Annotated in this window: 95 protein-coding genes and 3 tRNA genes; 55 read left to right on the plus strand and 43 right to left on the minus strand. The window is 67.8% G+C overall.

Annotation, left to right across the window (positions count from 1 at the left end; translation table 11 throughout):
* Window positions 1–21: 21 nt before the first annotated feature.
* The 8 genes from ABZ195_RS16795 (at window position 22) to ABZ195_RS16830 (ending at window position 7,997) form a co-directional block, all read left to right on the plus strand.
* Window positions 22–1,059, plus strand: a complete 1,038-nt coding sequence (locus ABZ195_RS16795) for an amidohydrolase family protein (RefSeq protein WP_355219607.1) — start codon at window positions 22–24, stop codon at window positions 1,057–1,059.
* Complete coding sequence (locus tag ABZ195_RS16800; RefSeq protein WP_355219609.1) at window positions 1,056–1,805, plus strand: iron-sulfur cluster assembly protein; 750 nt, start codon at window positions 1,056–1,058, stop codon at window positions 1,803–1,805. Before ABZ195_RS16795 ends, ABZ195_RS16800 begins: the two co-directional genes overlap by 4 nt.
* 5 nt (window positions 1,806–1,810) lie before the next feature.
* The gene (locus ABZ195_RS16805) at window positions 1,811–2,836 is read left to right on the plus strand and encodes an NAD(P)-dependent alcohol dehydrogenase (protein WP_355219818.1); all 1,026 of its coding nucleotides are present in this window, start codon (window positions 1,811–1,813) and stop codon (window positions 2,834–2,836) included.
* A 17-nt stretch (window positions 2,837–2,853) separates the two neighbouring features.
* Window positions 2,854–3,174, plus strand: a complete 321-nt coding sequence (locus ABZ195_RS16810) for a putative quinol monooxygenase (protein WP_355219610.1) — start codon at window positions 2,854–2,856, stop codon at window positions 3,172–3,174.
* Between the two features lie 89 nt (window positions 3,175–3,263).
* Entirely contained in the window at window positions 3,264–3,551 is a 288-nt protein-coding gene (locus tag ABZ195_RS16815; protein ID WP_355219612.1) for a YggT family protein, read from the plus strand.
* A 58-nt stretch (window positions 3,552–3,609) separates the two neighbouring features.
* Window positions 3,610–4,569, plus strand: coding sequence for an undecaprenyl-diphosphate phosphatase (locus ABZ195_RS16820; protein ID WP_355219614.1), 960 nt, complete (start codon window positions 3,610–3,612; stop codon window positions 4,567–4,569).
* Window positions 4,570–4,740: 171 nt separating this feature from the next.
* On the plus strand, window positions 4,741–6,258 hold the full coding sequence (locus ABZ195_RS16825) for an LCP family protein (RefSeq protein WP_355219615.1): 1,518 nt from the start codon (window positions 4,741–4,743) through the stop codon (window positions 6,256–6,258).
* Window positions 6,259–6,344: 86 nt separating this feature from the next.
* Entirely contained in the window at window positions 6,345–7,997 is a 1,653-nt protein-coding gene (locus tag ABZ195_RS16830) for a peptide chain release factor 3 (protein WP_355219617.1), read from the plus strand.
* Window positions 7,998–8,000: 3 nt separating this feature from the next.
* On the opposite strand, the gene ABZ195_RS16835 is transcribed toward ABZ195_RS16830, so the two are convergent.
* On the minus strand, window positions 8,001–8,195 hold the full coding sequence (locus tag ABZ195_RS16835) for a DUF1737 domain-containing protein (protein ID WP_355219619.1): 195 nt from the start codon (window positions 8,193–8,195) through the stop codon (window positions 8,001–8,003).
* 29 nt (window positions 8,196–8,224) lie between these two features.
* Here ABZ195_RS16835 and ABZ195_RS16840 point away from each other — a divergent pair, with 29 nt between their 5' ends.
* Window positions 8,225–9,196: a squalene cyclase gene (locus ABZ195_RS16840; RefSeq protein WP_355219621.1), complete on the plus strand. Its 972-nt coding sequence runs from the start codon at window positions 8,225–8,227 to the stop codon at window positions 9,194–9,196.
* Between the two features lie 19 nt (window positions 9,197–9,215).
* Here ABZ195_RS16840 and ABZ195_RS16845 read toward each other — a convergent pair whose 3' ends face one another.
* Window positions 9,216–10,175, minus strand: a complete 960-nt coding sequence (locus ABZ195_RS16845; protein WP_355219622.1) for a membrane dipeptidase — start codon at window positions 10,173–10,175, stop codon at window positions 9,216–9,218.
* Between the two features lie 64 nt (window positions 10,176–10,239).
* On the opposite strand from ABZ195_RS16845, the gene ABZ195_RS16850 reads away from it, so the two are divergent.
* Window positions 10,240–10,905 (plus strand): L,D-transpeptidase family protein, encoded by a 666-nt coding sequence (locus ABZ195_RS16850; RefSeq protein ID WP_355219624.1) that lies wholly within the window; start codon window positions 10,240–10,242, stop codon window positions 10,903–10,905.
* 44 nt (window positions 10,906–10,949) lie between these two features.
* Here ABZ195_RS16850 and ABZ195_RS16855 read toward each other — a convergent pair whose 3' ends face one another.
* The 3 genes from ABZ195_RS16855 to ABZ195_RS16865 form a co-directional block, all read right to left on the minus strand.
* Window positions 10,950–12,338: a neutral zinc metallopeptidase gene (locus ABZ195_RS16855; protein ID WP_355219626.1), complete on the minus strand. Its 1,389-nt coding sequence runs from the start codon at window positions 12,336–12,338 to the stop codon at window positions 10,950–10,952.
* Between the two features lie 82 nt (window positions 12,339–12,420).
* Window positions 12,421–12,711 carry a hypothetical protein gene (locus ABZ195_RS16860; RefSeq protein WP_355219628.1) on the minus strand — a complete coding sequence of 97 codons (291 nt, stop codon included), beginning with the start codon at window positions 12,709–12,711 and terminating at the stop codon, window positions 12,421–12,423.
* A 24-nt stretch (window positions 12,712–12,735) separates the two neighbouring features.
* Complete coding sequence (locus ABZ195_RS16865) at window positions 12,736–13,353, minus strand: hypothetical protein (protein WP_355219630.1); 618 nt, start codon at window positions 13,351–13,353, stop codon at window positions 12,736–12,738.
* A gap of 141 nt (window positions 13,354–13,494) precedes the next feature.
* Here ABZ195_RS16865 and ABZ195_RS16870 point away from each other — a divergent pair, with 141 nt between their 5' ends.
* From ABZ195_RS16870 to ABZ195_RS16895, 6 genes are all read left to right on the plus strand, one after another.
* Window positions 13,495–16,545 carry a BTAD domain-containing putative transcriptional regulator gene (locus ABZ195_RS16870; RefSeq protein ID WP_355219632.1) on the plus strand — a complete coding sequence of 1,017 codons (3,051 nt, stop codon included), beginning with the start codon at window positions 13,495–13,497 and terminating at the stop codon, window positions 16,543–16,545.
* Window positions 16,546–16,637: 92 nt separating this feature from the next.
* Window positions 16,638–17,153 (plus strand): DUF4333 domain-containing protein, encoded by a 516-nt coding sequence (locus ABZ195_RS16875; RefSeq protein ID WP_355219819.1) that lies wholly within the window; start codon window positions 16,638–16,640, stop codon window positions 17,151–17,153.
* A 416-nt stretch (window positions 17,154–17,569) separates the two neighbouring features.
* A complete protein-coding gene (locus tag ABZ195_RS16880; protein WP_355219634.1) occupies window positions 17,570–18,943 on the plus strand; it encodes a hypothetical protein in 1,374 nt (457 codons plus the stop codon).
* Window positions 18,944–19,090: 147 nt separating this feature from the next.
* Complete coding sequence (locus ABZ195_RS16885; RefSeq protein WP_355219636.1) at window positions 19,091–19,876, plus strand: creatininase; 786 nt, start codon at window positions 19,091–19,093, stop codon at window positions 19,874–19,876.
* Window positions 19,873–20,823 carry an agmatinase gene (gene speB, locus ABZ195_RS16890; protein WP_355219638.1) on the plus strand — a complete coding sequence of 317 codons (951 nt, stop codon included), beginning with the start codon at window positions 19,873–19,875 and terminating at the stop codon, window positions 20,821–20,823. Before ABZ195_RS16885 ends, speB begins: the two co-directional genes overlap by 4 nt.
* Window positions 20,824–20,940: 117 nt before the next feature.
* Window positions 20,941–21,438, plus strand: a complete 498-nt coding sequence (locus tag ABZ195_RS16895) for a hypothetical protein (RefSeq protein WP_355219640.1) — start codon at window positions 20,941–20,943, stop codon at window positions 21,436–21,438.
* Between the two features lie 181 nt (window positions 21,439–21,619).
* Here ABZ195_RS16895 and ABZ195_RS16900 read toward each other — a convergent pair.
* Window positions 21,620–21,702: transfer RNA gene (locus ABZ195_RS16900), tRNA-Leu, on the minus strand.
* A gap of 234 nt (window positions 21,703–21,936) precedes the next feature.
* Here ABZ195_RS16900 and ABZ195_RS16905 point away from each other — a divergent pair.
* From ABZ195_RS16905 to pknB, 7 genes are all read left to right on the plus strand, one after another.
* Window positions 21,937–23,418: a DUF3662 and FHA domain-containing protein gene (locus tag ABZ195_RS16905; RefSeq protein ID WP_355219642.1), complete on the plus strand. Its 1,482-nt coding sequence runs from the start codon at window positions 21,937–21,939 to the stop codon at window positions 23,416–23,418.
* Between the two features lie 184 nt (window positions 23,419–23,602).
* On the plus strand, window positions 23,603–24,073 hold the full coding sequence (locus ABZ195_RS16910) for an FHA domain-containing protein (protein WP_056551509.1): 471 nt from the start codon (window positions 23,603–23,605) through the stop codon (window positions 24,071–24,073).
* Window positions 24,070–25,587 (plus strand): PP2C family serine/threonine-protein phosphatase, encoded by a 1,518-nt coding sequence (locus tag ABZ195_RS16915; protein ID WP_355219643.1) that lies wholly within the window; start codon window positions 24,070–24,072, stop codon window positions 25,585–25,587. Before ABZ195_RS16910 ends, ABZ195_RS16915 begins: the two co-directional genes overlap by 4 nt.
* Window positions 25,584–26,999 carry an FtsW/RodA/SpoVE family cell cycle protein gene (locus tag ABZ195_RS16920; protein WP_355219645.1) on the plus strand — a complete coding sequence of 472 codons (1,416 nt, stop codon included), beginning with the start codon at window positions 25,584–25,586 and terminating at the stop codon, window positions 26,997–26,999. The genes ABZ195_RS16915 and ABZ195_RS16920 overlap by 4 nt, the downstream gene beginning before the upstream one ends.
* Complete coding sequence (gene pbpA, locus ABZ195_RS16925) at window positions 26,996–28,474, plus strand: D,D-transpeptidase PbpA (protein ID WP_355219647.1); 1,479 nt, start codon at window positions 26,996–26,998, stop codon at window positions 28,472–28,474. The genes ABZ195_RS16920 and pbpA overlap by 4 nt, the downstream gene beginning before the upstream one ends.
* The gene (locus ABZ195_RS16930) at window positions 28,471–29,712 is read left to right on the plus strand and encodes a protein kinase (RefSeq protein WP_355219649.1); all 1,242 of its coding nucleotides are present in this window, start codon (window positions 28,471–28,473) and stop codon (window positions 29,710–29,712) included. The genes pbpA and ABZ195_RS16930 overlap by 4 nt, the downstream gene beginning before the upstream one ends.
* Window positions 29,709–31,601, plus strand: a complete 1,893-nt coding sequence (pknB, locus tag ABZ195_RS16935) for a Stk1 family PASTA domain-containing Ser/Thr kinase (protein ID WP_355219651.1) — start codon at window positions 29,709–29,711, stop codon at window positions 31,599–31,601. The genes ABZ195_RS16930 and pknB overlap by 4 nt, the downstream gene beginning before the upstream one ends.
* Here pknB and ABZ195_RS16940 read toward each other — a convergent pair.
* Both ABZ195_RS16940 and ABZ195_RS16945 read right to left on the minus strand, forming a co-directional pair.
* A complete protein-coding gene (locus tag ABZ195_RS16940; protein WP_355219653.1) occupies window positions 31,585–32,253 on the minus strand; it encodes an aminodeoxychorismate/anthranilate synthase component II in 669 nt (222 codons plus the stop codon). The two genes, pknB and ABZ195_RS16940, sit on opposite strands and share 17 nt — an antisense overlap.
* A gap of 30 nt (window positions 32,254–32,283) precedes the next feature.
* A complete protein-coding gene (locus ABZ195_RS16945; protein WP_355219654.1) occupies window positions 32,284–33,033 on the minus strand; it encodes a DUF881 domain-containing protein in 750 nt (249 codons plus the stop codon).
* A gap of 100 nt (window positions 33,034–33,133) precedes the next feature.
* On the opposite strand from ABZ195_RS16945, the gene crgA reads away from it, so the two are divergent.
* Window positions 33,134–33,418: a cell division protein CrgA gene (gene crgA, locus ABZ195_RS16950; protein WP_355219656.1), complete on the plus strand. Its 285-nt coding sequence runs from the start codon at window positions 33,134–33,136 to the stop codon at window positions 33,416–33,418.
* 155 nt (window positions 33,419–33,573) lie between these two features.
* Window positions 33,574–33,993 (plus strand): PH domain-containing protein, encoded by a 420-nt coding sequence (locus ABZ195_RS16955; protein ID WP_355219658.1) that lies wholly within the window; start codon window positions 33,574–33,576, stop codon window positions 33,991–33,993.
* Between the two features lie 58 nt (window positions 33,994–34,051).
* Here the strand turns inward: ABZ195_RS16955 and ABZ195_RS16960 are convergent, their stop codons facing one another.
* Window positions 34,052–34,579, minus strand: a complete 528-nt coding sequence (locus ABZ195_RS16960; protein WP_355219660.1) for a peptidylprolyl isomerase — start codon at window positions 34,577–34,579, stop codon at window positions 34,052–34,054.
* 110 nt (window positions 34,580–34,689) lie between these two features.
* Here ABZ195_RS16960 and cwsA point away from each other — a divergent pair, with 110 nt between their 5' ends.
* A complete protein-coding gene (cwsA, locus tag ABZ195_RS16965) occupies window positions 34,690–35,127 on the plus strand; it encodes a cell wall synthesis protein CwsA (protein WP_355219662.1) in 438 nt (145 codons plus the stop codon).
* Between the two features lie 137 nt (window positions 35,128–35,264).
* Window positions 35,265–35,444, plus strand: coding sequence for a hypothetical protein (locus ABZ195_RS16970; RefSeq protein WP_355219664.1), 180 nt, complete (start codon window positions 35,265–35,267; stop codon window positions 35,442–35,444).
* A 119-nt stretch (window positions 35,445–35,563) separates the two neighbouring features.
* Here ABZ195_RS16970 and ABZ195_RS16975 read toward each other — a convergent pair.
* From ABZ195_RS16975 to dnaA, 10 genes are all read right to left on the minus strand, one after another.
* Window positions 35,564–35,636: transfer RNA gene (locus ABZ195_RS16975), tRNA-Ala, on the minus strand.
* Between the two features lie 141 nt (window positions 35,637–35,777).
* A tRNA-Ile gene (locus ABZ195_RS16980) sits at window positions 35,778–35,851 on the minus strand.
* Window positions 35,852–35,919: 68 nt separating this feature from the next.
* The gene (locus ABZ195_RS16985) at window positions 35,920–36,837 is read right to left on the minus strand and encodes a DUF3566 domain-containing protein (protein ID WP_355219666.1); all 918 of its coding nucleotides are present in this window, start codon (window positions 36,835–36,837) and stop codon (window positions 35,920–35,922) included.
* A gap of 10 nt (window positions 36,838–36,847) precedes the next feature.
* The gene (gyrA, locus tag ABZ195_RS16990; RefSeq protein WP_355219667.1) at window positions 36,848–39,370 is read right to left on the minus strand and encodes a DNA gyrase subunit A; all 2,523 of its coding nucleotides are present in this window, start codon (window positions 39,368–39,370) and stop codon (window positions 36,848–36,850) included.
* Window positions 39,371–39,410: 40 nt separating this feature from the next.
* Entirely contained in the window at window positions 39,411–41,438 is a 2,028-nt protein-coding gene (gene gyrB / locus ABZ195_RS16995; RefSeq protein ID WP_355219669.1) for a DNA topoisomerase (ATP-hydrolyzing) subunit B, read from the minus strand.
* A 224-nt stretch (window positions 41,439–41,662) separates the two neighbouring features.
* Complete coding sequence (locus ABZ195_RS17000; RefSeq protein ID WP_355219671.1) at window positions 41,663–42,235, minus strand: DUF721 family protein; 573 nt, start codon at window positions 42,233–42,235, stop codon at window positions 41,663–41,665.
* Window positions 42,232–43,392, minus strand: coding sequence for a DNA replication/repair protein RecF (gene recF, locus ABZ195_RS17005; RefSeq protein ID WP_355219673.1), 1,161 nt, complete (start codon window positions 43,390–43,392; stop codon window positions 42,232–42,234). Before recF ends, ABZ195_RS17000 begins: the two co-directional genes overlap by 4 nt.
* Window positions 43,393–43,427: 35 nt before the next feature.
* Entirely contained in the window at window positions 43,428–44,321 is an 894-nt protein-coding gene (gene gnd, locus ABZ195_RS17010; RefSeq protein ID WP_355219675.1) for a phosphogluconate dehydrogenase (NAD(+)-dependent, decarboxylating), read from the minus strand.
* A gap of 30 nt (window positions 44,322–44,351) precedes the next feature.
* Window positions 44,352–45,554, minus strand: coding sequence for a DNA polymerase III subunit beta (gene dnaN / locus ABZ195_RS17015; RefSeq protein ID WP_355219677.1), 1,203 nt, complete (start codon window positions 45,552–45,554; stop codon window positions 44,352–44,354).
* A 553-nt stretch (window positions 45,555–46,107) separates the two neighbouring features.
* Window positions 46,108–47,589: a chromosomal replication initiator protein DnaA gene (gene dnaA / locus ABZ195_RS17020; protein WP_355219679.1), complete on the minus strand. Its 1,482-nt coding sequence runs from the start codon at window positions 47,587–47,589 to the stop codon at window positions 46,108–46,110.
* Between the two features lie 569 nt (window positions 47,590–48,158).
* Between dnaA and rpmH the strand changes: the two genes are divergently transcribed.
* From rpmH to ABZ195_RS17065, 9 genes are all read left to right on the plus strand, one after another.
* Window positions 48,159–48,302, plus strand: a complete 144-nt coding sequence (gene rpmH / locus ABZ195_RS17025; protein ID WP_149479713.1) for a 50S ribosomal protein L34 — start codon at window positions 48,159–48,161, stop codon at window positions 48,300–48,302.
* Window positions 48,303–48,334: 32 nt separating this feature from the next.
* Window positions 48,335–48,694 (plus strand): ribonuclease P protein component, encoded by a 360-nt coding sequence (gene rnpA / locus ABZ195_RS17030; RefSeq protein ID WP_355219682.1) that lies wholly within the window; start codon window positions 48,335–48,337, stop codon window positions 48,692–48,694.
* On the plus strand, window positions 48,691–48,969 hold the full coding sequence (gene yidD / locus ABZ195_RS17035; protein WP_355219683.1) for a membrane protein insertion efficiency factor YidD: 279 nt from the start codon (window positions 48,691–48,693) through the stop codon (window positions 48,967–48,969). Before rnpA ends, yidD begins: the two co-directional genes overlap by 4 nt.
* Window positions 48,962–50,119 carry a membrane protein insertase YidC gene (gene yidC, locus ABZ195_RS17040; protein ID WP_355219685.1) on the plus strand — a complete coding sequence of 386 codons (1,158 nt, stop codon included), beginning with the start codon at window positions 48,962–48,964 and terminating at the stop codon, window positions 50,117–50,119. Before yidD ends, yidC begins: the two co-directional genes overlap by 8 nt.
* A gap of 69 nt (window positions 50,120–50,188) precedes the next feature.
* A complete protein-coding gene (locus ABZ195_RS17045) occupies window positions 50,189–50,716 on the plus strand; it encodes a R3H domain-containing nucleic acid-binding protein (protein ID WP_355219687.1) in 528 nt (175 codons plus the stop codon).
* A 56-nt stretch (window positions 50,717–50,772) separates the two neighbouring features.
* Entirely contained in the window at window positions 50,773–51,528 is a 756-nt protein-coding gene (rsmG, locus tag ABZ195_RS17050) for a 16S rRNA (guanine(527)-N(7))-methyltransferase RsmG (protein WP_355219689.1), read from the plus strand.
* On the plus strand, window positions 51,525–52,517 hold the full coding sequence (locus ABZ195_RS17055) for a ParA family protein (protein ID WP_355219691.1): 993 nt from the start codon (window positions 51,525–51,527) through the stop codon (window positions 52,515–52,517). The genes rsmG and ABZ195_RS17055 overlap by 4 nt, the downstream gene beginning before the upstream one ends.
* Before the next feature lie 25 nt (window positions 52,518–52,542).
* Entirely contained in the window at window positions 52,543–53,553 is a 1,011-nt protein-coding gene (locus ABZ195_RS17060) for a ParB/RepB/Spo0J family partition protein (protein ID WP_355219693.1), read from the plus strand.
* A gap of 219 nt (window positions 53,554–53,772) precedes the next feature.
* Window positions 53,773–54,498 (plus strand): acetyltransferase, encoded by a 726-nt coding sequence (locus ABZ195_RS17065; RefSeq protein WP_355219695.1) that lies wholly within the window; start codon window positions 53,773–53,775, stop codon window positions 54,496–54,498.
* A 31-nt stretch (window positions 54,499–54,529) separates the two neighbouring features.
* On the opposite strand, the gene ABZ195_RS17070 is transcribed toward ABZ195_RS17065, so the two are convergent.
* The 4 genes from ABZ195_RS17070 to ABZ195_RS17085 all read right to left on the minus strand — a co-directional run bounded on the left by ABZ195_RS17070 (window position 54,530) and on the right by ABZ195_RS17085 (window position 57,532).
* Window positions 54,530–55,729: an N-acetylmuramoyl-L-alanine amidase gene (locus ABZ195_RS17070; RefSeq protein ID WP_355219697.1), complete on the minus strand. Its 1,200-nt coding sequence runs from the start codon at window positions 55,727–55,729 to the stop codon at window positions 54,530–54,532.
* A 96-nt stretch (window positions 55,730–55,825) separates the two neighbouring features.
* Window positions 55,826–56,161 carry a thioredoxin gene (gene trxA / locus ABZ195_RS17075; protein WP_355219699.1) on the minus strand — a complete coding sequence of 112 codons (336 nt, stop codon included), beginning with the start codon at window positions 56,159–56,161 and terminating at the stop codon, window positions 55,826–55,828.
* Window positions 56,162–56,203: 42 nt separating this feature from the next.
* Window positions 56,204–57,154 carry a thioredoxin-disulfide reductase gene (trxB, locus tag ABZ195_RS17080; protein WP_355219701.1) on the minus strand — a complete coding sequence of 317 codons (951 nt, stop codon included), beginning with the start codon at window positions 57,152–57,154 and terminating at the stop codon, window positions 56,204–56,206.
* Between the two features lie 81 nt (window positions 57,155–57,235).
* On the minus strand, window positions 57,236–57,532 hold the full coding sequence (locus ABZ195_RS17085; protein ID WP_355219703.1) for a hypothetical protein: 297 nt from the start codon (window positions 57,530–57,532) through the stop codon (window positions 57,236–57,238).
* A gap of 123 nt (window positions 57,533–57,655) precedes the next feature.
* Between ABZ195_RS17085 and ABZ195_RS17090 the strand changes: the two genes are divergently transcribed.
* Window positions 57,656–57,967 (plus strand): hypothetical protein, encoded by a 312-nt coding sequence (locus tag ABZ195_RS17090; RefSeq protein WP_355219705.1) that lies wholly within the window; start codon window positions 57,656–57,658, stop codon window positions 57,965–57,967.
* A 3-nt stretch (window positions 57,968–57,970) separates the two neighbouring features.
* On the opposite strand, the gene sigM is transcribed toward ABZ195_RS17090, so the two are convergent.
* The 4 genes from sigM to ABZ195_RS17110 all read right to left on the minus strand — a co-directional run bounded on the left by sigM (window position 57,971) and on the right by ABZ195_RS17110 (window position 65,343).
* Entirely contained in the window at window positions 57,971–58,546 is a 576-nt protein-coding gene (gene sigM, locus ABZ195_RS17095) for an RNA polymerase sigma factor SigM (protein WP_355219707.1), read from the minus strand.
* A 64-nt stretch (window positions 58,547–58,610) separates the two neighbouring features.
* Window positions 58,611–62,192, minus strand: a complete 3,582-nt coding sequence (murJ, locus tag ABZ195_RS17100) for a murein biosynthesis integral membrane protein MurJ (protein WP_355219709.1) — start codon at window positions 62,190–62,192, stop codon at window positions 58,611–58,613.
* Window positions 62,189–64,558, minus strand: coding sequence for a DUF6049 family protein (locus ABZ195_RS17105; RefSeq protein WP_355219711.1), 2,370 nt, complete (start codon window positions 64,556–64,558; stop codon window positions 62,189–62,191). The genes murJ and ABZ195_RS17105 overlap by 4 nt, the downstream gene beginning before the upstream one ends.
* Complete coding sequence (locus ABZ195_RS17110; protein ID WP_355219712.1) at window positions 64,555–65,343, minus strand: NUDIX hydrolase; 789 nt, start codon at window positions 65,341–65,343, stop codon at window positions 64,555–64,557. The genes ABZ195_RS17105 and ABZ195_RS17110 overlap by 4 nt, the downstream gene beginning before the upstream one ends.
* Before the next feature lie 75 nt (window positions 65,344–65,418).
* Here ABZ195_RS17110 and ABZ195_RS17115 point away from each other — a divergent pair, with 75 nt between their 5' ends.
* A complete protein-coding gene (locus tag ABZ195_RS17115; protein ID WP_355219714.1) occupies window positions 65,419–66,894 on the plus strand; it encodes a CCA tRNA nucleotidyltransferase in 1,476 nt (491 codons plus the stop codon).
* An 18-nt stretch (window positions 66,895–66,912) separates the two neighbouring features.
* Window positions 66,913–67,398, plus strand: coding sequence for a pullulanase (locus tag ABZ195_RS17120; protein ID WP_355219716.1), 486 nt, complete (start codon window positions 66,913–66,915; stop codon window positions 67,396–67,398).
* A gap of 83 nt (window positions 67,399–67,481) precedes the next feature.
* Here the strand turns inward: ABZ195_RS17120 and ABZ195_RS17125 are convergent, their stop codons facing one another.
* Together ABZ195_RS17125 and ABZ195_RS17130 are read right to left on the minus strand one after the other, a co-directional pair.
* Window positions 67,482–68,255, minus strand: a complete 774-nt coding sequence (locus ABZ195_RS17125; protein ID WP_355219717.1) for a TIGR03084 family metal-binding protein — start codon at window positions 68,253–68,255, stop codon at window positions 67,482–67,484.
* Between the two features lie 9 nt (window positions 68,256–68,264).
* A complete protein-coding gene (locus ABZ195_RS17130) occupies window positions 68,265–69,512 on the minus strand; it encodes an MFS transporter (protein ID WP_355219719.1) in 1,248 nt (415 codons plus the stop codon).
* 173 nt (window positions 69,513–69,685) lie between these two features.
* On the opposite strand from ABZ195_RS17130, the gene ABZ195_RS17135 reads away from it, so the two are divergent.
* Entirely contained in the window at window positions 69,686–70,291 is a 606-nt protein-coding gene (locus ABZ195_RS17135) for a YqgE/AlgH family protein (protein WP_355219721.1), read from the plus strand.
* A 4-nt stretch (window positions 70,292–70,295) separates the two neighbouring features.
* Here the strand turns inward: ABZ195_RS17135 and ABZ195_RS17140 are convergent, their stop codons facing one another.
* Together ABZ195_RS17140 and ABZ195_RS17145 are read right to left on the minus strand one after the other, a co-directional pair.
* Window positions 70,296–70,655, minus strand: coding sequence for a hypothetical protein (locus tag ABZ195_RS17140; RefSeq protein ID WP_355219723.1), 360 nt, complete (start codon window positions 70,653–70,655; stop codon window positions 70,296–70,298).
* 41 nt (window positions 70,656–70,696) lie between these two features.
* Window positions 70,697–71,584: an LpqN/LpqT family lipoprotein gene (locus tag ABZ195_RS17145; RefSeq protein ID WP_355219725.1), complete on the minus strand. Its 888-nt coding sequence runs from the start codon at window positions 71,582–71,584 to the stop codon at window positions 70,697–70,699.
* 220 nt (window positions 71,585–71,804) lie between these two features.
* Here ABZ195_RS17145 and leuS point away from each other — a divergent pair, with 220 nt between their 5' ends.
* On the plus strand, window positions 71,805–74,657 hold the full coding sequence (gene leuS, locus ABZ195_RS17150) for a leucine--tRNA ligase (protein ID WP_355219727.1): 2,853 nt from the start codon (window positions 71,805–71,807) through the stop codon (window positions 74,655–74,657).
* A 38-nt stretch (window positions 74,658–74,695) separates the two neighbouring features.
* On the opposite strand, the gene ABZ195_RS17155 is transcribed toward leuS, so the two are convergent.
* Entirely contained in the window at window positions 74,696–76,396 is a 1,701-nt protein-coding gene (locus ABZ195_RS17155) for an amidase (RefSeq protein ID WP_355219729.1), read from the minus strand.
* Complete coding sequence (locus ABZ195_RS17160; RefSeq protein ID WP_355219820.1) at window positions 76,393–77,046, minus strand: SDR family oxidoreductase; 654 nt, start codon at window positions 77,044–77,046, stop codon at window positions 76,393–76,395. The genes ABZ195_RS17155 and ABZ195_RS17160 overlap by 4 nt, the downstream gene beginning before the upstream one ends.
* Before the next feature lie 132 nt (window positions 77,047–77,178).
* On the opposite strand from ABZ195_RS17160, the gene ABZ195_RS17165 reads away from it, so the two are divergent.
* Window positions 77,179–78,519, plus strand: coding sequence for a glycogen debranching protein (locus ABZ195_RS17165; protein ID WP_355219731.1), 1,341 nt, complete (start codon window positions 77,179–77,181; stop codon window positions 78,517–78,519).
* Here the strand turns inward: ABZ195_RS17165 and ABZ195_RS17170 are convergent.
* From ABZ195_RS17170 to ABZ195_RS17190, 5 genes are all read right to left on the minus strand, one after another.
* Complete coding sequence (locus tag ABZ195_RS17170) at window positions 78,516–78,977, minus strand: MarR family transcriptional regulator (RefSeq protein ID WP_355219733.1); 462 nt, start codon at window positions 78,975–78,977, stop codon at window positions 78,516–78,518. The genes ABZ195_RS17165 and ABZ195_RS17170 overlap by 4 nt on opposite strands.
* Before the next feature lie 70 nt (window positions 78,978–79,047).
* On the minus strand, window positions 79,048–79,794 hold the full coding sequence (locus ABZ195_RS17175; RefSeq protein WP_355219735.1) for an amino acid ABC transporter ATP-binding protein: 747 nt from the start codon (window positions 79,792–79,794) through the stop codon (window positions 79,048–79,050).
* Window positions 79,791–81,512, minus strand: coding sequence for an ABC transporter substrate-binding protein/permease (locus tag ABZ195_RS17180; RefSeq protein WP_355219821.1), 1,722 nt, complete (start codon window positions 81,510–81,512; stop codon window positions 79,791–79,793). The genes ABZ195_RS17175 and ABZ195_RS17180 overlap by 4 nt, the downstream gene beginning before the upstream one ends.
* A gap of 155 nt (window positions 81,513–81,667) precedes the next feature.
* Window positions 81,668–82,456: an LLM class F420-dependent oxidoreductase gene (locus ABZ195_RS17185; protein ID WP_355219736.1), complete on the minus strand. Its 789-nt coding sequence runs from the start codon at window positions 82,454–82,456 to the stop codon at window positions 81,668–81,670.
* Window positions 82,457–82,499: 43 nt separating this feature from the next.
* Window positions 82,500–84,560 carry a PhoX family phosphatase gene (locus tag ABZ195_RS17190; protein ID WP_355219738.1) on the minus strand — a complete coding sequence of 687 codons (2,061 nt, stop codon included), beginning with the start codon at window positions 84,558–84,560 and terminating at the stop codon, window positions 82,500–82,502.
* A 340-nt stretch (window positions 84,561–84,900) separates the two neighbouring features.
* Between ABZ195_RS17190 and ABZ195_RS17195 the strand changes: the two genes are divergently transcribed.
* Window positions 84,901–94,527 (plus strand): Ig-like domain-containing protein, encoded by a 9,627-nt coding sequence (locus tag ABZ195_RS17195; RefSeq protein ID WP_355219740.1) that lies wholly within the window; start codon window positions 84,901–84,903, stop codon window positions 94,525–94,527.
* A gap of 4 nt (window positions 94,528–94,531) precedes the next feature.
* On the opposite strand, the gene ABZ195_RS17200 is transcribed toward ABZ195_RS17195, so the two are convergent.
* The gene (locus ABZ195_RS17200; RefSeq protein ID WP_355219742.1) at window positions 94,532–95,431 is read right to left on the minus strand and encodes an alpha/beta hydrolase; all 900 of its coding nucleotides are present in this window, start codon (window positions 95,429–95,431) and stop codon (window positions 94,532–94,534) included.
* A gap of 67 nt (window positions 95,432–95,498) precedes the next feature.
* Here ABZ195_RS17200 and ABZ195_RS17205 point away from each other — a divergent pair, with 67 nt between their 5' ends.
* Window positions 95,499–96,674 (plus strand): enhanced intracellular survival protein Eis, encoded by a 1,176-nt coding sequence (locus ABZ195_RS17205; RefSeq protein WP_355219743.1) that lies wholly within the window; start codon window positions 95,499–95,501, stop codon window positions 96,672–96,674.
* Between the two features lie 94 nt (window positions 96,675–96,768).
* On the opposite strand, the gene ABZ195_RS17210 is transcribed toward ABZ195_RS17205, so the two are convergent.
* The 3 genes from ABZ195_RS17210 to ABZ195_RS17220 form a co-directional block, all read right to left on the minus strand.
* Window positions 96,769–97,845 carry an inositol-3-phosphate synthase gene (locus ABZ195_RS17210; RefSeq protein WP_355219745.1) on the minus strand — a complete coding sequence of 359 codons (1,077 nt, stop codon included), beginning with the start codon at window positions 97,843–97,845 and terminating at the stop codon, window positions 96,769–96,771.
* 48 nt (window positions 97,846–97,893) lie between these two features.
* On the minus strand, window positions 97,894–98,457 hold the full coding sequence (locus ABZ195_RS17215; RefSeq protein ID WP_355219747.1) for a PadR family transcriptional regulator: 564 nt from the start codon (window positions 98,455–98,457) through the stop codon (window positions 97,894–97,896).
* A gap of 129 nt (window positions 98,458–98,586) precedes the next feature.
* Complete coding sequence (locus tag ABZ195_RS17220) at window positions 98,587–99,453, minus strand: DUF1707 domain-containing protein (protein ID WP_355219749.1); 867 nt, start codon at window positions 99,451–99,453, stop codon at window positions 98,587–98,589.
* Window positions 99,454–99,564: 111 nt separating this feature from the next.
* On the opposite strand from ABZ195_RS17220, the gene ABZ195_RS17225 reads away from it, so the two are divergent.
* The 10 genes from ABZ195_RS17225 (at window position 99,565) to ABZ195_RS17270 (ending at window position 110,381) form a co-directional block, all read left to right on the plus strand.
* The gene (locus ABZ195_RS17225) at window positions 99,565–99,987 is read left to right on the plus strand and encodes a DUF5318 family protein (RefSeq protein WP_079922399.1); all 423 of its coding nucleotides are present in this window, start codon (window positions 99,565–99,567) and stop codon (window positions 99,985–99,987) included.
* Complete coding sequence (locus ABZ195_RS17230) at window positions 99,980–102,433, plus strand: transglycosylase domain-containing protein (RefSeq protein ID WP_355219752.1); 2,454 nt, start codon at window positions 99,980–99,982, stop codon at window positions 102,431–102,433. Before ABZ195_RS17225 ends, ABZ195_RS17230 begins: the two co-directional genes overlap by 8 nt.
* Window positions 102,430–104,073, plus strand: coding sequence for a glycosyltransferase family 87 protein (locus ABZ195_RS17235; protein ID WP_355219754.1), 1,644 nt, complete (start codon window positions 102,430–102,432; stop codon window positions 104,071–104,073). The genes ABZ195_RS17230 and ABZ195_RS17235 overlap by 4 nt, the downstream gene beginning before the upstream one ends.
* Window positions 104,070–104,534 (plus strand): SRPBCC family protein, encoded by a 465-nt coding sequence (locus ABZ195_RS17240; protein WP_355219756.1) that lies wholly within the window; start codon window positions 104,070–104,072, stop codon window positions 104,532–104,534. The genes ABZ195_RS17235 and ABZ195_RS17240 overlap by 4 nt, the downstream gene beginning before the upstream one ends.
* 136 nt (window positions 104,535–104,670) lie before the next feature.
* Complete coding sequence (gene rpsF, locus ABZ195_RS17245; RefSeq protein WP_263995421.1) at window positions 104,671–104,961, plus strand: 30S ribosomal protein S6; 291 nt, start codon at window positions 104,671–104,673, stop codon at window positions 104,959–104,961.
* Window positions 104,962–105,042: 81 nt separating this feature from the next.
* Window positions 105,043–105,573, plus strand: a complete 531-nt coding sequence (locus ABZ195_RS17250; protein WP_355219758.1) for a single-stranded DNA-binding protein — start codon at window positions 105,043–105,045, stop codon at window positions 105,571–105,573.
* Window positions 105,574–105,608: 35 nt separating this feature from the next.
* Window positions 105,609–105,875, plus strand: a complete 267-nt coding sequence (gene rpsR, locus ABZ195_RS17255; RefSeq protein WP_149479674.1) for a 30S ribosomal protein S18 — start codon at window positions 105,609–105,611, stop codon at window positions 105,873–105,875.
* 18 nt (window positions 105,876–105,893) lie between these two features.
* Window positions 105,894–106,346, plus strand: coding sequence for a 50S ribosomal protein L9 (rplI, locus tag ABZ195_RS17260; protein WP_355219760.1), 453 nt, complete (start codon window positions 105,894–105,896; stop codon window positions 106,344–106,346).
* 475 nt (window positions 106,347–106,821) lie between these two features.
* Window positions 106,822–109,455: a replicative DNA helicase gene (gene dnaB, locus ABZ195_RS17265; protein WP_355219823.1), complete on the plus strand. Its 2,634-nt coding sequence runs from the start codon at window positions 106,822–106,824 to the stop codon at window positions 109,453–109,455.
* Between the two features lie 449 nt (window positions 109,456–109,904).
* The gene (locus ABZ195_RS17270) at window positions 109,905–110,381 is read left to right on the plus strand and encodes a hypothetical protein (protein ID WP_355219762.1); all 477 of its coding nucleotides are present in this window, start codon (window positions 109,905–109,907) and stop codon (window positions 110,379–110,381) included.
* Between the two features lie 56 nt (window positions 110,382–110,437).
* Here ABZ195_RS17270 and ABZ195_RS17275 read toward each other — a convergent pair whose 3' ends face one another.
* Window positions 110,438–111,238, minus strand: a complete 801-nt coding sequence (locus ABZ195_RS17275; RefSeq protein ID WP_355219764.1) for a hypothetical protein — start codon at window positions 111,236–111,238, stop codon at window positions 110,438–110,440.
* A gap of 184 nt (window positions 111,239–111,422) precedes the next feature.
* Between ABZ195_RS17275 and ABZ195_RS17280 the strand changes: the two genes are divergently transcribed.
* Window positions 111,423–112,805 (plus strand): ATP-binding protein, encoded by a 1,383-nt coding sequence (locus ABZ195_RS17280; protein WP_355219766.1) that lies wholly within the window; start codon window positions 111,423–111,425, stop codon window positions 112,803–112,805.
* Window positions 112,806–113,572 lie beyond the last annotated feature (767 nt).

Here is a 113,572-nt window from a genome sequence, read left to right on the forward strand (position 1 = left end):
CCATGACTGCAGGGAGACCTCGTGTATCGCAAGGACGGCAACAACTACTTCATCGTCGACGCCCACATCGCCCTGTGGGACGCGCGCGTCGAGAACCAGCGCAACGTCCACGGCAAGCAATTCATCGACTGCTTCTACGACTACCACCGCAACCTGTCGCCCGAGTCCGAGGTGTGGAGCTACGAGGATTACCTGTATCAGGGCGGCGAGCGCCTGATGAAGGACCTCTTCACCGACGGCTACGTCGACCACGCCATCTTCCAGCCCGCCCACCTCGGCGAGTTCTACTACAAGGGGTTCGGCCAGACCGCGGAGGCGTCCGAGCTGGCCAAGGCGCATCCCGACAAGCTGACCTACAACCACCACTTCGACCCCCGCAACGGCGAGGTGGGCCTGGATCAACTGCGTCTCGACGCCGAGAAGTACGACCTGAAGGGCGTGAAGCTCTACACCGCCGAATGGCACGGCGAATCTCGGGGCTACAAGCTCGACGACCCCTGGGCCTACCGGTACTTCGAGGCGTGCCGCGAACTCGGCATCAAGAACATTCACGTGCACAAGGGACCCACCATCCGCCCGCTGGACCGTGACGCCTTCGACGTGGCCGACGTCGACCACGTGGCGTCGGACTTCACCGATCTGAACTTCATCGTCGAGCACTGTGGCCTGCCGCGGTTGGAGGACTTCTGCTGGATCGCCACGCAGGAGCCCAACGTGTACGCCGGTCTCGCCGTGGCGATCCCATTCATCCACAGCCGGCCCAAGTACTTCGCCCAGATCATGGGCGAACTGCTCTACTGGATCGGCGAGGATCGCATCTTCTTCTCCTCGGACTACGCCCTGTGGACGCCGCGCTGGCTCATCGAGTCCTTCGTCGACTTCAACATCCCGGCCGACCTCGCCGAGTACCCGCAGATCACGGTGGACCAGAAGAAGAAGGTCCTCGGGCTCAACGCCGCGAAGCTCTACGACATCCCGGTGCCCGCGGAGCTGCAGATCCCGGACGCCGATCAGACCGCGACCGGTCCGCGCGGCGCCGAAGATCTGGTGCAGGCGTGAGGGGACCCGAGGAGCTGGCGTTCGCCGCCCTCCACGTGGTGATCGACCCCGAGCTCGACGAGCCCATCACCGACCTGGGGTTCGTGCACACCCTCGTGGTCGACGCGGCCAACGACGTCGAGGTGCACCTGCGCCTCCCGACGTCGTTCTGCGCACCGAACTTCGCCTACCTCATGGCGTCGGACGCAAAGGACGTCCTGACGGCGTTGGAGTGGACGAACCAGGTCATCGTCGAACTCGACGACCACCACGACTCGGAGATCATCAACACCGGCCTGGCCGCCGACGCCGGGTACCGGGGCACGTTCGGCCACGAAGCCGAGGACGATCTCGAGGAGCTACGGACGACGTTCCAGCGCAAGGCGCACACCGCCGCGATGGAGCGGTGCCTTACCGCGTTGCTTCGGGCCGATCCTCTGCGCCCGGTCGGACGGCTCGGTCGGGTCACGATCGGTGATCTGCCCGACGACGCCGCCCGCGAATCGCTGCTGCGGCGCCGGATGAGCATCGGATTGTCAACGGCCGCTGATGATCTGGTGATGGTCGACCACTTGGGTAGAGGGTATGCGCCCGATGCCGTGCCGATGGCGTTGCGGCGGGCCCGCTCCACCAGGATCTCGATCGACGGGAACGCCCACTTCTGCCGGGGCCTGCTGCGCACGCGGTACGTCGACGGTGGTAGCGAAAGTCTCACGGCACCGGTAGATCTCGAACTCACACTCGCAGGAAGGAACCCACAGTCATGAGCACCATGAAGGCCGTCCAGGTGGTCGGCTACCACCAGAACCTGGAGATGGCCGAGGTCGAGAAGCCCACCCCGCAGGGCCCCTTCGACGTCGTCGTCAAGATCGGCGGGGCTGGTGTGTGCCGAACCGACCTGCACATCCTCGAGGGCCAGTGGGCCGAGAAGTCTCAGGTGCAGTTGCCCTACACGATCGGCCACGAGAACGCGGGCTGGGTGGAGGCGGTCGGCTCGGCGGTCACCAACGTCACCGAGGGCGACAAGGTGATCGTGCATCCGCTGATCACCTGCGGGCTGTGCCGCGCCTGCCGCTCCGGTGACGACGTGCACTGCGAGGCCAACGCCTTTCCCGGCATCGACACCAACGGTGGTTATGCCGAGTATCTGAAGACCTCGGCGCGCAGCGTGGTGAAGATCGACGATTCCCTGGAGCCGTCGGACGTCGCCGCGCTGGCCGACGCCGGCCTGACCGCGTATCACGCGGCCGCGAAGGCGGCGCGAAAGCTGACTCCGCGGGACCGCGTCGTCATCATCGGCGCCGGGGGCCTGGGGCACATCGGCATTCAGGTGCTCAAGTCCTTGTCGCCGGCCGAGTTGATCGTCGTCGACCGCAATCCCGAGGCGCTCAAGCTCGCCGAGGCCATCGGTGCCGACCGCGGCGTGATCGCCGACGGCAGTCACGTCGAGCAGGTGCTCGAGCTCACCGACGGCAACGGTGCAGAGGCCGTCGTCGACTTCGTCGGCGAGGGAGGGGCCACGGCCGAGGGCGTGGCGATGCTGCGCGGTGCCGGTGACTACTACGTCGTGGGATACGGCGAGAACATCGACGTGCCCACCATCGACATCGTCTCGAGCGAGATCAACTTCATCGGCAACCTCGTCGGGTCCTACAACGACCTGTGTGACCTGATGGCGCTGGCCGCCCGGGGCAAGGTCAACCTGCACACCCAGAAGTACCAGCTCGACGACTTCCAGTCGGCCATCACCGATCTCGACAACGGCGACGTCCGCGGACGCGCCATTCTGATTCCCTAGAGAAGGAGTGATCTGCCGTGATCTTCATCGTCGTCAAGTGGACCCCGAAACCCGAGCACGTCGAGGACTTCCCCAGCGTCGTCGCCGACTTCACCGAGGCCACCCGCAACGAACCGGGCAACCTGTTCTTCGAGTGGTCACGCAGCCTGGATGACCCCGGCGAATACGTTCTGGTGGAGGGGTTCCGCGACGGGGACGCGGGTGGCGAACACGTCAACAGCGAGCACTTCAAGACGTTCGTCGCCATGGCGCCGAGTGTCTTGGCGTCGACGCCGCTGATCATCAGTGACTCCGTCGGCGCGGACGGTTGGGGCGAGATGGGCGAGATCACGGTCTGAGGACACTTTCTCGGCCCCCTCTCAGGAACCCGTCAGCCGCTCCTCATGGACGCGGCGCAGGCTCCTGAAGTGGGAAGGGAGAATGTGCGATGGTCGCCAGCCTGCTGAGTTTCGTCCTGTTGCTGTTCGAGATCGTCCTGATCGCCAGAATGGTGGTCGACTGGGCGGGGATGCTGTCCCCGCAGGCCGGTGGAAGCGCCAGCATGTACCAGGCGCGCAGGGTGACCCACGGGATCACCGAACCCGTGCTCGCCCCGGTACGGCGCGTGCTGAGGCCCGTCCGCGTGGGGTCGGTGTCGATCGACCTGGCCTTCACCGTCGTGTTCGTCGCCGTGCTGATCCTGCGGGCGGTGATCCCGGCCGTGATCCCGTTCTGACCGCAGCGCGGGCCGCCACCGTCAGCAAACTCCCAGGGGAGAGCTGCATCATCGCCCGGTGAGCAGTCTGAGCTATCTCGAAGCGACCGTGGTCGGCCTGTTCCAGGGCGTCACCGAGTTGTTCCCCGTCTCCAGTCTCGGACACTCGGTGCTGGTGCCCGCCCTGATCGGCGGCCGCTGGGCCACCGATCTGGACGTCTCCGCGCCGGAGTCGCCCTATCTCGCGTTCATCGTGGGGCTGCACGTGGCGACTGCGGCAGCGCTGCTCCTGTTCTTCTGGCGGGACTGGATGCAGATCGTCACCGGCTTCGTCACGTCCGTGCGGTACCGGCGAATCGAGACCACCGGTGAACGCCTGGCCTGGCTGATCATCGTCGGCACCGTCCCGGTGGGCGTGTGCGGTCTGGCACTCGAGCACACGTTCCGCACCACTCTGGGCAAGCCCGTGCCCGCGGCCGCGTTCCTCGTCCTCAACGGCGTCGTCCTGTACGCCGGCGAGCGGCTGCGGCGACGGCGCGACGACAGCGGGGTGGTCACCAGCGCCAACCCCATGATGGCCGGAGCTGCGGACGCCAAGGACGCGCGGCACGGCGGTGTCGCGACCGCGACGACCGTCGACGGTATCGACGAACGCCTCGCCCGCACGTCGTTGCCGCGTGGTGCGCTGATCGGAGCCGCGCAGACGCTGGCCTTGCTTCCCGGCATAAGCCGGTCGGGCGTCACGATGACCGCGGGTCTGCTGCGGGGGCTCAGCCACGACGAGGCCGCCCGGTTCTCGTTCCTCCTGGCGACCCCGGTCATCCTCGCCGCCGGGGTGCTGAAGGTTCCGGATCTGTTCGGCCCGTTGGGTTCTGGCATCGGCGGCCAGGTACTGGCGGGCAGCGTCGCGTCGTTCGTCAGCGCCTACCTCGCCGTCCGGTTCCTGACCAAGTACTTCCACACGCGCACGATGACGCCGTTCGCGATCTACTGCGTGGTGGCCGGCGTCGGCAGCCTGCTCTGGCTCGCGCTGCGGTGACGACCGACGCCGACTCGTCGACTGGCGACGTCCGGACCGCGCCACGTATCCTCAGCCGAGCGTTCGGTACGGCGCGCCCGCGCGCCGTGGGTGATTCGAATCACCTTCACAGGCGCGTCACGAGGTTCCTCCCGCATGGTGGGAGGTGGCAGTCAATCGAAGGTGGCGGTGATGGGTGAGCGTGCGCGTCACCTGATGCCGTCTGCCCGAAGATCCCGCCCAACCGCGCGACGACTGGCACGGGGCGCACTCGCGTTCGCGACGGCCGCGGTGGTGGCGACCACGGGTTTCGGCTGGTGGACCCTGCACGGCATGCTGAGCGGCATCACCGTGTCGCAGGCCCTCGGGGCCGACGCCCCGCACTCCACCGGCACGGCGGTCAACATCCTGCTGATCGGACTGGACTCGCGCAAGGATCAAAACGGCGAGGACCTGCCCAAGAACGTGCTCGACCAGTTGCACGCCGGCGACTCTGACTCCGGCGGCTACAACACCAACACGCTGATCCTGGTCCACCTCGCCGAAGACGGCAGCGTCGAGGCGTTCTCCATTCCCCGCGACGACTACGTGAGCGTAAAGGGCATCGTGCCGGGCTACGACCACATCAAGATCAAGGAAGCCTACGGGCTGACGAAGGCCGACGAGGAGCAGAAGCTCATCGACGACGGCGAGACCGATCAGGCCACGCTGGAGAAGGAGGGCCGCGAGGCTGGCCGCAAGGCGACCCTCGCGGTGGTGCGCTCGCTGACCGGCGTGCCGATCGACTACTTCGCCGAGGTGAACCTCGCGGGCTTCTACGACGTGACCGAGAGCCTGGGCGGCGTCGAGGTCTGCCTCAACCACGCGGTGCACGACGACTACTCCGGCGCCGATTTCCCCGCCGGGCGCCAGACCCTGAACGCTCAGCAGGCACTCGCGTTCGTCCGGCAGCGGCACGGCCTCGACAACGGCGACCTGGACCGCACCCACCGCCAGCAGGCCTTCCTGATCGCCGTCATCCGCCAACTGCAGGACTCGGGATCCTTCAGCGACGTCGCCAAGCTCAACTCGCTGATGGACGTCGCCCGCAAGGACCTGGTGCTGTCCAGCGGGTGGGACCAGAGCCTGTTCCAGCGCATCGGCGGACTCTCCGGTGAGCAGGTGCACTACCAAACGCTGCCGGTGCTGCGCTACGACGTCGTCAACGAACAGGACGTCAACATCGTCGACCCGGCCGCGATCCGAGCGCTCGTCACGACGACCTTCGGTGACCCCTCGGCGGCCGCCGCGCCGGCGGCCCCCGCCGACGTCACGGTGGACGTGGTCAACGCGAGCGGCGTTCGGGGTCTGGCCACCGAGGCGTCGCACATCTTGACCCACAAGGGATATCACGAAGGGGACTTGAGCCTCGGCGAGCCGGGCGAGACGACGGCGACCGCCGTCGAGTACGGCACGGGTGGCCAACCGTCTGCGCAGGCCGTCGCCACCGTCCTCGACATCGGCGCTGCGCCTCAACCCGCCTCGGACCTGGCCCCCGGACACGTCCGGGTGGTGCTCGGCGACGGGTACTCCCTGCCCACCGACGTCGCCAGCATGGCCACCGCCCCGTCCGGCGGCGAGGCGCTCGGCATCGACGTGGGCAGCACCGACGATCCGGCACCCGATCAGGGTCTGCCCATCAGTGGCGGCGGAATCCCCTGCGTGAACTAGCCACTGCGTGACCGTCGCGTGTAGGTGGAGCGGGCCCGCGATCGATTTATCGATTCGACGTGGTAGCCAATACCATCGCATACGCAATGACCGACGATTCCACTCTGGCCCACGGCACGTTGACGGCCGCCGAAGGCCGCGCCGCGGAGCGCATCACCGTCGAAGCGCGGCGTCGACGCACGTTCGCCGTGATCAGCCACCCCGACGCCGGCAAGTCGACGTTGACCGAGGCCCTGGTCCTGCACGCCAACCGCATCAGCGAAGCCGGTGCGATCCACGGCAAGTCCGGCCGCCGCGCCACGGTGTCGGACTGGATGGACATGGAGAAGGCCCGCGGCATCTCCATCACCTCCACCGCGCTGCAGTTTCCCTACCGCGCCCCCAGTGGGCAGGACTGCGTCATCAACCTGCTCGACACCCCGGGGCACGCCGACTTCTCCGAAGACACCTACCGTGTCCTGACTGCCGTCGACTGCGCGGTGATGCTCATCGACGCGGCGAAGGGCCTGGAACCCCAGACGCTGAAGCTGTTCGAGGTGTGCCGGCTGCGGCGCATCCCGATCATCACCGTGATCAACAAGTGGGACCGGCCCGGCCGCGACCCCCTCGAGCTGCTCGACGAGATCCAGTCCAGGATCGGGCTGCGACCCACCCCGCTGACCTGGCCGGTCGGCATCGCCGGTGACTTCAAGGGCGTACTGGACCGTCGAACCGGCAATTTCATCCGCTACACCCGAACCGCGGGTGGCGCGAAGGCCGCACCCGAGGAGCACATCGCGCCGGCCGACGCGCACGCCGCGGCCGGCGTCGACTGGGACAACGCCGTCGAGGAATCCGAGTTGCTGGCCGCCGACGGGTCCGACTACGACGAGGACACGTTCCTCGGCTGTGAGACCACCCCGCTGCTGTTCACCTCCGCGGCCCTGAACTTCGGGGTGAACCAGCTACTCGACGTGCTGGTCCAACTCGCGCCGCCACCGCACGGACAGCTCGACGTCGACGGTCACCGCCGACCGGCCGAGGCGCCCTTCAGCGCCTTCGTGTTCAAGGTGCAGGCCGGCATGGATTCCGCCCACCGAGACCGCATCGCCTATGCGCGGGTGTGCTCCGGCACGTTCGAACGTGGCGAGGTGCTGACCCACGCCACCACCGGCAAGCCGTTCGTCACCAAGTACGCGCAGTCGGTGTTCGGCCAGCAGCGCTCGACCCTGGACACGGCATGGCCGGGTGACGTCATCGGACTGGCCAACGCCAACGTGCTGCGCCCCGGCGACACGCTCTACCGCGACGTCCCGGTGCAGTACCCGCCGATCCCCAGCTTCTCCCCCGAGTACTTCGCGGTGGCCCGCGGCACCGACCCCAGCAAGCACAAGCAGTTCCGCAAGGGGATCGAGCAGCTCGAGCAGGAGGGCGTGGTCCAGGTGCTCCGCTCGGACCGCCGCGGTGATCAGGCTCCCGTCTTCGCGGCCGTCGGGCCCATGCAGTTCGAGGTGGCGACGCATCGGATGGCGACCGAACTCAGTGCCCCGATCTCCCTGGAGTCCCTGCCGTACACGGTGGCGCGGGCCGCCGACCCAGGTGACGTCGAGTACCTGCAACGGCAACCGTCGGTCGAGGTGTTCACGCGCACCGACGGCGTCATCCTGGTGCTGTTCTCCACGAAGTGGCGCCTGGAGGGCTTCCAGCGCGACAACCCGTCGGTGACGCTGCACTCCCTCGTCGCCGCAGGTGACGACTGACCGTCAGACGTAACGCACCGTCTGCTGCCAGATGACCGCTTGGGCCACGACGGCCCGTCCACCGTCGAGGCTGATGGCGGGATCGCCGTAGAGCTCGTAGCCCAGCTCGAGCGCTTCGCTGACCCGGCGGCAGAACGCCTCGTCGTCCGGTCCGGTGAGCAGGCGGTACCTCGGCAATCCGTTCGGTGGTTCCGTCATCGTTCGATGGTGCCACCTAGAGTCGACGCATGGCGGTCACGCCCCTGAGCACCTGGCTACTCGACTCCGACCCGGCTCTGCGCTGGCAGGTCGAACGCGACGTCACCCACGAGCCCGCCGCGGTGTGGCAGGCGACGCGGGCCCGTGTCACGACCGAGGGCTTCGGAGCAAGGCTGCTGGCGCTGCAGGATCCGGACGGTCAGTGGGCCGGCGGCGCGTTCTTCCCGTCCGACTTCGACTTCGAGGGTCCAGAGGCGGCCGAGGGAGCCGGGCAGCCGTGGACCGCGACGACGTGGACTCTGAATTCGTTGCGGGAGTGGGGTCTTCACCCCGAGGCACTGGACGGCACGGCCGAACTGCTGGCCGCCAACAGCCGCTGGGAGTACGACGACCTGCCCTACTGGGGCGGTGAAGTCGACTGCTGCATCAACTCCTGGACCGTGTCGAACGGGCTCTGGCTGGGTGCCGACGTCACCGCCGTCGTCGACTGGTTCGTCGAGCACCGCCTGCCCGACGGCGGCTGGAACTGCGAGTGGGTGGACGGATCGACGCGTTCGTCGTTCCACTCGACCCTCAACGCGCTCAAGGGCCTACTCGACCACGAGGTCGCCACGGGCGGCACCGAGGCCACCCGCGCGGCGCGGCAAGCCGGGGAGGAGTACCTGTTGACGCGGGGCCTGATTCGTCGGCTGTCGGACGGGCAGCCCGTGGCGCCGTGGGTCGAGGACTTCACGTACCCGACGCGGTGGCGCTACAGCGCACTCAACGCCGCCGACTACTTTCGTCGTCGGTCCTTGGTCGACGGGTCCACACCCGATGCGCGGATGGCCGAGGCCGTCGCGCTGATTCGCGACGCCCGCCAGCCTGACGGTACGTGGATTCAGGGCCCGACCCTGCCGGGGCGGCAGTGGTTTCCGGTCGACGTCTCCGAAGGCGAGCCGTCGAAGTGGTTGACCCTGTTCGGGATCCGAGTGCTCCAGTGGTGGGACGATCAGACGTGACGTGCGGCCACCTGCAGCGTCAACGAGGACGCCAGGTCCTCTTCGCGACCCGCAGCATGTTGGCGCCCAGGACCGCATGCACGTCGGCGGCCCGCCACCCACGGTCGGTGAGATGGCGGCCGAGGGTCAGCACCGTCTCCGGCGGCATCCACTGGATGGGTCCCCACGCGGTGTAGCTCTCGTCGAACGCCTGTGGGTTGCGCTGCATTTCGTCGTTGAAGTCGGCGTGGTCGAATGAGAAGTCGCTGCTGAGGGCGACGTGGTCGACGCCGATCAGGTCGACGGCGTACTCGAGGTGGCTCGTCATTGCCTCGAGGGTCGCAGTGTTGGGGCCCAGGAAGATGCCGACCCCGGTGATCGCGACCACGCCACCGGTGTCCGCACAGGCGCGGGCCTGGTCGTCGGTGATGTTGCGCGGATGGTCCCAGATCGCCTTCATGCACGAATGGCTGTACACCACAGGACCTTTGGAGACACGGCACAGATCCAAGCCCGTCTGGGTGCTGCAGTGCGACCCGTCGGGAACGATGCCGACCACGTTCATCTCGGCGACGATCTCTTCGCCCCATGCGGTCAGGCCGGTGTCCACGGAGTCCAGACATCCGCTGCCCGCCCGGTTGACGTGGTTGTAGGTCGGCAGCAGCGTGCGGACTCCGAGGCCGGCGAGCGTGGCGAGATTGTTCAGGTCGTCGCCGACGGGCCCGGAGTCCTCCAGGTCGAATGCGACGGCGATCCGATCCTCGGAGGTGATGCGTTCGACGTCGTCGACGCCGGCCGCCAGTTCCAGGTCCGGGTGTGCGTCGACGCCCGCGCGGAAGTGCTCCAGCAGCGCGACGGAATCGACGAAGGACTGGGGTGAGTATCCGGCGTTCACGGAGATGAAGGCTCCACCGCGACGCCGGAAGCGGGTCAGCGGCTCGATCTCGGTGCCGACCTTCAGCGGAAGGCAGGCGTGCTGATCCCAGAGCAACTGCGTCATGACCAAGAATGATGCCGCAGAAGGGCGTCACCCGGACGACCGTCGTCCGCGTAGGGTCGACGGCATGGCGCGCGCAGCACGAACCACGGGCTCGTGGCTGGTGCGCACGATCGGCCTGGCCCCCCTCGTGTTGTCGCTCGCGGCGGCGGCACCTGCTCGGGCGGAGACACCGGCGCAGATGATCGTCGTCGACGCGCCGTCCGCCACCTCCGACAGCGGCACCCTCAGTGCCTACGAGCGGGTGGACGGCAGGTGGAAGAAAGTGCTCGGACCCACCCCGGCCACACTCGGCGAGCTGGGTGTCGGGCAGCCGGAGGACGACGTCTTCCGCACCCCGGTGGGAACCTTTCCCCTGGGCCAGGCCTTCGGGAGGCAGCCCAACCCAGGCACCCGGATGCCGTACTTCCAAGCCACCGACGAGGATTGGTGGGACGAAGACGTCGACTCACCCACCTACAACACCCACGTCCACGCCCCCGAGATCGACTCAGAGGACGCCGAGAACCTGTACGACTCCGGGGTGATGTACGACTACGCCGTGCTGATCGACCACAACCCGCAGCGCGTGCCCGGGCAGTCGGCCGGGATCTTCCTGCACGTGACCGACGGCGATCCGACGTGGGGTTGCGTGGCCATCGATCGCGACCAGATGAAGTCGGTGCTGCAGTGGCTCGACCCAACGGCCAACCCGCAGATCACCATTGGCGTCGACGTGGCCGAACCACGCTAGAGGGCGACGAGACCGTCGTGCGGGCGACCTTCGGTTCCTAGGAGTCATGCCGTGTAGGACAGGCAGGCCTGCGCCCCGTCGACGACGCCCTCGCGGAATGCGCGGGTTCGGTCGAATCCGGCGCCTTGGCGGTCGACGTCACCGTCGCCGCGGAACAACAGCAGGGCCTTGATGCCCTCGTCGAGATCACCCGGGGAGATGTGGAAGGTACTGGTCGCCTCGCGGTTGTAGAGGATGACGCTGGCGGTGTACGCCCCCGCCAGGCAGTCGGCACGCGCCGTGGAGGTCTTCTCGTCGGCGTCGTCACCCAGTCGGTTGAGAGCGGCGAGCCCCCACTGGGTCGCCAGCAACGTCGCGAACGCATAGTCCCCGCCCTCGGTGTAGATCGCCGGCATGGCGTCCGCGTCGTCCCATCCGACGTAATCGTCTGGCACGCAGTAGAACAACGCATAGCCCTCGGCGGACTGGCCGCCGCAGTCCGGCGGGCTGGACGGGTCGAATGGCTGCTGCGGAGCCAGCGGCTTCCAGGCCTCACCTTCGGTCAGCTCGGGATAGACCTGACTCCAGTAGTCCTCCAAGTCATAGGGCACACCGGTGGCGATCGTGTCGTAGGGCGCCTCGCCACCGGTCGCCTCGTCGGCGGCGTCGTTGAAGGGAAGCTCGAGCACGACCGGATCGCCGTCCCGGTAGCCCTTGCACTTCGCGACGCCGTTGTCGTATCCGTCCTGGAACGCGCTGACGCGGTCGAAGCCGCTGCCGTGCGCCGACGGATCCTGCACGTTGGTACCGGGACTGTCGCGTAGGTCGAGGATGCCCGCCAGCGCCTTGTCGAGATCGGCACTGTTGACCTCGAAGACCTTCTCGTCCTGAGCGTGCTTCGACCACCCCCCGGCGAAGCAGTCGGCCTGCAGTTCCGAACTGACCGTCATCTCGTTCTGGTCGAAGAATCCCGACCGCTGTTGCACGGCATGACCGAATTCGTGTGCCAGCACGATGGGAATGACGAAGTCGCCGTACTTCTTCTGCAGATCCGGCAGCAGACCCGTCGAATCCCATGCCACGGAGTCGTCGAGCTTGCAGTAGAAGGCGTTGCCCGCGACGTCGTCGTAGCTGGAGGCACAGGCGGGACCCGACTCGGAATCCGGGGTCAGTGCGTACAGGCCACCGTCGACGGGCTTGTAATCCTCGTCGTAGAGCTTGGGGAACTCATCAGCCCAGAAGCTCTGCAGATCGGCGATGGACGCGATGGCGAGCTTGTTCACCGGAGTGGAGGGGTCACCCTCGATCTTGACGTTGCTCGTGTCGGGCTTCTTCGCCGTGGGGCTCGAAGCGACGGGCGTCGAGCCACCGCCGCCACCACACCCTGCCAGCAGCAACACGACGGCACCCGTCGCCGACGCGGTCTTGATGGTGCGGAGAATTCCGTTGGTCATGGCGACGATGATCCGATCCGTGATTGGAGAGTCGTTGGATGATCCGTGACGGTCGTTCTGGCGCAGCGCATCGGCGGCCCGTTCAGGAGTAGCCGGCGTGCTCGACGGCCGCGTGCACCAAGAGCCACAGCGGCCAACTCGCCGTGGACTCGCGAACGGCGTCGACGTAGCCGAGCCAACGCCGCAACAGTCTGGCGAGCTCCTCGGGTTCCACGGAGGTGACCGCCAGCTGGCGCGCGACCAGCGTGAGCCGCGAGCCGTGGGCGTCGTAGATCTCCGCGTCGAGGTCGTGTGCGGTGACGACGTCGTCGAGGCTGCGGTAGAAGGTGCAGTCGGGCGGTGCGCTGAGGATGAACGGTGCCGTCGGACTCACTGCTCGCTCCCCACCCACCCAAGCTCAGCTGCCCAGACCCGCCGTGATCTTCTGGTCCTGCTTGCCGGCCACGTCGAGCACGAACTCCGGTGGGACGGGATCTTCTGCGGCACTATCGAATTCGAGGGTGACGAATGCCGACCCCTGGGTGAAGAGAAGGACGGTGACCGCCTTGGAGCCGTCCGGCGAGGCACCCGAGACCATCACCGAGTCAGAGCCCACCGACGCCGGAGCGGGGGTGCCGCCGACGACCGACGAGCCCAAGGCGGCCGTGGCGCCCTTCAGCGCAGTGGCCGCGCCCCCGGCGTCGGGCAGTACCAGGATGGTGTCGCCGATTTCGCGGGTGTCACCGCCGTTGGAGAAGACGGTGGCCACACCGGGCGCACCGTTGGGATTCACGGTGGGCTCCTGCGCGGTGAACGTGTCGCCGGGCGCCACGATGTCAGTCGCCGCGATGAGCAACTTTGCGTAGTCGGTCGAGGCCGCTGCCGTGGCGGAGGCGCTCGTCGTGGACGACGTGCTCGACGACGTGGCGGCAGACGCCGACGAGGACGACGACGACGACGAGCTGCCACCGCAGCCCGCGGTCAGCAGGGTCACGGCTGCGCCGACGGCTATCGCCGCCATGGGGGTGATCTTCATGCGCGTACTCCTTCGAGGTTCGTGGCACGCAGGCTCGGCGACCGTAGGGCTGCGGGATTGGAACGCCGTTGGAGGAGGCTCACGGCAAACAGGGCGTTCCGCTGGCAAATTCCTGAGAACAGGGGATGATCTTGTTCAAAGGTGACCGACGGAGGGGGCACGGGTCGCGTGGAGTATCGAATTCTCGGTCCGTTGGAGGTGCTGCGCGACGGACACCACCTCAACCTGGGTGGGCCGCGCCAACGGGCCGTCCTGGCTGCGCTGCTGGTGGCCGGTGGGCGCGCAGTGTCCGTGGACGCGCTGACCGAACAGGTGTGGGGCGCGCACGTACCGCCCAAGCCCTTGATCTCGCTGCGGTCCTACCTCACCAATCTCAGGCGTGTCCTCGGCGAGGACGCCGTGCAGCGATCCCAGGTTGGCTACCACCTCGACACCCGTGGCGACGTCGTCGACGCCGAGGAATTCGCCCGGTTGGTCGACGCGGGACGGCGCGCGCTCGAGGCCGGAGACAACGCGGCCGCCCGATCCGCGCTCGTCGACGGCCTTGGGTCGTGGCGCGGAACTCCGCTCGGCGAGTTCCACGACTTGGACTTCGCCACTCCGGAACGTCACCGCTTGGAGACCCTGCGCGTCGACGCGACGGAGACCTACTTCGAGGCCGCCCTGCGCATGGGCGAGAGTGCGGCCCTCGTCGAGGGCCTCGAGTGCGAACTGGCTGCCAATCCCCTGCGGGAAAGGCTCTGGGCACAGCTGATCCTGGCTCTGTACCGCTGTGGCCGGCGTACCGACGCACTGCGCGCGTACGGCAGGGTCCGCGACGTGCTCGACGCCGAACTCGGCGTGCTTCCCGGCGTGGAGCTGGAACGACTGGCCGCTGCCGTCGCCAACGAATCCGCGGCGCTGCAGTGGCGTTCACCCCTTCCCGGACGCGAGGTGGGACCCGCCCCCGAACGGGTCGGCGAACTTCACGGACGCTCCGCCGAGGTGCGCCGGATGAACAGTTCGCTGGCGGCCTCGGCGACCGGTCACGGTGGGGTCGTCGTGATTCGCGGTGAGAGCGGCATGGGCAAGACGGCCCTGGCCCGGCACGTGACCGAACTGGCCGTCCAGGCGGGGTTGGCGACGGTGTGGGCCGGCCACGCCGCAGAGCAACGTCGACCTCCGTCGTGGGCCTGGGCGCACGCGGTTCGCGGACTGGCCGGCCAGCTTCCCGTCGGGGAGCGGCACCCGAACGCCCCCCTGCCGCACTGGTGGAGCGGCGCGGCCGAGGGCGTCGGAGGCGACGACCCCTCCGGCGCTGCGGGATTCGACGCCATCGAGGCGACGACCTCGGCACTGACCGAGCTGGCCGCGGCCCGGCCGGCCGTGATCGTGCTGGACGACCTTCAGCGCGCCGACCGCTTCACCCACGAAGTGTTGGAGCACCTCGTCTCGGCGGCCCGGTGCACGCCCCTGCTGATCGTCGCGACGTGGCAGGACGGTGGCGCCGACGTCAGGAGCGCCCGAAGTTTCGAACGCATCGTCGGCCGTACCGACGTCGAGGTCGTCAAACTGCGCGGCCTCGACGTGCCCGCGACGGCGCGATTGATCGCCGACGCCACGGGTGTGACACCGGGCGACGGATTGGTGGCGAGCGTTCACGCCCGCACCGGGGGCAATCCGTTCTACGCTCGCGAGCTCGTCCGGCTCTTGGCCGACCACGGCCGTCTGGAGGACTTCGATTCGGGCATCGACGGCGGTGCCGACGTCCCAGAGGCCGTCAGCGGTGTCATCCGCCGGCGCATGTCCCGCCTGCCCCAGGCGACGAGGACACTGCTTCAGGTGGCTGCCGTCATCGGCACGGAGTTCTCGGCCACGCGGCTGGCGACCGTGACGGAGTCATCCGTCATCGAGGCGACGATCTCGCTCCTTCCGGCCTGCGAGGCCGGACTCATCGTCCGAGTACCAGCTCAGCAGAACGGCTTTCGGTTCAGTCACGGGCTCGTGCGTGATGCCGTCGCGGCCGAGACCACCGGCGTCGACCGGGAGGTTCTGCATGCAGACATCGCGCGGGCCTATGCCAAGGAGCTCGGAGAGACCGCGTCCCAGGACGCCATCGACGGCGCGCACCACGCGCGCGAGGCGGCCGCCGAACTCGACGCCGCCACCGCGCTGCTCTTGTTCGATCGAGCGCGAGCCGACGCCTGGTCGCGGTCGGCCTATCGCGAGGTGGCCGAGCTGGATCGCCACGCCCTCGCGGTCTGTGCCCGAATGCCAACCGGCAGCTACCGTTTCGACCGCGAGGTGAATCTGCAATTGCAACTGGCCTCCGTCGAGGCGGTGGTGAGCGGGCAGAGTTCGGCCAAGGTCCTGCACGACATGCGGCACTCCGCGAGCGCGGCCCACGAGGCACTCCAGTCGACGGCGGCGGTCGCGATGGGTTGTCTCGAGGCGTGCGGAACGGGTCGTCTTCACGATGCCGCAGTCCTCTCCGACAGCCTCGTCGAATTCTTCTCGGCCACCGGCGATCCGATCGCCGGGGCGGCCGGCTTCTACGTGCGCGCGTTCATTCGCTTCCTGCGTGGCACGCTCGACTCGGCGGTCGCGTCGGTTCGCGACTTGCAATCCGCGGTACCGCCCGTCGACCCGAAGATCTACGGCGCGTTGGCGTCCTTCGAGGTGCTCGCCTATGCGGTCGACGCGCACTGCAGCGCACTTCGCGGCGAGGTGGACGCAGCCCGGCACATCCTGGCTCGGGGGATCGCGCTCGGAAACGAGCGTGACGACGCCTTCGGCACGGTCGTACTTCGCGTCGCCGACATTCAGATGTCCGCGATGATCGGCGACCCCGACGGCGTGGCGTCGCGCGCAGCGGACGTCGTCACCCTGCTGACCGAACTCGGCATCGAACAGTTCATCGGCGGGGCCCGACTGATCCATGGCTGGGCCCAGGCCGTCGGCCTCGACTGCCGCGACACCGTCGACGAGATGCACGCCGCAATGGCCCTGCACGGCCAGGGCGGCCGCCGAGTCTTCTCGCCGCTGTACTACGCGTTGTTGTCCGACGCGACCGCAGCCCACCGCGACGTCGATGACGCGCGAGCGTGTCTCACCCAAGCCGAGCAGATCGCCGGCGCGACCGGCGAACACGTCTGGGACGCCCAGCTCTCGGCACGGCGTCTGCGTCTGGTCGCCCGAACGGTGCGCCGGTAGCGCCCGCCGTCGGCTCCAACCAGTTTCCAACCGCCGGCGGTCACGATGCCCGCATGACTTCACAGAATGGTTCCACCGCGAGCCGGTTGAGGATGCTTGCGGCGGCGGGCGCACTGGCGTTGATGGCAGTCGGCCTCGCCGGCTGCTCGAGCGGGCCGGGAGCGGTGGGCAAGGACGACGTGGGCAAGCAGGTGAGCGACAAGATGACCGACGCGTCGGGCAACAAGCCCGACTCGGTGACGTGCCCGGAGGACCTCAAGGCAGAGGTGGGCGCCCAGGTGAATTGTGCGATGAAGGTCAAGGACCAACCGTTCAACGTCAACGTGACCGTCACCTCGGTAGACGGGGACAAGGTCAACTTCGACATGGTCGAGACGGTCGACAAGGACGACGTCGCCAAGCAGATCAGCGACCAGCTCGCCCAGCAGGTGGGTGAGAAGCCCGAGAAGGTGACCTGCCCGGACAATCTCAAGGGCACCAAGGGTGCGACCTTGGACTGTGAGCTGACCGACCAGGGCCAGACCTACGGCGTGACGGTGACGGTGACCGACGTGCAGGACGGTGGCGACGTCCTCTTCGACTTCAAGGTCGACGAACAGCCGAAGTGAGCCCAGGTGCGTCGTCGCACCGCGGGCCGGTCGTCGACGTCACACTCGTGGCGGAACGGTGACGGTTTCCGACGTCTCGGACCGCCCGCACGTTCCCCCGGCCGTCGAGATCGGCCGGCGGACGACGTCGACGTCTCGAAGTCGACGTCTCGCCGCCCGTAGATCGGCTCGACGGCGTGACGCATCGAATCTCGTTGCAGGAGACGAGTTTTCGCGTCGAGGCCGAGGCTGGCCCGACTCGATCGGCCGGCGCTTGCCAGCGCGCCGCCCACCGCCGTCGACGGTCGGCGTTCCGGCCCGTATCAGGTGTCTCGACCGTTCGGCGTCCGACGAACCATTCAGCTGGTAGGGCTACGTTCCGGGACGTGAATCGACGCCCAACCGCGTCGGCGTCGGTCGTAGGAAGGTGGCGTCGCATGAGTACTGCCCGGACGCAGGTGGCGAAGAAGCCCGACAACCTACTGGACTTCGTCGATCAGGCGTTGTTCCTCGGGTTGCGGGCGACCGGTCAGTCCGCGGTGACGCAGATCGTCTGGGTGTACGAACACGAGATCGACCTGGACGGGGTCCGGCACTTTCACCGGAACATGGGCTACGGCATGGCTGGCCGGCTCGTCGAACCGTCGATCCTGCCCTTCGGGCGGCACCGCTGGGTCACCTCGCTGGGGCCGGCGGCACCCCTGCGCATTGCGCCTGCGCCGCGGCCTCGCGCGGAGCTCAGCGACTGGATCGACGACTGTGCACGCCAGCCGATCGACCCTCAGTTCGGGCCGTCCTGGCACATGAGCGTCCTGCCGATGACCGACGGTGCCACGGCCGTGAGCCTGGTGGGCTCGCACTGCGTGGCCGACGGAGGCGGCGCCCTGCTGACCGTCTACGAAGCCGTCATGGGCGCCCGCCGGAATCTGGGCTATCCACCACCGCGTAGCCGACGCCGGCTCCAAGCGGTCGCAGCCGATCTGCGCCAGTTCGTGCGCGACGTTCCCGAAGTCGTGCGCACGCTGGTGGCCGCCGTCCGCTTCCTATGGCGGCAGCGGAACAGGTCGGCGGCACCGAACCCGACCGCGCCGAGCACGCTGGACCACGCCCAGGCCGACGTCTCGATAACGGCACCCGCCGTCGCGGTGATCATTCCGATCGAGCAGTGGGACGCGCGGTCGGCCGACCTCGGCGGAAACAGCCACGCGCTGCTCGCCGCGCTATGCGCCAGGTTGGCCGTGCACCAGGGACGCGCCCTGGCCGACGACGGCACGGTGGGCCTCATCGTCCCGATCAACGACCGCACGCTGGAGGACACCCGAGCCAATGCGGTGAATCTCGCCTACGTGCGCGTCGACCCCGACCACGTGACGACCGATCTGGGTGAGACGCGCACGGCGATCCGAGAGGCGCTGAAGGTCATGCGCGAGACTCCCGACGAGGCTCTCGCCCTCTTGCCCTTGACGCCGTTCGTCCCCAAGGCCGCCGTGAGACGCACCGCCGATCTGGCATTCGGGTTCACCTCCGAGCCGGTGTCGTGCTCCAACGTCGGCGACCTCCCCGACGACGTCACCCGCGTCGATGGCTCGCCCGCCGAACTGGTGGTCATGCGCGGAGTCGACCAGCACGTCTCGCGCCGGGTGCTGGAGGAGCGCCGCGGCCTCCTCACCGTCGTCTCCGGCCGGCTGGCCGGGAAGGTCAGCATGACCGTCGTGGGGTATCAGCCCGGCACACCCAACACCAAGGAGTGGCTGCGCACGTCGATTTGCGCGGCCCTCGACGAGCTGGGGCTCACCGGCACGCTGGTGTGACTCCGCGGCCCGCGGGCGTCGGCCAACCGGGCGAAGCGCTTGCCTCCGGTGGACACTGGACGTCCGCACCCACCGTGCCCACTCCGCGACCGTTGCGGCCATGACCCGAGTGTCCGTCGTCGGTCGCAGAGGCAAGACAGGAGTCCGATGACCCAGAAGGCCGTCCCGGTCCTCTACCAACACATGACGTGGCCGGAGATCGCCGCCGCGGCCGAGGCCGGGGTGCCGGTGGTGGTTCCCGTTGGAGCCACCGAACAGCACGGACATCACCTTCCCGTCTGCACCGACTGGGTGTTGCCCGAACGGATCCTGGTCGAAGCGGCACGGCAGCGCGACCTCGTAGTCGGCCCGTTCATCCCGTTCGGCTACCGCAGCCGGCCGGGCAGCGGTGGCGGACAACACTTCCCGGGCACTGTGTCGCTGCGCGCCACCACGCTCATCAGCGTATTGGAGGACGTCCTCGACGAGCTCGTACGCAGCGGTTTCCGCAACATCGTCCTGTACAACTGGCACTTCGAGAACAGCGGTTTCGTCTACGAACCCGCCTTCCTCGTCAGCGAGCGGCACCCCGAGGTCAAGATCGTCGTCATCGAGGACGTCAATCCCGACTACACACCGGAGCGCCGCGAGCTCCTCTGGCCGGATGCCTTCCCGGGACTGGCTCTCGAACATGCCGCCGTCATCGAGACCTCGCTGTGGCTCCACCACCAACCCGACATGGTGCACAGGGATCGGATCGCCCCGGACCAGCCAGAGCGAGTGGTCGACCACGACGTCCTGCCCATCGACACCCGCCTGTCGACGGCGAGCGGCGCCCTCTCCTCCCCCGTACCCGCCAGCGCCGAGAAGGGCCGCGTCCTGACCGAGTGGTTCGTCGAACGTGTGCTGCGAGTCCTCGACGAGGAGTTCCCCCGAGAGGGCGCCGAACGATGAGTGAGTCCACGCCGATCGGGGCGGTGCCGGCCATCGAGGTTCCCCGCTACGCGGGCAAGGGCACCTTCGCCCGGATCGCCGACATCCACGAGGTCAGCGATTTCGACGTCGCCATCCTGGGCGTGCCGTTCGACGGCGGCACCTCCTATCGACCAGGGGCGCGGTTCGGCCCCATGGCGGTCCGACAGGCCGCCCGCACGCTACGGCCCGGGTATCACGTCGAATTGGGCGTCGCCCCCTTGGAGGTGGTGCAGATCGTCGACGCGGGTGACGTCACCGTGACGCCCTTCGACATCGACGAGGCGTGCCGCCAAATTCAGCGGCACGCCGCGGAGCTTCTGGGCGACGGCGGTCGCAGGATCGTCTCGATCGGCGGTGACCACACCATCGCGTTGCCGAATCTGCGGGCTCTGAACGCCGTGCACGGTCCGGTGGCCCTGGTGCACTTCGACGCTCACCTCGACACGTGGAACACCTACTTCAACGCCCCGGTGACGCATGGCACCATCTTTCGGCGCGCCTTCGAGGAGGGCTTGCTGATCGAGGACCATTCGATTCACATCGGGATCCGCGGGCCGATCTACGACCGTGCCGACCTCGACGACGACGCCGCCATGGGGTTCCGGATCATCCGCGCCGGCGACCTCGACGTGATGGGGATCAACGCCGCCGTGGACGTGATCCGGCGCCGGGTGGGCGACGAGCCCGTCTACCTGTCGGTGGACATCGACGTCCTCGATCCGGCGTTCGCGCCCGGCACGGGGACACCGGAGTCGGGTGGGTTGACGGCACGCGAGCTGCTCCGGATGTTGCGCCGGTTGACCGGGATGAACCTCGTCGGCGCAGACGTCGTCGAGGTGGCCCCGGCCTACGACCACGCGGAGATCACCTCGATCGCCGCCGCGACCGTCGTCTTCGACATGGTGTCGCTGATGGTCGCGCGCTGAGACAGATGTCGCGACCCGCGTTCGTCACGACGGCGGTCGTCGTGGCCGTGATGGATGCCTTCTTCGTGCTCGACGTCGGACTCGGAATGGATCCGGACCGTTGAATACGCTCGACCAATGTTCGAGTTGACCGACGAATTCCTGTCACCGAAGACCGGAACCATCCGGTGCTGGCCCGCCGCGGCAGGTGAGCCCCGGGCCGGCACCTGGTCGATCGACATCCCGATCGACGCGTTCTCCGCCGACGACCCCGCCGATCCCACCACCTACCGCCTTGGCGTCGCCGGCCCCGAGATCGTCCACACGCGCCTGCGGCTCGACTTCATCTCCCTACCCGCTGCGCACCTCGCCGAACTGGGTGGTCGCAGCTTCGCGTTCCCAGTCAACCCAGAGGACGGCTACATCGACGGATCGATCTACCTCGGGCAGGCACACAATCCCGTCGACGTGACCGAGATCGACTTCGGAAGCATCCTCGAGGCTGGGATCACCGCGAGACTGTGCGCGAGTTTCGACTTCACGCAGGAGCACGTCGAGATCGCCAATCGCAGCGCCATTCTCACCGTCGCGCTACGCGAGGACGGCACCGAGACGGGACAGCACGTCTATCCGTGACCGTCACCCCGCATGCGACCGCTGCCGACGACGAGGATTGTGCGTTCGGCCCAAGCGTTCAGCGGTATTGTTCGGCTATTCCCGGGAGATGTCGGCACGGACCCTTCGGCCAGACACAAAAGGTCACGACCTCTTTCGAGATCGTGACCTTTGTGGTCGCAGTTCGTAGAACCGCTCATTGTGGGCGAAGGGGGACTTGAACCCCCACGTCCCGAAGGACACTGGCACCTGAAGCCAGCGCGTCTGCCATTCCGCCACTCGCCCCAACAACCGGGTGAGACTATCACGCACTCGCACGGGTCTCCCAACCGTGCACTTCGGCCACGGTGAGCCGAGCCGGACGTCTCTGACCAGCCTCGATCCGATTGCGGGTAACTCTCGGTCACGTCATGAGGCCCTTGGCCGATACCATGCCAAGGAGAATCGACACCCGCGACACGCAGGTTCTGCACTGCGTCGCGCGCGGCCGTCACGACGAACAGCGAGGCAGGCGGTGACATGGGACTGGTCGACCGCTTCGAGCGCAAGCTCGAGGCAACCGTCGGTGACACCTTCGCGCGGGTCTTCGGCGGCAGCATCGTCCCGCAGGAGGTCGAGGCCATTCTCCAGCGCGAAGCCGACGCCGGTGCGCGCGAAGTCGGCGGCCGCAGGATTTTGGCCCCAAACGACTACGTCATTACCCTCAGTGCATCCGACTTTCACGAGGTCCGCGCCGACCCCGACCTCACACCGACGACATTCGCCCGATACCTGGAGGGATACATCCGTGACCAAGGGTGGCAAACGTATGGTGATGTGGTCGTTGGATTCGAGGCGTCACCGCAGTTGCACACCGGCCAGTTTCGCACCCGTGGAACGGTCAACCCAGACTCGACCAGCGGCACAAGCGCACCTGCACCCCCAGACCCTGCCCGTGCTCACACCGCAGAACCAGGAGTTCCACCGATGACCGACAACCCGAGTTACCGCGGCGGCGGCCAGGGACCAGCGCAGCCTGGCGACGACTACTACGAGTACGGCCGTCAGGGCGAGGAGCCTCGCGCGCCGTACCCGCCCGCCCCCGAGGGCGGCTACCCGGCAGCCCCCGCCGGCGCTCAGCCCGCCAGCGGCTACCCCGAACAGGGTGGTTACGACCGCGGCGGTTACCCGGACCAGGGTTACCCGCCGCCCAACTACGACCAGCGGTCCCCCGCCGGTTACGGCCCGCCGGCCAATCCCCCTGCCGGTTACCCCGACCAGGCTTACCGTCAGCCGCCGCCCCCGTACGGACCTCCGGCAGGTGCGCCGGGCGGCTACGGCGAATCCGGCGGATACGACTACGGGCGTCCGCCGGCTCCCCGCGGTGACGAGTACGGCCGTCCGGCCGAGCCGCCGCGCCCGTCCTACCCGGACCAGGGTGGTTACCCCGATCAGGGTGGCTACGGCGACCAGGGTGGTTACCCGGATCAGGGCGGTTACCCCGACCAGGGTGGCTACGGCCCCCAGGGCTACGGCCGCCCGGAACAGGGCGGCTACGGCTCGCAGGCCGACTACGGCCGCTACGGCGACCAGGGCGCCCCGGCGGGGTACGCCGATCCCGGTTACGGCCAGCCGGCCGACGGTGGTTACGGCCAGTCCGGCTACGACTACGGGCAGCCCCCGGTCGCCGCGCCGGTGGCCGGTTACGGCGCGGGTGGCGGCTACGGTTCCGCCGGGGCGACGGTGACGCTGCAGCTCGACGACGGCAGCGGTCGCACCTACCAGCTCCGCGAGGGCGCCAATGTCATCGGACGTGGCCAGGATGCCCAGTTCCGCCTGCCGGACACCGGTGTGTCACGTCGCCACCTGGAGATCCGCTGGGACGGCCAGGTCGCCCTGCTGTCGGACCTGAACTCCACCAACGGCACCACGGTCAACAACGCACCGGTTCAGGAGTGGCAGTTGGCCGACGGCGACACCATCCGTCTGGGCCATTCCGAGATCATCGTCCGCGTTCACTGAGCGCACTGGCTGGTGACGGCGCGAGGGCAACGCCATGCTCCGACCTCGCATCCCTCGGCGGCCCAAGTATCGTGACGTTGCCGACGGCGGCTGAGGCAGCCCGTGGTCGGTTGCGACGCTGCCCGGGAAACGGTGCGGTGACGCCGAGGCGGCGACATCGGGACGGTGACGGAGAGGACGTCAGATGCAGGGGATAGTGCTGCAGCTGACGCGCGTCGGTTTCCTGTTGCTGCTCTGGCTGTTCATCTGGTCCGTGCTGCGGATCCTGCGGACCGACATCTACGCGCCGACCGGCGCGGTCATGGTCAAGCGTGGGCTGGCCCTGCGCGGGACGTTGCTGCCCAGCCGCGGCCAACGCCGCAACACGCCCCGGCAGCTGGTGGTCACCGAAGGGGCGTTGGCGGGCACGCGGATTCAGCTGGGTGCCCAACCGGTGCTGATCGGACGGGCCGACGACTCGACGCTGGTGCTGACCGACGACTATTCGTCGACACGGCACGCGAGGCTGTCTCCACGAGGGTCCGAATGGTACGTCGAGGACCTAGGATCGACCAACGGTACATACCTTGACAGGGCGAAGGTGACGACGGCGGTAAGGGTTCCGATGGGCACGCCGGTGCGGATCGGCAAGACCGTGATCGAGTTGCGCCCATGAGTCTCGTCCTGCGGTACGCCGCGCGCAGCGACCGCGGCCTGGTGCGCGCCAACAACGAGGACTCGGTATACGCCGGCGCGCGCCTGCTTGCGCTCGCCGACGGCATGGGTGGGCACGCCGCAGGTGAAGTTGCCTCTCAGCTCGTGATCGCGGCCCTGGCCCACCTCGACGACGACGAACCGGGGGGTGACCTCCTCAGCCAACTGAACTCCGCGGTCCACGAGGGCAACTCGGCGATCGCGGCACACGTCGAAGCCGATCCCGACCTCGAGGGCATGGGCACGACGCTCACGGCAATCCTGTTCGCCGGCAACCGACTTGGTCTGGTTCACGTCGGCGACTCCCGCGGCTACCTGCTTCGCGACGGCGAGCTGACCCAGATCACCAAGGACGACACCTTCGTCCAGACCCTCGTCGACGAGGGCCGCATCACCGCCGAGGAAGCCCACAGCCACCCGCAACGATCGCTGATCATGCGGGCGCTGACCGGTCACGAGGTAGAGCCCACCCTGACGGTGCGCGAGGCGCATGCCGGTGACCGCTACCTGCTGTGCTCCGACGGCCTCTCCGATCCCGTCAGCCACGACACCATCCTCGACGCCCTCCAAATTCCCGACGTCACGGAGAGTGCCGACCGGCTCATCGAAATGGCGCTGCGCGGCGGCGGTCCCGACAACGTGACCGTGGTCGTGGCGGACGTCGTCGACTACGAATACGGCCAGACCCAACCGATTCTCGCGGGCGCAGTCTCCGGGGTCGACGACCAGAGCGCGCCGCCCAACACCGCGGCCGGGCGGGCATCGGCCTTCAACCCCAAGCGCGTCGCCGCCGCGGCCAACCGTGCCCCCGTCGAACCCGTCGCGCCGGTCAAGAAGCCGCGCTCGCGCCGCACGATGATCTTCGTCGCGCTGCTGCTGCTGGTGCTGGTTCTCGCCGGACTTGCGGTGGGCCGCACCGTGATTCAAAACAACTACTACGTCGCCGAGCGCGACGGCTCGGTCTACATCATGCGAGGCGTGCAGGGCAGCGTGGCCGGAATGTCGCTGCAGGAGACGTTCCAGATCGCCTGCCTGGACTCGCGCAACTCGATCACCAACATCGGCGTCGACGACAACCGCGGCAGCTGCAAGCCCCTTCAGGTCGCCGACCTGCGAGAGTCAGAGCGCGCCCAGGTGACCGCCGGCCTGCCCGGGGGCACCCTGGACGAGGCCATCCGTCAGCTCCGGGAACTGGCCCAGTCCTCGGTGCTGCCGATCTGCGTACCCGCCTCGGCGCGCACGACGACCTCCACGCCGCCGCCCAGCCCGACTCCGCCCCCTCCCCCGGCGACGACGTCCGGCACCCCGACCTCCCCGTCGACGTCGGCCGCGCCGCCGCCGGTGAGCACCACCGCGGGCAGTCCCGCCCTGGAGGCGACTCCCACGGTCACCGCTCCGCCGTCACCCACCCCGACTGCCACGGCCCTTCCGCCTCCGCCACAGAAGCCGGGCACCGACTGCCGGACCGCGTCATGAGCACGCAGCCGCAGGCGCCGGTGACCGTCGTGCCCCCGCTGCCCAACCGGCGCAACTCCGAATTGCTGCTGCTCGGGTTCGCGGCACTGATCACCACCGTCGCGCTGCTGATCGTCGAGGCCAACCAGGAGCAGGGACTGCGCTGGGACCTCGCGCAGTACATCCTGGGTTACCTCGCACTGTTCGCCGCCGCACACGTGGCCGTCCGCCGCTTTGCGCCCTATGCCGATCCGCTGCTGCTCCCGGTGGTGGCTCTGCTGAATGGCTTGGGACTGGTAATGATTCACCGTCTCGACCTCGCCGAGGGGGCAATCGGCGCAGGCGGTGACCGCGGCCCCAGTGCCAACCAGCAGATGCTGTGGACGCTGGTCGGGGTCATCGCCTTTTGCCTCGTCGTCGGATTTCTGACCGACCACCGCATGCTGGCCCGGTACGGCTACGTGTGCGGACTGACGGGCCTCGTCCTGCTGCTGATCCCCGCCATCCTGCCCAGCTCGATGTCGGAGGAGAACGGCGCCAAGATCTGGATTCGCTTTCAGGGCTTCTCGATTCAGCCCGCCGAGATCTCCAAGATCTTGCTGCTGATCTTCTTCGCCTCCGTTCTGGTGTCCAAGCGCAGCCTGTTCACCAGTGCCGGAAAGCACTTCCTCGGAATGAACCTGCCCCGGCCCCGAGACCTCGCCCCGCTGCTGGCGGCCTGGATCGCATCGGTCGGCGTCATGGTCTTCGAGAAGGACCTCGGCACGTCACTGCTGCTGTACGCCTCCTTCCTCGTCATCGTCTACATCGCGACCGACCGGATCAGCTGGGTTCTGTTGGGGCTGTTGCTGTTCGCCGCGGGAAGCGTGGTGGCCTACCACGCCTTCGGCCACGTCCGCGTACGCGTGGAGACCTGGCTGGATCCGTTCGCCGACCCCGACGGTGCCGGCTACCAGATGGTGCAATCGCTGTTCAGCTTCGCCACGGGTGGCATCTTCGGCACCGGGTTGGGCAACGGGCAGCCTGGCACCGTGCCCGCCGCGTCGACGGACTTCATCATCGCCGCGATCGGTGAGGAGCTCGGCCTCGTCGGCTTCGCGGGCGTCCTGATGCTCTACACCATCCTGGTGATCCGCGGCCTGCGCACGGCCGTCGCCGTTCGCGACAGCTTCGGCAAGCTGCTGGCCGCCGGGCTGGCCTCGACGCTGGCCATCCAGCTGTTCATCGTCGTCGGCGGCGTCACCAAGCTGATCCCCCTGACCGGCCTGACCACGCCGTGGCTGTCCTACGGCGGGTCGTCGCTGATCGCCAACTACGTGCTGCTGGCCATCTTGATCTGCATCTCGCATTCGGCCCGTCGTCCGCTGGACGCCAAGGCCCCCAATGCCACCCCGATCGCGTCGGCGCGCACGGAGGTGATCGGGCGGGTATGAACACCTCACTGCGACGCGTCTCGATCGCGATCATGGGTCTGATCGTGCTGCTGTTGGCCAACGCCACACTGACACAAGTGTTTCGGGCCGACGGGCTGCGCTCGGACCCACGCAACCAGCGCGTGCTCCTCGACGAGTACTCCCGCCAGCGGGGGCAGATCTCCGCCGGCGGGCAGCTGCTCGCCTATTCGACCTCGACCGACGGGCACTTCCGCTTCCTGCGGGTGTACCCGAACCCGCAGGCGTACGCCCCGGTGACCGGCTTCTACTCGCTGCTGTACTCCAGCACCGGGCTCGAGCGCGCCGAGGACACCGTGCTCAACGGTTCCGACGAGCGGCTCTTCGGCCGTCGTCTCGCCGACTTCTTCACAGGCCGCGATCCTCGCGGCGGGAACGTCGCCACGACCATCAATCCTCAGGTACAGCAAGCCGCCTGGGATGCCATGCAGAAGGGGTGCAACGGCGGCCCATGCAAGGGTTCGGTCGTGGCATTGGAGCCGTCCACCGGAAAGATCCTCGGGATGGTCTCGTCACCGTCGTACGACCCAAACCTGTTGGCGTCCCATGACGGCAACGTGCAGTCCCAGTCCTGGCAGCAGCTGCGGGACGACCCCGATTCACCGTTGGTCAACCGGGCCATCTCCGAGACCTACCCGCCCGGGTCGACGTTCAAGGTCATCACCACCGCCGCGGCGCTGGCCAACGGCGCCAACCCGGACACCCAGGTGACCGCGGCGTCGCGAATTCCGTTGCCCGACAGCACCGCAACGCTGGAGAATTACGGCGGCGCGTCGTGCGGCAACGACCCCACCACCACGCTGCGCATCGCCTTCGCCAAGTCGTGCAACACCGCCTTCGTCGACCTCGGCATTCGCACCGGGGTCGACGCGCTGCGCAGCACCGCCCAGGCGTTCGGACTCGACACCGCTCCCCCACCCATTCCCCTGCAGGTGGCGGCGTCGACCGTCGGGCCCATCGGCGACCAAGCCGCACTGGGAATGTCGAGCATCGGGCAGAAGGACGTCGCCCTGACCCCCCTGCAGAACGCGATGATCGCCGCGACCGTCGCCAACGGCGGCGTGACGATGCAGCCGTATCTGGTGGAGGACCTCAAGGGACCCGACCTCACCAGCATCGGCTCGACGAGTCCCCACGAACTTCGACGAGCGGTGTCCCCCCAGGTCGCCACTACACTGACTGACCTAATGATCGGCGCGGAGCAGGCCACCCAGCAGTCGGGGTCCATCGCAGGCGTGCAGATCGCCTCCAAGACCGGTACGGCCGAACACGGATCGGACCCGCGCAACACCCCACCACACGCCTGGTACATCGCGTTCGCCCCGGCCAAGGCGCCCAAGGTGGCCGTCGCGGTCCTGGTCGAGAATGGCGGGGACAGATTGTCTGCAACCGGTGGGGCACTCGCCGCGCCGATCGGCCGGGCGACCATCGCCGCGGCCTTGCGGGAGGGATCATGACCGCGCGCGTCGGAGTGACGCTGTCCGACCGCTACCGTCTTCAGCGACTCATCGCCACGGGCGGCATGGGTCAGGTGTGGGAGGCGCTGGACACCCGGCTCGGACGCCAGGTGGCCATCAAGGTGCTCAAGGCCGAGTTCTCGACCGACCCGGAGTTCGTCGAGCGCTTCCGCGCCGAGGCCCGCATCGTTGCCATGCTGAACCACCCCGGCATCGCCAGTGTCTACGACTACGGCGAAACCGAACTCGACGACGCCGGCCGCACCGCCTACCTGGTGATGGAGATGGTCACCGGCGAGCCGCTGAACTCCGTGCTCAAGCGCACCGGCCGGCTGTCGCTGCGCCACTCGCTGGACATGCTGGAGCAGACCGGGCGGGCGCTGCAGGTCGCGCACACCGCCGGGCTCGTGCACCGCGACGTCAAGCCCGGCAACATCCTGATCACCCCGACCGGGCAGGTGAAGCTCACCGACTTCGGCATCGCGAAGGCCGTCGATGCCGCACCGGTGACGCAGACCGGCATGGTGATGGGCACCGCGCAGTACATCGCCCCCGAGCAGGCGCTGGGCCGCGACGCCACCCCCGCCAGTGACGTCTACTCGTTGGGCGTGGTCGGCTACGAGTCCGTGGCCGGCCGACGCCCGTTCATCGGGGAGGGTGCCCTGACGGTCGCCATGAAGCACATCAAGGAGCAGCCGGCACCGTTGCCGGCCGACATCCCACCCAACGTCCGGGAACTCATCGAGATCAGCCTCCTGAAGGAACCCGGCCAGCGGTACCGCACGGGCGGCGCGTTCGCCGACGCGGTGGCCGCCGTGCGGGCCGGGCGCCGCCCTCCGAGGCCCAACCACGCCCCCTCCATCGGCCGGGCCACCCCGGCCGCCATCCCGTCGTCGACGGCCCAGACCCGCGCCGTTCCCGACTATGGCCGTCCACCGACGGCCAACGTCCGCACCCGACCGCCGACCGGCAGCCACCGGACGCCACCCCCGAAGCGCACCTTCTCCCCCGGCCAGCGCGCGTTGCTGTGGGCGGCCGGCGTGCTCGGCGCCTTGGCGATCATCATTGCGATCCTCATGGTCTTGAACGTCCAGGACCGAAACGACAAGAAGACCACCCCGTCCACCGAGACCAGCACCACGGTGGTGTCCGTTCCCCCACCGACACCGGGGGCCATGCCCAGTCCCGGTGACGCCGGATGGTCTCCGCCGCCTATGGCAGAACAGATGTCTCGATGACCACCCCGCAGCACTTGTCCGACCGCTATGAGCTGGGGGAGATCCTCGGGTTTGGCGGCATGTCCGAAGTCCACCTCGCCCGCGACGTACGGCTGCACCGCGACGTCGCGGTCAAGGTGCTGCGCGCGGACCTCGCGCGCGACCCCAGCTTCTACCTCCGGTTTCGGCGGGAGGCGCAGAACGCCGCCGCGCTGAACCACCCTGCGATCGTCGCGGTCTACGACACCGGTGAGGCCGAAACGGCCACTGGCCCACTGCCATACATCGTCATGGAGTACGTCGAGGGCGTCACGCTGCGCGACATCGTGCACAACGACGGCCCGCTCGAACCGCGGCGCGCCATCGAGATCATCGCCGACGCCTGTCAGGCGCTGAACTTCAGCCATCAGCACGGCATCATCCACCGAGACGTCAAGCCCGCCAACATCATGATGAGCAAGTCCGGCGCGGTGAAGGTGATGGACTTCGGCATCGCCCGCGCGTTGCACGACGGCGGCGTCAGCGTCACCCAGACCGCGGCGGTCATCGGCACCGCACAGTACCTGTCCCCCGAGCAGGCCCGCGGCGAGACCGTCGACGCCCGCTCCGACGTGTACTCGCTGGGCTGCGTCCTGTACGAATTGCTCACGGGCGAGCCACCTTTCGTGGGTGACTCCCCCGTCGCCGTGGCCTACCAGCACGTGCGGGAGGACGCAGTTCCGCCATCGGAGCGCAACCCGGACCTGTCACCCGACCTCGACGCCGTGGTGCTCAAGGCGCTGGCCAAGAACCCCGACAACCGCTATCAGAGCGCCGGCGAGATGCGCACCGACCTGATCCGCGTGCACAGCGGTGAGACTCCCGAGGCGCCCAGGGTGTTCACCGACGCCGAACGCACCTCCCTGCTGTCGGCCGGACCGGTCCTTGGCCGCCACCAGCAGCCGACCGAGAACATTCCGGCCCACCAGCCGCGCTACGTGCCCAAGGAGCGCAACCCCGCCATCGGGCGGTGGTTCGCCATCGTCGCGGTGCTCGCGGTGCTCACCGTCGCGGTGACGGTGCTGTTGAACTTCGTCGGCGGCAACCCGCGCGACGTCCAGATTCCCGACCTGCGCGGCCAGAAGTACGACGAGGCCGTCGTGTCGCTGCAAAACCTCGGGTTCAAGACGGTCAGAAGTCAGCAGCCCGATTCCGACGTGCCCGTCGGCGACGTGATCAGCACCGATCCGGCAGCGAACACCGCCGCCGCCCGCGACGACCAGATCACCATCAACGTGTCGACGGGCCCGCAGCAGGCCGAGGTGCCGGACTGCTCGCCGAACCTCACCTATGCCCAGTGCGCGAGCAAGCTCAAGGCCGCCGGTTTCGAGAAGGTTCGGCAGAGCACGTCGAGCAACCTGGTGGTGCCCAAGGACGTCGTGATCGGCACCAACCCGCCCGCGAACCAGACCTCGGCGATCACCAACGAGATCATCATCGTGGTCAGTTCGGGTCCCGACACCAAACCGGTGCCCGACGTCAACGGCCGCACGGTCGACGAGGCCACCGCCATCATCACCGCAAGCGGCTTCACCAAGCCGCCGATCCCCGTCGAGGTCGACGGGCTGGCCAGCACCAAGGGCCAGGTGCTGGGCACCTTGCCGCCGGCGAACACCCCCGACGTACCGGTGGACACCCCCATCCAGTTGCAGGTCTCCCGCGGCAACCAGTTCACGATGCCGCCGCTGCTGGGCCAGTTCTGGGTGGACGCCGAGCCGCTTCTGCGGTCGATGGGGTGGACCGGCGAACTGAACAAGCTGCCCAACGCCCAGAACAGTGGCTATCCCACCAACTCGGTGGCCACCGTGAGCCCCGCGGCGGGCACGCCGTTGAAGTTCGGCGACTCGGTCACGATCAGCTTCGCGCAGTAGCCGTCCGCACCGTGTCGGCGACCTCGCGCTCGAGCGTGCTCACCAACGCCTCGTCGAGCGGCTGACCACACACGGCAAGCCAGTTGGCGAGCATCCGGTGTCCGCCTTCGGTGAGGATCGACTCGGGGTGGAATTGCACGCCGTGTATCGGTAGCTCGACGTGCTGTACGCCCATCACCACGCCACCCGACGTCCGCGCCGTGACGTCCAGCTCCGAGGGCATCGTGTCGGGCAGGATCGTCAGCGAGTGGTACCGCGTCGCGGTGAACGGGTCCGGAAGTCCCTTCAGCACACCGACATCGGCGTGGTTGACGCTGCTGGTCTTGCCGTGCAGAAGCTCCGGCGCGCGATCCACCGTGCCGCCGAAGGCCACGCCGATCGCCTGGTGCCCTAGGCACACGCCGAGCAGCGGCGTCGCGGCGGCCGCGCTGGCCCGCACCAGGGGAATCGAGGCACCGGCGCGTTCCGGGGTGCCGGGCCCCGGGCTGAGCAGGATGCCGTCGAAGTCCTCGGCGACCTTCGCGACGTCGGCGTCGGTGGCCAGGCGCGGATCGTCGTTGCGCCACACGTCGGCGTGCACGCCCAGCTGTCCGAGGTACTGGACGAGGTTGAAGACGAAGCTGTCGTAGTTGTCGACGACGAGGACGCGCATCCGCCCAGGTTACTGGGCTGCGAAGCGGAATCAGTAGCCGAGGGGACCGGCCGGCTTGGCGTAGCGCATCCGCACCGCCGGGGGATGGGCGGCGACCTTGGCGTCGCTCTGGCGCTCCTCGGTGTAGCCGAGCCCGAACCGCAGCACGTAGCGCTTGTAGAGCTCGATCATCGGTGAGGCCGCCAACGCCGCCTGGATCGCCGAGGCGTCGCCGATCGCGGTGACCACGTACGGCGGGCTGTACGTGCGCCCGTTCAGCAGCAGGGTGTTGCCGACGCACAGGGGTGCCGACGTCGCGATGATCCGCTGGTCCTGCATCTGAATGGCCTCGGCCCCGGCGCTCCACATCGCGTTCAGCACCGCCTCGATGTCCTGCTGGTGGACGACGAGGTCGTCGGCGGAGGCGTCCCCCGGGAACCGGCCCTCGGCGTCGCGCTGCGCGTCGTTGAGCGTGACCACCACACCGGGGCCGTGCTCGGCCTCCAGACCGGCGCCGGCCGACAGCGCGTCGGCCCGCCCCGTGATGGCCGCCAGGGCGGCCGAGGCCGACGGGCTGCCGCCGTGATGGTTGTCGACCTCGTCGACGAGCCGTTCGCGCTGTGCGGACAATCCGTCGACCGACGCCTGCGCGTCGCGCACCAGGTCGACGAGCCGAGGGGCGTCGCTGCGGCGAATCTCGTTGCCGCCGGAGACGGTGTGGGTGGTGGCCAACAACAGACCGGCGCACAGGCAGACCACGGGCACGCCGTATCGCCAGGGGGACCGGCCCGCTCGAGCCATCGTTTCTCCTCCTCGCACCGTGCTGAGTTAGGCTCTGGGTTGCATCCGCTCCATCGTCGCACCGCTTAGCCCGCGTGGCGCCAACTGCCCGAAGGTAACCATGCCCAAGTCCAAGGTTCGCAAGAAGAACGACTTCACGATCAGCCCCGTCAGCCGGACGCCGGTCAAGGTGAAGGTCGGCCCGTCGAGCGTGTGGTTCGTGGTGTTGTTCGTCGGTCTGATGCTGATCGGCTTGATCTGGTTGTTGGTCTTCCAACTCGCGGCGACCAACCCGGTGGATGCCCCCAGCTTCCTGTCGTGGATGGCCAATCTGGCGCAGTGGAACTACGCAATTGCGTTTGCCTTCATGATTACGGGGCTGTTGCTCACGATGCGTTGGCGATGAGGGTCGTCGACGCCCTCATCGAGTCGTCGTCGTCGCGCCGCGTTCTTCCTCCCGCAACCTGCCCGTCACCCAATCACATCGATGTGATTCATCCCCATTGGGGATAGCACTTGTGGATAACATGATCAAACCCGTTCAACGCCTGCTCACACCCCATGCAGCAAACTAACTGGAGCCCTCCGACCGGGGGTATCGTCGCCGCTGGCGCCTTCGGCCTGTGCATGCTCGTTGCCGCTGTGACGCTGGTCACAGACGTTCCGGGACGCGCTCTCGCCGGCATTGCCGGGGTGGGCTTGGTGGCGTTTGCCGCGCTGTCGTGGCGCGCCCGTCCAAAGCTGGCAATCACCGACGCCGGTTTGGTGGTGCGCGGCTGGGTCGGCACCGACGTGATCGGCCGTGGCGACGTCGCAAAGATCCGCATCACCGAATTCCGCCGCATCGGGCGCAAGGTTCGGCTGCTCGAGATCGACACGGTCGAAGACGACCGCCTGCTGGTGTTCACCCGGTGGGATCTGGGGACCGACCCGCTCGACGTTCTCGACGCATTGACCGTCGCCGGCTACGCCGGCAGATAGCCCCCCATACGACGACGCCCCGCGGCGATCACCGCGGGGCGCCTCGATGGAAGCTGCGTCAGGAAATGGTGATCGAGTCGATCACGACCGGCTCGGTCGGGCGGTCGCCCGGGCCCGTCGGAGTATTGCCGATGGCGTCGACGACGGCTTGGGAATCGGGATCGACGACCTCACCGAAGATGGTGTGCTTGCGGTTCAAGTGCGGCGTCTTGCCGACGGTGATGAAGAACTGCGAGCCGTTGGTGCCGGGTCCGGCGTTGGCCATGGCCAACAGGTACGGCTTGTCGAAGGACAGCTCGGGGTGGAACTCGTCGGCGAACTGGTAGCCGGGGCCGCCGCGACCGGTGCCGGTGGGGTCACCGCCCTGGAGCATGAAACCGGAGATGACGCGGTGGAACACCGCGCCGTCGTAGAACGGACCCTCGGTGCCGCCCGAGGCGTTCTCGGTGCTGTAGTCCTTGGTCCCCTGGGCCAATCCGACGAAGTTCGCGACGGTCTTGGGGGCGTGGTTTCCGAAGAGCGCGATCTTGATGTCACCGCGGTTGGTGTGCAGGGTCGCGGTTGCTGTCTGTATGGGGCTCGTCACGGGATGCCAGTGTGCCATTTCGGGTTTCGCCAGCGAGTTCCGGCCCCCTCCAATGGGGCACGCAATAGGGTGGGCGCCGACGTCGACGTACCCCCACGAGAGGCCTACCCATGAGCCCCACCACCAGTGCCGTCCGCTTGACTCCGGCGGCGCGCATCGCCCGCGGACTGAAGTATTCGACGGTGGGCCCGGTCGACGTGACCAGGGGAGCGGTGGGCGTCGCGCTGAACTCGACGCGGTCGTCGGTGGCGTGGGCTGCCGACCGCTACCGGCGCGACCGCCTCAAGGGTCAGCTGGCCAAGGATCTCGCCGCCGCGCAGGAAGCCATCGCCGGGGAGTTCGCGGTGGCCCAGGACGCCGTCACCGGCCTTCCGGACACCATTCGTTCCGTGCGCCGGGGCAGGCGTCGTCCGCGGCCGGTCGTGCTGCTGGGGGCGGGGCTTGCCGTGCTCGCCGTCGGCGCCGTCTCGTTCTCGATCATCCGGCGTTCCACCCAGCCCGATCCGTCGCCGCTGCCTCCCAGCATCGACAACACTCCCCGGCCCTGAGTTCCCGGCAGGACGATCGCGCCTTCGAGGCGGCCAACCGGATTCGCGAGCGCGCGAACTGGGACGCCCTGGCGCGCCACGTCGGCGACGTCACCGTCGAGGCCCGTCGGCAGGGACTCCTCGAGGCGCCGTGGACGGTGTACCTCGTCGACGCCCGTCGAGGTCCCCGCCTCACGGTCGACCCGTCGGGCGGGTGGACGCTGGGGGAGGCGGGTGGGATCGTCTACGCCAGCTCGGAACAGCCTGGCGTCTGCCGGGCCAGCAACGCCATCGTGGCGCGCGCCCGGTTCGCCCTCATCGAGGGTCTGGATCGCTAGGTGCATCGCCCTGTGCGACAGGACTTTTCCGGGGGCCGTCTGACGGAGTCATCACGTGATGACGCGCTGGGCAGACAAGCGCTGGGGCGTTGGGAGCACGACGCCAAGAAGTGATCGAGTGGAGCCTAGGAGATTCGAACTCCTGACATCTGCCTTGCAAAGGCAGCGCTCTACCAACTGAGCTAAGGCCCCTCGTGGTGATCAGCTCGGCTGATCGGCGGCCACGTGCCAGACCTCGACGCGGTTGCGCGTCTTCACGACGACCACCGCGGCGACGAGAAGGGCGAGCACCACGACAGCTCTCACAGCGCACCCCTTCGGTAAGGCAAACCGTGGGCCTGGGAGGACTCGAACCTCCGACCTCTTCGTTATCAGCGAAGCGCTCTAACCACCTGAGCTACAGGCCCGTATTCACATACGACGGCCGAGGGACGAGGTTACCGCAACCACCGCCGCCGCCCCAAACCGCCGGTTCTCAGTCCCGATCGGCGAGGGTCACCTCGACGCCGCCGACGAGGTCGGTGGTCAGGTTGTAGATGAACGCGCCGCAGGTGGCCATTGCGGTCAGCAACACGATGTTGACCAGACCGATGAGCGCTGCGCCACCGAAAATCGTTCCGCTGGAGACCAATTCGCCACCGCTGCCGCTTGCGCTGGTGAGCAGGTCCCCGACGTTGCTGTTCAACTTCGTCCACACGCCCATGCCGCCGAGCACCAGGTACAAGAAGGCCACGGCGATCATCCACACGAAGAACAGCGAGACGCTGAGCACCAGGGAGACCTTCAACACGCTCCACGGATCGAACCGCCGGATCTGCATGCTCGCCCGGACCGGACCCTGGGACCGGTTGGCCGCCGACGCTCGAGTCGCCGTCGTCGGCCGCGACGACGACTCCGCGGTAGTGCGTTCGGCCGAGGCCTTGCGAGGTACGCGAGGGGGTGTTCCGGACAGATCGGGAAGTTCACTCGCGTAGGCAGCCTCCGAACGCGCCGACTCACTGCGCTCCGGACGACTGGGCGCAACGGCGTCGGCGTCGCGCTCCCGGGTCGGCGCGGACTCGCGCTGCGGAGCGTTCTCCCGCGCCGGTGCCGACTCCCGTGGGGGAGCCGAGTCCCGAGGGGGAGTGGCCTCACGCGACGGTCCGCCAGAGATGAACCGGTTGAGCCGGGCATCGGCGTTGCCAGCGGTGCCTGCCGAATGTCCGGCGGCCGCGCCTGCGCGCGGACCCTCGGGCTGGCGGGGACGGCTCGCCGCCCCACGCTGCCACGGCGGCACGTCACCGCCGGAGGCGGCGCCGTTGCCCTGGCCTGCCTCTCGTCCGCCGTTGGAGCCGTTTGCGGTTCCCGTCCCATCGCCGGTGCGCGGTGGTCCAGGTTCGTTCGGTGAACCCACCTACGGCTCCTTAGCTCGGGTCAGTCTCGGTCTCGGTCTCGGCGTCGTCGGCAGCATCCTCGTCGGCGTTGCGGGCGACGGCAATCAGTGTGTCGCCGTCACCGAGGTTCATCAAGCGAACGCCCTTGGTTTGCCGCCCGGCCTTGCGCACTTGGCGTGCCGCGGTCCGGATGACACCCCCACCCGAGGTGATGGCATACAGCTCGGTGTCGTCGTCGACGATCAATGCTCCGACCAGAGTGCCACGCCTGCGGTCGTACTGGATCGTCAGGATGCCCTTGCCGCCACGTCCCTGGGTGGTGTACTCCTCGATGTCCGTCCGCTTGGCGTACCCACCGGAGGTCGCCACCAGCAGATACGTGCCCTCGGCGACCACGTTCAGCGACAGCAGCTGGTCGTCGTCGTTGAACCGCATGCCCTGCACGCCGGAGGTGGCACGGCCCATCGGACGCAGCGCCTCGTCGGTCGCCGAGAAGCGGATCGACTGACCCTTCGCCGAGACCAGCAGCAGGTCCTCCTCGGCCGAACAAAGCACGGCGCCGACGAGTTCGTCACCCTCGCGCAGGTTGACCGCGACGATGCCGCCCGAGCGGTTGGAGTCGAAGTCGGTCAACTTGGACTTCTTCACCAGACCGTTCTTGGTGGCGAGCACCAGGTAGGGCGCGTCCTCGTAGGACTTGATCTGGATGACCTGGGCGATGCGCTCCTCCGGCTGGAAGGCCAGCAGGTTGGCGACGTGCTGGCCGCGGGCCGTCCGGGACGCCTCGGGCAGTTCGTAGGCCTTGGCGCGGTAGACCCGACCCTGCGTGGTGAAGAACAGGATCCAGTCGTGGGTGGAGCCCACGAAGAAGTGGCGGACGATGTCGTCCTGCTTGAGTCCCGCCCCCTGGACGCCCTTGCCACCGCGCTTCTGGCTGCGGTACAGGTCGGACTTGGTCCGCTTGGCGTACCCGGTGTCGGTGATCGTGACGACCACCTCTTCGCGGGCGATCAGGTCCTCGTCGGCGACGTCGCCGTCGGCCGGGATGATCCGGGTGCGCCGGTCGTCGCCGTACTTCTCCGTCAGCTCCGCGAGCTCGTCGTGCACGATCGAGCGCTGGCGCTCCGGCTTGGCCAGGATGTCCTCGAGGTCGGCGATCTCCGCCTCGATCTTGGCCAGGTCGTCGACGATGCGCTGACGCTCGAGGGCGGCCAACCGGCGCAGCTGCATGTCGAGGATCGCCTGGGCCTGGATCTCGTCGACGTCGAGCAACTCGATCAGGCCAGCACGCGCCACGTCGACGTTGGCCGAGGCACGGATGAGGGCGATGACCTCGTCGAGGGCGTCGAGCGCCTTGACCAAGCCACGCAAGATGTGAGCACGTTCGTTGGCCTTGCGCAGCCGGTACCTGGTACGCCGGACGATGACCTCGAGTTGATGGACGACATAGAGCCGGATCAACTGGTCGAGGCGCAACGTGCGCGGCACGCCGTCGACGATCGACAGCATGTTGGCGCCGAAGCTGGTCTGCAGCTGGGTGTGCTTGTAGAGGTTGTTCAGCACGACCTTGGCCACCGCGTCGCGCTTGACCTCGACGACGATGCGCAGACCGACGCGGTCGCTGCTCTGGTCCTCGATGTTGGAGATGCCGGCGAGCTTGCCGTCGCGCACCTGGTCGGCGATCGAGGTGATGAAGTTGTCGTGGTTGACCTGGTAGGGAAGCTCGGTGATGACCAGCAGGGTCCGGCCCCGCGAGTCCTCCTCGACCTCGACGACACCGCGCATGCGGATCGACCCGCGACCCGTGGTGTACGCGTCGTGGATCCCCTGGCTGCCGACGATCAGGCCGTGGGTCGGGAAGTCCGGACCCTTCACGCGTTCGGTGACCGCGGCCAAGGTGGCCTCTTCGTCGGCCTCGAAGTTGTCCAGGCACCAGAACACGGCCTCGGCCAGTTCGCGCAGGTTGTGCGGCGGCATGTTGGTGGCCATGCCGACCGCGATGCCGCCCGAGCCGTTCGCCAACAGATTCGGAAAGCGGCTGGGCAGGACGGTCGGCTCTTGCACCCGGCCGTCATAGTTCGGGATGAAGTCGACTGTCTCCTCGTCGATTTCACGCAGCATCTCCATCGCCAGCGGCGTGAGACGGGCCTCGGTGTACCGCATCGCCGCTGGCGGATCGTTGCCGGGCGAGCCGAAGTTGCCCTGGCCGTCGACCAGCGGATACCGCAACGACCACGGCTGGGCCATCCGGACCAGGGTGTCGTAGATCGACGAGTCGCCGTGCGGGTGATAGTTTCCCATCGTCTCTGCGACCGAGCGGGCGGACTTCGCGTGCCCGCGGTCGGGCCGAAAACCGCTGTCGTACATGGCATAGAGCACGCGGCGGTGCACCGGCTTGAGGCCGTCACGGACCTCGGGGAGCGCTCGACCAACGATGACGCTCATCGCGTAGTCGATGTAGCTGCGCTGCATCTCCTGCTGGATGTCGACCGGTTCGATGCGGTCGGTGGTCGCGCCGTCGTCGCCGCCTGGTGGCAGGGTGGTGTCAGTCATGTTGTCAGCCTTCGTCTTTGAGGAAGCGGGTCAGACGGACTCAGACGTCCAAGAAGCGGACGTCGCGGGCGTTGCGGGTGATGAAGCTGCGACGAGCCTCGACGTCCTCGCCCATCAGGATCGAGAACAGCTCGTCGGCGGCGGCCGCGTCGTCGAGGGTGATCCGGCGCAACACACGGGCGCTCGGGTCCATGGTGGTCTCCCACAGCTCCTTGGCGTCCATCTCGCCGAGACCCTTGTACCGCTGAATTCCGTCCTCGGTGTTGATCTTTCGGCCGGCGGCCCGACCCGCCTCGAGCAGACCGTCGCGCTCGCGGTCGGAGTAGGCGAACTCGGGCTCGCTGCGCTGCCACTTCAGCTTGTAGAGCGGCGGCTGCGCAAGGAAGACGTGCCCATTCTCGATGAGCGGCTTCATGAACCGGAACAGCAGGGTCAGCAGCAACGTGGAGATGTGCTGGCCGTCGACGTCGGCGTCGGCCATCAGCACGATCTTGTGATAACGCAGCTTGGCGATGTCGAACTCGTCGTGGATGCCGGTGCCCAGCGCCGTGATGATGGCCTGGACTTCGGTGTTCTTCAACACCCGGTCGATGCGGGCCTTCTCGACGTTGATGATCTTGCCGCGCAACGGAAGAATCGCTTGGTACATCGAATCGCGACCGCTCTTTGCAGAGCCGCCGGCCGAATCACCCTCCACCACATACACTTCGGAGAGCCGGGGGTCGGTGGAGCGGCAGTCGGCGAGCTTGCCGGGCAGGCCGCCGATGTCGGTGGCGCTCTTGCGGCGCACCAACTCTCGTGCCTTGCGGGCGGCCATCCGGGCCTGTGCCGACTGGACCGCCTTGTTGAGGACGGTCTTGGCCTCGGCCGGGTTGGACTCGAACCAGTGGCTGAGTTGCTCGTTGCAGATCTTCTGCACGAAGGACTTCACCTCGGTGTTGCCGAGTTTGGTCTTGGTTTGACCCTCGAACTGCGGATCGCTGACCTTGACCGAGATGACCGCCGCCAAACCCTCGCGGATGTCGTCGCCGGTGAGATTGGGGTCCTTCTCCTTCAGCAGCTTCTTGTCCCGAGCCCACTTGTTGACCACGGTCGTCAACGCGCTGCGGAAACCCTCTTCGTGTGTGCCACCCTCGTGAGTGTTGATGGTGTTCGCGAAGGTGTGCACCGATTCGGAGTAGCCGGCGTTCCACTGCATGGCGATCTCGACCTCGTGGCCGGGACCCTTGCCCTCGAAGTCGATGATGCTCTGCTGAATCGCGGTCTTGGTGCGGTTGATGTGCTTCACGAAGTCGACCAGACCACCGGGGTAGTGGTAGCTGCGGTGCTTGACCTTGTGCGGCGCCTTGGCCTCGGCTTCCTTCTCGTCGGCCGACTTGGGCGCGTCCGCGGTGTCGCTGACCACCTCGTCGACGACCTCGTCTGCGGTGACCCTCTCGTCGACCAAGTCGATCGTCAGTCCCTTGTTGAGGAACGCCATCTCCTGCAGGCGACGGGCAATCGTCTCGAAGTCGTAGTTGGTGGTCTCGAAGATGTTGGGATCCGCCCAGAAGCGGATGGTCGTTCCCTTCTTCGTGGTCTTCTCGCCCTGCCGCAGAGTGCCGGGGACCGAATTGTCGTAGGTCTGGAACCACTCGTACCCGTCGGTACGAATGTCGGCTTCCAACCGGGTGGACAGCGCGTTGACCACCGAGACGCCGACACCGTGCAAACCGCCGGAGACCTGGTAGGCGCCCTCTTCGAACTTGCCGCCGGCATGCAGGACCGTCATCACGACGTCGACGGTCGGGATGCCGGTGCTGTGCATCGCGACCGGGATGCCGCGGCCGTCGTCGGTGACCTCGACGCCGCCGTCCTCCAGGATGCGGACGTCGACCTTGCTGGCGAACCCCGCCATCGCCTCGTCCACCGCATTGTCGACGACCTCCCACACCAGGTGGTGCAAACCGCGTTCGCCGGTGGATCCGATGTACATGCCCGGGCGCTTGCGGACGGCCTCGAGCCCCTCGAGAACCTTGATCGACTCCGCGCCGTACGCGGTTGGGGCATCGTTCTTCGAGGCAGCCACAGTGAGCGCGTCTCCTTGGGATTCGGGATGCACGTAGGAGCGAAGCGCTCCTCGCGAGTCTTCGTCCATCCTACCTTCACCCCCCGTCAGCACTGACTCTGAGGCGGCGTTTCTGTGCACCTAAATGAGCCGTGCGCGGAATTTCTCGGCCAGCATCGCGTCCCGACGGCCGAAGAGGCGGTTGCGCGCGTTGGCGGCGCTCTCAGCTAGCGCGCCGAAACGGGTCAGCCGTAGGTGTCGCGGGGACCGCGGCCAGGCACGTTGTACTTGCCCTTGCGCCACGTCGGTGCGGCCGGCCCGACGATCTTCAGGCTGGTCACGACGCCGTCGCCGACGGCCGCGGCGATCTTGGCCAACAGTTGGGGCTGCACCATCCGAAGTTGCGTCGCCCAGGCGGTCGACTCCGCTTCCACGGTCAGGACGCCTTCACGCAGCACCGTCGGCGTCGCATGCTCGGCGATCTGCTCACCGACGACCGACGCCCACTGCCCGAACACCGCGCCCTCGGCGACCTTCGGTGTCCACCCTCTACTCTTGGCCAGCTGAGAGGTCAGCGATCCCAACGTCTGGGGATCTCGCGAGTCGGGGCCGGGGCCAGACCACCTCCTGCGGCCACCGCGGTTGACGATCTTCTTCGGTGCCGACGACGTCCGCCCATGGCCGACGTCCTTGCCCTGACTTCGGGCCGCGCCTCGAGCCTCCTCGAGGGTGCGACGCACCAGATCCATTCCCCGCAGATGTGCCAGCCCTGGGGGCGGACCCTGTGGTTCCTCGGCGTCGTTCTCCTCGTCGCTCACTCGGTCACCTCGGAGATCCTTCCCGAATCGTCGTCTCGCATGGCGACGACGATGCGGCGCGCATCCCAGTCCTGCGGGATGTCCTCGGCCACCGCGGCCGTCACCAACACCTGTTCTGCCGACGACGCCACCTCGACCAGCGCTCGCCGACGCGCGTTGTCGAGTTCGGCGAACACGTCGTCGAGCAGCAAGACCGGATCCGATCCCTCCGACCGCAGGAGTTCGTAGGCCGCCAATCTGAGTGACAGGGCCGTCGACCACGACTCACCATGGCTGGCGAAGCCCTTGGCCGGTTGGTCCCCGAGCCGCAGTTCCAGGTCGTCGCGGTGTGGGCCGACCAGGCACACCCCGCGCTCCAACTCCGCGGACCGCTTGCGGGCCAGCTCGTCGAGCAGTCCGACCTCGAAGACCTCGACGCCGGCCGCACCGGTGGCCGCCTCGGCTTCGACCGCGTCGACCGAACTGCGGTATCGGATGGACGCCGGGCGGGACGCAGGTGCCAAGAGTTGGTAGGCCTTCTCGACCTCTGGGGCCAACAGGTCGACCAGTGCCACTCGGGCCGCGATGAGTTTGGCACCAGCCGCCGCGAGGTGACCGTCCCAGACGTCGAGAGTCTCCAGTGCACCGGAATCCCCCCGAAACCGCGCTCCCGCAGCCGATTTCAGTAACGCGGTTCGCTGCTTGAGCACCTTGTCGTAGTCAGCGCGCAGACCCGCCACCGACGGCCGGCGGGTGGTGGCCAACTCGTCGAGATAGCGCCGGCGTTCACCCGGGTCACCGCGCACCAGCGCCAAGTCCTCGGGAGCGAACAGCACGGCGCGAATGGCCCCGAGCACCTCCCGGGCACTGCGCACGGGGGAGCGGTTCAGACGCGCCTTGTTGGCACGGCCGGCGGTGATCTCGAGGTCGACCGCCAGCTCGCGGCCTTCGTTGACGATGATCGTCGAGACGATCGCGCGGTCGGCGCCGGCTCGGATCAACGGTGCGTCGTTCCCTACGCGGTGGGACCCCAGAGTCGACGAATACCAGAGTGCTTCAACGATGTTCGTCTTTCCGAATCCGTTGGGTCCCACGAACACGGTGCGGCCAGGCTCCAGCTGCAACTCGAGTCTCGACCACGACCGGAAGTCGGTCAGACCCAGTTGACGTACGTACACCTAGCCGCCTCGCACCACGTCGTCGAACCCGTCGGTCAGCCCGACTCGTGAATCCGCTGTACCGCGTGTCCGCCAAACTGGTTGCGCAGCGCGGCCACGGCCTTCATGGTCGGCGAATCTTCCTGTCGCGACAGGAATCTGGCGAACAGCGATGCTGCGATGGCCGGCACCGGCACACGCAGCCGAATGGCTTCCTCGACGGTCCAGCGGCCCTCGCCAGAGTCGTCGGTGTACCCGCGGATCTCCGCGAGCTGCGGGTCCTCCTTGAGCGCCTTGGCCAGCAGCTGCTGCAGCCACGACCGGACCACCGTGCCGTTGGACCAGGCTTGGTAGACCGCCTGCGGGCTCTTGATCAGATCTTCGGCCGCCAGCATCTCGTAGCCCTCGCCGTAGGCGGTCATCATCGCGTACTCGACCCCGTTGTGGACCATCTTGGCGAAGTGACCCGCGCCGACGGGTCCTGCGTGGACGAAGCCATCTTCTCGCGGTCCCGGCGGCCGCAGCGTGTCGAAGATCGGCATGACCTTCTCCACGTCGGCGTCGCTGCCGCCGACCATCAGGCCGTAGCCCTCGCTGAGACCCCAGATGCCGCCGGACACACCGGCATCGACGAATCCAATTCCCTTCTCCGCCAACAAGGCCGCGTGCGGGGCGTCCTCGGTGTAACGCGAGTTGCCACCGTCGATGACCAGGTCACCCTCGCTCAGGGCGTCGGCCAGTCCGGAGATCGTGCCGCTGGTGATGTCACCGGAGGGGACCATCACCCACACCACCCGAGGAGCGGTCAGCGCCGCGGCGAGCCCGGCGAGATCGGGAACGTCCGTGACCTCGGGGCGCGGGTCGTAACCGATCACCTCGTGACCGCCCTTGCGCAGGCGCTCACGCATGTTGAAGCCCATCTTGCCGAGACCGACCAGGCCGAGTTGCATGTGCTCCTCTTTCCTTGGAGCTAGGGCCGGTCAGCCTGGAAGACGTACCGGCATCAACAGATACACGTATTCGGTCTGGGCGGCCGGGAACGGACCACTCGAACCGACATACGAATCACCATCATCTCCCGCCGGCCGCAACACCGCGGGACGGCTGGATGTCGTGAAGCCGAACGTCACCTTCGGAGTGTGCAACGACCCCAGTCCGTCGGTGAGATAGGTGGGGTTGAAGGCGATGGTCAGCGGCTCGCCGGAGAACTCCACCGGCAGATCTTCCTCGGCGCGGCCCACGGCGTCCTCACCACCGGCGGACAGTCGCAGTGAGTCCTCGGTGAACTCCATCCGCACCTGTGCGCCCCGGTCGGCGACCAGCGCGACGCGCTTGATGGCCTCGGTCAGCTCGGCCACCCCGACCGTGGCGACCGCGGTGTGCTCGGCCGGCAACAGTTGGCGGAACTTGGGGAATTCCGCGTCGAGCAGTCGACTGGTGGTGCGTTTGCCGTTGCTGCGAATGCCCAACAGCCCCTCCTTGCCGACGGAGGCACCCGCCCCGAGGGACAGGTGCACGTCAGCACCGTCACTGCCCGCCCGGGCGGCTTCGGCGAGGGTCTTCGCCGGGACCAGGACGGCGGCCTCGATGTCGGCGGTGTTGGTCGTCCAGGTCAGCTCGCGCACGGCGAGACGGAACCGGTCGGTGGCCGCGAGGACCACCTTCTCACCGGAGATCTCGACGCGGATGCCGGTCAGCATGGGCAGGGTGTCGTCCCGGCCGGCGGCCACGGCCACCTGGCTGATCGCCTGGGCGAACAGATCCGAGGGCACCACACCGGTGTCCTCGGGCAGCGCGGGCAGAGTCGGGTAATCCTCGACGGCCATCGTGGGCAGCGAGAAGCGGGCGCTTCCGCAGCTCAGCGAGACCCTGGTGCCCTCGACGGTCACGTCGACCGGCTTGGCCGGCAACGACTTGGTGATGTCCGACAACAAGCGTCCCGACACCAAAACGCTTCCAGGAGAGGCGATCTCGGCTGCGACGCGAACCTCGGCGGAGACCTCGTAGTCGTACCCGGAAATGGTCAGGCCGTCTTCGGAGCCGGTCAACAGCACGCCGGAGAGCACCGGGACGGTGGGCCGCGTCGGAAGGATCCGTGCCACCCAGGCCACGGCGTCGGCGAAGTCCTCACGGACCAGCCGGAACTTCAGATCGGTGCCAATCGTCGACGTCGCCGCGTCCATAGCGTCCCCTTCGGTAAAACCCACCACTTGCACGAGCAGCGGATCTACGGGTGTCTTACGGACATGTCACCACGCTGCATTCCGACGACCGTTCCGGTTGTCGAAGACCCACCGTAGAGCCTCCGGCCTCAAGTTGAAAGCTAATCCATGGGAGTGACGAACGCCCCGCGAGGGGCTCGGTTCGGACCGCCCACAGGGCGCGTTCCCCAGGTGCTTCTTTTAGAGAAGAACATTGATTGATAGACGAGTAACAGTAATAGGTGCTGTGCAAGCTGTGCGTCGACGCGCTCGTTGGCAGGTCGGATGCGGTGCGCGCTCGTGGGTCACTCGTGCACTACCAACTCGTGAGATTCGGGCCGCTGTGGAGTCGTGCGTCGAGGTGTGGACGGCGGGGGTGACCGCTCGTCGTCGACGCACGGGTAGTCCACGAGTAGTCCACGAGGATTTCATGTGACTCGTGGTGTTCGTGGGTCAGAAGATTATCGACGTTCCGGCGCACGACGGCACCACACCCGACACGAAAATGGCGGGCGTAACGGGGTGAGAAGGTTGGTCAGCGCTTGGAGCGCTGACGGATCCGCGTCGTGAGTTCCTTGACGTGGTCGAAGATCTCGCGCTTTTGAGCCATCTCGCCGCGGATCTTCCGCTCGGCGTACATGACGGTGGTGTGGTCGCGGCCGAACGAGTGACCGATCTTCGGCAGCGACAGGTCGGTCAGCTCCCGGCACAGGTACATGGCGATCTGGCGCGACTGCGCCAGCGCCCTGGTCTTGCCGGGACCCCGCAGTTCTTCGATGGTGATCTCGAAGTACTCCGCGGTGGCGGCCATGATCGTGGCGATGCTGATCTGCATGGAATTCGCATCGGAGATCAGATCGCGCAACACGATCTCGGCCAGGGTCTTGTCGATGGCCGCCTTGTTCAGCGACGCGAACGCGGTGACGCGGATCAGCGCACCCTCGAGCTCGCGGATGTTGCGTTCGATGCTGCTGGCGATGAGCTCGAGCACGTCGTCGGGTACGTCGAGCCGGTCCATCTGAGCCTTCTTGCGAAGGATGGCGATCCGGGTCTCGAGCTCGGGGGGCTGAACGTCGGTGATCAGACCCCACTCGAAGCGCGTCCGCAGCCGATCCTCCAGCGTCGCGAGCTGCTTGGGCGGACGGTCGGAGGAGATGACGATCTGTTTGTTCGCGTTGTGCAAGGTGTTGAAGGTGTGGAAGAACTCCTCCTGGATGCCTTCCTTGCCCTCGATGAATTGGATGTCGTCGACCAACAGCACGTCGATGTCGCGGTAACTCCGCTTGAACGAGGCCTTGCGGTCGTCGCGCAGTGAGTTGATGAAGTCGTTGGTGAACTCTTCGGTCGAGACGTACTTCACCCGCATGCCGGGGAACAGGCGCTGGGCGTAGTTCCCGGCGGCGTGTAGGAGGTGGGTCTTGCCCAGGCCGGACTCACCCCAGATGAAGAGCGGGTTGTACGCCCGGGCGGGAGCTTCGGCGATCGCCAGGGTGGCGGCGTGTGCGAAGCGATTCGACGAACCGATGACGAACGTGTCGAAGGTGTACCGACGGTTCAGGCTCACGTCGTTGGTGGCGGAATTCTGCGCTCGGCTGGTGAAGTACGAGGGCCAGCTGGCCTCGGCGCTGGCCAACGCTTCTTCGTCGTCGTCGACCTCGTCGGCGTCGGGGAGGGCGTCGGTGCGGATCTCGTCGTCGCGATCGGCGTCGGGTCCCGGGGCCTCGACCCGGACACCGAGTTCGATGCGCTGCCCACCCAGGTGCCGGCTCAAGCTGGCGACGATGGGTTCGCGGAGGTGTCGTTCGATCTCGTTCTGCACGAACGGCGTCGGCACCGACAGCAGAGCAAATCCCTCGGCGATGACGAGCGGCTTGACCAGCTTGAGCCAGGCTCTTTGCTGTGCGGTCAGGTTCGGGGAGGTGAATCCAGCCGTGGCGTCGGAGGGCACGTCACCGTTGAGTTCCGCCACGACGTCGTTCCAAATTGCGACGAATGGGGGGTCGGGGTCTGCTGTCAACGGAGAAGTTCCCCCTCGTGGCCAGGCAGGGTTGGCCGAATAGACAATGACCGAGTGTCCACATGGTTATCCACAGTTTGTGGATAACCGACACCGGTCGTTGTGTCGTTGCTTTGTTGCACGGAGGCTGCGTGGCCGGGGCTCGTCACGGTGCTCGAGTGCACCATGGGCTCGCGGTTGAGCGGCCGTCCTTGCTACTTCGTTCAGCGCCGTCTCGGTCTGAGATGGCCTTGGCAGAAGCTAACAGGTTTATTGCCGGGTGCCAACAGTTCTGCAACATTGCGGGGACCGGTTGGCGGGCAGCGGATTCAATGGTGACAGGTGTGAACCGTGTGACGAAATCGGGACTCCGCTAGCAGCGGGAGAAGCAGGTTTGACCTAGGGAAATCTCGTCAGTACCCTCGAACAGTCGCCCGAACGTGGCGATACGGCTGCGACCCGGATCGTCGGGTTCACGCGCCGGAGCTAGCAAGCGGGACCAACGAAGCGTACGTACCGCGACTGCTTTCAGACGGACATGGTCACATGTGCGCGAGGGAAGTGGTCGCACACACTGAGGAGATACAGCCGTGGCCAAGGGCAAGCGGACGTTCCAGCCGAACAACCGGCGCCGTGCCAAGGTGCACGGTTTCCGCCTGCGCATGCGGACGCGCGCTGGTCGCGCCATCGTGTCGGGCCGGCGTAGCAAGGGCCGTCGCTCACTCACTGCGTGATCCTGCTCTAATCCGTAGCAGGGTGTAGACAGGTGCTTCCGGCTCAGTTCCGGATGACGAGATCGACCGACTTTGGCGTCACCGTCCGTCGTGGCGTACGAGCAGCGCAGCCCGACATCGTGGTGCACGCGCTGAAGTCCCAGGAAGAGACGAGCGAGTCGCCGAAGATCGGGCTGGTGGTCTCGAAGTCCGTCGGATCGGCCGTTGAGCGTCACCGTGTCTCCAGGGTGTTGCGGCATGTGGCTCGCGGCGTCCTCGAGAATTTGGGGCCAGGTGACAGGGTCGTGATTCGGGCCCTGCCGAGCAGCAACCGAGCGAAGACCTCTCGTCTCGGCGAAGAATTGCGGACCGCCATGCGTCGTGTGAACTCCGGCGCGGGAGCTAGGCGATGAGCGGGGGCCGGATCGCGCGTGCCGCAATCGCCCTCATCGAGCTCTACCGCAACATGATCTCTCCGTACCGGCCGCCATCGTGCCGGTTCACCCCGACGTGCAGTGAGTACGCCGTCGACGCACTCCGCGAGTTTGGCGTGGTGCGGGGGAGTTGGTTGTCTCTGGTGCGGCTGGCCAAATGCGGTCCGTGGCACCCAGGTGGATGGGATCCGATCCCGGAGCGCCGTGAGGTGGCACCAGATGCCACGACGCTGAGGAGCGATTCGTTTGTTTAATTGGTTCAGTCTCGACGTCATCTACTACCCGGTCTCCGCGATCATGTGGGTTTGGTACAAGGCGTTCGCCTTCGTCCTCGGCCCGGAGAACTTCTTCGCCTGGGGACTGACGGTCATGTTCCTGGTGTTCACCCTCCGCGCGATTCTGTACAAGCCCTTCGTCCGCCAGATCCGGACGACGCGTCAGATGCAGGAGTTGCAGCCACAGATCAAAGCGCTGCAGAAGAAGTACGGCAAGGATCGCCAGCGGATGGCGCTCGAGATGCAGAAGCTACAGAAGGAACACGGGTTCAACCCGATCCTGGGCTGTCTGCCGATGCTCGCGCAGATCCCAGTGTTCATCGGCCTCTACCACGTCCTGAACTCGTTCAACCGCACCCAGACCGGCTTCGGTCGGTTGGGACTCACGGTCGAGGAGAACCGGTCGCTCGGCAACTACGTCTTCAGTGCGACCGACGTCGGTCACTTCCTGGATGCCCATCTGTTCGGCGCCCCGCTCGGCGCCTCGATGATTCAGACCGTCGGCCTGGGCGCGTTCGAGGAGTTCAACCGCGCGGCGGTGATCGCCGTGGGTGTGCCGTTGATGATCCTGGCCGGCGTCGCCACGCACTTCAACAGCCGCGCGTCGGTGGCGCGCCAGAGCATCGAGGCGGCCGCGAACCCGCAGACCGCGATGATGAACAAGCTGGCGCTGTACGTGTTCCCACTCGGCGTGGTCGTCGGCGGTCCGTTCCTGCCGTTGGCCGTGATCCTCTACTGGGTGGCCAACAACATCTGGACCTACGGCCAGCAGCACTACGTCTTCGGCAAGATCGAGAAGGAAGAGGAACTCAAGAAGGAAGAGGACTTGGCGCGGCGCGCGTCCAACGCTCCAGCCCCGGGTTCCAAGCCCAAGCCGAAGGCCAAGCGCAAGGGCCCGCAGTCCGCTGCGGCCGACAACGCCGCGAAGGCGGCCGCCGAACGAGAGCTGACGGAGTCCGCGGGTCAGGACGTCGACTCCCTCGACGACGCGGTGACGGACGCCGGAACTCGACCGGTCGCCGGATCGGCGTCGTCGACGAACGGAAAGCCCGCCACGCCCAAGACCGGCAGTGTGGCCAACCGGGCTCCGAAGCGCGCCAACAACAGGCCCAAGAAACGACGGCCCTGACAAGAACCCGATTCAGTCCGACCCGTCGCGGCGGCTGATGGATGTCTAAGCACGGAGGTAAGGACGAAGATGACTGACGCTGATACAACCGAACGCACCGACGTCGAGGACGCGGCGCCCAAGGCGGAGAATCTGGAAGACCGCTTGGTCAACGAGGGGGAGATCGCCGGCGACTACCTCGAGGAGCTCCTGGATCTTCTCGACTTCGACGGGGACATCGATCTCGACGTGGAGGGTGACCGCGCCGTCGTCAGCATCGACGGCGGCAGCGACCTCGCGAAGTTGGTCGGTCGCAAGGGCGAGGTGCTCGACGCCCTTCAGGAGCTGACCCGGTTGGCGGTGCACCAGAAGACGGGTGAGCGCAGCCGGCTGATGTTGGACGTGGCGCACTGGCGCCGCGGGCGTCGTGACGAGTTGGCCGCTCTCGGAGACAAGATCGCCAAGAGGGTGCTCGCCAGTGGCGAGCGGGAAGAGCTAGCCCCGATGACCCCGTTCGAGCGGAAGATCGTTCACGACGCAGTGTCGGCGGTGGACGGGGTGCGGAGCGAGAGCGAGGGCGCGGAGCCGTCGCGCCGGGTCGTCGTGCTCCCCGCCTGATCCCCTGAGTTACATCCATGTAGTTCGGTCGGACGCCGTGGCGGCGGAAGCGGAGGATGTTTCACGTGAAACATGGTGAGGCACCGCCGGCACCACAAGCAGCCGCGGCGGTCTTCGGCGACCGGATGGACGTCGCGGCGGAGTACGCGGCGATCCTGGCGGGTGCCGGTATCGAGCGGGGTCTGATCGGCCCCGCAGAAGTCGACCGACTGTGGGATCGGCACATCCTCAACAGCGCCGCTATCGGCGAACTGGTCAACCCGGGGGAGCGGATCGCGGATGTCGGCAGTGGTGCCGGATTACCAGGCATCCCGTTGGCGCTCGCCCGCCCGGACACGAATGTGATTCTGGTCGAACCACTGTTGCGCCGGGCTGACTTTCTCTCGGAAGCCGTCGTTCTGCTCGGACTCCCCGTCACCGTGATCCGGGGTCGGGCCGAGGAGAAGTCGGTCCGTGAGGCGGCCGGGTCGATCGATGTGGTCACCTCCCGCGCCGTCGCTGCACTCGACAAGCTGACGCGCTGGTGTCTGCCGCTACTTCGCACGGATGGTCGGATGTTGGCGATGAAGGGTGAACGCGCGAGCGTCGAGGTCGAGGAACATCGACGTGCCTTGAGTTCATTGGGTGCGGTCGACATAAGGGTGATGGAATGTGGCGTGACCTACTTGACTCCGCCCGTAACCGTCGTCGTGGCGGTGAAGGGGAGTCGTCCCTCGGGGACGGGCCGAACCGGCGTTCCGCAACGGAGACCCGGGAGGTCTCAGGACCGACGAGCAACGCGGCCGGACGGCCCGACGAGGAGAAGCAAGTGAAGTTACGGCAGAACCGTGAGGCGAAGGCCGCCGCGGCGGAACCCCGCAATGTTTCACGTGAAACATGGTTACCACCGGCCGACGAAGCGTGGCAGGAACCGACGACCGCCGACACCCCGATCGGCGCCGAGGCTGAACGAGCCGTGCGCATTCTGCACAACGCCAAGGGTCAGCAACTGAGGCGCCCACCGCGTCAGCGCGTCTTCACGATCGCCAACCAAAAAGGTGGGGTCGGTAAGACGACCACGGCAGTCAACGTCGCCGCCGCCCTCGCACTGCAGGGCCTGAAGACTCTCGTCATCGACCTCGATCCCCAGGGCAATGCCAGCACGGCTCTTGGCATCGAGCACCGCCCCGGCACGCCGTCTTCCTATGAGGTGCTCATCGGCGAGATCACCCTCGAGTCGGCGTTGCAGCAGAGCCCGTACAACGAGCGCCTCTATTGCGTGCCCGCGACGATCGACTTGGCCGGCGCCGAGATCGAGCTCGTCAGCATGGTGGCCCGCGAAGGCCGGCTGCGCAACGCCCTCGCGACCCTGCAGGACTACGACTTCGACTACGTGTTCATCGACTGCCCGCCGTCGCTCGGGCTGCTGACGATCAACGCGCTCGTCGCTGCGCCCGAGGTGCTGATCCCTATCCAGTGTGAGTACTACGCGCTCGAGGGCGTAGGTCAGTTGCTACGCAACATCGAGATGGTGAAGGCCCACCTCAATCCCTTGCTCGACGTCACGACCGTGGTCCTGACGATGTATGACGGCCGCACGAAGCTGGCCGACCAGGTCGCCGATGACGTCCGAGCGCACTTCGGCGCGAAGGTCCTGCGGACCGTCATCCCGCGCAGTGTGAAGGTGTCCGAGGCACCTGGATACGGGATGACGATCCTCGAATATGACCCCGGGTCGCGCGGCGCGATGAGCTACCTCGACGCCAGCCGTGAGATCGCCGAGCGGGCGCACGGCCCCGCGCGCCCCCAGGATGGCCAATGACCGCCCTCGTGAACAGGAGAAGCGCATGACTCCGCCCCCCAAACGAACCGGTCTCGGTCGCGGACTCGCCTCCCTCATTCCGACCGGTCCCAGCGATGACAAGGGCAGCATGGGTCCCGCCATGGGGGCAGCGGCGGCCGACGTGATGTACGGCGGCGCACCCACTGCACCGGCCGGGACCACCTCGACAACCCCCGTCGAGCCCGTCGGCGACGTCGGTGCGGTGTACCGCGAGATCGATCCGGCTGCCATCGAACCCAATCCGAAGCAGCCGCGACAGGTCTTCGACGGTGAGGCGCTCGCCGAACTCGTTCACTCGATCCGCGAGTTCGGTCTGATGCAGCCGATCGTCGTGCGGGCCATGAACCCGGGGGAGGGGAGTCCCCGGTACCAGTTGGTCATGGGAGAGCGGCGCTGGCGGGCCGCACAGGAGGCTGGCCTGACGGCCATTCCCGCGATCGTGCGCGAGACCGCCGACGACAGCATGCTCCGCGACGCCCTGCTCGAGAACATCCACCGCGCGCAGTTGAACCCGTTGGAAGAGGCCGCGGCCTACCAACAGTTGCTCGAGGAGTTCGGCGTCACCCACGAGGAACTGGCCGTGCGGATCGGTCGGTCGCGGCCGGTCATCACCAACATGATTCGGTTGATGCGACTGCCGGTTGCGGTGCAGCGCCGGGTGGCGGCGGGTGTGTTGTCGGCAGGACACGCACGCGCCCTGCTGGCGTTGGAGAGCGGGCCGGAGAAGCAAGAGGAATTGGCGGCGCGGATCGTGGCCGAGGGCCTGTCGGTCCGTGCTACCGAGGAAGCCGTCACCCTGGCCAACCGGGACGGCGTGCCCGACGCGACGCCACCGCAGCGGCGCAAGCCGATCCAGATGCCGGGTCTGCAAGACGTTGCCGAACGACTGTCATCGGCCTTCGACACCCGGGTGTCGGTGAGTCTTGGCAAACGCAAGGGCAAGATCGTGGTCGAGTTCGGGTCGGTCGACGATCTGCAACGCATAGTCGACCTCATGAACGCTGCGAAGCCGTGACCCATCACAACGGGTAATTACGTCACTGTGACAAAGCGACGAGGCAAGATGCGGTTCGTCGTCGGGTGAAGGAGCAAAGGCCTTGCGCAGCAACATGATTCGATCCGGTACCTCCGCAGAGGTGCCGTCGGGACAGCGGATCGAGCCGGGCCCGCGGCGGCCTTCTATCCTGGAGGGGCAGTCACGTCCGGCTGACCGATTCGAAACGCGGGGTGTCTAGTGTCAGCACGAATCACGCCGCTGCGGCTCGAGGCGTTCGAGCAATTGCCCAAGCACGCGCGGCGCTGTGTCTTCTGGGAAGTGGATCCGACGACGCTGCCCGGTGACGACCACCTCGCCGACCCCGAATTCGAGAAGGAAGCGTGGCTCTCCATGGTCATGCTGGAGTGGGGTTCGTGCGGACAGATGGCCGTCGCATGCGAACCAGACCAAGCTGACTTCTCCGCGCCGGCCGCCAGTGGTGACGAACCGTGTTTGGGGTTTGCGTTCTACGCGCCTCCCCGCGCCGTGCCCCGCGCCGCCTTGTTCCCCACCGGCCCGGTCAGCGCCGACGCCGTATTGCTGACGACGGTCGGCGTCGAATCAGGGGACGACGGCGACGGTCTCACACGTGCGTTGATGGCCGCCGTCGTCGGAGATCTCGTGCGCCGCGGCGTCCGCGCGCTGGAGGCGTTCGGCCGCACGGCCGCCGCGGCCGAACTGACCGAACCACACCTGGTGTCGTCGAATCTGCGTTCGGCCATCCAGTCCCTCGGTGACTGCTCAGCCGAACAGTGCATCATCGACGCGGACTTCCTCGCCGACGTCGGCTTCGAGATCGTCGCTCCGCACGCGTACTTTCCGCGGATGCGGCTCGAACTCGAGCAGGGACTCGGCTGGAAGGCCGACGTGGAAGCCGCGCTGGAGCGGCTGCTGGTGAGTGCTCAGCTGCAGCAACCGGTGTGAGCCGGCGCGAGCCCTTGCCGGTGAACCGTCGTCAGGCTGGCGCGGCGCGGCCGGCGGCCTGTTCGACCGACCGTTCGTGCGCCAAGAGCTCGGCGAAGGTGAACGTGCCCGTCGGGCGATCGTTCTTGCCGAGCAGGTAGAGCCGCTTGACGGCGGCGAGGATGCCCTCGGACAGGGAATCCCGCACCGCAGCCGACACCAGCAGGTCGCGGTCGTGCGGATTGGTGATGTACCCGACGTCGATCTGTACGGTGGGCATCCGGGTCAGACGCAGCAGATCCCACGTTCGCCCATGGGTTCGGCAATCGCGTAAACCGGTGCGGGCCACCAGCTCCCGTTGCACGAAGTCGGCGAGATTGCGACCGATCGTCGACACCGAACCATGGGCGTTGCCGAAGTGGAATGATGCGACGCCGTTGGCGGGGGAGTCGGGCAGCGAGGCGCACCGCAGGCTGATCATCAGGTCCGCACCGACGGTGTTGGCGGTCGCGGCACGCTCGGCGTCGGAGAGGCTACGACCCACCGGCCGGGACAGGAACGTCTCCATGCCGATCGCCGTCATGCGACCTTCGAGCCGACTTGCCAAGTCCCACAAAATGTCTGCTTCGCTGATCGGTCCGTCCGGACCGTTCATGATGGGCCCGTGGTCGTCGCCACCGCGGCCCGGATCGATGATGATGCGCTTGCCGGACAACCGAGGGCCCGAGCGACGAACCAGCTCCTCCTCGCGGATCGCGTGCAATGAGCCGCCGGTGACCCGCGAACCCAGAAAGTACAAGGAGCGCAACGTCTCTGGTCCACAGATACCATCGGGGTACAGGCCGTATTCGCGCTGATAGGACATCAGACCGTTGTGCGTCTGCAGGCCGAAGTGCCCGTCGACGAGGTCGGTGTAGAAACCGAGGTCCTGGAGGCGGGCCTGCAACGTGGCGACGTCGTCGCCGTACATCGGCGCGCCGAACTGGTGGGCCAGGGTTCTGGCGCCGAGGCGGTAGGACGCCTCCTTCAGCGCGCGGTAGGTCGCCTCACCCACCACGCCGTCGACCAGAAGCCCACGGTGCTGCTGGAAGGCGCGCACCGAACGGTCGAGGTCTTCGTCGAAGACGTCGAACGCGACGTGCTTGCCAGTCACCAGATCGTCGTCCGGCCCGTCGATCAGGCCCAACGCGGCCAGCGCCGACCGAATCTCGACCACCGGGGCTCCCCGATCGCCGCGGCGCAGACTAGACATGACTAGAATTGTCGCAGACTGAGTCGCTAATGAAGAAACCTCCAGGCCAGTCGCAAGCCGGGTGTGTCCAATCCGGACGGGGCAGCGTAACCCCGATCAGACCACGTCGGACAGCTCGCGCAGCAGCGCCGCCTTGCCCTTGCTTCCCACGATGCGCTTCACCGGCTGACCGTCCTTGAACAGGATCAACGTGGGAATCGACACCACCTGGAAGTCGCGCGCGGTGCCGGGATTGGCGTCCACGTCGAGCTTGGCGACGGTCAGGGCGCCGGCCTTCTCGGCGGCGATCTCCTCGAGCACCGGGGCGATCATCTTGCACGGGCCGCACCAGGACGCCCAGAAGTCCACCAGGACGGGGGTGCTGCTGGTGAGGACGTCGTCGGAGAACGAATCGTCGGTCACGGCTACGGTCGCGCTGGTCTTGTCGCTCATGTGGTGCTCCTGTCTCAGAGGGTGGGCTGAAGGGGTGCTACGTCACCAGTTGTCGGCGATTTGATGGCCGGTGAGCCACCGTTCGACGTCGATCGCCGCCGCACAGCCGCTGCCGGCGGCGGTGATGGCTTGGCGGTACGTGTGGTCGACGAGGTCGCCGCAGGCGAACACCCCGTCGACGGAGGTGCTGGTGGTGCGACCCTTGACCTTGACGTAACCCTCGTCGTCCAGGTCGACCTTGCCGCTGACCAGACCCGAGCGGGGATCGTGCCCGACGGCGACGAACACGCCGGTCACCGCCAGCTTGGACTCCTCGCCGGTCGTGGTGTCGACCAAGCGCAGACCCGTCACCTTGGGCTCGCCCTCGACCTGTGTGACCGCGGTGTTGGTCATGAAGGTGATCTTCGGGTTGTCCTTGGCGCGGTCGAGCATGATCTTCGACGCGCGGAACTCGTCACGACGGTGGATGAGCGTCACGTGCTTGGCGAACTTGGTGAGGAAGATCGCCTCCTCCATGGCCGAGTCGCCACCGCCGACGACGGCGATGTCCTGGTCGCGGAAGAAGAAGCCGTCGCAGGTTGCGCACGTGCTGACGCCGGTCCCGATGCGTTCCATCTCGCCGGGGACGCCGAGCTGACGGGCGGCAGCACCCATCGCCAGGATGACCGCCTTGGCCTGGAACGTCTCGTCGCCGACGGTGACCGTCTTGACCGGACCGTCCAGGTCCACCTCGTCCACGTCCTCCATGCGGAGGTCTGCCCCGAAGCGCAGAGCCTGCTCGCGCATCTCCTCCATCAACGCGGGGCCGGTGATGCCCTCACGGAAGCCGGGGTAGTTCTCCACCTCGGTGGTCGTCATCAAGGCGCCGCCGAACTGCACACCTTCGAAGACCAACGGAGTCAGCTGCGCGCGCGCGGCGTACACGGCCGCGGTGTATCCAGCAGGACCCGAGCCGATGATGATCAGGTCGTGAACGGTGTTCGAGGAAGTCATGTCCGCCTTTCTGCGTACGCCTATAACACCAGCGTAGGCCCGCATGTTCCAGCCCTGGTTCCGGGACGGCCCGAGCCGTCGTCAGTGCGGGCGTGACGAGCGCCTGGGCCATCGCCTGCGGGTCGGCGGGGGTGCCGCACGCAGTGCCTCGCTGATCCGGGCCATGACGTCGTCGGGCACCTCCGCCGCCGAGGCGGCGTCGACGCCCAGGGCGGCCAGGTCGCGCCGGACTCGGTCCAGACCGGCCATCGCGGCCTTGACCTCCGGGTCGGTCCTGGCCCGCTGCCTCAACCGCGCCGCCGTCGCGTCGTCCAGCAGCCCGGCGCCCAGGTCGGCGAGGAGGTCGACCGTCACGTATTCGTCGGCGTCGCCGTGCACCCGACCAGTCTCGCACCGGCCGGCGACGCCGGAGGCTGGGAATGACCTTTCGCTAGGCTGTGGACAAGAGGATGCTGGGGGTGCGGCCAGGATCTGGTGGCACGACAGCGCGAACGAGGCGACATGAGCAATCTCCGTCGACTACTGGCGACCGGCGTCTTCGGACTCGTGACGGGGTCGGGGCTACTCGCCGTCGGCGTGGCCAGCACCCCGCCGTCGGACCTGCTGGCCTGCGACATGAACATCGTTCCGTACGACCCCTACCACCAGACCTGTGGCATTCCGAATCAGATTCCGACGGCCCCGGGCCAGGCCCCGGGCGCGGGAGCGATCATCGCGTGCCGCGGCATCCCGGGCTGCTTGTCCCAGGCGGTCAACGGACCGCAGTTCGTGGCGGTACCTCAACCAGACACCAGGGTCCGTCAGTCGCGGTAGTCGCTAGGGGCGAACGGTCGGTGCCGGGTCGTCGAGGTACTCCAGGGTCTTGGCCAACTTCGCCCGCGCCCGCGAGCAGCGACTCTTCACGGTGCCCTCGGGCACACCCAGAAGGCGGGCGGTCTCGGCGACCGAATACCCCTGCATGTCCACAGCGACGACGACGGCCCGTTGTTCGAGGGGCAGCCGCATCAACGCGCGCTCGACGACGAGCACCGTGTCGACGCGCGACGTCGGGTCACCGAAGTGGCAGACCTCGTCATCCAGCGGAGTGACCGGATGAATCTTGTTGCGCCGCAGGCGGTCTAGGCACGCGTTGACGACGATGCGGTAGAGCCAGCTGCTCACCGACGCGTCGTAGCGGAATGACGGCGCCTTGCTGTGAGCCTTGAGCATGGCATCCTGCAGCGCGTCCTTGGCGTCCTCCGGATTGCGGCTGGTGATCAGGGCCAGCCGATGGAGCTGCCGACGGTGCCGGTGGAAGAGTTCCTCGAAGGCATAGCGGTCACCGCCGACGTGCGCCACGAGCAACTCGGCGTCCGTCCGCCCGCCGCCGGTGATCCCCCCGAAAGTCCCCACATGCGAACACTAATCAACGCCGGGCACCCGTCCCCGCACCTCTTTGGCGACCGACGGCGAGCCGTCAGGAGGCGGGCTTGAGGGTGATGTCCGACAGCGCAGACTCGCTCTTGCCGTTCACCGTGCCCAACGTGGTGATCCACACCAGCACGTTCGACACCGGCTGCGGATTGCTGATCGTGATGGTGTTCGAACCCGTCTTCATCGGCGTCGGAGGGGTCAGCTCGGTGGTCTCCTCGAGCGACGCCGGCGTGGCGGACTGAGACGACCTGATCTGAATCGACGTGCCGGTGCTGTTGAGGTTGATCGAGACCGACCCGATCGCCGTGGGCTGCGGCAGCTGCAGCATCAGTCCGACGCCACTCTTGAAGTTGGGGAACGGCACCGCGTCGCTGTAGGTGTCCGTCTGCCATGCCGTGGTGGGGTTGCCGTCGATCGCATTGCCGGCGTCGGCGGGGTTGTCGGCCTCACCGCCTGGTGAGAACACCGTTGCGCGAACGGGTTTCACGGTGCTGGAGCTCGGCTCGCTGGTGCTGCTGCCACTCGAAGGAGCGTTGAGTCCCAATTCGTCCTTGTCCAACGGACCGCCGACGTCACTGAACACTCCGCGCAGCACCGTCGCCAGCACGATGAGCGCCACCACCAGGATCGAACCCGCCACGGCGACCCCGATGAGGACGCCGCGCTTGCGCCGGGCCTTGGCGTCGGGATCGTCGGCCTCGTCGTCGCGATACCGCGCCCTGGGCGCCTGCGGCTCGTCGACCGGCGCGATCAACTCGGTGCGATCGGCGACGGCGGTGGCCTGCTGCAGGAGGTTCAGCAGGGTTGGTGCCGAACGGATGCCGCCGTTCTCCTGCACCGCCCGCACGGCAGCAGCAGAGATCTGGAACGGGATGGCGCGGTCCACGGTGGCCGGCTCGACCGGTTCGCCGCCGGCGTCGAGGTCGGCGGGTTCCATGCCGCCGCGCTGCCCCGGATCGGGCAGCGGCCACCGATTGACCAGCAGTGCGTACAGTGCCGCGCCGATACCGCGGATGTCGTCCTCGGGCGTCGCCGACGGCATCGTGGCAGGGAAGGCCAAGGCGACGTCACCGTCGATGCTGACCCGCACTCGCCCGGGATGGTCGATCGACAGGGCGATTCCGGCGCGGTGCGCGGCCTCGGCCGCCGCGGCCAGGGACTGGACGGCGCGGGCGCCGCCGATCGCCGAGGGTGCCGTCTCGGCGACCTCGGCCAGCGACCCGCCGCGGATCCACTCCGAGACCACCAGACCTCCGGATCCGGTGCGGGTCACGTCGAGGATGCGTGCGATGCCCGGCACGTTGACCGCACCCAATTTCGTGGTGCGAGCGAGGATTTCGGACAGCTCGTCATCCGGGAGCACCGCGTCTGGGTCGACGAAGGTCAACGCGACCTGACGGTCGAGCACCGTGTCCATGGCGTGCCAGAACTGCAGGTGCGGCGGGCCACCGTGGAACACCAGCAGGCGATAACGCCCCCCGGCGATGGTGGCACCCGGGATCAGGTGCACGTCGTCGTCGACGGTCGCCGCTTCGATCGCGGGCTCGTTGGGCATCCCGGCGCTCACCGGCTCGCGGGTCGGGTCGCCGCCGTAGTCGGCAGGCGGGCGCCCCGACGGAGGCAGATGTGACTCCGACGGGACGTCGGGCTGGAAGTCGTCGGCGCTCTGCCGGGGGATGCGGGTGGTCGCGCCTGCGTCGGGCGTCGAACTGCCCGCCGGGTCGTCGCTCACCGCAGGTCCCCTCCCAATGACGGCTCCGGCAGCTCCTGCCGGAGGGTGGCCAGTCCACCCGGCCGTCGGACCATATTGACGGGTCCGCAACGGAGGTGAACTGCTCCGATCAGCGTACGGGAGGGGCATGCCCGGCGGCGGTGGGACGGGAACCCTCACCGGTGGTGTCGCCGCACCACGACCGAGCCGCCGCCGTATCGCACCTGCCGCGGCCTGCGCATCGGGCACCTTGGCCGCCAGCAACACCGTCGCGATGATCGGCACCATGATGACGCCGAGGATCAGCAGGCGCAGGAACGAACCGCCGCCGCCGATGTCCTGCGTCAGCTCCGAAAGCCCAAGCAGCCGGTCCGCCAAGTGCCCGATCAGCCCGGCGACCAACGATCCGGCGAGTGTGACCAGCACGGTCCGAATGACGTCCAAATGGATCAGCCGCCCGCCCGGCGGCTTGAGATTGGCGCGCAGCATCACGTGCCCGACGACGGCGCCGGCGAGGAAGCCAAGACCGTTCGCGAACCCCAGGTAGCCGGCGACCAGCTCGGGGTCGTCGGTGAGGTGCGGCGCGGCCAGCGAGGCGATGACCTTGACCGCGGTGATGACCACGATCAGCACGATCGGGGTCCAGGGCTGCTCCCTGGCGTAGAAGACGCGCGTCTGCAGCAGCACCATGGCATACGGCAGCAGGGTGAACGCCGACAGTGCGATGGCGTTGCCCATGCTGCCGGCGTCCGCGTCGCTGAACTTGCCGTACGCGAACAGAGCGCTGCCGATCGCCGGGCCTGCAACCGTCATGAAGGCCACGACGGGGATGAGCGTCAGCATGGTCAGCCGCGTGGCGAAGTTGATGTCGGCCAACACGGCGGGCTGGTCGTCTGCGGCGGCGTTGCGCGACAGCCGCGGCATGACCACCGTCAACACCGTCACGCCGATCATGCCGAACGGCAGCTGCAGGACGAGCCATGCGTAGTTGTAGACGGCGGGCCCGGAAGCCGCTGCGGTGGCGGCGATCTGGTTGCCGACGACCAGACCGGCCTGGCTGATCAGCACGTAGAGCACCATCGCGGCAGCCATGCCGCCGAATTTCTTGACGCGGTCGTCGAGGCCCCACAGCGGTCGCAGGCTGACCCGCTCCCGTCGAATCGCGACGAACAACACGGCGGTCTGCGCCACGACGCCCAAGGTGGTGCCGACGCCCAAGACCAGCAGCTTGGACGTGCTCAGCGCGACGGGATCCAGGGTCAGTTCACCGGGCACCAGGACGAACACGCCGAGCGTCCCGATCGCCACCACGTTGTTGAGGACGGGAGCCCAGGCCGGCGGCCCAAAGACGTTGCGGGTGTTCAGGATTGCCATGAACACCGAGGACAGTCCGTAGAAGATGATCTGCGGAAGGAGCAGGTAGGCCAGCGCGGTGGTCAGAGGTCGGTCGACCTTGGGGTCGCCGCCGAGCATCAGCCGCACCAGCAGCGGCGCGGCCATCACCGAGGCGATCGTGGCGACCAGCAACAGGGTGGTCGAGAGCGTCAGCAGGCGCCGTACGAACGCGGTGCCGCCGTCGGGGTCGTCGCGCTCGGCGCGGGCCAGCACCGGCACGAAGATGGCGGTGAACGTCGCCTCAAGCACCAGCGCGGCGATCAGGTTGGGCAGCTGGTTGGACACCGAGAACGCGCTCAGCAAGGCCGCACCGAGCAGGATGGCCAGCAACTGGATGCGGATGAAGCCGGTGATGCGGCTGATCAAGGTGGCCAGCGCCATGCCCCACGACCGGGACACGACGGCGGCGTCGGTCAACTCCGGACGGCCCGCACGGCGGCGTGGGGCCGGTCCCTGCGGGATGCGCCGGGGCGCCTGGGGTGGGCGAGGTGCGGCACCAGGCGGCCGGGTCGGGCTCACGAGCGGGGTCCGGCGTCGTCGTCCGGCGCATGCGCCAGGGCCACGTCGAGCGGATCGGGCCGGCCCTCGCCGTCGCGACGCGTGGGCCGGTCCAGGTCGGCCCGGTCGGGCTGGCCGCGGAACCGGTGCCAGAGCCGCCGGCCGGCGAGCAGGACCAGGATGGCCCCCGCCGTCAGCGTGATGAAGAACAGCACCTTGCCGTAGGCGTTGGAGTGCACCGAGAGTCGCACGGGTTCACCGAGCGCGAGGCCGTCGGCGGTTCGCAGGGAGACGTCGACGGCGACCCGCTGGGTGAAGTGCACCTCGATGGGGACGCGCAGCGGCAGGAAGCCCGGCGGCAGTTCGATTTCTCCCATGTCGTCGACGGTCATCCCCGGTGGGGCGTCGACGTCGAGCCGGACCCTGATGGGAACGGGAAGGTCGTTGCGCAGAGCCAGCGGCAAGGGGCTGCGTTCGGTGGCGAGGGTGTAGGAGCCGCCGGGGTTGACGATGGTCACGGCTCGGAGCAGGTCGCCGACGGTGTCGTCGACGACGCGGACGCGTTGGGCGGCCAGGCCGTTGCGCGCATCCGGCGGGACGGATTGGCTGAGCGCGCGGAGCAGGTCCTCGCGCAGGGGAGCGGTGTACTGCGGACCGGTCAGCCCGGTCCGGGGGTCGACGGTCAGCGCGGCGGTCAGGCCGGCGAGCCGCAGTGTGGTGCCGGCGATGCCGTCGGTGACGCCGCCCTCGATCTGGGCGCGCGGGTTGCCGAGGGTGTCCGGCGGCAGCGGCGCGGCATCCGACGGCGGGATGACGTTGGTCTCCGCGACGACCGTGGGCAGCGGGCGCGGCACCGCCAGGCCGGACCGAATCGCCGACGCCAGCGTGGTGAGGATCGACTGCGCCTCCTCCGGCGGCAGATTCCACGCCATCGGGGGCACCAGGATCTCGGTGCGGGGCTCGGTCTCCGGTCGCAGCGCCCGCCACAGCACCGCGGCGATCGCGTCCTCCCGGCGGGCGATCGGGGAGTCGTGCGAGAGGGGCACGCCGAGCGAGGGGTCGAGGTAGGACGGCGTCACCGGCATCGTGCCGGCACCGGCGAGCGCTGCGCCGACGGCGGGGTCGAAGGGCGCCGCCACCACGTTGGCGTCGTAGCGGCGGGGGGTGACGTCGCCGGCTGCGATGGCGACGGTCGGCCCCTGCGCCGACAGCATCCGGATGGCGGCTCCGGTCATCGGTCCGTCGCCGAACAGCGTCGCACCGCGCGTGGACACGACGCCGAGGATCTGGTCGACGATGTCGCCGGCGCCCTTGACGGCGACGGTGGCCAGCTCCGGGTTGCCGACGCGGGCGAGGGCCCCGAGGTCGGCCTGGGCGTACACCGTCGGGGTCACGCAGGACCGCTGCGCCAGCGCCCGCAGCTTGGCCAGCCAGTTCACCGCGGCTTGCTGACCGGTGCCGGGATGGGTCGGGGAGTTGACGCCGCCGGTCGGGTCGTCGTTGACGACGTAGCCCACCGTCATCGCGTTGACGGTGACCAGCAGATCGGGGTCGACGGCCAGGCACAACGCGCTGCGCGTCTGCCCACCCGGGTCGACGGGCGGGCTGGTGGCGAAGTCGGCCGCCGACAGCAGGGTGTCGAGGCGGCCGCCCGCGGCCAGTGATGTCGCGAGCTCGTCGTCGACCAGCCGCACCGGGGTGCTGCCACCGGGCACGCCGGCGGCCAGTCGGGGCCGATCTGCCAGTGGCCACAGCATCGTGACGCGCACCGGCCTCGAGGTGTCTGGCGGCACCACGGCCGCCGGGGACTCGTCGGCCTGGGACGGGTCGGCGGGCACGCCGAGCACCGGCAGCAGGAAACGGGCGTCGTCGAGGCGTGCCGGCGCGCCGTAGTCCGGCGTGCCGTTGACGTTGACCAGGGCGGGATAGATGCCCGGCTGGTCGATGCGCAGGGACGGCAGTTCCGCGGAGCGAACGGGATAGGACAGCGTGAACGGCACGTGCTGACCCTGAGCGAGTTCCGGTGCGACGGTGATGAAGTCGGCCACCGCCTGGTACTGGTCGACCCCACCGGTCAGGTCGGTCCGCAGGGCGTCCGACGACGTGACGGCGGCCGCGTGCTCGAGGCGCACGTTGATGTCGCGCACCGGGCGGTCGCCGACGTTGGTCACCGTGCCGGTCACGGTGACGACGGGATCGCTGGTGGTGGTGACCGCATCCGGGGTGATGGTGTCGATGTGCAATTGGAGGAAGGGCCGATCTCCGGGCTCGCCTGCTGCGGCGCGTGGCACCACGGCGGGTACGACGATCAACGTCACCAAGGCGATCACACCCAGGAGACTGGCCAGCGGGCGCGACCCGGCGATCCAAGCCGCCGCGCGCGTCATGGTCCTTGGCCGCAGCCGTTCGCCCGCCGACCGGGTTGTGCTTGCGGGGACTCGTCGGGCCGACGGTTGCGGGTGTGGGAGTGCGTCTGCGGGCGGCGCCGCGGTGCGCTGGGAGGCAGGGGTGGAAGCGACCCGGGACCGTCGGACTGCAGCTTGGCGATCAGCTCGCCGGCGACCTGCGCGAGCTTGCGTTCGTCGGCGTAGGCCAGGCGCGACGGCAGATCCGTCAGGGGTACCCAGGCGACTTCGGTGACTTCGACGTCCTCGTCGGAGAGCTCGCCGTCGAGGAATCTCATGAGGTAATGGTGCACGGTCTTGTGGACGCGTCGACCCTCGGTCACGAACCAGTAGTCGATGCTGCCCAGTGCGGCCAGCACGCTGCCCTGGATTCCGGTCTCCTCGGCGACCTCGCGAATGGCGGTCTGTTCTGCGGTCTCGCCCTGCTCGATGTGCCCCTTGGGCAGCGACCAGAGCATCCGCCCGCGGCGGTCGACGCGGCCGATCAGCGCGGCCACCTGGCCGTCGGCGGGGCCGTCGATGCCGTCGATCACGAGGCCGCCGGCGGAGGTCTCGTGCACGGTGCGCAGGCGGTCGGGTGCGCGTCGGCCCGATCTGTTCTGAGACCTCTTGGAGGCGGCCTCGGACTGATGGCCCGGAGCGGGGCCGGGCAACGGCGGGGACGGGTTGGCGGGATCGGCGGAGGCGGCCTCCGGCGGGCCTGCAGAGCGTCGGCCGCGGCGCCGTCCTCGGCGCCGTCGTGGTTTGGCTCGTTCGCCCTCCGACACCCAAGCGATAGTAGCTGCCACTTGGTATCCATCCCCTAGCACTCGCCGTCGTGGTCGGCTTGTCGCCGGGTCGTTATGCAGCCGACACGACCACTAGGCTCATCGAACGTGCCGAACGATCCCTCCACGACCGACGAGTTGTTGACCGCGGCCAAGGCGCTGCAACGGCACACCCCGGTGCTGCGGGAGCTGGGTCAGTTGTTCGCTGAGGCCGGCCACGAGCTCTATCTCGTCGGGGGCAGCGTGCGGGACGCACTCCTGCAGCGCCCGTTGACCGATCTGGACTTCACCACCGACGCCCGCCCGGACCGCGTGCAGCAGGTGGTGCGGCGCTGGGCCGACGGCCTGTGGGACACCGGCATCGAATTCGGCACCGTCGGCGTCGGCAAGGGATCCGACCGCCTGGAGATCACCACCTTTCGCGCCGACGCCTATGACCGGGTGACGCGCAACCCGGAGGTCCGGTTCGGCGACCGGCTGGAGGACGATCTGGTGCGCCGCGACTTCACGGTCAACGCGATGGCGGTGCGCATCACTGCGGCCGGACTGGGCGAATTCCATGACCCGCTAGGCGGTTTGGACGCCATTCGCGATCGGGTGCTCGACACGCCGTCGACCCCGGAGGTCTCCTTCGGCGACGATCCGCTCCGGATGCTGCGCGCAGCGCGCTTCGTCTCCCAACTCGGCTTCGACGTGGCTCCGCGGGTCCGGGAGGCGATGACGCGGATGGCCGACGAGCTGGGGCGCATCACCGTCGAGCGGGTCGCCGCCGAGCTGGACAAGACGCTGTTGGGTGACGATCCGCTGGCCGGTGTCGACCTGATCGTGCAGACGGGTCTGGGCGAGGTGGTGCTGCCGGAGGTGGGTGGCATGCGGATGGCCATCGACGAGCACCATCAGCACAAGGACGTCTACCAACATTCGCTGACGGTGCTGCGCCAGGCCATGGATCTGGAGGGGCCCGAGAGTGCACCCGATCTGGTGCTGCGGTGGGCGGCGTTGCTACACGACATCGGCAAGCCCGCCACGCGCAAGCACGAGGCCGACGGCGGCGTCAGCTTCCACCACCACGAGGTCGTCGGCGCGAAGATGGTCCGCAAGCGCATGCGGGCCCTGAAGTACTCCAAGCAGATGGTCGACGACGTGTCCCAGCTGGTGTACCTGCACCTGCGGTTCCACGGTTACGGCGACGGCAAGTGGACCGACTCCGCGGTTCGCCGCTACGTGACCGACGCCGGACCGCTGCTCGAACGGCTGCACAGGCTGGTGCGCGCCGACTGCACGACCCGCAACAAGCGCCGGGCCGCGCGGCTGCGAGCCAGCTACGACGATCTGGAACACCGCATCGCCGAGCTGGCGGCGAAGGAGGATTTGCAGCGGGTCCGGCCGGATTTGGACGGCAACGAGATCATGCGCATCCTCGACATTCCGGCCGGCCCGCAGGTGGGCAAGGCGTGGCAGTACCTCAAGGAGCTGCGGTTGGACCGCGGGCCGCTCGAGCACGACGAGGCGGTCGAGGAACTTCAGAAGTGGTGGAACGCGCAGGGGTAGCCGAGCGTCAAAGCGTTCATGGACTATTGCCTGGGTGATGGTGACGGGTCGGCGACGATGTGGTCGGCGGAGCTGAAATTCGACGCCGACGACGACGGGGTGTACGACGCGATCGGACTGGATTTCGACGGCGACGGCCGCCTCGACGACGCGCTGACCGACTCCGACGGGGACGGCACCGCCGATCACCTTCTGGTCGACGTGGACGACGACGACCACCCCGAGGCGTCGTTCACCGACGACGGGTCCGGCACGTGGGCAGTCGGTGCGCAGATCCGCTGGCTGGGTCTCGGCGGCGTCGAGCTGACGGGTGGCCCGCTGGTGGACTTCGACGGTGACGGACAGGTCGACGACAGGGTCGTCGACGCCGATCGCGATGGGCTGGCCGACCGGGCTCTGGTCGGTGACGAGGCCTACGTCGACGTCGATGCCGACGGGCGGTGGGATCTCAAGCTGGTGGACTCCGACGGTGACGGGGCGGCCGACGCCGCCAGCCAGCTGTAGTCAGCCCCGGTCAGCCGCGCCCGGGTTGAATGGGGCTCTTCTCTTCGTTCATCGCCGGGTCTGGATGGGGCTCTTCTCTTCATTCATCGCCCGGTCCCAGGCGGCCCCGCGAACGCCTGCGCGATCGTCAGCCACGTCGCGGCGTCGTCCCCGGTGGCGGCGACGTCCAGGTCGGCCCGTGGGCGGCGTTGCGTGACCAGCATGCAGAAGTCCTCTGCCGAGCCGCTGACGCGCTGGCGCGCCTCGGCGGGACCCCACGACCACGTCGACCCGTCCGGCGCGGTCAGCTCGACCAGGAAGGGCTCGGCGGGAACGGGCAGCCCGTGCACCGTGAACGCGAAGTCGCGGGTGCGCACGCCGATGTGGGCGATCGAACGCAGCCGCGCCGTCGCGGGCCTGGTCACGCCGAGGGCGTCGGCGACGTCGAGGCCGTGGGCCCAGGTCTCCATCAACCGGGCCGTGGCCATGGACGCGGCGCTCATCGGCGGGCCGAACCAGGGCAGCTTCCTGCCGTCGGTGACGGTGCAGAGCTCGTCGTGGAGGCGACGCCGGGTGTCGCGCCAGCCGGCGAGCAGGTCGGTGGGTGGGGTCGCGGCCAGCCGCTCGGCCCCCTCGTCGACGAAGCCGGTCGGATGCGTGGCCGCCTCGGCGAGGACGTCGGCGAACGCCGGCTCGTCGGTGACGGCGATCAGGGACACGCGGTCGGTCCACCACAGGTGGGCCACTTGGTGGGCGATCGTCCATCCCCGTGCCGGGGTGTCGCGGCGCCAGCCCTCGTCGTCGAGGTCGGCGACCAGGTCGTCGAGTTCGTCGCTCTCGGTGCGGAGATCCGCCACCACACCCTCGGCCCCGGCCATGGCGTCAGCCTAGCCCGGGCCGGGGGCGGCGCCCCTGCGGATCGCGGCGTGCGTGGCCAGCCCGAGTAGGTAGAGCACCGTGCCGGCGACCACCAGGACCGGGGAGTGCCCGTCGGCGGGAATGACGGCCGCCGACAGCGTGATCGAGGTGACGAAGGCGACCCAGAACAGCGCGTCCTGCACGGTGAAGACGTGGCCGCGCAGGGCGTCGTCGACGTCGAGTTGCATCGCCGAGTCAGCGCACAGCTTGACGACCTGACCTGCTGCGCCCAGCAGGAAGCCGCACGCCATCATCACCGGCAGGTCCAGGCCCACGGCCGCGAGCTGGATCGCCGCCGCGGCCAGCAGGGCGAGGTTGACCGTCCGGTACCTGCTCCAGCGGCGCACGATGACCGGGGTGAGGAAGTTGGCCAGGAACGAACCGATCCCGGTGGTGGCGGCGAACAGCACGGCGACGCCGAGGCCGGCGACGTTGACCGAGCCGGTGTGCCGCACGGTGACCAACACCAGCAGCGTGTTGATGCCGAAGACCATTCGATGGGCAACCACGCCGGACAGCGTGCCCGCCACGCTGGGCACGGTGAACGCCGTGCGCAGGCCGTAGCCCCACCCGGTCGCCACGGCGTAGGCGACCGAGCCGTGGACCCCGCGGGCCGAGTCGTCGGGTCCCAGCACGTGGGGGGCGAACCGGACCGACAGCACCCACGCCAGCGCGACGGGCACTGCGGCCATGAACAGCGCCGCCGAGGAGCCGCCGTCGCCGACGCCGAACAACCACCGCGGCACCAGCATGAAGATGGCGCCGAAGAACAACGTCGCCGCGCTGACGGCGGTGGCGACCGAGTTCATCGTCAGCACCTGTTCGCGCGGCACCACGTGCGGCAGCGCGGCGGACAGGCCGGAGGTGACGAACCGGGTGAACCCGTTGACCACCAGGGCACCGAGCAGGATCCACGGTGCAGCCGCGTGGAACGCCAGCAGGAATGCCACCCCGACGATGAACAGCACGCGGGCGAGGTTCGCGCCGATCAGCACGCGGCGCCGGTCCCACCTGTCCAGCAGGGCGCCGGCGAAGGGACCAAGCAGCGAGTACGGCAGGAACAGCGCCGCGAACGATCCGGCGACCTGCCACGGGTTGGCCGCCCGCTCGGGGTCGAACAGCAATGCCCCCACCAAGCCGCCCTGGAACAGCCCGTCGCCGAACGAACTGACGGCGCGCAACTCGAGCAGTCTGCGGAACTCGGGTAGCTTCCGCACCGCTCGCCAGAGGGCGAAGCGGTCGTGGGGCGAGGTCAATGTCCGTCCGATGCCGGTGGAAGGTGCGATGCGCCCGGTGGCGACCGAAACCACCCTACAAAGTTTCGCGAATCGACCCACCGCGGCCGCGCCCGATCGCCACCGTCGGCGCACGCTGGTGACATGATGGACCGGTGGCGCAGTCAGAGGACCCGGAGGATCACTTCGCGCCTGCGACGCACCGGGTCCGTGCGGGAACCCTGCTGATCGCCAACACCGATTTGATGGAGCCGACGTTTCGGCGCAGCGTCATCTACGTCGTCGAGCACAACGACGGCGGCACCCTCGGCGTGGTGCTCAACCGCCCCAGCGAGACCGCGGTGTTCAACGTGCTGCCGCAGTGGACGAAGCTGGCCGCCAAACCCAAGACGATGTTCGTCGGCGGACCCGTCAAGCGTGACGCCGCGCTGTGCCTGGCGACGCTGCGCGCGGGTGTGCAACCCGGCGACGTGGCCGGTCTGAGGCACGTGCAGGGCCGCATCGTGATGGTCGACCTCGACGCCGACCCCGATTCCATCGCCCCGGCGGTCGAGGGCGTGCGGATCTATGCCGGGTACTCCGGCTGGACGATCGGCCAGCTCGAGGGCGAGATCGAACGCGACGACTGGATCGTGTTGTCGGCGTTGCCCTCCGACGTGCTGGTCGAGCCGCGGGTCGACCTGTGGTCGCGGGTACTGCGGCGTCAGCCGATGCCGCTGTCGCTGCTGGCGACGCATCCGATCGACGTCAGCCGCAACTGACGCGTCAGCGGCACGACAGGGTGCATGCCGCGCAGGAACCCGCGCAGCTGGCCTCGTCGGCCGCACTGGCACGCGACGCCTCCCGCAGTGCCACCGCCTTGGCGCTCTGATAGCACCCGGCTGCGACGGTGCCCACCGCACCGACGACGCACACCACCAGCGCCAGCACTCCCGCGTGCGGCGGGGCCGCAAGGGCGACGACACCGCCGGCACCCAGCATCACCGCGGCGGCGAACTGAGTCGGCACGACGGCCCGCAGGACCTGGGCGACCTGGTCTCCTGCGTGCGGTCGGGTTGCCGACCACAGACCCATGGCCGCGGTCGCCACGGCGGCGCACAGGCACAGCACGGCGGCGATCAGCATGAGCCCCACAATACGAGGCCCGGATGCCGAAGGCGTAACCGCTAGCGCGGGAGCCCGAGCGGTTGGGCGGCGGCGGGGATCACCGTCGGTGCCGCGGGAGCGGCGGGACCTGCGGGAAGGGCCGCCGGCGCGGTTGGCGCGGGAGCAGGTGCATCGGGCGAGCCCACCCGGTAGCCGTTCACGATGGCGTCGGTCGCGGACCCGGCCGCGACCGAGACCGACGCGCTGGTGGTCACCGCCAGCGACACGAGGTACCGGTCGGGACCCGAGGTCGCGATCACGTGGCGACGTGAGGTGTTCAACGTCAAGTTGTTCTGCCGGTAGGTGCCCTCGATGCGCGCCGACGGCATGCCGTTGAACTCGGCGAGCGACCCGTCGGTGGCGCGGAACGCCGGCAACTGCTGGGTGTCGATGAGGCCGTGGCTGATCGCCTCTCGCGGGTCGAAGTCGCCGACCAGCTTGTAGACCTGCACGGCGGCGTTGGAGGTGTACAGCCCGTCGCCTCCGACGCGGTCGGCGATCACCGCGAAGGCGTCCGGGACGTTGGGATCCGGTACCTGCGCCCAGCCGGTGGGCATCGGCAGCACGATGGTCAGCGCCTTGAAGTCCGCGGCCTTCTGCGGTTCCATCGCGACGTTCTTCTCCTTGAAGAAGTCGGCCAGGGTCCCCGAGGTGGCGGGGACGACGGCCGGCGCCGTTGGAGCGACCGGAGCGGCCGCGGCTGGTGCCGCGATCAGCTGATTGGGTCCGGCGGCGGGGGCCGCGGCCTGAACGGTCACGGTCTGCGTGACGGTGGCCGGCGCCGGCACCGCCGGTAGGGGAAGGGTGGGCTCAGCAGATGCGGTGGGACCGGCGAGGCCCAGGACGCATGCCGTGCCTGCGGCGAACCCACCTACCAGAAGTCCCCAACGACGGGCATTTTCGAACATCTAACGTCGGTCCTTCCGGATCGCACGAGCTCATGGGTCCGGTGTGCCCCGGCCAGGCGCCGACTGTATCCACGCTCCTGCGTCGGGAACCAGGCCCGACGCAGACCTGCAACCATGCGAAGACCCCTCTGCAACGGAACCGATACCTAGGACGGGGTGACGATGGCGGGCGTCGACCGTTGATTGGGGCTCGAAGCACGGCGTTGACTACCCTGATCACGTGAATGAAGGGGAAGGCGGCGCGGACGCCTCGAGCACCCCGCAGCATCGCTACGACGCGAAGCTCGCCGGAGACATCGAACGCACATGGCAAGAGGCGTGGGCCCGGTTGGGCACGTTCCACGTTCCCAATCCGGTGGGGTCGCTCGCGCCCGCCGACGGGTCGCCCGTTCCGGTCGACAAGATGTTCGTTCAGGACATGTTCCCGTACCCGTCGGGCGAGGGCCTGCACGTCGGGCACCCGCTGGGATACATCGCGACCGACGTCTATGCCCGCTACTTTCGGATGACCGGTCGTAACGTGCTGCACGCGTTGGGGTTCGACGCCTTCGGGCTGCCCGCCGAGCAGTACGCGGTGCAGACGGGCACCCACCCGCGGACCCGCACCGAGGCCAACATCGTCAACTTCCGTCGTCAGCTCGGCCGCCTCGGCCTCGGACACGACGCGCGGCGCAGCTTCTCCACTACCGACACCGACTTCTACAAGTGGACGCAGTGGATCTTCCTGCAGATCTTCGACAGCTGGTTCGATCCGGCCGCCAACCGGGCCCGTCCGATCGCCGACCTGATCGAGGAATTCGAATCGGGCGTCCGGACCCCCGAGGAGGGGAACTGGTCGGCGATGTCGGCGGGCGAGCGTGCCGACGTGGTCGACGCCCATCGGCTGGTCTACCGCGCCGACTCGATGGTCAACTGGTGCCCTGGCCTGGGCACGGTGCTGGCCAACGAGGAGGTCACCTCCGACGGACGTAGCGACCGCGGCAACTTCCCGGTGTTCCGAAAGCGTTTGCGGCAGTGGATGATGCGCATCACGGCGTATTCGGACCGACTGCTCGACGACCTGGACGACCTGGACTGGCCCGACAAGGTCAAGGCCATGCAGCGTAACTGGATCGGCCGGTCCACCGGTGCCGAGGTGCGCTTCGGGACCGACGCGGGCGACATCGAGGTGTTCACCACCCGGCCCGACACGCTTTTCGGCGCCACCTACGTGGTGTTGGCGCCCGAGCACCCGTTGGTCGACGAGCTCGCCGCCGAGGCGTGGCCCGAGGCCACCGACGACCGGTGGACCTTCGGGGCCGCGACCCCGCGCGAGGCCGTCGCGGCCTACCGCGCGACCGTGGCGGCCAAGTCCGACCTGGAGCGCCAGGAGAACAAGTCCAAGACCGGCGTCTTCACCGGTGCCTATGCCACCAATCCCGTTGACGGCGGCCAGATTCCGATCTTCATCGCCGACTACGTGCTCGCCGGGTACGGCACCGGTGCGATCATGGCGGTGCCCGGACACGACCAGCGGGACTGGGAGTTCGCGACGGCGTTCGGATTGCCGGTGCGCGAAGTCATCTCCGGTGGCGACGTCACCCAGGCCGCGTACGGCGGCGACGGCATCCTGGTGAACTCCGACTACCTCGACGGGTTGAGCGTCGCGTCGGCGAAGGAGGCGGTGCTCACCCGTCTCGAGGCCGACGGTCGCGGCCTGGCCCGCACCGAGTACAAGCTGCGCGACTGGCTCTTCGCTCGCCAACGATATTGGGGCGAGCCCTTTCCCGTCGTCTACGACGCCGACGGTCGTGCCCACGGGCTACCGGAATCAGCGTTGCCGGTCGAGCTGCCCGACATCCCGAACTACGCCCCGGTGCAATTCGATCCGGACGACGCCGACAGCGAACCGTCGCCGCCGCTGGGCAAGGCCACCGAGTGGGTGCACGTCGACCTGGACCTCGGTGACGGCCTGCAGCCCTACACCCGCGACACCAACGTCATGCCGCAATGGGCGGGTAGCTCCTGGTACGAACTGCGCTACGCCGACCCGCACAACTCGGAGACGTTCTGCGCCAAGGAGAACGAGGCCTACTGGATGGGCCCGCGCCCGGCCGAGCACGGGCCGTCGGACCCCGGCGGCGTAGACCTCTACGTCGGCGGAGTGGAGCACGCGGTGCTGCACCTGCTGTACTCACGCTTCTGGCACAAGGTGCTCTTCGACCTCGGTCACGTCAGCTCTCGCGAGCCCTACCGCCGGCTGGTCAACCAGGGCTACATCCAGGCGTACGCCTACACGGATTCCCGGGGGTCCTACGTGCCGGCTGCCGAAGTGGTGGAACGTGATTCGAAGTTCTACTGGACTGGTCCCGACGGTGAGATCGAGGTCAACCGCGAGTTCGGCAAGATCGGCAAGAGCCTGAAGAACTCGGTCTCGCCCGACGAGATCTGCGAGGAGTACGGGGCCGACACCCTGCGCGTGTACGAGATGTCGATGGGCCCGCTGGAGGCCTCGCGTCCCTGGGCCACCAAGGACGTGGTCGGCGCGTACCGATTCCTGCAGCGGGTGTGGCGGGTGGTGGTCGACGAGACCACCGGTGGCGAACGGGTGGTCGACCACGAAGAGCTGGGCGAGCCGACGCTGCGGCTGTTGAACAAGACCATCGCCGGGGTGGCCGAAGACTATGCGGCACTGCGCAACAACACCGCGGCGGCCAAGCTCATCGAGTACACCAACCACCTCACCAAGTCCGACGTCACGGCTCGCGCCGCGGTCGAACCCCTGGTGCTGATGGTCGCGCCGCTGGCGCCACACCTGGCCGAGGAACTGTGGCGCCGACTGGGCCACGACACCTCGTTGGCCCACGGCCCCTTCCCCCAGGCCGACCCGGCCTACCTGGTGGAGGACACCGTCGAGTATCCGGTGCAGGTCAACGGAAAGGTCCGCGGGCGCATCACCGTCGCCGCCGACGCCGCTGCCGATGCCGTCGAGACTGCCGCGCTGTCAGACGAGAAGGTCGTCGCCTTCCTTGCCGGTGCCACGCCGAAGAAGGTCATCGTGGTGGCGGGCAAGATGGTCAACGTCGTCGTCTAGGCGATTTCGGCGTGATCCGTCGCGCTCACCGATACCAATCACGCCGAAATCGGGGGAGTGCGCGGCGGCGAGGTCCGCCGCCGGCCGGTGGCCTCGGTCGCGGCGGCGTAGCGCAGCAGTGCGACGTCGTCGTGAGCCCGGCCGGCGAACGTGACACCCACCGGCATGCCGATGTCTGCCATCGTTCCCATGGGCACCGTCACGGTGGGGATGCCAAGATGCCGAATCGCCAAGTTGCCGTTGGCAACCCAGACGCCATTGCGCCAGCCGAGGTCGGCCGAGGCCGGGTCGACGTCCATGTCGGCGGGACCGACGTCCGCGACGGCCGGGAAGATCACGGCGTCCAGCCCGAGGCCGTCCATCCACTCCTCGAGGTCGACGCGACGGGTGCGCTCCAACGCGTGCACGCCCTCGGGGATGGCAGGGATGCCCAGGAAGGAGTCGACGGGGTTGTCGCGGATGAAGGCCGGATACTCCGCGACGTCGTCGTCGAACCCGTCGTAGCGGTCGGGCAGGGCGCCGGGCGGGGCCGGGAAGATCTGGCTGCCATCGACGTCGGCGAGTCGGTTGAGGGCGGGATCGCCGTTGGCCGCGAGGAAGTCGTCCCACGCCCACGCGCACAGGTCGGCGATCTCGCGGCGCAGGTATTCCGGGCTGACCAGGCCGCGGGTGGCGATGGTCGGCGCGCCGGCGCGGTCACCCTCGTAGTTGGTGACGACGGGAAAGTCCACGTCGACGACTTCGGCTCCGGCGGCTGACAGGTCGCGCCGGAGGGCGTCGAAGAGGTCGAGTACCGAGGGCCGGGTGTCGATGCGCCGACCCGTGGGACCGCCTATTCCGGTGGCGCCGACGCCGGCGTCCGGGTCGGCGTTGACGTACATTCGTGGCACGCCGAAGCGCTTGCCCGCCAACGCCTTCGCGTCGTGCAGCAGGGACGGGTAGGAGTCCGGGCGCACCTCGTCGACGCGGGGTAGCGAGACCCATGGCTGCAGACGCCAGAAGTCGCCGCGCGCATCGGGATCCTCGACGACGAGGACGTCGAGCACCTCGAGCAGATCGGCCATCGACCGGGCGTGGGGAACCACGACGTCCATGGTCGGCACCAGTGGCCAGCCACCGCGAGTCGAGATCACTCCGCGGGACGGGGTGTAGGCGCACAGCGCATTGTTCGACGCCGGGCCGCGCCCCGAGGACCAGGTCTCTTCTCCGATGCCGAAGGCGCACAGCGACGCAGCCGTCGCCGTGCCCGACCCGTTGGACGAACCCGAGGCGAACGGAGCGGTGAGATAGTCGGCGTCGTAGGGACTCTCGGCCCGGCCGTACAGCCCCCGTTGCATGCCGCCGTTGGCCATCGGGGGCATGTTGGTCAGCCCGATGAGCACGGCTCCGGCGCCCCGCAGTCGCTCCACGACGAACGAGTCCCGCTGGGCCACCAGCTCGGCGAAGGCCGGGCTGCCGGCCGCCACGGTCAAACCGCGCGCCTGATAGCTGTCCTTGACCGTGTACGGAATGCCGTCGAGCGGGCCCTGGGTGCGGCCGTCCCGTCGTCGGGCGTCGGACTGCTCCGCCTCGGCCCGGGCCGCCGGGTTGCGAACCACGACGGCGTTGAGCTCGTCGTCGTAGGCGGCGAGGCGGGCCAGGTACGCGTCGAGCAACCCGACCGCCGTGACCCGGCCGTCCTCCAGAGCCGCCCGCATGTCGGCGATGGACGCCTCGTGGACCTCGAACGCCGCGTTCATCGGGGCCGGATCACGATCTCGTGGACGTGCGCGTCGGCCGGTGCGGTGACCGCCTGCGCGATTACCTGGGCGACGGTGGCGGCGGAGAGGAATTGCTCCGGCACGTAGTCCCGCTCCTCGTAGGCGACGAGGTCGCGCTGCATCTCGGTGTCGATCCGGCCGGGGTGCACCGACGTCACGCGGAGGTCGGGCTCGTCGGCGCGCAGCGAGTCGGCAAACGACCGCAACGCGAACTTGCTCGCCGAGTAGGACGCCAGCCCGGGCGAGGCCTTGATCCCGGCACCTGAATTGACGAAGACGACGTGTCCGCGGGCGCTGCGCAGAGCCGGCAGCACGGCCAGCGTCAGCGCGACGGCCCCGGTGACGTTGACTTCGAAGGTGGCCCGCCACTGCTCGGCGGTGGACTCGGCGACCCGCCCGGGATAGGCGACGCCGGCGTTGTGGACCAGCACGTCGAGATCGGTCAGCACTTCCGCGGCCGCCTCGATGGAGTCGGGGTCGGCGAGGTCCAGTGGCCAGGTCGGTGCACCCAGCCGCGCAGCGAGGGCGTCGAGGCGGGCGGATGGCCGGCCCGCCAACAGCAGGGTGTGGGTGGGAGCCAGCGCTTCGGCGATGGCGACGCCGAGACCGCCCGCTGCGCCCGTGATCAGCGCAGACCGGGTCTGGCCCTCGGGTGGGTTCTCCGCAGACCGGGTCTGGCCCTCGGGTGGGTTCTCCTGGGTGGACACGACGGCAACCCTACCGATCTGCGCTCTCGACGTCGGCGTCGCATGATTGACCCGATGCCACCGGACTCGAACTTCGCGCCCACCCAGCTCGCGGCCCGCGCCGCCTATCTGCTGCGGGGCAACGACCTGGGCGTGATGACCACCGCCGCACCTTTGCTGTACCCCCACATGTGGAGCTGGGACGCGGCCTTCGTGTCGATCGGTCTGGCTCCGTTGAGTGTCGAGCGCGCCGTCGTCGAACTGGACACGCTCCTGTCGGCGCAGTGGCGCAACGGCATGATCCCGCACATCGTCTTCGCCAACGGAGTCGACGGCTACTTTCCCGGTCCGGCGCGGTGGGCGACGTCGACCCTGGCGGCCAATGCCCCGGTGGGCCGGCTCACCTCCGGCATCACGCAGCCGCCGGTGCACGCGATCGCGGTCCAGCGCATCCTCGACAACGCCCGCACCAGGGGCCGTTCCACGCGTGCGGTGGCCGAAGCCTTCCTGGACCGTCGGTGGAGCGACCTGGTGCGGTGGCACCGGTGGCTGGCCGAGGCCCGCGACCCCAACTCCCGTGGACGAGTGACGGTGTACCACGGGTGGGAGTCGGGGATGGACAACTCGCCGCGGTGGGATGCGGCCTACGCCAACGTGACTCCCGGTCCGATGCCGCCGTACCAGCGCGAGGACAACGCCATCGTCACCGATGCGACGCAGCGTCCGTCGGACCTCGAGTACGACCGCTACATCTGGCTGGTCGAGCAGATGAAGTCGGTCAACTACGACGACCTGCTGCTGCCCACGGTGATGAGCTTCGCGGTCGAGGACGTCTTCGTCTCGGCGATCCTGTCGGTGGCGTGCATGGTGCTCGCCGAGATCGGGGAAGACTACAAGCGCCCGCATTCCGACGTGCGCGACCTGTACGGTTGGGCCGAACGATTCCGTCGCGGCGTCGTCGACTCGGTAGACGAACGATCTAGTGGGGCAAGGGATTACGACCTGCGATCCGAGAAGTGGATCAGCACCGAGACGGTGGCTCAGTTCTCCCCACTGCTGTGCGGCGGTCTGTCCCACGACCGAGAGCGGACGCTGCTCAAGCGTTTCGAGGGTCCGCGCTTCTGTGGGCATCCGGACCTCAAGTACGCCTTGATCCCGTCGACGTCGCCCGTGTCGCGGGACTTCCGGGCGCGCGAGTATTGGCGGGGTCCGGTCTGGCCGGTGCTGACGTGGCTGTTCTCCTGGTGCTTTGCGAGGCGGGGCTGGGCCGAGCGCTCGTCGAACCTGCGGCGGGAGGGGCTGCGACAGGCCAGCGACGGTACGTTCGCCGAGTACTACGAGCCGTTCACCGGTGAGCCGCTGGGCAGCATGCAACAGTCGTGGACCGCCGCGGCGGTGCTGGACTGGCTTGGCTAATCGCTCTGCTCGGCCAAGCGAGCAAGCGGCGCAAGGGCTTTGGCGAGCGTCTCACGTTCCTCGGTGCTGAGCCGGGTCAGCATCCCGGCGATCTGAGCGCGGCGCGTCGCCAGTGCCTCCCGATGCTGGACCAGGCCACGCGGCGTCACGTCGACCAGGACGGCCCGCAGATCGGAGGGGTCGCGTGAGCGCTTGACCAGACCCAGCTTCTCCAGCCGGCGGATCGCGACCGTGGTCGTCGGGGTACGCACGCGTTCGTGAGCGGCGAGTTCGGTCATGCGAATCGGCCCGAGGTCGAGCAGCGTCAATAGGATCGACAGCTGCGCGAGGGTGAGGTCGGCACCGCCCTCGGGCAGGTTGCGGTTGGAGTCGCCCCGACGCAGGACGGAGAAGAGCTTGGAGAGCACCTGCTGCAGCTCTCCGGCCAGCTCAGTGACCTGCGATTCGGTCTCTACCATAGTTCGCTAGTCTAACCTGTCGCGCCCGTCAGGAGCTCGACATGCGCCGATTGGTCCGTGCCAGAGGTCGCTACAGCACCTGGGACAGGAATTGACGCAGGCGGTCGGTCCCGGCGTCGGAGAAGATCTGCTCGGGCGTGCCGGTCTCCACCACCTTGCCGTGATCCATGAAGACCACCGCGTCGGCGGCCGATCGGGCGAAGCCCATCTCGTGGGTCACCACCACCATCGTCATGCCATCCTCGCCCAGCTCGGCGATCAGTGCGAGGACGCCCTTGACCAGTTCGGGGTCGAGTGCAGAGGTCGCCTCGTCGAAGAACATCACCTGGGGTGCCATGGCCAGGGCGCGGGCGATCGCGACGCGCTGCTGCTGCCCGCCGGACAGCGTGGCGGGTCGCACTTCGGCCTTGTGCCGCAACCCGACTCGTTCCAACTGCGCGAGCCCGAGTTCGCGTGCCGCGTCGGCGTCGAGCCGCTTGAGCCGTCGTGGCGCGAGCGTCACGTTGTCCAGGACCGTGCGGTGGGGAAAGAGGTTGAACTGCTGGAACACCATGCCGATGCGCTGGCGCAGCTCGTCGGGGTTGTCCTCGAGCACCGAGCGCCCGTCGAGCAGGATGTCGCCACGGTCGGGTTCGTGCAGCCGGTTCAACGCCCTCAGCAGCGTCGACTTGCCCGATCCGGACGGACCGATCACTGCGGTGGTGGTGCCGGCGGGCACGTCGAGGTCGATGCCGCGCAGGACGGCGTTGGTGCCGAAGGACAGGTGAATGTCGTTGGCGACCAACGACACTGGTTCGAACTTCACGGTGGCGCTCACACCATCTCCTGGGTCGAGGCGGGACTGGCCGGGTCTTCGGTGTCAGCGACGGTCTTACCGCGTCGAAGGCGCGCGTCGATGTAGTTGACCAGGTGGGTCAGCGGGATCGTCAGGGCGAGATAGAAGATGCCGGCTGCGACCAGGGGCGAGAGGTTCCCGGTCTGGGCGTTGAGGTCGCGGCCCACCTGGAACAGTTCGCGCTGGCTGGCGATCAGGCCGAGGAAGTACACCAGCGAGGAGGCCTTCAGCAGCGAGATGAACTGGTTGACCAGGGCGGGCAAGACCCGCCGCACGCCCTGGGGCACGATGACCAGTCGCATGGACGACGAATAGCTGAAGCCAAGTGCGCGCGAGGCTTCCAGTTGCCCGGCCTCCACGCTCTGGATGCCCGAGCGCAGGATCTCGCCGACGTAGGCCGCGGCCATCAACCCGAGCGCGGCGATGCCGAGCGGGTAGGGGTTGTTCCCGGTGAGTCCGCCCACGATGGGTCCGACGCCCAAGCCGATGATCAGGATGATGACGACCTCGGGCAGGCCGCGGAAGACGTCGGTGTACACCCGCGCGGGCCACCTCAGCCACCGCGCCTTGGAGATGCCGGCGACGGCGAGTCCCATTCCGAGGACGAGGCCGATGATGCTGGCGGAGATCGTGAGGATCAGGGTGTTGGGCAGGCCCGTCTTGAACAGGTCGGGGATCGCCCGCTTGTAGAGATCCCAGTCCAGGAACGAGTTCTTGAGCTGTGACACAACGGATTTGGGGGCGACTCCGGAGTTGTCGGCCCGTGTCTGCGTGGCGGCGATGGCGTTGAAGTCGGGCAGCTGGGGGGTGGGTGCCGCCTTGGAGCCGGGCTTCCACCCGGGCGGTAGCGCGCGGGGCACCCAGTTGGCGTAGAGCTTGGACCACGTGCCGTCGGCGATCACCGCGTCTAGGCCGGCGTTGAGCGCGTCGATCAGCGGCTTGTTCTCCTTGGCCACCGCGTAGGCGACGAAATTGTCCAGGCTGAAGGTGTTCTCGACGATCTGCGCGGGGTCACCCGCCTGCACCGTGCCGACGGCCTGCTGCGACGGTGCGACCCACGCGTCGATCTGGCGTGTCTTGAGGCTTCCGTAGACGGTGTTGTAGTCGGGGAACTTCACCGGGTCAAGCCCGAGGGTGTCGACGACGTAGGCCTCCTGCACGGTGCCCTGGACGACGCCGATGCGTTGTCCGGCAGCGAGTTGCGAGAAGCCCTTGATGGGTGATCCCGGTGGGACCACCAGCGAGAAATAGCCAAAGTCGTAGCCGTTGGTGAAGCCGACGGTCTGACGCCGAGCGTCGGTCGTGGTGATCGACGACGAGCCGACGTCGAATCGTCGGGCCGCCACCTGGGCCAGCAGGCCGGAGAAGTCGGTGCCGACGAAGTTGACCTTGAGACCCAGTTTGTCGGCGACCGCCCGCAGCAGCTCGTTGTCGAATCCGGTGAACTGGCCCTTCGAGTCGATGCAGATGCTCGGCGGGGCGTCCGACAGCGTGCCGACGGTCAGCGTGCCGGGGGTGCCCAGGCCGAGCGCGCCGACGTCGACCGGGAGTGGTTCGACGCCAGGTGTCGTGTACTTGTCGGATTCAGGGCCCTTGGCCGCCGACGCCAGGTTCGTCGGCAGGGCGCTGGCGCTCTCGACTCCCGGTGGCGCGCACTGGTCGCTGTCGGCGGCGGCCGGCGGCGCCAAGCCGACGATCATGATCACGACGGCGAGCAGTGCGGCCACGCGGAGTCGACGATGGCCCGAGTGGTGTTTCACCTCTAGCAAGGTACTTGGGTCGCGGCGGGCGGCACGGCTTCTGCTCGTGACGAGTCGCATTCCGCCGACTCAAGCCCGCCGTGAGGCAACCCCGGTCAGCGGTTGTCGCGCCAGCGACACAGCGCCTCGGCGGCACCGAGGTCGTAGTCGGGCCCGTTGACGCCGACGGTCAGCAGCGAGACTCCGAGTCCGACGAGCGCGTCGGCGTCGGCGAGCATCGCGTCGGTGCCCTTGCCGGTCTCCGCCCCTGCGGATCGTTCGATCTCCGACGGGTCGCGGCCGACGTCGGCGCAGTGCCGGTCGAGCACAGCCGCCTTGTCGGGGTAGGTCTCGGTGGTGGTGAAGCCGTGCCACAGGTGGGCGTACTGCGCCACCAGCTTCAGGGTCTTCTTCTCGCCCTGGCCGCCAATGAGGATCGGAATGTCGCGCACGGGTGCGGGATTGAGCTTGCCGAGCCGTGAGGTGATCCGCGGCATCGCGGCGGCGAGATCGTCGAGTCGGCTGCCGGCGGTGCCGAACTCGTAACCGTATTCGTCGTAGTCCTTCTGCTTCCAGCCCGAGCCGATGCCCAGGATCAGCCGCCCGTCGCTGATGTGGTCGACGGTGCGTGCCATGTCGGCGAGCAGTTCGGGGTTGCGGTAGGAATTGCACGTCACCAGCGCACCGATCTCGATGCGCGAGGTCTGCTCGGCCCACGCGCCGAGCATCGTCCAACACTCGTAGTGGGCACCCTCGGGGTCGCCGTAGAGCGGGTAGAAGTGGTCCCAGTTGAAGGCGACGTCGACGCCGATGTCCTCGCAGCGCCGGACCGCGTCGCGCAGGTGGCCGTAGTTGGGCGAATGCTGGGGCTGAAGCTGGACGCCGATGCGGGTGGGGAAGGTCATGGCTCCTGCTTACCCGTTCTTCGTCGAGTTGTCCCCGGAGCCGTCATACGCCGATGTCGCCGGCGTCCCGCCACACGACGACCACCGAGGGGCGGGCGGTGCCGTTGCCGCCCTCGGGCCAGCGGGACAGGGGGTCCTCGAGGCTGTTGTCGTCGCTCTCACCGGGGTGCTGCACGCAGACGGTGACGAGGTCGTCGGTGACGACGGGCCCGCACGTCTCGGCGCCGAGCGGAACGGTCAGGAACTGTTTGGTCTCACCACGATTGGGTCCGTCGAGCGCGACGGCGAACAGCCCGTCGTTGGAGTCGAGTGCATTGCCGTCGGTGGAGATCCACAGGTTGCCGTGGCTGTCGAAGGCCAGGTTGTCGGGGCACGAGATCGGGCTGACGCGGCTCTTGTCGAAGCCGGCGAAGTAGGTGTCGGCCGCGGCCGGGTCGCCGCACACCAGCAGCAGTTCCCAGGTGAAGGTGGTGCCCGCGTGGTCGTCGGTGATCTCGAGGATCTGCCCGCTCTTGTTGTCGTTGCGGGGGTTGGCGGCGTCCGGTGCGGCCTCCCCGGGTGCGCCGCGTTCGTCGTTGTTGGTCAGGGCGACGTACACCTTGCCGGTCTTCGGGTTGGCCTCGAAGTCCTCCGGCCGGTCCATCTTGGTGGCCCCGGCCTTGTCGGCGGCGAAGCGGGTGAACACCGCCGCCTCCTGCGCACTGACGCCGGGGACGAGCGACTCGGCCTGACCGTTCGGGCCCGAACGCAGCAACGGCAGCCAGGTCCCGGTGCCGCTGAAGGACCCCTTGGCGGGCAGGGTGCCGGAGCCGTCGATCTGGTCTCCCGGGATGTCGCTGGCGAGCTTGGCGACGTAGAGCGTGCCCTCGTCGAGGATGGCCATGTTCTGCGCCATCGCCTCGGCGGAGGCGCCCGGCACGATCTTCTTGCCGGAGACGAACTTGTACATGTAGTCGAAGCGCTCGTCGTCACCGGTGTAGGAGACGACGGTGCCGTCGCCGGTGACGTAGATGGTGGCGCCCTCGTGCTTGAGGCGCCCCATCGCCGAGTGCTTGACCGGTCGGGAGGCCGGGTCCCACGGGTTGACCTCGACGACGTAGCCGAAGCGGTTCACCTCGTTGGGCGTCGCGGCCAGGTCGAATCTCGGATCGAAGGTCTCCCACTTACGTTCGGTGGCAGCGACTTTCACGCCGTAACGCTTTAGCTGGTCGGACCGCACCGGACCGACGGGCGCGTCCTTCGGCGCCCCGAAGTACCCGTTGAAGTTCTCCTCTCCGGAGAGCACCGTGCCCCACGGGGTGACGCCGCCTGCGCAATTGGCGAACGTCCCCAGGATGGTCCGGCCGTCGGGATCGGCCGCGGTCTTGACGAAGTCGGTGCCCGCGGCCGGTCCGGTCAGCGTCATGGGGGTGTCGGCGGTGATCCGACGGTTGTAGCGGCCCATCACCGGTTCGAGGCCGTTGGCGGTGCGCCGCACCTCGACCACGGATAGGCCGTGGGCGGCAATCGAGATGTCGAACTGCTCGCGGGTCGGCTCGTCCGCGTCGTAACCGGGGTGCATGAACTGCTCGGTGGTGTACTCGTGGTTGGTCACCAGCAGGAAGTGGTCGGCGCTGCCGGGAAACGGCAGCAGGCCGGCGAAGTCGTTGTTGAAGCCGAACTGACCGCGTTGCGCGGCAGCGGTCTGTTTGGCCACGTCGAACGCGGGGGCGCCGGGAAGGATGGGGTCACCCCAACTGATGACCACCGACTGGCGGTAGCCGTCGGGGATCACGACGGCGTCTTCGCTGTTGGGTGCCACCGAGGCGAAGTTCATTCCCGCCGTTGGCCTTACGGGCTCTGGCGTCGGGCTCGCCGACGGGGGAGCGTCGGTGCTGCAGGCAGCCAATGCCGATCCGGCGCCGACGGCCAGCACGGTGACGCCGGTGCTGCGCAGCAGCGTTCGCCGCGACACCTGCCGGACGACGTCGCCGAAGTACTCGTTCGCGCTGGTGTTCGGCACCGGTTGGGAGCAGGCGTCACCGCACTTGTAGCGGCAGGTGACGTGCTGCCGCGCGGAGCGGCCGTCGTGGTCGACGAACAGATTCAACGGCACCAGGGCCATCAACGAAGGTCCTTTCGGGAGTCGACGACGACCGGGCTGCGGTCGCATTCTCAAGCGAACCTATCGATGGCGGGAAAGCAGCTGTGAACATCCTGGTGAACAGCTGACGACGGAAACGGACGGCTGGGATAGTGGCGACGACCCATCGCGTCAGCACATAGGCAAACTATCGAATGCGCAGATATGACGAGCACGACTATTCTGCAGTTGCGCCAATCGCGCAGTTGAACGCGAGCATAGACCTTGCGACGCGATTGGAAACAACTTCGTTCTTATAGACATCAGCGAACATCGTGTGCATACTTGCCTCGCGAAATCATGCGTGGTGTTGGGAGTAGGCGTGGGGCATAGCAGGTACGTCGGTCGGGTTGGGGCGCTTGCCGTGGCGCTGGGCGTCGGATGGGCTGCGACGGCGGGAGTCGGGATTGCCGTCGCCGACTCTCCGTCCGACGGCCCCTCCGGGGGCACCACCGCGGGAACGGGCAGCCCGGAGGGGGCAACTGGCGCGGGAGGGATCAGTGCAGGCACGACGGGTCCCGCCGACAACGGCTCGCCAACGGGCGCGACGACCACGACGACCACCAACGGCGGCACCGGAACCGCCCAGGACAGCACGTCGGTCACGACGACCGTTGGCGGCACGACGGTCAGCGGCACCACCATCACCGGAACTCTGAACCCGACCGCCACTCCGAGCGAGACCGCGTCTCCCACCAAGACTCCGACGGTCTCGCAGACCACCGCTACCCCGACCCCCGCCGCCGCTCCGAGCGCAACCCCCACCCAGACCCCTTCCTCCCCGACGACCGGCGTGACGTCGCCCGCGGCGGCCACACCACCTGCCACCACGGCGGATTCGCCATCGGGTGCTGCCGACGACCTCACGTCCGCGACGCGAACCAGCCCGACCACACCACGCACGGCAACGTCTGACGATCCGGCGCCCACCGTCGCGAACGCCAAAGTCTCGGCCAATGCCGCGGAATCGTCGACGGCCCCCTTCGCCCGCGCGGCGGCCGGCGGTGCGGCAGATCCGACCAGCACCGCCGCCACCGCCAACGCCTTGATCGCACCCTCGGCCATCAGCACCCAGCCCGCGGGTCCGATCGAGATGCTGCTGATCGTGCCGACACGCATCGTCGTGGGACTCGTGAGTCTGCTCGTCAGCCCCGTCGTAGGAACGCCGGTCAACCCGGTCACGCCGGGACCGGTATTCGAGTTGTTGGTGGCGTTCTACCGACGCATCGACAACTACCTGTTCAACGTCTCGCCCACGGCGCGGCCCACCGTGACCGGCCAGTCGGCCACCGGCGTGATCACCGGCAACCTCAACGCCACCGACGCCAACGGCGACCCGCTGACCTATCGGGTGTCCGCACAGCCCGCCAACGGCAAGGTCGAGGTCACCTCCACCGGCGAGTTCACCTACACCCCGAACCCCGACTTCGCCAAGGCCGGAGGCCCCGACGGCTTCACCGTCGTCGTCGACGACAGCGCGGGCTTCCACCTGTTCGGGTTCCTGACCCAGCGGGCCGTCTCGGTGCCAGTGTCGCTCACCGTCACACCGATCAACCAGGCGCCAGTCTTCACCCAGCAAGCGGCGATCAGCGGCCAGAACGGCGTCACCGGAACCATCACCGGTACGTCCAAGGCCACCGATCCCAACGGCGACACCGTCACCTACACGATCAAAGCGGGCGACACGACCGCCACCGTCACCGTGGACGCGACGGGCGGATTCACCTACACCCCAACGGATGCCGCGCGCCATGCGGCCGTGCTCAATCCGACGTCGGACACCGTCACCATCACGGCATCCGACGGCCGCGGGCTGTCGGCGACCTCCACGGTCTCCGTGCCCGTGCTGGGGCGCAACGCCGATCCGGTCACGGGCGGGCTCACCAACGTCGTCACCGATCCGGTGACGGGAAAGGTCACCGGCTCGCTGAACGTGTCCGATCCCGACAATACGGGCGGGGTCACGACCGACGTGCTCGTCTACACGCCGGCGTCGTTCACCACCAACCGCGGCACGTTCACCGTCGACGGCAACGGGTTCTTCACCTACCAGCCCTTCGATACCGCCCGGCACGACGCAGCGAAATTGGGCAGCACCGCCACCACGGACACGGCCACCTTCACCGTCACCGACGGTTACGGAGGCCGACTGGAAATCCCCGTCACCGTGGCGATCTCGCCTCGGAATGCCGCTCCGGCGGCGACGTCGGCGGCCACGGTCAACCTGCCCGGCTCGGACGGGTCGGTGACCGGCAACGTCAACATCGCCGACGCGGACTCCGATCCACTGACCTTCACCTCGACCACCCCGGCGCGTGGCAGCGTCGTCGTCAACGGCGACGGTTCGTTCACCTACCGCCCTACCGACGCCGCGCGCATCGCCGCCGCGGGGAGCGGACCCAAGACCGACACCTTCTCGGTGACCGCCGCCGACGGTTACGGAGGCGTCACCCCCACCCCGGTCTCGGTCACCGTCACCATCGCGCCACTGAACATCGCACCCGTCGCCGGCACCCCTGGCGATACCACCGTCGATTACGCCACGGGCGCAGTCACCGGCAAGGTCAACTTCACCGACGCCAACGGAAACCCACTGTCATACAGCGTTTCTCAACAACCGGTTCGCGGAACCGTCACCGTCGGCGTCGACGGCACGTTCACCTTCACCCCGACGGCGGCGCAGCGCCTGTTGGCCAACACGGCGGCCGGTCCGACGACCGCCACCTTCACGATCGCGGCGTCCGACGGATCGCTGAGCACACCGACGACCGTCACCGTGGCCATCGATCCCGCACGCGTCGCCGTGACCGACGTGGTCAAGACACCGACCACCATCGTCGACGTCGGCGCCGCGCCGACGTCGGTCTACACGATCGGCAACAACGGCCTCCTCACCAAGATCGACCCGGCCACGGGCCAGGTGGTCGGCACCACCCAGATCACCGGCACCACCAACACCGAATACCTTGCCGTCAGCGGCGACGGCCGCTATGTCTACGTCTCCGGTGGAGGCGGCAGGGTCGTGGCGGTGGACACCGAGTCCGGCACCCAGACTCCGTACACCGTGACGGGCACTCCCCGCGATTTGGTCGCCGTGACGCTGCCGTCCGGCCAGCAACGGTTGTACGTGACGAGCCGCGACACGGGGAGGGTCACGGTCATCGATCCATCCGGAACGGTGGCCAACGTCGTGGTCACGCTGCCCGCGGGGGCGATGCCCAACAACATCACCGCCAGCCGCGACGGGGCGACCATCTACGCCACGAACACCGGCACCAATTCGATCTCGATCATCGACACCGCCACCAACCAAATCCACACCTTAGCCATCGGTTCGAGCCCTCAGGGTCTAGCGACCAGCGCCGACGGCCGCTACGTTTACGTCGCCAACGGTGGGGCCAACCAGATCTCGGTGCTGGACACCACCACCGGCACGGTGTCGTCCATCGTGGTGGCAGCGCCCTCGCGCAGCGTCAGCGTCAGCCCCGACGGCACCCTGGCCTACGCCACGCTGAGCAACGGCACGGTGTCGGTCATCGACACCGCCACCAATACCGTGATCGGCACGCCCATCACCGTCGGCAGCACGCCGCAATACGTGGCGTTCACCCCGGACGGGCAGGCGTACCTGACGAGCTTCACGGGCGGCATCAACGTGCTGAAGGTGGTGTCGGTCAACGTCAACGTGGCGCCGATCGGTGTCCGCTCACCGTCGGTGAGCGTCAACGCGACCACCGGGATCGCGACCGGCAACCTCAACGTCACCGACGCCAACGGTGACGCCCTGACGTACACGCCGACCTCGGTGACCACCGCCAAGGGCACCTTCACCGTCGCCGCCAACGGCACCTACACCTACCGTCCCACTGACGACGCGCGGCACGCTGCGGCGGCCACCGGCGCACCGGCGGAGGCGTTGAGTGACTCGTTCACCGTCTCCGTCAGCGACGGGCGCGGTGGCACCCGCTCCGTCACCGTCACGGTGCCCATCTCGCCTCGGAATGCCGCCCCGGCGGCGACGTCGGCGCCCACGGTAAATCTGCCCGGCGCGGACGGGTCGGTCACCGGCAACGTCAACATCGCCGACGCGGACTCCGATCCACTGACCTTCACCTCGACCACCCCGGCGCGTGGCAGCGTCATCGTCAACGCCGACGGATCGTTCACCTACCGGCCCACCCAAGCCGCACGCATCGCCGCCGCGGGCAGCGGACCCAAGACCGACACCTTCTCGGTGACCGCCGCCGACGGCTACGGAGGCGTCACCCCCACCGCGGTGTCCATCACGGTGAGCATCGCCCCACTCAACGTGGCACCCGTCGCCGGCACCCCGAGTTCGCCGAGCACCGACTACGCCAGTGGAATCGTGACGGGGAAGGTCAACTTCACCGACGCCAACGGAAACGCTCTGACCTATCACGTCGCGCAGCAGCCCGTTGTCGGCACGGTGTCGGTCGCCGCCGACGGCACCTACACGTACACCCCGACGCTGACGCAGCGGCTCGCGGCGTTCAGCTCGGGTCCCAAGACCGCCACCTTCACCGTCGCAGCGTCGGACGGCAGCCTCGAAACTCCCACCTCGGTCACCGTGACCATCGACCCGGTCCGTTACGTGGTGATGGACTCTCTCGCCGTCGGGCGGGCGCCAATCGACACGGCGACTACGGTGTACGCCTCGGCGCGGGTCTGGGTGATTGGCAACTCCGGCATCCTGACCGCCATCGACCCGGCGACGGGCACGGTGGTCAAGACGATTCAGGTGACCGGTGCGACCAACACCGAGTACCTGACCACCTCCGCCTCCCCCACCCAGGACTACGTCTACGTCTCCGACGGTGCCGGAAGAGTCGTCGTGGTGAACACGGTTACGGGCGACCAGAAGTCGATCGCCGTGGGCGGAACCCCGCGCGATCTGGTCGCCGTCCGGTCGGGGAATCAGGACGTGCTGTACGTGGCCAGTCGGGACACCTCGAAGGTCACCGTGGTCGACCCCGTCGCCGCGACCACCCGCACCCTGGACCTGCCTGCAGGCAGCACCCCGAACAACATCGTCGCCAGCGCCGACGGCAAGTTCGTCGTCGTGTCGAACAACGGCACGAACTCCTTGACGTTCATCGACACCGCCACCGACGCTCAGACTTCGGTGGCCGTTGGCAGGTTCCCACAGGGTCTCGACGTCACGGGCGACGGCCGGTACGTCTACGTGACCAACCGCGACGACGACACCGTGTCGGTGGTCGACGTCGTCGGCAAGACCGTGTCGAAGACCATCGCCGTGGGTGACGGGCCGCGTGCGGTGAAGCTGAGCAACGACGGCACGCTGGCATTCGTCACCAATCAGTCTGCCGACACCGTCACGGTGATCGACACTGCCACGAATACCGTCGTGGGCCAGGTGGCCGTCGGCGACAGCCCACAATATTTCGCGATCCCGACCACCGGTGACGTCTATGTCACCAACGCCAACAGCGGTACCGTGTCGGTGCTGCGACCGGTCTCGGTCAACGTCAACTCGGCACCGGTCAACGTGCGGCCGCCGAGCAGCGGAATCCCTGATGGCTCAACGGGAGTCGTGTCGGGCAGTCTCAATGTCAGTGACCCCGATGCCAACACGCTGACCTACACGCCAAATTCGGGCACTACCACCAAGGGCACGTTCACCGTCACGGCGAACGGCGTGTACGGCTACACCCCGACCGAGGCCGCCAGGCGCGCCGCGGGTGCGGCGGGGGCGACCGCCGCCGACAAGCAGGACTCCTTCACCGTCACCGTGACCGACGGCCGGGGTGGTTCGACACAGGTGACCGTGCCCGTGACCGTTCTCGGTCTCGCGGTGAACACCCCACCCACGATTGCCGACCAATCGGTGATCGGACCCGAGGATCAGACCCGCGTGATCACGCTGACCGGTGTCGATCCCGATACGGGGACGACGCTGACCTACACCATCGTGACCCAACCGGCGCACGGCACGCTCGGCCCTCTGACGCGGGTCGACGCGGTTACCCAACGGCTCGTCTACACGCCGAACGCGGACTTCAACGGTTCGGATTCGTTCACCTACACCGCCAGTGACGGAAGTGACGCCAGCAACGTAGCCACCGTCTCGATCACGGTGACGCCGGTGAACGACGCGCCGGGGGCGGGCAACGCCGTGGTTCCAGACGTCGCCGAAAACACCCCGCGCACGATCACGTTGACGGGCACCGACGTCGACGCGGGCACCACGCTCACGTTCACCATCACCCAGCCGTCACACGGCACGCTGACCGGCGGCACCCGAGTCGACGCCACGTCCGTCAGCTACACGTACACCCCGAATGCGAACTACACCGGGCCGGATTCGTTCAGCTACCGGGCCTACGACGGTTCTGCGTTCAGCACGTCCGCCACGGTGTCCATCACGGTGAATCGTGTCGCGCAGCAGGCGCCGTTGGTGGCTGCTCTGCCCGGCAATGCCACGGCGCTGTCCCCGGTGGTGGTCGACCCCTCCACCGGGGTTGGCTACTTCATCGTCCGCAGCGCCGTCGGTATGCCGGTGCTCGCGAGCACCATCGGTTACAGCAGCACCAACTTTCTCAGCGGCACGCCGGTGGGCAGCGTGGTGACCGACGGTGCCGGTACCGCGTTCGTCGCCGTCAAGGTGGGCGATGCCACGTTGGTGTACCAGACCAAGCCCAACGGGCTGCTAAGCATCTCCAGGGTGGAGGGCGAACCCATCGGCGGCCTGCAGGTGGCCAACGGAAGTATCTATCTGGCCACCGCGACCGGTGCGGGCACCACGACCATCACCTCCATCGCGGCGAATCAAGATCCGGTCACCGTGCGCACGGTGGACATCGTCGGGGTGAACGTCCCCGGCTTCCGTCCGTCGAACTCCGTAGTCGTCTACGACCCGGTGGCCGACAAGGTCTATCAGTCCGTGACCGGGGGCGACGGCCGAGGTCACCTTCTGGTGTACGGCACGAGTGGGTACGTCGAGGGCGGAGTCGACGACGACCGCCCGGCGGTGGGTGGTGTCGTCTTCGACCCGATTACCCATGCCGTGTATCAAACATTCGGCGACGCCACCGGTGCGGTGGTGCGACGAGTCGACGGCGCTTCGCTCCTGACCACGAGCAGCCGGCCCGTCGGAGGCGCCGTGACGGGGCCCAACGGCATGATCGTGCAGACGGGGTCGGTCACCAACGGCGGAGTCGTCACCACGACGGTGGACGTCTCCACCCCGAGTGCGCTTCCACGCCAATTCACCATCGCCGGCACTCCCCTCGGCTCGGCGGTCGTCGATGCCGCGACGGGACGCGTGCACCAAGTCACGCTCAACGGCGACGGCACGTCGACCGTGACGACCGTTGGGATCGGACAGGTGACGTATCCGGGCACCGCCACGGGTCCGGTCGTCCTCGATCCGTCGGCGCCCGGCGCGTTCTACGTCACGACCCGGCTGACCGACGGCACGACGAGCGTGACCCGGCGTGCGCCTGACGGGACGACAACCACGGTCACGGCGGCCGGCGCGCCCTTCGGCACCGTGCTCGTCAACCCGGCCTCCGGCGCCGTCTACCAGAGCACCGAACGCGGCGTGTACCAGATCAAGGCACCCGTCTTGCTCATGAACCCGAACTCCGGCGCGATCGTGAATCCGTTGCAGGACAATGGGACCGGCGCGGCCACCGGTAAGGTGAATGCGATTGCCACGGGCGTGACCTACCAGCTCGGAACTCCACCCAAGAGCGGCACCGTGACCCTCGGTGCGGACGGATCCTTCACCTACACCCCCGACCCGGTGGCGCGGCTGGCGGCGAAGGGTACGGCGTCGACGGCTGACGACACCGACGTCTTCACCGTGCGGGTCTCCAATGGCACCACCACGCAGACCGTCGTCATCACGCCGTCGGTATCGCCGAGTTCGGTTGCGGCGGTGTACGTTGCGCCTCCTGGTGCAGTGGTGGTGGGCACTCCCGTCCTGGAATTGGTAGATCGCACCACTACCGTCGGCTACGCCGTGGTCCGCGACTCGGCAGGCACCTACTCGGTGAACGTCTTCTCTTCGGGCGGCGCCAGCCCGCGCAAGGTGGACCTGCCGGGCGAACCTGCCGCTGATCTCGACGTCGACGGCACCACCGCCGTGCTCGTGACGCGTACGGCCGACGGGAAGCTCGTGACGACGGTCATCCGACCGACGGGATCGACCCCGACGCCGATCGTGGGAACGACGGTCGACTCGCAGTTGATCGACGTCGCCACCGGGACCGTCGTCGTCTCCACCGACGCGGCGATCACCGTCATACCGCGGACGGGATCACCGACCACGATCGCGGTGGACGGGGTTTACGATCGCCCAACGCAATACGTCGACGGCGGTTACTTCACCACGGTCGAGAAATCCGGTTCGTACTCCGTCCTCGTGATCCGGCCCGACGCGACGTCCTACACGGCCGTCCTGCCGGGTGCGCTGGTGACGGTCGGGTCGGCTTCGGATGGCCGACTGGCCGCCATCTCGACGTCCGCTTCGGGCGCGTCCTTCTTGAACCTGGTTCGCACCGATGGCACAACCGTCACCGCCTCGGTGCCGGGTGTGATCGCCGACCACCGCGCCCAAGTCTTGGATTCCGACGGTGCCTACGTCGACTCGGTCGCGGTCGTGGGCAACGAGGTCGTGCAGTCTCGGGTGCGGGCTTCGGCGACGGGAGCGGTCTCCACGACCACCCTGCAGTCGAAGACGTTCACCGGAACGGCCGTCGGTTCGTTGCATCTGAACTCGACCGGATCGACGGCGTATTTCATGACCGTCGACCGTGGCGTGTATTCGATGGTGGCCGTCGTCAAACTCGACAATGACGCCAAGACGGCGACGAGGAGTTACGCGCTCACCGGAGCCCCGATGGATGCGAGGACCGGAAGGCCCCTCGAGTCGGTCTTCAACGATGAGTCGGGGACCATCTACCAACTCACCACTGCCGCCGACGTCGACACACCCGCCTATCGCATCACGATGGTCGACACGTTGGCCACGACGCCGGAGACCGGATCGAGGACCTGGGCGCTCACCGGCAAGCCGGTGGGCAGCCCCGTCGTTCAAACCTCAACGGGGATAGCCTATTTGGTGACGACGACCAGAGATGGCGCCTGGGTGAACGTCTTGAACGTTGCTCTTTCGACGCCGACCGCGGTCGCGGTGCCCTTGGGAACGCTGCCCGATGACCTCCTAGTCGACCAGGAGACCGGTGTGGCACGGTTCGTCACCAACTCTTCTGGGACCTACCAGTTCCGTACGATCAGCCCGAATGGGGCGTCGGCGGCGACGACGTTGAGCGGAGCGCCCAAGGGCCAGTTCACGGTCGACCCCGCGACCGGATACGTCTACGTGCCGGTGGCGAAGGGAAGTGTCGACGGCCTGGACGTCATCACCGGCGCACAGCCGGTGCAGACCCTTGCATTGCCGGGCAAGATGGTCAGCGGCGACCTCATCCTGGTGGGCAAGACAGCGGTGTACCTTCTGACCAAGGATGCCACCGGAGTGTTCAAGGTGACGACAGTCCAGTCGAATCTCACCACCAGCGTCACGACGCTGTCGGGATCCCTCGACACGTCGAATGACCCCATCCTGATACCCGGCAGCGACTCGCTACTGCTGGCGAGCAGTTCTGGTGGCCAGGGGCAACTGACGGTGGTCAACAGTGACGGCACGTCGAGGTCGCTGGCGTTGGCCGGCAGGCTAACGCAGGATGCGCTCAACTCCGATGACCAACGCGTGTTCGTAACCTCGGTGGACAACGGCATGACGACGGTGACGTCGGTGAGCGCCGATGGCATGTTCACGTCGGTGCAGATGGCGGGCGCCGCAACTCGTGCGGTCGACTTCGGTTTCGACGGCGTGTATCAGACCACTTCCGCCGGAACGTATCTCGTCGCACTGCCGACGAGGAGTGGTTCGACGGCGGTATGAGCCGTCAACCCGCCAGCACGCCGCGCAGGATCTCGACGAGCGCGGCGGGCTGGTCGCCCTGAACGGAGTGCCCGGAGTCGGCGACCACGATGGTCCGGCGGAAACCGGGTGCGGCCGCGGCGAACGCCTCGGCGTCATCGTCGTCGACGAAGTGGGAGTTGGCCCCCCGAATCAGGGTCGTGGGCATCGTGATCGACGGGACGTCGTCCCAGAGGCCCGCAAATCCCTCGCCCTTGCGGAAGGAGTCGTAGCGCCACGTCCACGTTCCGTCGTCGAGCTGCTTGCTGTTGTGGAACACCCCGCGCCGCAGCGACTTCCGGTCGCGGTGCGGTGCCAGGGCCACCGTGGCGTCGAGCATGGCGGCGAAGTTGGGGAACGTGCGGTCTCCGCGGACCAGCGCGACGGTGCCCATCTGCGCCTTGGTCATCTGCTCGTGGCGTTCCGGCGCCGAGGGGGTGACGTCGACCAGCACCAGTTCGGGCACCAGCGCGGGTTGGGTCGCGGCCAGGCGCAGCGCGGTCAACCCACCCAGGGACATGCCGACGATGAGGCGCGGTGCGGGCGCCCACTCGCGCAGTACCGGCGCCAGGGTCTCGGCGCTCAGCTTGGGTCCGTAGTCACCGTCGTCGCGCCACGCCGAGCGGCCGTGACCCGGCAGGTCGACGGCCAATGCGGGGACGCCGAGGCCGAGGATGACGGTGTCCCAGGTGTGGGCGTTCTGCCCGCCGCCGTGCAGGAAGACGACCTGCGGGTCGGCGTCCCCCCACTTCAGTGCGCTGACGGGGCCAGACTCCAGTCGCCGGACCGGTGGCAGGGGACCCGTCGCACCGATCTGCTCGGCGTTCTCGGGCAGCAGGGCGAACTCGTCGAGGCCCAGCAGGTCGTCATCGGAGATCTCCGCCATCGCTCGACCATACAAAGCGGGGCATATTCGAGTGCGCGCACGTCGCGGCTGTGCGACCGTCGACCCCGTGACGACGCTGCGCACCGCCGAGGACGCCGACTGGCAGGCGATGGGGACGTTGGCCGCAACGAGCTTCGGGTCGTTCCGGCCGCAGGATGCCACCGACATGTGGCGGACGCTGATTCCGCCGGGCGGCGCGATCGTCGTCGGCGACGGGGACGACGTCGTCGGGATGTCGTTCTATCTCGACCTTCGACTGACCGTTCCCGGTGGCACCGTGCTGCCGATGGCCGGTGTGTCCTGGGTGTGCGTGGCGCCGACGCACCGGCGCCGCGGTGTGCTGACCGAGATGCTCGGCGAACTGCACCGCCGCATGGCCGAGGCGCGCTATCCGATTGCCGGTCTCGAGGCGTCGGAGGGCGGCATCTACGGCCGCTTCGGCTACGGCCCGGCGACCGTCGTCGAAGGCGTCGCGGTCGACCGGCGCGAGGCCCGCGTGCGCGCCGAGGTACCCGATCCCGGCGGCGTACGGGTGGTGACGCCGGGTGCGCACCGCGAGCGGATCGAGCAGATCTACGACCGGTGGCGGCTGCGGACGCCCGGCGGCCTGCACACCCCGAAGCAATTGTGGGACGAAGTGTTCGGCGATCGCGAGCTGTCGCGCGGCGGCGGGAGTCCGTTCTTCGCGCTGCTGCACGACGACGGTTTCGTCTTCTATCGGGCGCACGGCGACGGGGAACGGAAGACGGCGGCGATCACCAAACTGGCTACGGTGACCGACGATGCCTACATCGCACTGTGGCGGACACTGCTGGGGCTCGACCTGATGCAGACCGTCACGCTCCAAGCGCCGCGGGGTGCGCTGCTGCCGTACCTGCTGAGCGACGCGCGAGTGGTCCGTACCACCGGCAGCGAGGACGGCCTGTGGCTGCGCATCCTCGACGTGCCGACGGTCCTGCAGGCCCGCCGCTATGCCGCAGACCTGTCGGTCGTCGTCGACGTGGCCGACGCGGGCCGGTTCTCGCTGGAGATCCGCGAGGGCAGGGCGCGGTGTGTGCCCAGTGTGGCAGAGCCCGACGTGTCGACCGATCTCTCGGTGCTGGGCAGCATCTACCTCGGCGCGCACCGCGCCTCGGCCTTCGCCGCCGCGAACCGCTTGCGCGCCACCGACTCTCGGGTCGTCACCGCGCTGGACGCCGCGTTCGCGTCCGACGTGCCCGCGCAGCTCGGCTACGGCTTCTAGACCCACCCGTCAACCACGTCGAGTGTGCTGTGGGATCGGCTCAACCGGAGTTTTCGCGATCTCACAGCACACTCGATGGGCAGGCTGCGGGGAACTAGCCCTCGATGAAGTTCTCGAGCTGGGCGCGCGCGATGTCGTCGGCGAGCTGCTTGGGCGGGCTCTTCATCAGGTAGGCCGAGGCAGCCTCGACCGGTCCGCCAATGCCGCGGTCCAGGGCGATCTTCGCCGCACGCACGGCGTCGATGATGACGCCCGCGGAGTTCGGCGAGTCCCAGACCTCGAGCTTGTACTCCAGGTTCAGCGGCACGTCGCCGAAGGCGCGACCCTCGAGGCGGACGTAGGCCCACTTGCGGTCATCCAGCCAGCCGACGTGATCCGACGGGCCGATGTGGACGTCCTTGGCGTTGAACTCCTTCTGGAGGTTCGACGTCACGGCCTGGGTCTTGGAGATCTTCTTCGACTCCAGGCGGGTGCGCTCGAGCATGTTGAGGAAGTCCATGTTGCCGCCGACGTTGAGCTGCATGGTGCGGTCGAGCTGCACGCCGCGATCCTCGAACAGCTTGGCCATCACGCGGTGGGTGATGGTGGCGCCGACCTGGCTCTTGATGTCGTCGCCGACGATGGGAACGCCTGCGGCGCGGAACTTCTCGGCCCACACGGGGTCCGACGCGATGAAGACGGGCAGGGCGTTGACGAACGCGACGCCGGCGTCGATGGCGCACTGGGCGTAGAACTTGTCGGCCTCTTCGGATCCGACGGGCAGGTAGGAGACCATCACGTCGACCTTGGCGTCCTTGAGCGCCTTGACGACGTCGACGGCCTCGGTGTCGGACACCTCGATGGTCTCGGAGTAGTACTTGCCGATGCCGTCGAGGGTCGGACCACGCTGGACCGTCACGTTGGTGGGCGGCACGTCGGCGATCTTGATGGTGTTGTTCTCGGAGGCGAAGATGGCCTCCGACAGGTCGAAGCCGACCTTCTTGGCGTCGACGTCGAACGCGGCGACGAACTGGACGTCGCGCACGTGGTACTTGCCGAGCTTGACGTGCATCAGGCCGGGGACGGTCGAGTTCTCGTCGGCGTCGAGGTAGTACTGCACCCCCTGCACCAGGGACGAGGCGCAGTTGCCGACGCCGACGATGGCGACCCGGATCTCATTCGAATCGGACATGGGGCGATCTCCTTCTGTGCTGACGAACCGTGATGCGGGTCGTGGGGGTCAGGGCTGCTGTTCTGGGGTGGTCTCGGGTCGACCCGGAGCGGCCACGCGTTCGGCCGCGATCAGGTCGTTGAGCCACTTGACTTCGCGCTCGCTGGATTCGAGCCCGAGTTGGTGGAGTTGGCGGGTGTAGCGGTCGAGCGAATTCGTGGCGCGCGCGATGGCTTCCCGCAGGCCTTCGCGGCGTTCCTCCACCTGACGACGGCGGCCTTCGAGGATCCGCATTCTGGCCTCGGCCGGAGTGCGATTGAAGAAGGCCAGATGAACACCGAAGCCGTCGTCGGTGTAGTTCTGCGGGCCGGTGTCGGCGACGAGTTCGGTGAAGCGCAGCTTGCCGGCGTCGGTGAGGACGTAGACCCGGCGGGCCCGGCGCACCTTGACCGCACCGACGGGGGCTGACTCCTCGACGATCAGGCCGTCGGCCTGCATGCGGCGCAGGGCGGGGTACAGCGAGCCGTAGGAGAACGCGCGGAACGCTCCAAGCAGACCCGTCAGCCGCTTGCGCAGCTCGTAGCCGTGCATCGGCGACTCGATGAGGAGTCCCAGGATGGCCAGTTCCAGCATCGAATCACCTCCCTTGCGTAGTCGCTACGACGGTTCGACACGTTGGCGAACTGTATCGCGCCGATATATACGGCGCTACGTGAAGCGAACATACACAACACTTTGGAAAGTGCGCCAGTCGGGCCGAACCTAGCCGCGGGCGTAGTCGACGCGCTTGATGGTGCCGTCGCCGGCGAAGGTGACCCCTCCGCTGCCGAATTCGCTGGACACGCTGGCGCGCAGCGTCAGCGCCCCCGGGGTCAGGACATCGCGACTGGGGTCCACGGTCAGGTAGGTGCTGTCGGCCTTGACGTCCTTCTGCTGCAACCCGACCATCTCCGGTGCCCCGCGCAGCAGGCCTACCGTCTTCTTGACGTCGAAGGCAGCCAGGTCCACCAGCACGTCGTCCTCGTCCTTGGCGGAGGTGGACGGATCGTCGAACCCGCCGCGGTAGGTGTAGCTGAGCTTGCGGCGGTCGTCGGTCGGGTCCGCCCGGTACAGCACGGCGTACTCGGGATAGATCACCAGGCCGTAGCCCATGGTGTCGCCAAAGCGCTGGCGCATCTGTTCCAGGAGCCCGTTCAGCCCGCCCAAGGACTGCAGCTGCCGAGGTGGGGTGATCACCGTGGCGGGAATGCCGTCGGACTTGGCGCCGGGGTCGGAGGTGAAGCTCAGCGGCGAGGTGGTGTTGCCGTAGAGCCCCCAGCCGATCCCGATGCCGAGCAGCACCAGTACCCCGGCCACCGCAAGCCGGATGCCCCAGCCGCCGCCACCGGCGGTGACCAGCGGCGACGGTGCCTTCAGGTCGGGCATTCGGACCGGTGCATCGTCGTTCTGCAGGTCGTCCACCAGGTTCTGCAGCTCGCCGAGGGTGGCCGCCTTGGTGGCGGCCGCGACGCGGGTGCGGTGCTCCTCCATCGACAGCTGACCGTCGCTCAGCGCGCTGTCGAGTACCTGGCAGGTGTTGTTGCGATCGCTGTCCTTGGCCCGTGTAGCAGCTGTCTGCCGAGTCGCCATGGACGGATCGTAGGAGTTCACGCGTCATAGGCGCAGACCAGATCGCGAATGCGTGCCGTGGGTGACGGAGTCGAGGCTGCGCCACGAGGGGGCCGACGTACTCTGGTCTCCGTGCGATTGCAGCGACAGGTGGTGGACTACGCGCTCAAGCGACGGTCCCTGCTGGCCGAGGTGTACTCGGGCCGCACTGGCGTCTCCGAGGTGTGTGACGCCAATCCGTATCTGCTGCGCGCCGCGAAGTTCCACGGCAAGTCCAGTCAGGTGATGTGTCCGATCTGTCGCAAGGAACAGCTCACGCTCGTGTCGTGGGTGTTCGGCGATCATCTCGGGGCCGTGTCCGGATCCGCCCGCTCCACCGAGGAGTTGGTGATGCTGGCAGCCAAGTTCGACGAATTCGCGGTGCACGTGGTGGAGGTATGCAGAACTTGCAGTTGGAATCATTTGGTCAAGTCGTACGTGCTGGGCGCGCCCCGTCCGCCGAAGGCGCGCGGCACTCGAACGGCGCGCTCGGGCGCGCGCACGGCCAGTGAATAGCGGAGGACGACCAGAGCGCTCGGCCGACGACGTCCCCAAGGGACCCTCGGCCGAGGGCGGAGTCGTCCCTCCCCGGCACTCTGCGCCGTCCCCGTCGGATGGCGCGACGCGGGCGCTGCCCCGTCACGGCGGGCCGCCGCGCCCCGACGACCGCCAGACGATGATCATCCCGCCGGTCCGCGACGCCCGGCCTCCTCAGTACCGCGACCCGATCGACGTCGTCAAGGCTGCCCTGGACGGCACCCCGCCGCCGAAGCCCCCGCCACCCGGTCCCCCCGGCGGTGGCAAGCCGCCCGGCGGCGGCCCGGGTGGGCGTCAGTTCAACGTCAACTGGAAGTGGGTGCGGCGCGGGTCGCTGGCCGCACTTGCGGTCTGCATCATCCTGCCGATCATCACCTTCGCGATGGCCTACATGATCGTCGACATCCCCAAGCCCGGAGACATCCGGACCAACCAGGTGTCGACGATCCTCGCCAGCGACGGCAGCGAACTCGCCAAGATCGTGCCGCCGGAGGGCAACCGGGTCGACGTCGACATCAACCAGATCCCGGTGCAGGTGCGCAACGCGGTGATGGCGGCCGAGGACCGTGACTTCTACAGCAATCCCGGCTTCTCGTTCACCGGCTTCCTGCGCGCGTTCAAGAACAACATCTTCGGCGGCGACCTGCAGGGCGGGTCCACGATCACCCAGCAGTACGTCAAGAATGCGCTGGTCGGCGACGCCCGCTCCGGAATCGGCGGCGTAGTCCGCAAGGCCAAGGAGCTCGTCATCTCGACCAAGATGTCGGGTGAGTGGTCCAAGGATCAGGTGCTCGAGAGCTACCTCAACATGATCTACTTCGGCCGCGGCGCCTACGGCATCGGCGCGGCATCGCAGGCATACTTCGCCAAGCCCGTCGAGCAGCTGAACGTGGCGGAGGGTGCTCTGCTGGCGGCGTTGATCCAACAACCGTCGGGCCTGGACCCGGCCGTCGACCCGGAGGGTTCGGCGGAGCGGTGGAACTGGGTGCTCGACGGCATGGTCACAGTCGGAGCGCTGTCCCCTCAGGAGCGCGCCGCGCAGGTGTTCCCGCCGACCGTCTCACCCGAGCAGGCGGGCGCACAGAACCAGACCACCGGTCCGAACGGCCTGATCGAACGTCAGGTCACCAAGGAACTGATGGATCTGTTCAACATCGACGAGCAGACGCTGAATACCGAGGGGCTACAGGTCACCACGACGATCGACCCGAAGGCGCAGAAGGCGGCCGAGGACGCGGTCGCCGAGTACATGGACGGTCAAGACCCGGACATGCGGACCGCCGTGGTCTCGGTCGACCCGCGCACCGGCGGCGTGAAGGCCTACTACGGCGGTTCGGACGCCAACGGCTTCGACTTCGCCCAGGCCGGGTTGCCGACGGGGTCCTCCTTCAAGGTGTTCGCGCTCGTCGCGGCGCTGCAGCAGGGCATCGGCCTGGGCTACCAGGTGGACAGTTCGCCCGTCGAGGTCAACGGCATCAAGATCAGCAACGTCGAGGGTGAGGGTTGCGGCACCTGCAACATCGCCCAGGCGCTCAAGATGTCACTCAACACCAGCTACTACCGCCTGATGCTCAAGCTGAAGAACGGCCCGCAGGACGTAGCCGACGCCGCGCACGCCGCCGGTGTCGCCGAGAGCTTCCCCGGGGTCGAGCACACGCTGTCCGAGGACGGCAAGGGTGGGCCGCCCAACAACGGCGTCGTCCTGGGTCAATACCAGTCCCGGGTGATCGACATGGCCTCGGCGTACGCCACCCTCGCGGCGTCGGGCGTCTACCACCGACCGCACTTCATCCAGAAGGTCGTGCGCTCCGACGGACAGGTGCTGTTCGACGCCGCCGCACAGGACGATCCGGGCGAGCAGAAGATCGACAAGGCCGTCGCCGACAACGTCACCTCGGCCATGCAGCCGATCGCCGGCTACTCCCGGGGCCACAACCTCGCCGGTGGTCGCCCGTCGGCCGCCAAGACCGGCACCAACCAACTGGGTGACACCGACGCCAACCGCGACGCCTGGATGGTCGGGTACACGCCGTCGCTGTCGACCGCGGTGTGGGTCGGCACCACCGAGGGCACCAAACCGCTGGTGAACAAGTCCGGCGGCTCGGTCTACGGGTCGGGTCTGCCGTCCGACATCTGGAAGTCCACGATGGACGGCGCCCTGCAGGGCACCGACGACGAGTCGTTCCCGAAGCCAACGGAGATCGGCGGCTACGCGGGCGTGCCCGCCGCACCGCCGCCGCCACCACCCGCCCCGCCGCCGCCGTCGGAGACCGTGATCCAGCCGACCATCGAGTTGGGCCCGGGCATCACCATCCCGTTCGGACCGCCGACGACGATCCAGCTCCCGCCGCCGGGCGCTCCGCCGCCACCCGGTGATCCCGCGGCCGCCACCCCGACGGTCACCGCGCCGCCGCCTCCGCCGTGACCGAGCGGGACCGGTCGATCTCGCCGGCTCCGCTCGCGTCGGTCGAATCGCCAGCTCCGCTGGCCGCCGACCTGCGCAGCGACGACGACCGAGACCTCCCCAGCCGCACCGACACCCTCGGTGCGGCGCTGGCGGGCACCGTCGGCGGCCCGGTCGGCAGGCACGCGCTGATCGGCCGGGCGCGCTTCCTGACCCCGCTGCGCGTCATGCTGATCATTGCGTTGCTAATCCTGGCGTTCGGCTACTCGACCAAGGCGGCGTGCCTGCAGTCGACCAAGACCGGCACCGCCGACCAACGCGTCGCCATCTGGGAGAACCAGCGCGCCTACTACGAGCTCTGCTACTCCGACACCGTGCCGCTCTACACCGCGGAGTTGTTGAGCCAGGGCAAGTTTCCGTACAAGTCGTCGTGGACGGAGAAGGATGCCAGCGGCGCGCCGCAGACGCAGTACGACGGCTCGCCCGCGGTGCGCTACATGGAGTATCCGGTTCTGACGGGTTTATACCAGTACGTGTCGATGGCGCTGGCGAAGACGTACACGGCGCTGACGAAGCTGGTGTCGATTCCGGTGGTCGCCGAGGTGGTGATGTTCTTCAACATCTCGGCGCTTGGGTTGGCGTTGGCGTGGATGGCGACGGTGTGGGCGACGACGCGCCTTGCGGGGCGCCGGATGTGGGACGCGGCCTTGGTCGCGGGGTCACCGCTGGTGATCTTCCAGATCTTCACCAACTTCGACGCGTTGGCGACGGCGTGCGCGGCCGGCGCGATGCTGGCGTGGTCGCGTCGTCGCCCGGCTGCAGCGGGTGCGTTGATCGGAATCGGCGTGGCGCTGAAGCTCTATCCGCTACTGCTGCTCGTCCCGTTGGTGATCCTCGGAGTGCGCACCGGTCGAATGCGCGAGGTGGGCAAGACCGCCGGCGTCGCCGTCGTGACGTGGCTCGTCGTCAATCTGCCCATCATGGTGCTGTTCCCGCGTGGGTGGTCGGAGTTCTTCCGGCTCAACACTCGTCGTGGTGACGACATGGACTCCATCTACAACGTCGTGAAGTCGTTCACGGGCTGGCGCGGATTCGACTCCAACCTCGGCTTCTGGGAACCGCCCTCGGTCACCAACGCGGTGACGGCGGTCTTGTTCGCCGCCTGCCTGATCGGTATCGGCTACCTCGGGCTGACGGCCGAGCGCCGCCCGCGGATGGCGCAGCTGGCGTTCCTCGTCGTCGCGGCCTTCCTGCTGACCAACAAGGTGTGGAGCCCGCAGTATTCGTTGTGGCTGGTGCCGCTGGCGGTGCTCGCCCTTCCGCATCGCCGAATCCTGTTGGCATGGATGACGATCGACGCCCTGGTGTGGGTGCCGCGGATGCTGTACCTGTTTGGCGAGGCCAAGATGGGTCTGCCGCAGGAGTGGTTCACCACCACTGTCCTGTTGCGCGACATCGCCGTCATGGCGTTGTGCGCCTTGGTCATTCGCGAGATTCGTCGTCCCGGACTCGACGTCGTCCGCCGCGGCGGAGTCGACGATCCGTCGGGTGGGGTGTTCGAACACGCGCCGGACGCACCACCCGCATGGTTGCCCTCGCGGCTGCGGCCGAGGCAGCCCGTGTCCCTCGAAGAACCCGAGAAGGAGTTGACGCCGGCATGAGCGATCTGCAATTCAACGATTCGGTGGTGGTGCACGCCGACGCCGACACCCTGTACTCGTTGGTGTCGGACGTGACGCGGATCGGCGAGTGGAGCCCGCAGTGCCGGGTGTGCTGGTGGGACGAGGGTGACGGTCCGACCGTGGGCTCGTACTTCACCGGTCGAAACGACGACGGCAAGCGCACGTGGGAGACGCGCAGCCGCGTGATCGTCGCCGACCCGGGCCGTGAATTCGCCTGGGTGGTCAACGAGGGCTGGGTGCGGTGGGGCTTCACGATGGAGCCAGCCGAGAACGGCACGCGCCTCACCGAGTCCTGGTCCTTCCAGCCCGAGGGCATCAAGGGCTTCGAGGGCAGGTTCGGCGACGACGCGCCGGAACAGATCGTCATCCGCACGAAGGCGGCCAAGGCGGGCATCCCGGTGACTCTGGCGGCGATCAAGCGGACCGCCGAGGGCGGCTGAGCCCAGCCCCACGCGAAGCGCGATTTCGCAGCTCAGGCCGTCCTGCTGTAACCTCGACGAGTTGCCGACGCAGGCGACCCTCCTGTCACGGAACACGCCGTGACCGCACACGACCATAGGAGGTGATGGGTTCCACATGCGTCCATACGAAATCATGGTCATCCTCGACCCCACGCTCGACGAGCGGACCGTAGCCCCGTCCTTGGAGACGTTCCTCAACGTCATCCGCAAGGACGGCGGATCGGTCGAGAAGATCGACATCTGGGGCCGTCGCCGGCTGGCGTACGAGATCCTCAAGCACCCCGAGGGCATCTACGCCGTCATCGACGTCAAGGCCGAACCGGCCACGGTGTCCGAGCTGGATCGCCAGCTCAGCCTCAACGAGTCCGTTCTGCGGACCAAGGTGATGCGGACCGACAAGCACTAGGCCACAAAGCCCGTGCACGTCGGAGCGCATCCGTAGGCTGCGCTCCAAAGCGAACCATCACCGAATCTCAGGAGGACTCTCGTGGCTGCTGGTGACACCAACCTCACCATCGTCGGAAACCTGACCGCCGATCCCGAGCTGCGGTTCACGCCGTCCGGGGCCGCCGTCGCCAACTTCACGGTGGCGTCCACGCCTCGGATGATGGACCGTCAGACCAACGAATGGAAAGACGGCGACCCGCTGTTCATGCGGTGCAGCATCTGGCGCGAGGCTGCCGAGAACGTGGCCGAGAGCCTCACCCGCGGTTCGCGGGTGATCGTGACCGGCCGCCTCAAGCAGCGGTCCTACGAGACGCGCGAGGGTGAGAAGCGCACCGTCGTCGAGCTCGAGGTAGACGAGATCGGTCCTTCCCTGAGATACGCGACGGCCAAGGTCAACAAGGCCAGCCGCAGCGGTGGTGGCGGAGGCGGCTTCGGTGGCGGTGGTGGCGGATCACGCCCCTCCGGCGGAGGGTCCGGCGGTGGCGCCAACGACGGTCCGAGAGACGACCCGTGGGGCAGTGCTCCCGCGTCCGGATCGTTCAACGGCGCCGACGAAGAACCTCCCTTCTGATCAACTGATTTCCAAGTACTGAGAAAGAGATAGACATGGCGAAGTCCTCCTCCACGAAGAGGCGCCCGGCTCCCGAAAAGCCGGTCAAGGCCCGGAAGTGCTCGTTCTGCTCGAAGAAGGGCAAGAACCAGGTCATCGACTACAAGGACACCGCGTTGCTGCGGACCTACATCAGCGAGCGCGGCAAGATTCGTGCGCGCCGGGTCACCGGTAACTGCGTGCAGCACCAGCGCGACATTGCGATCGCCGTCAAGAATGCCCGCGAGGTAGCCCTGCTGCCGTTCAGTGCGACGTCGCGCTAGGCCGGGAAGAGAGCTGACATGAAACTGATTCTGACCGCTGAGGTCGACCACCTGGGCTCGGCCGGCGACGCCGTCGAGGTCAAGGACGGCTACGGCCGCAATTATCTGCTGCCCCGCGGCATGGCGATCGTCGCCTCGCGTGGCGCCGAGCGCCAGGCCGAGGAGATTCGCCGGGCGCGTGAAACCAAGGTCGTCCGCGACCTGGACCACGCCAAGGAGCTCAAGACCGCACTCGAAGAGCTCGGCCCGGTGTCGCTGCCCGTGCGCACCGCTGGTGCGGGCAAGCTGTTTGGCTCCGTCACCACCGGTGACATCGTCGGCGCCATCAAGAAGGCCGGCGGCCCGAACCTGGACCGGCGCACCGTCAACCTGCCGAAGGCTCACATCAAGGCCACCGGAACCTACGCCGTCGCGGTGCGTCTGCACCCGGAGGTCAGCGTTGGCGTTTCGGTGAACGTAGTCGCCGAGTAGCCGCAACAGCACGAAACGCCCGGGTGAAGACTTGATCGATCTTCACCCGGGCGTTGCTGTGCGCGCTGGCGAACATTTCGGGCCCCGGGCAAGGCCGTGAAGCTAACCGGCCGTTAACCTTCTGGGCCCGAACGCGCAACACAACACGCCCGGGACGGCAACCACGGGCGACACGCCGGGGCAATTCGCATCCACAACGTCTCACCCCCTCGCCGGGCCCGTGAACTGCGCCGATCTTGGAAGATCCGTCGGTTATGCACAGGTTGTCCCCAAGGGCTCAACATGGTCGACCTCGTCTATGCACACGGCGTACACAGGTTCATCCACAGCAGCCGTTTGCGTCGATTCCAGCAACCTCCTTAAGTTGATCCGTCGGTGTCGGGGCTTATCCTCGCGGGGCCAAGGTTCGAATCTGTGTTCGACATCGACGTGACGTGAAGGGGGAGGTGGACGCTTCGTGGCTGTCGTCGACGATCTGGGCCGGCCGGGCGGTCATTCCGGAGGGCGCCCAGAGCAGGACGGACCTCCAGCCGAGGAGTACGGCCGCCAGCCCCCGCAGGACATGGCGGCCGAGCAGTCGGTGCTTGGCGGCATGCTCTTGTCGAAGGACGCCATCGCCGACGTGCTGGAGCGGTTGCGTCCCGGTGACTTCTACCGCCCCGCCCACCAGAGCGTGTACGACGCCATCCTCGACCTCTACGGGCGCGGTGAACCGGCCGACGCCATCACCGTCTCGGCCGAGCTGGATCGCCGCGGCCTGCTCAAGCGCATCGGTGGAGCCCCGTACCTGCACACCTTGATCTCCACCGTGCCGACGGCGGCCAACGCCGGGTACTACGCGGGCATCGTGGCGGAGAAGTCGCTCCTGAGGCGCCTCGTGGAGGCCGGTACGCGGGTCGTGCAGTACGGCTATGCCGGTGCCGACGGTGCGGACGTCGCCGACGTGGTCGACCGCGCCCAAGCCGAGATCTACGAGGTCACCGAACGGCGCACCACCGAGGACTTCGTCGTCCTCGAGCACCTGCTGCAGCCGACGATGGACGAGATCGACGCGATCGCATCGCAGGGCGGCGTGGCCCGCGGTGTGCCGACCGGGTTCACCGAACTCGACGAGGTGACCAACGGTCTGCACGCCGGCCAGATGATCGTGGTGGCGGCAAGGCCCGGTGTAGGCAAGGCACTGGCGTTGGACACGCCGCTGCCCACGCCCAGCGGGTGGACCACGATGGGTGACGTCGCGGTCGGCGACGATTTGATCGGACCCGACGGGGAGCCGACGCGTGTCGTGGCGGCCACCGAGGTGATGGTCGGACGCCCCTGCTACGAAGTCGAGTTCTCCGACGGCACGGTCATCGTGGCGGACGAGGAACATCAGTGGTTGACCGACACTCGCGCGTCCCGCAAGTCGGCCCAGGCCGCTGCGGTCGGCTACAACCGATACAAGAACCAACGCACGTTTGCCGCCGTGCGAACCACCCGCGAGATCGCGGATACGCTGCGCTGCCCGACGGTCGACCAGCGCGTGAACCACTCAGTCACGAATACGTCGCCGATTAGAGGCGAGGAGCGCGAATTACTCGTTCCGCCATATACGTTGGGCGCGTGGCTAGGTGATGGCACCACGGCTGCGTCCCGGATCACGTGCGCTGATCCCGAGATCGTGATGCGCATCGAATCGGAGGGGCTGGTAGCGCGTAAGTCTCCGTCCGCCATCTTTCGATCCCAACTACTCCTCCCGGAACCACCGGCCATCGCCATCCGCAGATGTGTGGTGTGCGGCAACGAGTTTCTGCCGCAGACCAGTCAGGTCAGGACGTGCGGACGCAGTTGTGGCGGACGCGCACGGTTCACGTCGGATGCCGTCCCCGCGCCGCGTTGTGCACGCTGTGGCAGTTCGTCGAGCGGTATGCGACTGTGCCAGTCATGCCGCAACGCGGTGGGCACGCTGCAGGCCAGGTTGCGAACGCTGGGTGTGCTGGGCAACAAGCACATTCCCGTCGAGTATCTCCGCGCCAGCGAGGCGCAACGGCGTGCTCTCTTGGCCGGCTTACTCGACACCGACGGGACGGTCACGGGCGGTGGGTCCGTCCAGTTCTCGGTGACCGACCCACGACTCGTGGCTGATGCCGCCGAGCTCGTCGTCAGCTTGGGCTATCGCTGCCAAATGTCGACCAAGCGGGTCAAGGGGCGCAGCGAAGCGTCGTCGATGGCGTACACGCTTACCTTCGCCACCGAGGACGACGTCTTCGGGTTGCACCGAAAGTCATTGCTGCACAAGGAACGACGTGCTGCGGTCAACCTGGCGCACAGCGGCTCTAGATTCATCGTCGGAGCTCGTCGTGTGGAGAGCGTTCCCGTGCGTTGCGTGGAGGTCGACAACTCGTCCCATATGTACCTGGCCAGCCGGTCGATGGTTCCCACGCACAACTCGACGCTGGGACTCGATTTTCTGCGGTCGTGCTCCATCAAGAACCGGCATTCGAGCGTCATCTTCTCCCTGGAGATGAGCAAGTCCGAGATCGTCATGCGCCTGCTGTCGGCCGAGGCGAAGATCAAGCTCGCCGACATGCGGTCCGGGCGGATGAGCGACGACGACTGGACGCGGCTGGCCCGGCGGATGAGCGAGATCAGCGAGGCGCCGCTCTACATCGACGACTCGCCGAACCTCACGATGATGGAGATTCGCGCGAAGGCCCGCCGGCTGCATCAGAAGGCCGACCTTCGCCTGATCGTCGTCGACTACCTGCAGTTGATGACCTCGGGCAAGAAGGTCGAGTCCCGCCAGCAGGAAGTCTCCGAATTCTCCAGGCAGATCAAGCTTCTCGCGAAGGAGCTCGAAGTCCCGGTGGTGGCGATGAGCCAGCTGAACCGTGGTCCGGAACAGCGGACCGACAAGAAGCCGATGCTGTCGGACCTTCGCGAGTCGGGATCGATCGAGCAGGACGCGGACATGGTCATCCTGCTGCACCGACCGGATGCGTTCGAGCGCGACGATCCGCGCGGCGGTGAGGCGGACCTGATCATCGCGAAACACCGTGCGGGACCGACGAAGACGATCACCGTGGCGCATCAGCTGCACCTGTCGCGGTTCGTGGACATGGCGCGCTAGAGACGGCGGTTGTAGGTTCTCAGCCCGCGTGTCATATTCTCAGCGGAGTTGTCATGCGGTTGTCATGTGTCTCACGAAGTTGTCATGGCGAGCGCCGATTAAAAAAAGACGATTCACCGGTATTGGTTCTATCTATTGCAGTGCTACGTCTCCACCGTCATCCCACTTGGGCCCGGCCTCCCCGCAGCCGGCAACCGCACCTGCGAACGCAGAACCCGCCGCCGTCCACGACGCCCTACCTGTCGCACCGCAGGCACGCGTTTCCTGCACTGCAACAGTGCGCCAGGTATGCTCGACCCCGGTAGCAGCGCCTGCCTGATCCACGTGCTCGTCGCCCACGTCGACGCACGAAATGGACAAGGTTTCCCAAAAATCGCGCACGTTCGATCAACCCGTCGTCATGGAGCATGCCCGCGGGTGGACGTGGGACGCCGCGGTAGGAGCATCCGATGACCACAAACCGATCCCAGAAGCAGTTGATCCGCAGCATCGCCGACGAAACCGGCCGGTCCTACGTCGAAATCTCTCGTCTTGCAAGCACATTCGACAAGATCCTCGACGAATACCCCCGACCCACCAGCTTCGGGATGGTCACTTACCGGCGTCCCGACGACACCGCCGAACAACGAGCTGAAGAGTTCGACAAGGAACGCACGCACCTCCGCAGCTCGTTGCCCATCGTGATTACCGTGGCCCTCTGGCTCACCGCTAACATCGGGATGATAAGGACACCCACCCGCGGCAGTTACGGACTCAAACACCTCGCCGAACGCTCCATCGGCCACTATGTCACCAACGGCCAGCTCATCGCCGCCGCCCTCATCGCCGGCTACCCCATGCGCGAAGCCGGCGGCCCGAACCCGCTCTTCGGCATGCGAAAACGCGACCTCGACCGGGCAGAATCCGCCGTCAAGGCCAAGCTCTGATCCCTGACGGCGCCCCCATCCCGGCGACCGGACACCAGACCGCCCAGTCACCGCGGTCACAGCTGCGCAGACGCACCTCCCTCCTCGACATGCGGCCTCGGCAGATCGAGGAGGCGGACGTTCGCGTCACTGAGCCCCGCCGGCTCGACTACCCATTCGTGCTCGTCGTGGCCTTCCTCAATGAAGGCAAGCAGATGCTCGGGGTGCACGTGCGCCACGTAGACGACGCCGGGTGGACGGCTCGACATGCCCTCGGTTGCGAAGCGTCGTGCAACAGCCACCTCGGTGCTCCACGACATCCCGAACCGGTGCTCGGGGGAGCAGCCACGGTAGACACTGACCGGCTCAGTCGGTCTCGGTGACGGCACTCCGAGATAGGTGAATCCGTTGAGGCGGAACAACTTCTGCCATTCGCGGTAACCGATGCACGACGCGGAGCCGGGTTCTCCTGATGCCCAGGCCGCAGCGACGGTGCCGTTCATCGATGGGTCCGCAAGATCGAGCTGCCCGGAGTCGTTGAGATCACGCAACAGCTTGGAGCAGTGGACGATGCCGACATCGCTAGCCAGACTGTCGTAGCACTCCCGGCCGACCGTGCCGTTAATGAAGACGAAGGTTGTCACCTCGGGATCGCTGAAGAGCCCGTCGGTCCAGCCCGGTAAACGGGCCAGCAGGCCGTGCCCGGGCACCTCGGTCGCGTGTCCGTAGACCTTGAGTCGTGCGCGCAGAACACCGCGGTTCAGTTCGTCCTCCGAGATCTCACCGGAGGCGATGAGGGCGTCAACTTTCGCCCGGATCTCGGCGTCGTGCGCCCTCTGGGCCGGTGTGCGGAGGCTGGCCCGGCGAAGGTCGGCCATCAGATCCTCGGTGCGATCATCCACGCTGCATTTCGTACCAGAAGCGCGGCCCAGGTGGTCGTGTCGATGGCGCCGAGCGCGGCGCCGACACCCACCGGTGCTCACCCCCGGGAGCCGACCACATGCGGCCAGGATCTGTCGCGGTCCCCCCGTACGCTCGTCACCAACGGACGAGAGGGGCACGATGATCGTTCCCGATGGGCGCACCAATCTGGAGAAGCTCAAGGAACTGCTGGGCAACCCTGAGCAGACCCATCTTGACCTGAAGGCGTCGGTGGACCTGACCAACGCCGCCGACAAGCTCAAGTTCGTCAAGGACGCCGTGACCATGGCCAGCCGTCCCGAGGGCGGCTACATCCTGATAGGCGTCGACGACGCCGGCGCTCCGTGCCTGCCCGTGGGCACGCTCGCCGATCGGGCGCGCTTCGACGGCTCACGCGTAGGGGCTCTGATCCGCAGCTACGTCGAAGCCGCGGTACACGTCGTCGTCAAAATCCACGAACTGGCCAACCACGAGATCGTGGTCATCTACGTCCGCAACCCCGACGGGCTGCCAGTCCCGTTCAACAGGGACGGACAACACCCGGGCCGCTCGGCCGGCGACAAGGACGTGACCGTGTTCCGCAAGGGGGAGATCTTCGTCCGCGAAGGCGCGGAGAACGTCCCCATCCGTTACGCCCACTGGGCCGACCTGTTGGCCACCTACACCCGCGGGATCCGTGACCAGTCCACCGAAGCCGCGCTCTCGATGCTGCGTGAGGTCCTCACCGGTCGCGACGGCGCCGCCGGCGACGCAGGTGTTCCGCTGCTCGCGGACATGGACGAAACCACCTTTGCCGCCACCGCAGCTCGACTACTCGAAACCGGCAACGACGTCCGACCACGGCAGTACCTGCGGACCGTATCGCGGTCCACCGGAGCCTCAGTCGACCTCGCCGCATACGCCGACGCCCTCAACAGGTGGGCGATCTTCTGCGCCCAGACACTGCACTTCGAACGCCCCGACCTCACCGACGAGGCGATCGGCAAGCTGGTGGAGTCCTACCAAGGGCTAGGCATCAGCACCGACGACAACCAGCGGCGGCTGATGATCGTCGAACGCATCTACGTCCTGGGCAGCTTGGCGGTACGACTCGGCGAGTGGGAGACCGTACGCTCCCTGGCGCTGCGCCCCGTGCCGGGCAACTCCTCCGAAACCGACTACATCTACTCGTCGTGGATCCGCGCCGCACAGGTCTACGCCTCACGGGCCGGTCTGACCGAAGACCCCCGCGGCGATTACCTACTGTCGGCCGCACGAGAGCTGATGGTCGAGCACCCCCGCAATGCGCCCCGACCTCACCGACACCGCGGTCCCTCCAGAGGAGGCAACGCCATCCGACCCAGCCCTGAACTCGTTGTGCGAGTTCGACTTGGCCTACTGCATCGTCGTGGCAGCCCTGGGCACCGACCGCGGCGCCGGATACCCATCATCGGCAGCATTCGACGAGGACCGCGCCAAACCCGTCGCCCAAAAGATCGTGAAGGACCCCGAAATACGGCATCGCCTGCTGCCCGACGTCGATGACCCCGCGGTCGCCGATGCACTCTTCCGCACCTACGAACTAGCCATCCGCCAGTCCGCTACGTCGGGCTACGGGACTCGCTGGTGGGCCATGCCCCCCAGCGTGGACGCGTTCGTCGGCCGCCATCGTCGGCCGGCGGTCTAATCACCAAAGACCATGGCCGGAAGCATCCGTCGATGGAATGGTACGCACACCACCATGCGGAACTGGGTCTGACTCGAGCCATCGCAGACCGAGTTCGTCGGCGGTGCAGCGGCGCGTGCCGACGATTGCGGCGGCTCCGTCGGAGATCGGCGAGGCCGCTGCGCGGTGATGGTGCTGTCGAGCTCATAGGCGTGGGTGTTCACGGAAGGCGGTCCGGTGCACAGAACTCAACGTGCTGCAGGGCCTGGCGGGTGACCCCCATGCATGTGACACAGATCACGGCGCTTGAATTAGGCTGTCTTGGAACGACCTTCGCATGCCACGATGCTCCGCATGGGTGTGCAGGTGACCTGCGCTTTCATTCAAAACAGACACAGACCGTGGCGGCGTGCAGGAATTGATCACATCGAACTGTATTGCTGCGACGCGTAATTCGAATCGGCGGTAACTGCAGCAATTCTTCCGTCACGGGGTGTTCGATGCCGTTAGGTGATCGGCATTTCAACGGCATGATGCCGGTGCCGAAAGTGGGTCAAGTCCATGGACGTGGTGTACGACGTCGTCGTGTGATTCTTCGAGTTGATCGTTCAGGCGGGCAGTGCCGCGGGGGTTTCCTCCTGTTCTG

This window comes from Mycobacterium sp. NPDC006124 (assembly GCF_040614235.1).
Taxonomy (GTDB): Bacteria; Actinomycetota; Actinomycetes; order Mycobacteriales; family Mycobacteriaceae; genus Mycobacterium.

Excerpts from the sequence above, each read along its gene's own strand:
- ABZ195_RS16805 (WP_355219818.1), top strand. The coding sequence starts at position 1,811 with ATGAAGGCCGTCCAGGTGGTCGGCTACCACCAGAACCTGGAGATGGCC.
- ABZ195_RS16815 (WP_355219612.1), top strand. The coding sequence starts at position 3,264 with ATGGTCGCCAGCCTGCTGAGTTTCGTCCTGTTGCTGTTCGAGATCGTC.
- ABZ195_RS16825 (WP_355219615.1), top strand. The coding sequence starts at position 4,741 with ATGGGTGAGCGTGCGCGTCACCTGATGCCGTCTGCCCGAAGATCCCGC.
- ABZ195_RS16830 (WP_355219617.1), top strand. The coding sequence starts at position 6,345 with ATGACCGACGATTCCACTCTGGCCCACGGCACGTTGACGGCCGCCGAA.
- ABZ195_RS16835 (WP_355219619.1), bottom strand. The coding sequence starts at position 8,195 with ATGACGGAACCACCGAACGGATTGCCGAGGTACCGCCTGCTCACCGGA.
- ABZ195_RS16840 (WP_355219621.1), top strand. The coding sequence starts at position 8,225 with ATGGCGGTCACGCCCCTGAGCACCTGGCTACTCGACTCCGACCCGGCT.
- ABZ195_RS16845 (WP_355219622.1), bottom strand. The coding sequence starts at position 10,175 with ATGACGCAGTTGCTCTGGGATCAGCACGCCTGCCTTCCGCTGAAGGTC.
- ABZ195_RS16850 (WP_355219624.1), top strand. The coding sequence starts at position 10,240 with ATGGCGCGCGCAGCACGAACCACGGGCTCGTGGCTGGTGCGCACGATC.
- ABZ195_RS16855 (WP_355219626.1), bottom strand. The coding sequence starts at position 12,338 with ATGACCAACGGAATTCTCCGCACCATCAAGACCGCGTCGGCGACGGGT.
- ABZ195_RS16865 (WP_355219630.1), bottom strand. The coding sequence starts at position 13,353 with ATGAAGATCACCCCCATGGCGGCGATAGCCGTCGGCGCAGCCGTGACC.
- ABZ195_RS16875 (WP_355219819.1), top strand. The coding sequence starts at position 16,638 with ATGCTTGCGGCGGCGGGCGCACTGGCGTTGATGGCAGTCGGCCTCGCC.
- ABZ195_RS16880 (WP_355219634.1), top strand. The coding sequence starts at position 17,570 with ATGAGTACTGCCCGGACGCAGGTGGCGAAGAAGCCCGACAACCTACTG.
- ABZ195_RS16885 (WP_355219636.1), top strand. The coding sequence starts at position 19,091 with ATGACCCAGAAGGCCGTCCCGGTCCTCTACCAACACATGACGTGGCCG.
- speB (WP_355219638.1), top strand. The coding sequence starts at position 19,873 with ATGAGTGAGTCCACGCCGATCGGGGCGGTGCCGGCCATCGAGGTTCCC.
- ABZ195_RS16895 (WP_355219640.1), top strand. The coding sequence starts at position 20,941 with ATGTTCGAGTTGACCGACGAATTCCTGTCACCGAAGACCGGAACCATC.
- ABZ195_RS16905 (WP_355219642.1), top strand. The coding sequence starts at position 21,937 with ATGGGACTGGTCGACCGCTTCGAGCGCAAGCTCGAGGCAACCGTCGGT.
- ABZ195_RS16910 (WP_056551509.1), top strand. The coding sequence starts at position 23,603 with ATGCAGGGGATAGTGCTGCAGCTGACGCGCGTCGGTTTCCTGTTGCTG.
- ABZ195_RS16915 (WP_355219643.1), top strand. The coding sequence starts at position 24,070 with ATGAGTCTCGTCCTGCGGTACGCCGCGCGCAGCGACCGCGGCCTGGTG.
- ABZ195_RS16920 (WP_355219645.1), top strand. The coding sequence starts at position 25,584 with ATGAGCACGCAGCCGCAGGCGCCGGTGACCGTCGTGCCCCCGCTGCCC.
- pbpA (WP_355219647.1), top strand. The coding sequence starts at position 26,996 with ATGAACACCTCACTGCGACGCGTCTCGATCGCGATCATGGGTCTGATC.
- ABZ195_RS16930 (WP_355219649.1), top strand. The coding sequence starts at position 28,471 with ATGACCGCGCGCGTCGGAGTGACGCTGTCCGACCGCTACCGTCTTCAG.
- pknB (WP_355219651.1), top strand. The coding sequence starts at position 29,709 with ATGACCACCCCGCAGCACTTGTCCGACCGCTATGAGCTGGGGGAGATC.
- ABZ195_RS16940 (WP_355219653.1), bottom strand. The coding sequence starts at position 32,253 with ATGCGCGTCCTCGTCGTCGACAACTACGACAGCTTCGTCTTCAACCTC.
- ABZ195_RS16945 (WP_355219654.1), bottom strand. The coding sequence starts at position 33,033 with ATGGCTCGAGCGGGCCGGTCCCCCTGGCGATACGGCGTGCCCGTGGTC.
- crgA (WP_355219656.1), top strand. The coding sequence starts at position 33,134 with ATGCCCAAGTCCAAGGTTCGCAAGAAGAACGACTTCACGATCAGCCCC.
- ABZ195_RS16955 (WP_355219658.1), top strand. The coding sequence starts at position 33,574 with ATGCAGCAAACTAACTGGAGCCCTCCGACCGGGGGTATCGTCGCCGCT.
- cwsA (WP_355219662.1), top strand. The coding sequence starts at position 34,690 with ATGAGCCCCACCACCAGTGCCGTCCGCTTGACTCCGGCGGCGCGCATC.
- gyrA (WP_355219667.1), bottom strand. The coding sequence starts at position 39,370 with ATGACTGACACCACCCTGCCACCAGGCGGCGACGACGGCGCGACCACC.
- gnd (WP_355219675.1), bottom strand. The coding sequence starts at position 44,321 with ATGCAACTCGGCCTGGTCGGTCTCGGCAAGATGGGCTTCAACATGCGT.
- dnaN (WP_355219677.1), bottom strand. The coding sequence starts at position 45,554 with ATGGACGCGGCGACGTCGACGATTGGCACCGATCTGAAGTTCCGGCTG.
- yidD (WP_355219683.1), top strand. The coding sequence starts at position 48,691 with ATGAGCGGGGGCCGGATCGCGCGTGCCGCAATCGCCCTCATCGAGCTC.
- ABZ195_RS17045 (WP_355219687.1), top strand. The coding sequence starts at position 50,189 with ATGACTGACGCTGATACAACCGAACGCACCGACGTCGAGGACGCGGCG.
- rsmG (WP_355219689.1), top strand. The coding sequence starts at position 50,773 with ATGTTTCACGTGAAACATGGTGAGGCACCGCCGGCACCACAAGCAGCC.
- ABZ195_RS17060 (WP_355219693.1), top strand. The coding sequence starts at position 52,543 with ATGACTCCGCCCCCCAAACGAACCGGTCTCGGTCGCGGACTCGCCTCC.
- ABZ195_RS17070 (WP_355219697.1), bottom strand. The coding sequence starts at position 55,729 with ATGTCTAGTCTGCGCCGCGGCGATCGGGGAGCCCCGGTGGTCGAGATT.
- trxA (WP_355219699.1), bottom strand. The coding sequence starts at position 56,161 with ATGAGCGACAAGACCAGCGCGACCGTAGCCGTGACCGACGATTCGTTC.
- trxB (WP_355219701.1), bottom strand. The coding sequence starts at position 57,154 with ATGACTTCCTCGAACACCGTTCACGACCTGATCATCATCGGCTCGGGT.
- ABZ195_RS17090 (WP_355219705.1), top strand. The coding sequence starts at position 57,656 with ATGAGCAATCTCCGTCGACTACTGGCGACCGGCGTCTTCGGACTCGTG.
- ABZ195_RS17105 (WP_355219711.1), bottom strand. The coding sequence starts at position 64,558 with ATGACGCGCGCGGCGGCTTGGATCGCCGGGTCGCGCCCGCTGGCCAGT.
- ABZ195_RS17115 (WP_355219714.1), top strand. The coding sequence starts at position 65,419 with ATGCAGCCGACACGACCACTAGGCTCATCGAACGTGCCGAACGATCCC.
- ABZ195_RS17120 (WP_355219716.1), top strand. The coding sequence starts at position 66,913 with ATGGACTATTGCCTGGGTGATGGTGACGGGTCGGCGACGATGTGGTCG.
- ABZ195_RS17125 (WP_355219717.1), bottom strand. The coding sequence starts at position 68,255 with ATGGCCGGGGCCGAGGGTGTGGTGGCGGATCTCCGCACCGAGAGCGAC.
- ABZ195_RS17140 (WP_355219723.1), bottom strand. The coding sequence starts at position 70,655 with ATGCTGATCGCCGCCGTGCTGTGCCTGTGCGCCGCCGTGGCGACCGCG.
- ABZ195_RS17145 (WP_355219725.1), bottom strand. The coding sequence starts at position 71,584 with ATGTTCGAAAATGCCCGTCGTTGGGGACTTCTGGTAGGTGGGTTCGCC.
- ABZ195_RS17155 (WP_355219729.1), bottom strand. The coding sequence starts at position 76,396 with ATGAACGCGGCGTTCGAGGTCCACGAGGCGTCCATCGCCGACATGCGG.
- ABZ195_RS17165 (WP_355219731.1), top strand. The coding sequence starts at position 77,179 with ATGCCACCGGACTCGAACTTCGCGCCCACCCAGCTCGCGGCCCGCGCC.
- ABZ195_RS17170 (WP_355219733.1), bottom strand. The coding sequence starts at position 78,977 with ATGGTAGAGACCGAATCGCAGGTCACTGAGCTGGCCGGAGAGCTGCAG.
- ABZ195_RS17180 (WP_355219821.1), bottom strand. The coding sequence starts at position 81,512 with ATGATCGTCGGCTTGGCGCCGCCGGCCGCCGCCGACAGCGACCAGTGC.
- ABZ195_RS17185 (WP_355219736.1), bottom strand. The coding sequence starts at position 82,456 with ATGACCTTCCCCACCCGCATCGGCGTCCAGCTTCAGCCCCAGCATTCG.
- ABZ195_RS17190 (WP_355219738.1), bottom strand. The coding sequence starts at position 84,560 with ATGGCCCTGGTGCCGTTGAATCTGTTCGTCGACCACGACGGCCGCTCC.
- ABZ195_RS17200 (WP_355219742.1), bottom strand. The coding sequence starts at position 95,431 with ATGGCGGAGATCTCCGATGACGACCTGCTGGGCCTCGACGAGTTCGCC.
- ABZ195_RS17210 (WP_355219745.1), bottom strand. The coding sequence starts at position 97,845 with ATGTCCGATTCGAATGAGATCCGGGTCGCCATCGTCGGCGTCGGCAAC.
- ABZ195_RS17215 (WP_355219747.1), bottom strand. The coding sequence starts at position 98,457 with ATGCTGGAACTGGCCATCCTGGGACTCCTCATCGAGTCGCCGATGCAC.
- ABZ195_RS17220 (WP_355219749.1), bottom strand. The coding sequence starts at position 99,453 with ATGGCGACTCGGCAGACAGCTGCTACACGGGCCAAGGACAGCGATCGC.
- ABZ195_RS17240 (WP_355219756.1), top strand. The coding sequence starts at position 104,070 with ATGAGCGATCTGCAATTCAACGATTCGGTGGTGGTGCACGCCGACGCC.
- rpsF (WP_263995421.1), top strand. The coding sequence starts at position 104,671 with ATGCGTCCATACGAAATCATGGTCATCCTCGACCCCACGCTCGACGAG.
- rpsR (WP_149479674.1), top strand. The coding sequence starts at position 105,609 with ATGGCGAAGTCCTCCTCCACGAAGAGGCGCCCGGCTCCCGAAAAGCCG.
- rplI (WP_355219760.1), top strand. The coding sequence starts at position 105,894 with ATGAAACTGATTCTGACCGCTGAGGTCGACCACCTGGGCTCGGCCGGC.
- ABZ195_RS17270 (WP_355219762.1), top strand. The coding sequence starts at position 109,905 with ATGACCACAAACCGATCCCAGAAGCAGTTGATCCGCAGCATCGCCGAC.
- ABZ195_RS17275 (WP_355219764.1), bottom strand. The coding sequence starts at position 111,238 with ATGGCCGACCTTCGCCGGGCCAGCCTCCGCACACCGGCCCAGAGGGCG.
- ABZ195_RS17280 (WP_355219766.1), top strand. The coding sequence starts at position 111,423 with ATGATCGTTCCCGATGGGCGCACCAATCTGGAGAAGCTCAAGGAACTG.